General features: G+C 66.9%; 92 protein-coding genes, 2 pseudogenes and 1 riboswitch (2 of these 95 only partly in view). Of the genes and pseudogenes, 34 read left to right on the top strand and 60 right to left on the bottom strand.

What is annotated here, in order from left to right; translation table 11 throughout:
• Both ACG3SL_RS04435 and ACG3SL_RS04430 read left to right on the top strand, forming a co-directional pair.
• Positions 1 to 772, top strand: partial view of an indolepyruvate oxidoreductase subunit beta family protein gene (locus ACG3SL_RS04435; RefSeq protein ID WP_448663935.1) — the 3' portion only. Its footprint begins 665 nt before the window's first position; 772 of the gene's 1437 nt are visible here — the last part of the coding sequence; its start codon lies beyond the left edge, outside the window; its stop codon occupies positions 770 to 772.
• Between the two features lie 96 nt (positions 773 to 868).
• Positions 869 to 1339 carry a MarR family winged helix-turn-helix transcriptional regulator gene (locus ACG3SL_RS04430; RefSeq protein WP_448663934.1) on the top strand — a complete coding sequence of 157 codons (471 nt, stop codon included), beginning with the start codon at positions 869 to 871 and terminating at the stop codon, positions 1337 to 1339.
• Positions 1340 to 1345: 6 nt separating this feature from the next.
• On the opposite strand, the gene ACG3SL_RS04425 is transcribed toward ACG3SL_RS04430, so the two are convergent.
• From ACG3SL_RS04425 to ACG3SL_RS04390, 8 genes are all read right to left on the bottom strand, one after another.
• Complete coding sequence (locus ACG3SL_RS04425; RefSeq protein WP_448663933.1) at positions 1346 to 2644, bottom strand: NAD(P)/FAD-dependent oxidoreductase; 1299 nt, start codon at positions 2642 to 2644, stop codon at positions 1346 to 1348.
• 140 nt (positions 2645 to 2784) lie between these two features.
• A complete protein-coding gene (locus tag ACG3SL_RS04420) occupies positions 2785 to 3684 on the bottom strand; it encodes a bile acid:sodium symporter family protein (RefSeq protein WP_448663932.1) in 900 nt (299 codons plus the stop codon).
• Positions 3685 to 3697: 13 nt separating this feature from the next.
• Positions 3698 to 4177: a DUF3830 family protein gene (locus ACG3SL_RS04415; RefSeq protein ID WP_448663931.1), complete on the bottom strand. Its 480-nt coding sequence runs from the start codon at positions 4175 to 4177 to the stop codon at positions 3698 to 3700.
• 13 nt (positions 4178 to 4190) lie between these two features.
• Positions 4191 to 5861 carry a DUF885 family protein gene (locus ACG3SL_RS04410; protein ID WP_448663930.1) on the bottom strand — a complete coding sequence of 557 codons (1671 nt, stop codon included), beginning with the start codon at positions 5859 to 5861 and terminating at the stop codon, positions 4191 to 4193.
• 1 nt (position 5862) lies between these two features.
• Positions 5863 to 8103, bottom strand: a complete 2241-nt coding sequence (locus tag ACG3SL_RS04405) for a prolyl oligopeptidase family serine peptidase (protein WP_448663929.1) — start codon at positions 8101 to 8103, stop codon at positions 5863 to 5865.
• 97 nt (positions 8104 to 8200) lie between these two features.
• A complete protein-coding gene (locus ACG3SL_RS04400) occupies positions 8201 to 11056 on the bottom strand; it encodes a TonB-dependent receptor plug domain-containing protein (RefSeq protein WP_448663928.1) in 2856 nt (951 codons plus the stop codon).
• Positions 11057 to 11641: 585 nt separating this feature from the next.
• Positions 11642 to 13306 carry a DUF885 family protein gene (locus ACG3SL_RS04395; protein WP_448663927.1) on the bottom strand — a complete coding sequence of 555 codons (1665 nt, stop codon included), beginning with the start codon at positions 13304 to 13306 and terminating at the stop codon, positions 11642 to 11644.
• Between the two features lie 26 nt (positions 13307 to 13332).
• On the bottom strand, positions 13333 to 14502 hold the full coding sequence (locus ACG3SL_RS04390) for a pyridoxal phosphate-dependent aminotransferase (protein ID WP_448663926.1): 1170 nt from the start codon (positions 14500 to 14502) through the stop codon (positions 13333 to 13335).
• Between the two features lie 124 nt (positions 14503 to 14626).
• Between ACG3SL_RS04390 and ACG3SL_RS04385 the strand changes: the two genes are divergently transcribed.
• The 10 genes from ACG3SL_RS04385 (at position 14627) to ACG3SL_RS04340 (ending at position 26028) form a co-directional block, all read left to right on the top strand.
• Positions 14627 to 16930, top strand: a complete 2304-nt coding sequence (locus ACG3SL_RS04385) for a bifunctional salicylyl-CoA 5-hydroxylase/oxidoreductase (protein ID WP_448663925.1) — start codon at positions 14627 to 14629, stop codon at positions 16928 to 16930.
• A 1-nt stretch (position 16931) separates the two neighbouring features.
• Positions 16932 to 17693 carry an SDR family NAD(P)-dependent oxidoreductase gene (locus ACG3SL_RS04380; RefSeq protein WP_448663924.1) on the top strand — a complete coding sequence of 254 codons (762 nt, stop codon included), beginning with the start codon at positions 16932 to 16934 and terminating at the stop codon, positions 17691 to 17693.
• A complete protein-coding gene (locus tag ACG3SL_RS04375; protein WP_448663922.1) occupies positions 17690 to 18187 on the top strand; it encodes a MarR family winged helix-turn-helix transcriptional regulator in 498 nt (165 codons plus the stop codon). Before ACG3SL_RS04380 ends, ACG3SL_RS04375 begins: the two co-directional genes overlap by 4 nt.
• The gene (locus ACG3SL_RS04370; protein WP_448663921.1) at positions 18184 to 18993 is read left to right on the top strand and encodes an enoyl-CoA hydratase family protein; all 810 of its coding nucleotides are present in this window, start codon (positions 18184 to 18186) and stop codon (positions 18991 to 18993) included. The genes ACG3SL_RS04375 and ACG3SL_RS04370 overlap by 4 nt, the downstream gene beginning before the upstream one ends.
• Complete coding sequence (locus ACG3SL_RS04365) at positions 18993 to 20159, top strand: acyl-CoA dehydrogenase family protein (RefSeq protein ID WP_448663920.1); 1167 nt, start codon at positions 18993 to 18995, stop codon at positions 20157 to 20159. The genes ACG3SL_RS04370 and ACG3SL_RS04365 overlap by 1 nt, the downstream gene beginning before the upstream one ends.
• Complete coding sequence (locus ACG3SL_RS04360) at positions 20159 to 20566, top strand: acyl-CoA thioesterase (RefSeq protein ID WP_448663919.1); 408 nt, start codon at positions 20159 to 20161, stop codon at positions 20564 to 20566. The genes ACG3SL_RS04365 and ACG3SL_RS04360 overlap by 1 nt, the downstream gene beginning before the upstream one ends.
• A complete protein-coding gene (locus ACG3SL_RS04355) occupies positions 20563 to 20961 on the top strand; it encodes a RidA family protein (RefSeq protein ID WP_448663918.1) in 399 nt (132 codons plus the stop codon). The genes ACG3SL_RS04360 and ACG3SL_RS04355 overlap by 4 nt, the downstream gene beginning before the upstream one ends.
• A 16-nt stretch (positions 20962 to 20977) precedes the next feature.
• A complete protein-coding gene (locus tag ACG3SL_RS04350; protein ID WP_448663917.1) occupies positions 20978 to 22153 on the top strand; it encodes an acyl-CoA dehydrogenase in 1176 nt (391 codons plus the stop codon).
• Between the two features lie 179 nt (positions 22154 to 22332).
• Entirely contained in the window at positions 22333 to 22734 is a 402-nt protein-coding gene (locus ACG3SL_RS04345; RefSeq protein WP_448663916.1) for an endonuclease domain-containing protein, read from the top strand.
• Positions 22735 to 22893: 159 nt separating this feature from the next.
• A complete protein-coding gene (locus ACG3SL_RS04340) occupies positions 22894 to 26028 on the top strand; it encodes an arabinofuranosidase catalytic domain-containing protein (RefSeq protein WP_448663915.1) in 3135 nt (1044 codons plus the stop codon).
• A 39-nt stretch (positions 26029 to 26067) separates the two neighbouring features.
• Here the strand turns inward: ACG3SL_RS04340 and ACG3SL_RS04335 are convergent, their stop codons facing one another.
• From ACG3SL_RS04335 to coxB, 5 genes are all read right to left on the bottom strand, one after another.
• Positions 26068 to 27366: a PQQ-dependent sugar dehydrogenase gene (locus tag ACG3SL_RS04335; RefSeq protein ID WP_448663914.1), complete on the bottom strand. Its 1299-nt coding sequence runs from the start codon at positions 27364 to 27366 to the stop codon at positions 26068 to 26070.
• Positions 27363 to 27791 carry a DUF2231 domain-containing protein gene (locus tag ACG3SL_RS04330; protein WP_448663913.1) on the bottom strand — a complete coding sequence of 143 codons (429 nt, stop codon included), beginning with the start codon at positions 27789 to 27791 and terminating at the stop codon, positions 27363 to 27365. The genes ACG3SL_RS04335 and ACG3SL_RS04330 overlap by 4 nt, the downstream gene beginning before the upstream one ends.
• A gap of 105 nt (positions 27792 to 27896) precedes the next feature.
• On the bottom strand, positions 27897 to 28208 hold the full coding sequence (locus ACG3SL_RS04325; RefSeq protein WP_448663912.1) for a hypothetical protein: 312 nt from the start codon (positions 28206 to 28208) through the stop codon (positions 27897 to 27899).
• On the bottom strand, positions 28205 to 30697 hold the full coding sequence (ctaD, locus tag ACG3SL_RS04320; protein ID WP_448663911.1) for a cytochrome c oxidase subunit I: 2493 nt from the start codon (positions 30695 to 30697) through the stop codon (positions 28205 to 28207). Before ctaD ends, ACG3SL_RS04325 begins: the two co-directional genes overlap by 4 nt.
• A complete protein-coding gene (coxB, locus tag ACG3SL_RS04315) occupies positions 30694 to 31344 on the bottom strand; it encodes a cytochrome c oxidase subunit II (protein WP_448663910.1) in 651 nt (216 codons plus the stop codon). The genes ctaD and coxB overlap by 4 nt, the downstream gene beginning before the upstream one ends.
• A 30-nt stretch (positions 31345 to 31374) precedes the next feature.
• Here coxB and ACG3SL_RS04310 point away from each other — a divergent pair, with 30 nt between their 5' ends.
• A complete protein-coding gene (locus ACG3SL_RS04310) occupies positions 31375 to 31893 on the top strand; it encodes a DUF2231 domain-containing protein (RefSeq protein WP_448663909.1) in 519 nt (172 codons plus the stop codon).
• Here ACG3SL_RS04310 and ACG3SL_RS04305 read toward each other — a convergent pair.
• The 10 genes from ACG3SL_RS04305 to mbhE form a co-directional block, all read right to left on the bottom strand.
• Complete coding sequence (locus tag ACG3SL_RS04305; RefSeq protein ID WP_448663908.1) at positions 31860 to 32375, bottom strand: CopD family protein; 516 nt, start codon at positions 32373 to 32375, stop codon at positions 31860 to 31862. The two genes, ACG3SL_RS04310 and ACG3SL_RS04305, sit on opposite strands and share 34 nt — an antisense overlap.
• The gene (locus tag ACG3SL_RS04300) at positions 32348 to 33055 is read right to left on the bottom strand and encodes a cytochrome c oxidase assembly protein (protein WP_448663907.1); all 708 of its coding nucleotides are present in this window, start codon (positions 33053 to 33055) and stop codon (positions 32348 to 32350) included. The genes ACG3SL_RS04305 and ACG3SL_RS04300 overlap by 28 nt, the downstream gene beginning before the upstream one ends.
• The gene (locus ACG3SL_RS04295) at positions 33052 to 33837 is read right to left on the bottom strand and encodes a formate/nitrite transporter family protein (RefSeq protein WP_448663906.1); all 786 of its coding nucleotides are present in this window, start codon (positions 33835 to 33837) and stop codon (positions 33052 to 33054) included. Before ACG3SL_RS04295 ends, ACG3SL_RS04300 begins: the two co-directional genes overlap by 4 nt.
• Entirely contained in the window at positions 33837 to 36104 is a 2268-nt protein-coding gene (locus ACG3SL_RS04290) for an FdhF/YdeP family oxidoreductase (protein ID WP_448663905.1), read from the bottom strand. The genes ACG3SL_RS04295 and ACG3SL_RS04290 overlap by 1 nt, the downstream gene beginning before the upstream one ends.
• Positions 36105 to 36171: 67 nt before the next feature.
• The gene (mnhG, locus tag ACG3SL_RS04285) at positions 36172 to 36510 is read right to left on the bottom strand and encodes a monovalent cation/H(+) antiporter subunit G (RefSeq protein ID WP_448663904.1); all 339 of its coding nucleotides are present in this window, start codon (positions 36508 to 36510) and stop codon (positions 36172 to 36174) included.
• Positions 36507 to 36782 carry a monovalent cation/H+ antiporter complex subunit F gene (locus ACG3SL_RS04280; RefSeq protein WP_448663903.1) on the bottom strand — a complete coding sequence of 92 codons (276 nt, stop codon included), beginning with the start codon at positions 36780 to 36782 and terminating at the stop codon, positions 36507 to 36509. The genes mnhG and ACG3SL_RS04280 overlap by 4 nt, the downstream gene beginning before the upstream one ends.
• On the bottom strand, positions 36779 to 37114 hold the full coding sequence (locus tag ACG3SL_RS04275) for a Na+/H+ antiporter subunit E (RefSeq protein WP_448663902.1): 336 nt from the start codon (positions 37112 to 37114) through the stop codon (positions 36779 to 36781). The genes ACG3SL_RS04280 and ACG3SL_RS04275 overlap by 4 nt, the downstream gene beginning before the upstream one ends.
• A complete protein-coding gene (locus ACG3SL_RS04270) occupies positions 37111 to 38583 on the bottom strand; it encodes a proton-conducting transporter transmembrane domain-containing protein (RefSeq protein WP_448663901.1) in 1473 nt (490 codons plus the stop codon). Before ACG3SL_RS04270 ends, ACG3SL_RS04275 begins: the two co-directional genes overlap by 4 nt.
• The gene (locus ACG3SL_RS04265) at positions 38576 to 38956 is read right to left on the bottom strand and encodes a sodium:proton antiporter (protein WP_448663900.1); all 381 of its coding nucleotides are present in this window, start codon (positions 38954 to 38956) and stop codon (positions 38576 to 38578) included. Before ACG3SL_RS04265 ends, ACG3SL_RS04270 begins: the two co-directional genes overlap by 8 nt.
• Complete coding sequence (mbhE, locus tag ACG3SL_RS04260; protein ID WP_448663899.1) at positions 38953 to 41682, bottom strand: hydrogen gas-evolving membrane-bound hydrogenase subunit E; 2730 nt, start codon at positions 41680 to 41682, stop codon at positions 38953 to 38955. The genes ACG3SL_RS04265 and mbhE overlap by 4 nt, the downstream gene beginning before the upstream one ends.
• 148 nt (positions 41683 to 41830) lie before the next feature.
• On the opposite strand from mbhE, the gene ACG3SL_RS04255 reads away from it, so the two are divergent.
• Positions 41831 to 42118: a UvrB/UvrC motif-containing protein gene (locus tag ACG3SL_RS04255; protein ID WP_448663898.1), complete on the top strand. Its 288-nt coding sequence runs from the start codon at positions 41831 to 41833 to the stop codon at positions 42116 to 42118.
• Between the two features lie 10 nt (positions 42119 to 42128).
• On the opposite strand, the gene ACG3SL_RS04250 is transcribed toward ACG3SL_RS04255, so the two are convergent.
• From ACG3SL_RS04250 to ACG3SL_RS04240, 3 genes are all read right to left on the bottom strand, one after another.
• On the bottom strand, positions 42129 to 43973 hold the full coding sequence (locus ACG3SL_RS04250; protein WP_448665065.1) for a beta-L-arabinofuranosidase domain-containing protein: 1845 nt from the start codon (positions 43971 to 43973) through the stop codon (positions 42129 to 42131).
• Between the two features lie 150 nt (positions 43974 to 44123).
• The gene (locus tag ACG3SL_RS04245) at positions 44124 to 44915 is read right to left on the bottom strand and encodes an IclR family transcriptional regulator (protein WP_448663897.1); all 792 of its coding nucleotides are present in this window, start codon (positions 44913 to 44915) and stop codon (positions 44124 to 44126) included.
• Complete coding sequence (locus tag ACG3SL_RS04240; RefSeq protein WP_448663896.1) at positions 44912 to 45787, bottom strand: amidohydrolase family protein; 876 nt, start codon at positions 45785 to 45787, stop codon at positions 44912 to 44914. Before ACG3SL_RS04240 ends, ACG3SL_RS04245 begins: the two co-directional genes overlap by 4 nt.
• Positions 45788 to 45891: 104 nt before the next feature.
• On the opposite strand from ACG3SL_RS04240, the gene ACG3SL_RS04235 reads away from it, so the two are divergent.
• The 3 genes from ACG3SL_RS04235 to fucP are packed head-to-tail and all read left to right on the top strand — an operon-like array spanning position 45892 to position 49269.
• Positions 45892 to 46902 (top strand): zinc-binding alcohol dehydrogenase family protein, encoded by a 1011-nt coding sequence (locus ACG3SL_RS04235; RefSeq protein WP_448663895.1) that lies wholly within the window; start codon positions 45892 to 45894, stop codon positions 46900 to 46902.
• 11 nt (positions 46903 to 46913) lie between these two features.
• A complete protein-coding gene (locus ACG3SL_RS04230; RefSeq protein ID WP_448663894.1) occupies positions 46914 to 47924 on the top strand; it encodes an aldo/keto reductase in 1011 nt (336 codons plus the stop codon).
• A 37-nt stretch (positions 47925 to 47961) separates the two neighbouring features.
• Positions 47962 to 49269 (top strand): L-fucose:H+ symporter permease, encoded by a 1308-nt coding sequence (gene fucP, locus ACG3SL_RS04225; RefSeq protein WP_448663893.1) that lies wholly within the window; start codon positions 47962 to 47964, stop codon positions 49267 to 49269.
• Between the two features lie 16 nt (positions 49270 to 49285).
• Here fucP and ACG3SL_RS04220 read toward each other — a convergent pair whose 3' ends face one another.
• The 16 genes from ACG3SL_RS04220 to ACG3SL_RS04145 form a co-directional block, all read right to left on the bottom strand.
• On the bottom strand, positions 49286 to 49759 hold the full coding sequence (locus ACG3SL_RS04220; protein WP_448663892.1) for a hypothetical protein: 474 nt from the start codon (positions 49757 to 49759) through the stop codon (positions 49286 to 49288).
• A 54-nt stretch (positions 49760 to 49813) separates the two neighbouring features.
• The gene (locus ACG3SL_RS04215) at positions 49814 to 51529 is read right to left on the bottom strand and encodes a hypothetical protein (RefSeq protein WP_448663891.1); all 1716 of its coding nucleotides are present in this window, start codon (positions 51527 to 51529) and stop codon (positions 49814 to 49816) included.
• Between the two features lie 11 nt (positions 51530 to 51540).
• Positions 51541 to 52623: a protein-glutamate methylesterase/protein-glutamine glutaminase gene (locus ACG3SL_RS04210; protein ID WP_448663890.1), complete on the bottom strand. Its 1083-nt coding sequence runs from the start codon at positions 52621 to 52623 to the stop codon at positions 51541 to 51543.
• A gap of 3 nt (positions 52624 to 52626) precedes the next feature.
• On the bottom strand, positions 52627 to 53439 hold the full coding sequence (locus tag ACG3SL_RS04205; RefSeq protein WP_448665064.1) for a CheR family methyltransferase: 813 nt from the start codon (positions 53437 to 53439) through the stop codon (positions 52627 to 52629).
• A gap of 112 nt (positions 53440 to 53551) precedes the next feature.
• Positions 53552 to 54037 (bottom strand): chemotaxis protein CheW, encoded by a 486-nt coding sequence (locus ACG3SL_RS04200; RefSeq protein ID WP_448663889.1) that lies wholly within the window; start codon positions 54035 to 54037, stop codon positions 53552 to 53554.
• Positions 54034 to 55833, bottom strand: coding sequence for a methyl-accepting chemotaxis protein (locus tag ACG3SL_RS04195; protein ID WP_448663887.1), 1800 nt, complete (start codon positions 55831 to 55833; stop codon positions 54034 to 54036). The genes ACG3SL_RS04200 and ACG3SL_RS04195 overlap by 4 nt, the downstream gene beginning before the upstream one ends.
• A 64-nt stretch (positions 55834 to 55897) precedes the next feature.
• A complete protein-coding gene (locus tag ACG3SL_RS04190) occupies positions 55898 to 57811 on the bottom strand; it encodes a HAMP domain-containing methyl-accepting chemotaxis protein (RefSeq protein ID WP_448663886.1) in 1914 nt (637 codons plus the stop codon).
• 64 nt (positions 57812 to 57875) lie between these two features.
• Entirely contained in the window at positions 57876 to 59537 is a 1662-nt protein-coding gene (locus tag ACG3SL_RS04185) for a methyl-accepting chemotaxis protein (RefSeq protein WP_448663885.1), read from the bottom strand.
• An 18-nt stretch (positions 59538 to 59555) separates the two neighbouring features.
• Positions 59556 to 60068 (bottom strand): chemotaxis protein CheW, encoded by a 513-nt coding sequence (locus ACG3SL_RS04180; RefSeq protein ID WP_448663884.1) that lies wholly within the window; start codon positions 60066 to 60068, stop codon positions 59556 to 59558.
• Positions 60069 to 60072: 4 nt separating this feature from the next.
• The gene (locus tag ACG3SL_RS04175; RefSeq protein ID WP_448663883.1) at positions 60073 to 62046 is read right to left on the bottom strand and encodes a chemotaxis protein CheA; all 1974 of its coding nucleotides are present in this window, start codon (positions 62044 to 62046) and stop codon (positions 60073 to 60075) included.
• The gene (locus ACG3SL_RS04170; protein WP_448663882.1) at positions 62043 to 62411 is read right to left on the bottom strand and encodes a response regulator; all 369 of its coding nucleotides are present in this window, start codon (positions 62409 to 62411) and stop codon (positions 62043 to 62045) included. The genes ACG3SL_RS04175 and ACG3SL_RS04170 overlap by 4 nt, the downstream gene beginning before the upstream one ends.
• Positions 62408 to 62719 carry an STAS domain-containing protein gene (locus tag ACG3SL_RS04165; RefSeq protein ID WP_448663881.1) on the bottom strand — a complete coding sequence of 104 codons (312 nt, stop codon included), beginning with the start codon at positions 62717 to 62719 and terminating at the stop codon, positions 62408 to 62410. Before ACG3SL_RS04165 ends, ACG3SL_RS04170 begins: the two co-directional genes overlap by 4 nt.
• 208 nt (positions 62720 to 62927) lie before the next feature.
• Entirely contained in the window at positions 62928 to 64562 is a 1635-nt protein-coding gene (locus ACG3SL_RS04160) for an FAD-dependent oxidoreductase (protein ID WP_448663880.1), read from the bottom strand.
• Complete coding sequence (locus tag ACG3SL_RS04155; protein WP_448663879.1) at positions 64562 to 67489, bottom strand: TonB-dependent receptor; 2928 nt, start codon at positions 67487 to 67489, stop codon at positions 64562 to 64564. Before ACG3SL_RS04155 ends, ACG3SL_RS04160 begins: the two co-directional genes overlap by 1 nt.
• Before the next feature lie 87 nt (positions 67490 to 67576).
• Entirely contained in the window at positions 67577 to 68509 is a 933-nt protein-coding gene (locus tag ACG3SL_RS04150; protein ID WP_448663877.1) for a FecR family protein, read from the bottom strand.
• Positions 68493 to 69044 (bottom strand): RNA polymerase sigma factor, encoded by a 552-nt coding sequence (locus tag ACG3SL_RS04145; RefSeq protein ID WP_448663876.1) that lies wholly within the window; start codon positions 69042 to 69044, stop codon positions 68493 to 68495. The genes ACG3SL_RS04150 and ACG3SL_RS04145 overlap by 17 nt, the downstream gene beginning before the upstream one ends.
• A gap of 227 nt (positions 69045 to 69271) precedes the next feature.
• On the opposite strand from ACG3SL_RS04145, the gene ACG3SL_RS04140 reads away from it, so the two are divergent.
• Complete coding sequence (locus tag ACG3SL_RS04140; protein WP_448661285.1) at positions 69272 to 70273, top strand: IS30 family transposase; 1002 nt, start codon at positions 69272 to 69274, stop codon at positions 70271 to 70273.
• A gap of 40 nt (positions 70274 to 70313) precedes the next feature.
• On the opposite strand, the gene ACG3SL_RS04135 is transcribed toward ACG3SL_RS04140, so the two are convergent.
• The 4 genes from ACG3SL_RS04135 to metE all read right to left on the bottom strand — a co-directional run bounded on the left by ACG3SL_RS04135 (position 70314) and on the right by metE (position 75820).
• Positions 70314 to 72260, bottom strand: coding sequence for a beta-N-acetylhexosaminidase family protein (locus tag ACG3SL_RS04135; protein ID WP_448663874.1), 1947 nt, complete (start codon positions 72258 to 72260; stop codon positions 70314 to 70316).
• 225 nt (positions 72261 to 72485) lie between these two features.
• A complete protein-coding gene (locus ACG3SL_RS04130) occupies positions 72486 to 72875 on the bottom strand; it encodes a hypothetical protein (protein WP_448663872.1) in 390 nt (129 codons plus the stop codon).
• A gap of 84 nt (positions 72876 to 72959) precedes the next feature.
• Entirely contained in the window at positions 72960 to 73286 is a 327-nt protein-coding gene (locus tag ACG3SL_RS04125; RefSeq protein WP_448663871.1) for a hypothetical protein, read from the bottom strand.
• A 233-nt stretch (positions 73287 to 73519) separates the two neighbouring features.
• Complete coding sequence (metE, locus tag ACG3SL_RS04120; RefSeq protein ID WP_448663870.1) at positions 73520 to 75820, bottom strand: 5-methyltetrahydropteroyltriglutamate--homocysteine S-methyltransferase; 2301 nt, start codon at positions 75818 to 75820, stop codon at positions 73520 to 73522.
• Between the two features lie 108 nt (positions 75821 to 75928).
• A riboswitch (cobalamin riboswitch) is annotated at positions 75929 to 76129 on the bottom strand.
• A gap of 298 nt (positions 76130 to 76427) precedes the next feature.
• Between metE and ACG3SL_RS04115 the strand changes: the two genes are divergently transcribed.
• Both ACG3SL_RS04115 and ACG3SL_RS04110 read left to right on the top strand, forming a co-directional pair.
• Complete coding sequence (locus ACG3SL_RS04115; RefSeq protein ID WP_448663868.1) at positions 76428 to 76841, top strand: hypothetical protein; 414 nt, start codon at positions 76428 to 76430, stop codon at positions 76839 to 76841.
• 20 nt (positions 76842 to 76861) lie between these two features.
• Positions 76862 to 77923, top strand: a complete 1062-nt coding sequence (locus tag ACG3SL_RS04110; RefSeq protein ID WP_448663867.1) for an extracellular catalytic domain type 1 short-chain-length polyhydroxyalkanoate depolymerase — start codon at positions 76862 to 76864, stop codon at positions 77921 to 77923.
• A gap of 177 nt (positions 77924 to 78100) precedes the next feature.
• Here the strand turns inward: ACG3SL_RS04110 and epsC are convergent, their stop codons facing one another.
• Entirely contained in the window at positions 78101 to 79015 is a 915-nt protein-coding gene (epsC, locus tag ACG3SL_RS04105) for a serine O-acetyltransferase EpsC (protein WP_448663865.1), read from the bottom strand.
• Between the two features lie 283 nt (positions 79016 to 79298).
• On the opposite strand from epsC, the gene ACG3SL_RS04100 reads away from it, so the two are divergent.
• The 5 genes from ACG3SL_RS04100 (at position 79299) to ACG3SL_RS04080 (ending at position 87482) form a co-directional block, all read left to right on the top strand.
• Positions 79299 to 81467, top strand: coding sequence for a TonB-dependent receptor (locus ACG3SL_RS04100; protein ID WP_448663864.1), 2169 nt, complete (start codon positions 79299 to 79301; stop codon positions 81465 to 81467).
• A gap of 87 nt (positions 81468 to 81554) precedes the next feature.
• A complete protein-coding gene (locus ACG3SL_RS04095) occupies positions 81555 to 82859 on the top strand; it encodes an SGNH/GDSL hydrolase family protein (protein WP_448663863.1) in 1305 nt (434 codons plus the stop codon).
• Positions 82860 to 82951: 92 nt separating this feature from the next.
• Positions 82952 to 83956: a LacI family DNA-binding transcriptional regulator gene (locus ACG3SL_RS04090; protein ID WP_448663861.1), complete on the top strand. Its 1005-nt coding sequence runs from the start codon at positions 82952 to 82954 to the stop codon at positions 83954 to 83956.
• A 128-nt stretch (positions 83957 to 84084) separates the two neighbouring features.
• A complete protein-coding gene (locus ACG3SL_RS04085; protein ID WP_448663860.1) occupies positions 84085 to 85158 on the top strand; it encodes an alpha/beta hydrolase in 1074 nt (357 codons plus the stop codon).
• Positions 85159 to 85340: 182 nt separating this feature from the next.
• Positions 85341 to 87482, top strand: coding sequence for a TonB-dependent receptor (locus ACG3SL_RS04080; protein ID WP_448663858.1), 2142 nt, complete (start codon positions 85341 to 85343; stop codon positions 87480 to 87482).
• Positions 87483 to 87536: 54 nt separating this feature from the next.
• Here the strand turns inward: ACG3SL_RS04080 and ACG3SL_RS04075 are convergent, their stop codons facing one another.
• Entirely contained in the window at positions 87537 to 89096 is a 1560-nt protein-coding gene (locus ACG3SL_RS04075; RefSeq protein WP_448663856.1) for a DUF6351 family protein, read from the bottom strand.
• 142 nt (positions 89097 to 89238) lie between these two features.
• On the opposite strand from ACG3SL_RS04075, the gene ACG3SL_RS04070 reads away from it, so the two are divergent.
• Positions 89239 to 90483, top strand: coding sequence for an MFS transporter (locus ACG3SL_RS04070; protein ID WP_448663855.1), 1245 nt, complete (start codon positions 89239 to 89241; stop codon positions 90481 to 90483).
• A gap of 39 nt (positions 90484 to 90522) precedes the next feature.
• Here the strand turns inward: ACG3SL_RS04070 and ACG3SL_RS04065 are convergent, their stop codons facing one another.
• The gene (locus tag ACG3SL_RS04065; RefSeq protein WP_448663854.1) at positions 90523 to 91518 is read right to left on the bottom strand and encodes an alpha/beta hydrolase; all 996 of its coding nucleotides are present in this window, start codon (positions 91516 to 91518) and stop codon (positions 90523 to 90525) included.
• Positions 91519 to 91816: 298 nt separating this feature from the next.
• Between ACG3SL_RS04065 and ACG3SL_RS04060 the strand changes: the two genes are divergently transcribed.
• A complete protein-coding gene (locus ACG3SL_RS04060) occupies positions 91817 to 92947 on the top strand; it encodes a glycoside hydrolase family 68 protein (protein WP_448665063.1) in 1131 nt (376 codons plus the stop codon).
• A 2-nt stretch (positions 92948 to 92949) separates the two neighbouring features.
• Positions 92950 to 93846, top strand: a complete 897-nt coding sequence (locus ACG3SL_RS04055; RefSeq protein WP_448663853.1) for an ROK family protein — start codon at positions 92950 to 92952, stop codon at positions 93844 to 93846.
• Between the two features lie 80 nt (positions 93847 to 93926).
• Here the strand turns inward: ACG3SL_RS04055 and ACG3SL_RS04050 are convergent, their stop codons facing one another.
• Positions 93927 to 95273, bottom strand: a complete 1347-nt coding sequence (locus ACG3SL_RS04050; RefSeq protein ID WP_448663852.1) for a neutral/alkaline non-lysosomal ceramidase N-terminal domain-containing protein — start codon at positions 95271 to 95273, stop codon at positions 93927 to 93929.
• Between the two features lie 391 nt (positions 95274 to 95664).
• On the opposite strand from ACG3SL_RS04050, the gene ACG3SL_RS04045 reads away from it, so the two are divergent.
• A complete protein-coding gene (locus tag ACG3SL_RS04045; protein ID WP_448663851.1) occupies positions 95665 to 96168 on the top strand; it encodes a ClbS/DfsB family four-helix bundle protein in 504 nt (167 codons plus the stop codon).
• Positions 96169 to 96224: 56 nt separating this feature from the next.
• On the opposite strand, the gene ACG3SL_RS04040 is transcribed toward ACG3SL_RS04045, so the two are convergent.
• Positions 96225 to 96623 carry a VOC family protein gene (locus ACG3SL_RS04040; protein WP_448663849.1) on the bottom strand — a complete coding sequence of 133 codons (399 nt, stop codon included), beginning with the start codon at positions 96621 to 96623 and terminating at the stop codon, positions 96225 to 96227.
• A gap of 729 nt (positions 96624 to 97352) precedes the next feature.
• On the bottom strand, positions 97353 to 98480 hold the full coding sequence (locus ACG3SL_RS04035; RefSeq protein ID WP_448663848.1) for an acyltransferase family protein: 1128 nt from the start codon (positions 98478 to 98480) through the stop codon (positions 97353 to 97355).
• Between the two features lie 158 nt (positions 98481 to 98638).
• On the opposite strand from ACG3SL_RS04035, the gene ACG3SL_RS04030 reads away from it, so the two are divergent.
• From ACG3SL_RS04030 to ACG3SL_RS04015, 4 genes and pseudogenes are all read left to right on the top strand, one after another.
• The gene (locus ACG3SL_RS04030) at positions 98639 to 99475 is read left to right on the top strand and encodes a LytTR family DNA-binding domain-containing protein (protein ID WP_448663847.1); all 837 of its coding nucleotides are present in this window, start codon (positions 98639 to 98641) and stop codon (positions 99473 to 99475) included.
• A 191-nt stretch (positions 99476 to 99666) separates the two neighbouring features.
• Positions 99667 to 99738 (top strand): annotated as a pseudogene (locus ACG3SL_RS04025) (glutathione S-transferase); the annotation flags it as partial.
• A 72-nt stretch (positions 99739 to 99810) separates the two neighbouring features.
• Positions 99811 to 100592: pseudogene (locus ACG3SL_RS04020) on the top strand (IS5 family transposase).
• Entirely contained in the window at positions 100562 to 101170 is a 609-nt protein-coding gene (locus tag ACG3SL_RS04015; RefSeq protein WP_448663846.1) for a glutathione S-transferase, read from the top strand. The pseudogene ACG3SL_RS04020 and the gene ACG3SL_RS04015 overlap by 31 nt, the downstream one beginning before the upstream one ends.
• 126 nt (positions 101171 to 101296) lie before the next feature.
• Here the strand turns inward: ACG3SL_RS04015 and ACG3SL_RS04010 are convergent, their stop codons facing one another.
• The 5 genes from ACG3SL_RS04010 to ACG3SL_RS03990 all read right to left on the bottom strand — a co-directional run bounded on the left by ACG3SL_RS04010 (position 101297) and on the right by ACG3SL_RS03990 (position 112016).
• Positions 101297 to 101482 (bottom strand): hypothetical protein, encoded by a 186-nt coding sequence (locus tag ACG3SL_RS04010; RefSeq protein WP_448663845.1) that lies wholly within the window; start codon positions 101480 to 101482, stop codon positions 101297 to 101299.
• A gap of 371 nt (positions 101483 to 101853) precedes the next feature.
• On the bottom strand, positions 101854 to 103674 hold the full coding sequence (locus tag ACG3SL_RS04005) for a hypothetical protein (protein WP_448663843.1): 1821 nt from the start codon (positions 103672 to 103674) through the stop codon (positions 101854 to 101856).
• Positions 103675 to 103836: 162 nt separating this feature from the next.
• Positions 103837 to 104562, bottom strand: coding sequence for a hypothetical protein (locus tag ACG3SL_RS04000; protein WP_448663842.1), 726 nt, complete (start codon positions 104560 to 104562; stop codon positions 103837 to 103839).
• Between the two features lie 640 nt (positions 104563 to 105202).
• The gene (locus ACG3SL_RS03995; RefSeq protein ID WP_448663841.1) at positions 105203 to 105877 is read right to left on the bottom strand and encodes a hypothetical protein; all 675 of its coding nucleotides are present in this window, start codon (positions 105875 to 105877) and stop codon (positions 105203 to 105205) included.
• Positions 105822 to 112016 (bottom strand): hypothetical protein, encoded by a 6195-nt coding sequence (locus tag ACG3SL_RS03990; RefSeq protein ID WP_448663840.1) that lies wholly within the window; start codon positions 112014 to 112016, stop codon positions 105822 to 105824. Before ACG3SL_RS03990 ends, ACG3SL_RS03995 begins: the two co-directional genes overlap by 56 nt.
• Before the next feature lie 467 nt (positions 112017 to 112483).
• Between ACG3SL_RS03990 and ACG3SL_RS03985 the strand changes: the two genes are divergently transcribed.
• Positions 112484 to 113977, top strand: a complete 1494-nt coding sequence (locus tag ACG3SL_RS03985; protein ID WP_448663839.1) for a hypothetical protein — start codon at positions 112484 to 112486, stop codon at positions 113975 to 113977.
• 10 nt (positions 113978 to 113987) lie between these two features.
• Here the strand turns inward: ACG3SL_RS03985 and ACG3SL_RS03980 are convergent, their stop codons facing one another.
• The 3 genes from ACG3SL_RS03980 to traA form a co-directional block, all read right to left on the bottom strand.
• A complete protein-coding gene (locus ACG3SL_RS03980; RefSeq protein ID WP_448663838.1) occupies positions 113988 to 114566 on the bottom strand; it encodes a type II toxin-antitoxin system VapC family toxin in 579 nt (192 codons plus the stop codon).
• Between the two features lies 1 nt (position 114567).
• Positions 114568 to 114936 (bottom strand): hypothetical protein, encoded by a 369-nt coding sequence (locus ACG3SL_RS03975; RefSeq protein WP_448663837.1) that lies wholly within the window; start codon positions 114934 to 114936, stop codon positions 114568 to 114570.
• 97 nt (positions 114937 to 115033) lie between these two features.
• Positions 115034 to 115343: the 3' portion of a Ti-type conjugative transfer relaxase TraA gene (traA, locus tag ACG3SL_RS03970; protein WP_448663836.1), read on the bottom strand. Its footprint extends 3134 nt past the window's final position; only the last 310 of its 3444 coding nucleotides appear in the window; its start codon lies beyond the right edge, outside the window — the gene reads right to left on this strand; the stop codon is at positions 115034 to 115036.

Genomic DNA, 115343 nt, shown 5'->3' with positions numbered 1-115343 from the left:
CAAGGCCGGGCGCGCCTTCGTCGATCGCATCCGCACCACCCTGCCGCCCGAGGCACACGCCTTTGCGATCGAGGGGGTGCGGCGGCTGATGGACTATCAGGACGCCGCCTATGCCGCGCTGTACCTCGATCGGCTGGAGGCGCTGTGCGCCGGTGGCGCGCTGGCGCGCGAGGCAGCACGGCACCTCGCGCTATGGATGTCGTATGAGGACACGATCCGCGTCGCCGACCTCAAGGTCCGCGAAACCCGCTTCGCGCGCGTCCGCAGCGAAGTGAAGGCCAAGGACGATCAGATCGTCCACCTCACCGAATATATGCACCCCCGGCTCGAAGAGATTTGCGAGACGCTGCCCGTCGGCATCGGCCGCCGCATCCTGGCAAGCGACGCGCTGTCGCGCCGGCTGGAACCGCTGTTCCGCAAGGGGCGCCATGTCGAGACGACGCGGCTGCGCTGGTTCGTGCTGCTGTCGCTGCTCGCCGGGATGCGGCGCTGGCGGCGCGGGACGCCGCGCTATGCCGAGGAACAGGCGCGGATCGAGGAATGGCTGGCACTGGTGCGCGCCGCCGATCCCGATACCGCGATCGAGCTGGTCCGGTGCCAGCGGCTGATCAAGGGCTATGGCGACACGTTCGCCCGCGGCCTGACCAGCTATCGCCGGATCATCGAACGCTATCGCGCGGGTGGTCTCCCTCCCTCCGCCATCCGCGCGATACGCGAAGCGGCGCTTGCCGACGAGCATGGTGACGCGCTGGAGGCCGCGCTCGCATCCTGACACGGCGTCCGGTCCGGTGGGTGTTGTAAAATTCCCCCGGACCGACGAAGGCGTGCGCGAAGCCCGGCGCCGGGCGGGCATGGGAAAGGACGGGGCATGGATGCGTTTCGATCGGGGAATCCGGGGACGCCCGATTTCCGCGTCGCGCGCTACCCCTTCTATCTCCTCAATCGGCTGGTCGGGCGGTATAACAGCATCATCGACGCCCGGCTGCGGGCGATCGGACTGGATATTCCGAACTGGCGCGTCCTGATGATCCTGGGCGAGCAATCCCCGCGCGGCACCCGCGAGATCGCCGACGCCGCCGTCATCAACCTGTCCACGATGACGCGGATCGTCCAGCGCATGGCTGCCGCCGAACTGGTCACGGCCACGCCCAGCGAAGACGATGCGCGCGTCACCCTCGTCGCCCTGACCGCCACCGGCCAGGCGAAGCTGCGCCAGGCGCGCAAGGTCACGGCGCCGGTGTACGAGCATCTGATTACCGGGCTCGAACCCGACGCGTTCGAGCAGCTGATCGCCCTGCTCAACCAGCTCCACGACAATCTGGAGCCGCTGGCGCCCTGATCCGCGTCAGGTGGACAGATACGCCATCGACATCAGCAGCTTGGGCAGCATGGCCGCCGCACCGTGCATTCGGATCGGCGCCGGTGTGCGCGGCGTGATCGACAGCGCGTCGCGGTTTCCCGTCGCCAGCATTGCCGCGACTTCGATCCCGATCGCGGTGTTGGTCGACAGTCCCCGGCCATTGTCCGCCTGGATCGCCAGCACGTCATCGGGCATTTCGTACAGCTCGGGCAGCAGGCTCGGGTTCACCCAGGCGACGCCTTCCCACAGATAGTCGATCTGCGGGTGCTCCATCCCCGCGAAATGCGCACTTAGCCGCCGCCGCGCCTCGCGCAGATGCCCCTTTGCGCCGCGCACGAGGTACGACAGCGGATAGCCGGAGATCAGCCGCCCCTCACCGTCATAGCGGGCGGTGAAGAGGTAGGGCACCTTGTCGGTGAACGCCCCGCCTTCGGGCAGGATATGCGCGCGCTCGTCGCTGGAAAGCGGTGCCGTCGCGAACTGGACGACGTGCAGCGGCAATGCCGTGCGGCGCAGCGCGGGATGCAGCGCCGCGTTGCCGCCATTGGCAGCCAGCACCACCCGCCGCGCCGCCACTGCGCCCCCGGCCGTCCGCGCGATCCAGCGCCCGTCCTCGCGGGTGAGCGCCGCAACCGGGCTCTCCACATGGACGCGCGCGCCTTGCGCCACCGCCGCGCGGGCAAGCCCGCGGGCATAGGCCAGTGGATTGAGGCTGCCCCCCTCGGCAAAGCGCAGCGCGCCGCAATAACGCTCAACCCCCAGCGCCCGCCGCGCCTGTGCCGCCTCGACAAACTCGACGCGATAGCCGCGCGAGTGCCACTGCATCGCGTATCGCCGCTGGTTCGTCGCCAGCGCTTCGGTGTGCGCGGGGGTGTAGAACCCGTCCTGGCGCGCGTCGCAATCGATCGCATGCCGCGCGATCAGGTCGAACACCCGCGCCCCCGACGTGCCGATCATCCGCGTCAGCCGTTCCGCCGCCTGCCGGCCCAGCACGGGCCCGATCGTCTCGGGCGTGTGGCGGATATAATCGGGCGCGATCAGCCCCCCGCTCCACCCGGTCGCAGCGTCGCCCGGCTGGCTCGCCTCGACCAGCACGACGTCGACGCCCGCTTCGGCAAGGTGGAGCGCCGTGCTCAGCCCCGCGACACCGCCGCCGATGACGAGTACGTCGGTCTCGATTTCCGCGCGCAGCGGCTCCAGGCGCGGCCCGGCGGGCCCCGCCGCGCGCCACAGCGTCGATGACGACGGGCCCCGGTTGGTGCGGACAGGCTGGTGCTCCATCATCCGCGCGCCATGCGGATGCGGCAAGGAATCGACGCGCGGGGCGCCACCGGGGCCTCCGCGACGTCCGCAACTCGGGACACTGTCATACTTCGAACTTTCCACTTCGCCCGCTTGGGGGGCGTCATTTTTCCGGTTGGCGGCTAGGCGACTGCGGGCGTCGCCGCGCCGGACCGCTCGCTGCGTCGCGCCACGGCGACGAAGAGCAGCACGACGCACAGCGCGACGGGCGTGTTCATGATCATCGGCAACGACATCTCGTTATTGTGCACGATGGTCACGGCGATGAAGATCGCGGTTCCCTCCTGCCGCATCAGATGCTCGATCCCGATCGCGATATTCTCGCGCCGCGTGAAACCGGCGAAGCGCACGATCGTCATCACCACGCCTACCATCACCACGTTGAGCGTGACCGTGATCCAGAACAACGCGCCCAGATTCTGGCGCAGCACGGGCACCTGGTCGAACAGGATGAAGCCGAACGACGTGAACAGCACGATCGTCGCCCCGTTCTTCAGGTAGCGTTTGAACCAGATCGCAAATTCAGGGCGCAGCGCGCGGACGACGAATCCGGTCGCGGCGGGCAGCACCGTGATCGAGAAGATGTTCCAGAAGAACGACGCCATCGGCACGTCCACATCGGCGCGCAGTCCCATGAAATGGAGCAGTGCGAAATGCGCGTAAAAGGGGATGACGAGGATATAGATCATGCTGAGCAGCAGCGTCATCGACATCGACAGCGCCAGGTCGCCCTTCGCCATGTCGGTGAACAGGTTCGACAACATGCCCCCCGGCGTCGTCGCCAGCAGCACGAAACCGACTGCCAGCGCCGGGGTCGGCGCCACCGTCAGCGCCAGCGTCACGCCGATCAGCGGCGGCACGATCAGCATCGAGCATACGCCGAAGATCAACGCGCGCTTGTTGCGGAACACCTGGCGGAAATCGTCGGCGGTCAGCGAAAGCCCCATCGAGGCCATCACCGCGATCAGCGAGCCCGGCAGCAGCCAGTTCCCCATCAGCGCCATCACATCGGCATAGCTCATCGCGGCACGCTCCTCAGACGGTCTCGACGGACAGGGTGCACGCGCCGTTGCGGCGGATGCTGCGGCAATCGGCCTGCGCCTTGGTCAGGTCTTCGGGCAGGATGCGCGCGCAGACATTCGCCTGGATCCAGCCGAACGGCATCAACAGCCGCCCACCGGAACCGTAAAAGACGCCGATGTCATAAAAGTCGCCCGGTGGCAGCCCCCTGGTGCTGCCCGCCGCCAGATAGGCGAGCACGATGTCGCCCGCTTCGGGATAGGAGGTCGCGTTCTCGAACGGGATCGCCGGCGCGGCCATGCCGGCGGGCAAGGTGCTCGCGGGCATCGGCACCGAGATTTCGGGGCCGGTCCAGATGGCGTGCATCGCCTCGAACGCCGCCTTGCGGGTCGCGAGATCCCACAGGAACGCACAGCTTTCGGGCGCCGCCGCGTCCAGCAGCTCGCACCGCGCAGACAGTCCCGATACGGGCTCGGTAAATCGAATCAAACGCATAGTCCGTGCCCCGTCACTTTCCGCCGACCATCGAAAGATATTCCTGTTTCTGCAGCGTGATCGGAACATTGCCGTTCAGCCACAGATAGTCGTGAAACCGGCGCAGATCGAAGGCCTTGCCTTCGCGAACCCTTGCTTCGGCGAGGAACTCCAGCGTCTGGACCTTGCCGATCTGATAGCTGATCGCCTGTCCGGGCGCCGCGGCGAAGAAGGTCGCTTCCTCCTCGGCCGTCGCGCGGTCCATCGGCACCATCGCCTCCAGATAGTCCGCCGCCTGCGCGATCGTGAATTCACCCAGCGCCAGCCGCACATCGACTTCGACCCGCAGCGCGCGGAGCCGGGCGAAATTGTACAATATCTCGCGAGTCTTGGGCGCATCGGCCCACAGCCCGGCCTGGAGCATCATCTCCTCGGCATAGAAGCCGGTGCCTTCGTTCGCCCCGCTGTCGTAATAATGGCGCCGCAGCGGATCGGGATGCGCCCAGCTCAGGCTGAGCTGAAAGAAATGCCCCGGTACGCCTTCATGGACGATGATCGGGCGCGGATCGCGCATGATCGACAGGTTGAAATAGCCGAGCTTGGGCGACGGGTCGGGCAGATAGACCGTCGCGTCCTGCCCCCGCCGCGCCTCGCTCGTCAGGTCGAAGGTGCGCCCCAACCAGCCGATCGGCGCCAGATAGGCCGGGAATGGCTGTGCACGATAATGCCCCACCCAATCGGGCACGGTCAGCAGCCGCTGCTCCTTCAGATAGCGGCGGACCTTCGCCTCCTCGGCATCCAGTCGCGACACGACGGCGCCGATCGAGGCGCCGATGGGCAATTCCGGCAGGTCGCGATTGCGGTTGCGCTCGACGGCCTCGAACTGCACCGCCCGCGACCATTCCTGCCGCCCGAGCAGCGCCAGCTCCTCCGGCGAATAGGGATAGAGCGCGACGCGATCGAGGAAATAGCGATAGCTGTCGCGCCCGATCGCCGTGGCTTCGGACAGCCCCTTGCGCCGCGCCGTCAGGAACCGGGCATAGCCGTCGAACGCCGTGATCGCCCGCGCCACCGCCGCCTGCATCCGCCGCTGCTGCCGCGCATCGGCATAGGGCGCCAGCCCCGCCGCCATGCCGCGCAGGCTGGCCGGCACGTCCGCCAGCTGGTGCAGCGCCACATCGACGAACGGGCCGCGCATGTCGGTCAGATTGGCCTGCCCCGCCAGCAGCGTTGCCGGCACCCGTTCGAGCAGCCGGTTGACCTCGTCCACGCGCCCGCGCGCGACCGGCGGCGGAGGCAGCAGGACTTCGAATATCGGGTTGAGCGCCTGCGCCGTATAGAAATGCGGCTGCCGCTTCCACGCCGCCACATGATCGAGTTCCCAGCGCACCCGCGCCAGTGCCGATCCGACGAGCCGATAATCCACGGTCTCCGGCACCGTGCGCGGGGCGCCGGCCAGCGCCTTCCAACGCTGCTCGAACGCGGCCAGCTTCGCCTTCTGCGCTGCCACCGCCTCGGCCGACCAGTCGGGAGTCCACCCGGCCGGCCGGGCAATGCGGGGCACATCGTCGCTGGTCGCAGGCTGCGCCACCGCGCGCCACGCCCAGAACTCGGCGCCGAGTGCCTGGACGGCAGGCTGGGCACACACCGGCGACGCGACCACCATCGCTGCGCATGCCATCAGCAGGGAGAAGCTGCGCCGCATGCTATTTGCGGTTCTTGACGGTGCGGTCGAAGAACTCGACCATCTTGCGGAAGGCGAAGCGCGTCTGCGCCAGCCCCTCGGTGTCCCAGCCATGATTGGCGCCGGGCAGCGTGACCAGCTCGAACATCTGGCCATTCGCGATCATCTTCTCGGTCAGCGCCACGGTGTCGGAATACAGCACCACCGGGTCGCGGGTGCCGTGAATGATCATCAGCGGATCCTTCAGCCCCTGCACCTGGTACAGCGCCGACTGCGCTTCGTAGCGTGCGGGCATATCCTTGCCCGTGGGCGGCCCCATGATCCATCCCTGCGCGGGATAGGCGTGCCAGACATTGGTCGCCGGGGCGCCCGCGATGCCGGCGGCATAGACGCCAGGCTTCTTGGACAGCGACATGATCGTCATCAGCCCGCCATAGCTCGACCCCCAAATGCCGACGCGCTTGGGATCGACATAGCCCTTGGCCACCAGATAGCGGACGCCGCTTTCCAGGTCATTGATGTCGGTTTCGCCATAGCTGTTATACTGGGTCTGGTTGTGGTCGCGGCCCTGCCCCCACGAACCCCGGACATTGACGTTCAGGACGATATAGCCCTGCGCGACGAAATACTGATCCAGCCCCCAGGTCGGATGCGCGCGGCGCCCGCCCCACTGGTTCTGCACCGAGTCCGAATAGACCGATCCGACGATCAGCGGATAGCGCTTGGCCGGATCATAATTGGCCGGCAGGCTCAGCCGCCCGACCAGCGGCAGCCCGTCGACATGGCTTGGGAACTCGACATAGCCGATATTGGCCCAGGTCTGGGTGTAGAAATCGGGCTGCGGCGACTTGGTGACCTGCGTCGCGCTGCCCGGCCGTGCCAGGTCGAGCACGAACAATTCGCCGGGCATCGCGTCGTTGGTGTAGAAATTGGCCGCGTGGCGGAAATCCGGCGCAAACACCGGCTCGTTGGTCCCCGCCGCCGCCGTGCTGACGCGCTCGATCTTCCCGCCCGCCACCGGCACGCGATACACCTGCCGGTCGGACACATAGGACTGGTTCGACACGAAATAGATCTGCCCGCGCGCCGCATCGACCGCAAAACTCGCGATTTCCCACTTGCCGCTCGTGATCTGGCGCGGCTTCGCCCTGGCGCTGGGCTGGTGGTACAAATGCAGCCAGCCGTCGCGGTCGGTCAGCAGGATCAGGCCGTTGTCGCCCGGCGCCCAGGCAACTTTCCAGTCCGGGCGCAGATGCCTCGGCTCGCGCAGCTGGTAGAAGGTCTCGCGCGCCGCCGTCGCCACGTCATAGGCATAGACGCTGTGCTGCTTGGCCTCCATGTCGGAGCCGCTGATGAACAGCCGCTTGCCGTCATGCGACAGGCCATAATCCCATACCGGGTCCTTCGCTTCGGGCCGTTCGTAGAAGCGCGTAGCGCCGGACGCGAGCGCGACCACGCCGATCCGCGTCTTGGTCGTCTCGTCGCCGGGAAAGGCGCGGATGACGCGATTATTCTGCAACTGGCCCTTGGCGTAGTAATAGATGTCGCGCTCGGGCATCAGCCGGTCGTCGGCCTGCTCGAATGCGATTGCGCTTGCGTCGTCAGACCATTGGAAGCTGTCGATATAGACCTTCGGCTCGTCTTCGCCGGCCACCCGCCGGGCCGCGTTGCCCCCCTGCGCCGCTGCGTCGCGCACCCACAGCACGCCGCCCGGCGTCAACCGGCCACGCAGGTCGCCCGGCGCGGCCGCGATAAAGGCAAGTTGCCGCCCGTCGGGCGACACCGCCAGCTTGCGGACCGCCTGCTTGTCGGTCTCCACCTTGGCGATCGCGCCGGCCGCGTCGCGGATATGCAGCTGCCCGCCCAGCGTAAACGCGACGCGCCCGCGATCCAGGAACACCGCCTGCGCAATCCCGCGCTGTTCGGAATCGGGCTTCACGTCGCGGCCGAGGAAAGTCAGCCGGGTCTTCTTGCCGGTCTTGATCGAATAGGACCAGATGTCGCGAAAGCCATAGCCTTCGTCGTTCCACAGGAACAGCACCGTGCTGCCGTCCGACGACCAGCTATAGCCTTCGGGCGTGGTCCCGATCAGGCTCCTGGTCCGGTACAGCTCGTCGATCGACAGGCTGGTGCCCGCCACCTTCGCCGTGCCCTGCGCCTGTGCATGCGACTGGGCCTGTGCGGCGGCGACCTGTGCCGTCCCCCCCGTGGCAAGCAGCAGCGCCGCCGCAAGAGCACGACCCGAAACGCGGACTTTCATCATGATACCACCACCCAGAGCCTATCCCACACATCCCCCCGGCCCAGCCGGGGCACCGGCAGCGACGGCACAAAGGCCGCGCTGCCGGCATCCTTTCACTTCAGAACTTCTTTCGGAAGCCGATCGTGAAGCGGCGGCCGATCGCGTCATAGGTATCGCGCTCGTAAAGCTGGAACGGCGGGTTGTGATCGCCCAGATTGTCCACCGTCGTGTACAGCGTGAAGCTGTTGTCCAGGTCATAGGACGCGCTCAGGTCGAAATAGCTGATCTGGCCCGTCTCGGGCACCGCGAGCAAAGGCATCGCCGCCTTGGACGCGATGGCGGCGGCGATGCGGCCGTCCTTCACCGATCCCAGGAAACGGTGCCGGACCGAAACCTGGAAGGCGTCGTTGACGTCCCAGGTCAGGCGCTGGGTAAAGCGCCATTTCGGGTTGGCGTTGCCGCAGGTGCCGCCACCGATATAGCCGGCACAATCGACCGCCGCGACGATCGGGCTGCTCTGCACCACGCTGTTGATGAGGTAGCTGCCCGCCACATAATAGCCCAGCCGGCCCAGCGAGCCGATGTCGTGCCGATAGTCGAGCCGGAAATCGACGCCCGCCGTCTTCATCGACGCGATGTTCGCGTTGAGCAGCGGCACGTCGTACAGCTGCCCGTCCGGCGTGCGATGGTTGAGCGGCTGGCAGAAGATGTTGCTCATCGACAGATTGGCACGGCAGGCGGTGATGACCGACTGGAGCCCGCCGCCGAACGCCGCAATCGCGCCGTCGATCTTGATGTTATAGTAATCGACCGTCAGCTGAAGGTTCGGCACGAACGCAGGCCGCAGAACGGCGCCCACCGACCAGGTGTCGGACGTTTCCTCCTTCAGATTGGGATTGCCGCCGGTGATCGCGCGGATCTGGACGTTCTCCTGCTGGAACACGTCGATCACGCTCGCGGGGACGCCCAGCGAGCTGACGCAGAAGGCGCGCTCCGCCGCCGTGCGGCTGGCGCCGGCGTTGCAGAAATCGGTGGCCTGCGGGGCGGTGTTGGTCGCGCCCGAATACAGCTCGGTCACGTTCGGCGCACGCACCGCGCGCTGGTACAGGCCCCGGAACTTCAGGCCCGACACCGGCGAATATTCGCCCCCGGCCTTCCACGAGGTGACGCCACCGGCAGTCGAATAGTCCGAATAGCGAATGCCACCCTCGAACGCGAGCAGCTTGACGAACGGCAGGTCGCTCAGGATCGGCACGACGAGTTCGCCATACACTTCCTTGACGTCGAAGCTGCCTCCGGTCGCCTGGATGCCCGCCGAGCGCGACAGCGCCTTGCCCTGGATATAGAGCTGGTCCGGGGTGAAGGTGGAGCTTTCCTTGCGATACTCCGCGCCGATCGACACGCCGACATCGCCTGCGGGCAGCGTGAACAGCGTGCCCGTCACGCTGGCGCCCGCCTGCTTCTGATGGACGCGGGTGATGTTGGTGAGATCGGTGTAGATGTAATCGATCATCGCCTTGTTCATCGAATTCAGCCCGAACGGGTTGATCGTGACACAGCGGGGATCGGCGACCGCGCAATCATAGGGATTGCTGGGGTTGGTCAGGAAGCTGTTGGCGAAATTGTCGATCAGGACGCCGCCGCCCTGCTTCTCGGTGATCGACACGTCGCCCTGGTTGTAGAACGCTTCCCAGTTCAGCCGGCTGGTCAGCGCGCCCTTCAGCCCGACGACGAAGCGCGAGAATTCGCGCGTCTGGTCATCGGTACGCGAGCCGAAGTCGAGCAGGCGGCGGTTGATGTTGAGCGACACCAGATTGTCGCCATCCTGGTCGAGATTCGTGCGCAGGAACGTGCGCAGCGACGGCGCGAGGTAGGGATTGCGCAGGTCCAGCTGGAAGCCGGGGATGAACCCCGAGCTGCTCATCGGCACCGCGCCCAGCGTCGAGTTGATCTCGTTGCGGACATAGCTGCCTTCCCAGAAGGCAGTGATGTTGTCGGCGACGTCGTAATGGCCGATCACCGATCCCTGCCAGCGCCGCATCGGCATCTGCAGGTTGGTATAGGGCCGATCGTTGAACCCGTCGGCGGTGGTATAGGCGCGCCAGCCCTCGGGCGCGAAGAAGATGCCGGCGGTGCCGATCGTGTTGCCGAACTGGTCCTTCTTGCCGACCAGCGCGGGGGTAAAGATCGTGCCTTGCGGCGTCACGCCGTTGCCGCCGGGCACCAGCACGCCGACGCCGTTCTGCACCGCGTCGACCAGATACACGGTGGCATGGTCGCGCGCCGCGCCCTTTATCATCGCGCGGTCATAATAGCTGCCGGTGAACACCATGTTCCCGCGCCCGTCCGCGAAATTGCCGCCGACGGTGAATTCCACATTGTAGCGCCGCCCGTCGCCGCGATCGGTGATCCCGTACTGTGCGCCCAGCTCAAGCCCCTCGAAATCGGTCTTGGTGACGAAGTTCACCACGCCCGCCATCGCGTCCGAACCGTACACGGCGGACGCGCCGCCGGTCACGACTTCGACGCGCGAGATGAGTGAGGGCGGAATCATGTTGAGATCGACCACGCCGTCCTGGCTCGACCCAACGATGCGGCGCCCGTTCTGGAGCACCAGCGTGCGCGGGGCGCCGAGGTTGCGCAGGTTCACCGTCGCGGAACCGTTGCCGGCGTTCGACTGCGAACCTGCCCCGGCAACCGCCTGTGGCAGCGCGTTGAGCAGCTGTTCGGTTTCCAGCGACGCGGTCTGGCGGATTTCCTCGCTGCCGATCACGTTGACCGGGCTGTTCGAATCGACGTCCGGGCGCGGGATGCGCGATCCGGTGACGACGATCGGTTCGCCCGTTTCCTGCCCGGCGCCGGCCTCGGCGTCCGTGGTCTGGGCAAACGCGCTGCCCATGGCCAGCGCCGCAGCGATCAGCGCAGTGCTCCCGCGCAACGCGACGTGCACCGCCGAAATCCGATTAGTCCGCATTTTCATATCTCCCCGAGTGGCATTCCCGCCCTGCGAACCTGTCCGCCGCAGCTACCTCTCCGGGCGCCGTCTTATCTCGTGAACAAGTGCGTGATTTTGAGCATAACGCGGATGATGCGTCAATGCGCCGCCGTAAAGAAACTGAAACGGACGCATTTCCATCGCGTTACCCCGCTGGCGCATACCCGAATCGTGCCGGGTCCGCGCCGCGTAACAAAATTACGCGATTGTCGAATATAACAGTATCAGATCAAAATCATGGGCCCGGCGATATCGCATTTTCGCGTCGCATCATGCGCGCGCCTCCAGAGGCACGCGCGGCCAGCGCGGGCGGACATGGCATCGACGAAGCCCCTTGACCGATCCTCAACCGCGATCCAATATCGCCATATTCACATGTTATTGAGCAATTCGTTCAACCTCCCGCATAGCTTCGCGGCATATCAGCGGAAAAGAAAATGATGGCCCAGCGCCGCAGCAGTTCGGAACGTGTAGCGCTGTTCGCAGCGATCTCCGCCTTCCTACGATAACCCCAGGGTCGCGCCGGGCAGCCCCGCGGTCCTCCGGGACCGCGGGGACCTGCTTTCACTGGCCGGCGCGCAACCGGCGAATTTCGTCGTCCTTGCCGGTCATTTCCCAGCGGATCAGCGCAATCGGAATCGACCCCGCCGCGCGGAAGCGATCGTGGAAGCGCTTGATGTCAAAGCCCTCCCCCTCCTGCATCGCGACCTCGGCGAGCAGCTTCTCCAGCTCGACCTTGCCCATGTAATAGCCGATGCCATAGCCCGGCTGGCGCAGGTACAGCTCGATGTCGAACTGGGCGACCGCGTCGCCGGGCAGCATCCATTTGGGCGTGCGCGCGATCAGCGCGGCATTGGCCTGTTTCCAGGTCCAGGCATTGGCCTGCATCCGCAGCTCGGGCAGGATGCGAGCCGCGCGCTTGGCGCCCAGGATATAGTCGATCTCGCGCGTCTTGGGCCGGTCTTCGAGCAGCCCCGCCTGGAGGATGAACTCCTCCAGATAGAAGGACCAGCCCTCGTTGCGCAGCCCGTTGACGAAGAACAGCCGCCGCGCGCCCCGGATCGGGCGCGTGTCCCGCGCCGCCTGCAGCGAGTCAAAGGCATGGCCCGGCAGGTTGTGCGCGCGCAGCGGCCGCCCGTCGCGGAACTCGGCCTGGAAAAAGAAATGGAGCTTCTGCGGCGGATCGAACAGGCCGGGCTTGGACGGGTCCTTCTCGAACGGGAAGACATAGGGCCCTTCGTCGGGGTCATGCTTCACATAGTCGGGGACGGTCATCCAGTCGCCGTCGCGCAGGAACCGCAGCAGATCCTCGTCCTCGACCTTGCGCTTTGCGTCAAACTCGGCCCGGGTCTTGACCGGCTCGGGCATCGGGATCGCGCGGTTGCGGTGCTCCTCGATCTTCAGGAACGCGACCTGCCGCGCATATTCGCGCTCGCCGATCGTCTCGATCTCCTGCGGGGTGTAGGGGAGCAACAGAACGTTGCGCAGATACCAGGCATAATTCGCCGCGCCGACGCCGCCATGGGCGGGAAGCGTCGCCTCGATTCCCTCCAGCCACTGCTTGAACGCGGCAGCCGCCGCCTGTGCACGCCGGGCCGGTGCCGCCAGCGCGGGCTGCACCTTGTCCGCCTGCGCCGCCAGCTCGCCATAGACGTTCACTTCGACCTGCTTCTGCTGAATCGCCAGCCGGGCCAGGTCGCCCCGCGCGTCGGTCAGGTTCGCGCGCGCCTGCCGCAGCACTTCGGGGACTGCGTTCAGCTGCGCTGCGAGCGCCCTTGCCTTGGCGGGCGCGAGGGGCAGCCGGGGGATGCTGATCGCCCCTTCCATCTTGGGGCCGAAACCCAGATCGGTGGTGCTGTAAAAGGCCGGATCGCGCTTCCACGGCTCGACGACGCGGTGCTGGAATTCCAGCCCGTGCATCTCGGCCATCACCAGCTGGTAGTCGACCCGTTGCGGGATCGGCCAGGCGCTGTCGTCTATCGCCGCCAGCCGCGCCTGAAACCGCTGGAGCCCCGCATAGTGCCGGGCCATCGCGGCGGGCGAATAATCGGTGACGCCGTTCCCCCGGGGCGGCGGCACGAAGGCGCGGAACTCGGCATAGAGCGCGACCAGCGCGTCATAGCCCGAAGGCGCCACCTGCGCCTGCGCCAGCAGTGGCGCGACGGCGATGGGGAGTAGCGGCGCGGCCAGCAGTGCCGCCGCGATGTGGAGCCTCGTCCTGGTCTTCATTGCGCTTTCCCCCGTCGTCGCGCCGCTTACAGCGCGTTGAAATACCGCGTCAGCCGCTCCATCGCCTCGGTCACCCGCGCTTCGGATTCCGAACCGAAGCACACCCGCAAATGCCCCTCGCCCGCCGGGCCGTAGAAGCTGCCGGATTCGACCACGACATGGGCCTTTTGCAGGATGTCCATCGCCAGTTCCTGCGATCCGCGCCCGGTGCCGCTGATGTCGGGAAAGGCATAGATCGTCCCCTCCGGCTCGGCACAGGTCACCCCCGGCATCTGGTTCAGCGCCTGGACGACGATGTCGCGCTTGCGCCGGTCGGCCTCGACCATCGCCAGCATTGCGTCCTGCGGCCCGGTAACGGCGGCGCGGGCGCCCTCCTGGATGAAGACGTTGACGTGAGTCACGTCGGTCATGGCGATGCGCAGGATGGCCGGCATCAGCCGGGCGTCGGCGGTGAGATAGCCGATCCGCCAGCCGTCCATCGAATAGGCCTTGGTAAAGGCGAAGCAGGTGATCGTCCGCTCGCGCATCCCCGGCAGCGCGGCGATGCTCAGATGCTCGGCCTGGCCATAGGTGATGTACTCGTACACTTCGTCCGACAGCACCAGCAGGTCGTGCTCGATCGCGAGGTCGGCGACGATCTGAAGCTCGTCGCGGGTATAGACGCGCCCGGTGGGGTTCGCGGGATTGACCAGCACGATCATCCGGCTGCGCGGCGTGATCTTCGCCGCGATCGCATCGCGCGTGATCGCAAAGCCATTCGCCTTGTCCAGCGGCGCGATCACGACCGTGCCCCCCGCCAGCTCGGTCTTCCCGATATGCTGAGGGTAATAAGGGTCGAGCAGGATCACTTCGTCACCCGGATCGATCGCCGCCATGAACGCGGCGAACGAGGCATGGGTCAGCCCGTTGGTGACCAGCACTTCGTCGACGCCATAGTCCAGCTTGTTGAAATCGCGCAGCTTTTCAACCAGCGCCTGCCGGAACGACAGCGTGCCGCGAAAATCGCCATAATGAACGATGCCGGCATCGAGCGCGGCCTTGGTCGCTTCCTTGATATGCGCGGGCGTGTCGGCGTGCGGGCGCCCGAACTCGAGGTGGATCAGGTCCACCCCCTGCGCGTCTAGCTTCGCGGCTTCGTCATACATCCCGAAGCTTTTCTTCGAGCCCCCCGCAAGGCGCTGTGCCGGCCACTTCATCCTCGGACCCCTGTGATTTTTTGCGTGAACCTGGATACTTCAAGCTTGATATTTTAGGCTTGAAACATTTTCAAGTGGGCATAGGATCGCCGTCGAACTGTTTTTGCAGAGGGGACTCGCGGCCATGAAGATCGCATGCCTGGGCGGCGGACCGGCGGGGCTGTATTTCGCCATCTCGATGAAAGTGCGCGATCCGCAGCACGAGATCCACGTGTTCGAACGCAATCGCGCGGGCGACACCTTTGGCTGGGGCGTGGTGTTTTCGGACCAGACGGTCGAGAATCTGCGCGCCAACGATCCGGTGAGCGGCGAGACGATCGCCCGCGAGTTCGCGCATTGGGACGATATCGACGTCCATATCCATGGCGAGTGCGTCCGCTCCAGCGGCCACGGCTTTATCGGCATCGGCCGCAAGCGCCTGCTCGCGATCCTCCAGGACCGCGCCCGCGCGCTCGGCGTGGTGCTGCATTTCGAGCATGAGGCGAGCGCCGACCTGTCCGACTGGGCCGAGTATGATCTGGTCATCGCCGCCGACGGCGCGAACAGCCGCATTCGCGATCGCTATGCCGAGCATTTCGACATCGACATCCAGCCCCGCCGGAACAAGTACATCTGGCTAGGCACGCACAAGATATTCGATGCCTTCACCTTCGCGTTCGAGCAGCTCGAACAGGGCTGGGTCTGGGCGCACGCCTATCGCTTCGACGACCAGCTATCGACCTTCATCGTAGAAATGGCGCCGGAGACCTGGGCCGCGCTGGGCCTCGACACGATGGGGCAGGAAGACGCCATCGCGTGGAGCGAGCGCGTGTTCGCCAAGCATCTGGACGGCAACGCGCTGATGTCCAACGCCGGGCACCTGCGCGGGTCGGCGGCGTGGCTCAACTTTCGCCGGATTATCACCGGGCGCTGGTCGTACGACAAGATCGTCCTGCTGGGCGATGCCGCGCACACCGCGCATTTCTCGATCGGATCGGGCACCAAGCTCGCGCTGGAGGATGCGATCAAGCTGGCTGAGGTGCTCAACCGTCCCGGCCTGGCGCGCGACCAGGCGCTGGCCGAATATCAGGCCGAACGCAGCGTCGAAGTGCTCAAGCTCCAGAACAGCGCGCGCAACTCGACCGAGTGGTTCGAGACGCTCGATCGCTACCTGCCCTTCGCGCCGATCCAGTTCGCCTATTCGCTGCTCACCCGCTCGCAGCGGGTAAGCCACGAAAATCTGCGTGTCCGCGACAAGGCCTGGCTGGAAAGCGTCGAACGCTGGTTCCAGTCGCAGGCGCCGGGCGGCGCGGGCGACGGCGCGGCTCCGCCGATGTTCGCGCCCTACAAGCTGCGCGAGATGACGCTGGCCAACCGCATCGTCGTGTCCCCCATGGCGATGTACAGCGCGGTGGACGGCACGCCGGGCGACTTCCACCTCGTCCATTACGGGGCGCGGGCACAGGGCGGCGCGGGGCTGGTCTATACCGAGATGACCTGCGTTTCGCCCGAAGCGCGCATCACCCCCGGCTGCCCCGGCATGTATGCGCCCGAACATGTCGCGGCATGGCACCGGGTCACCGATTTCGTCCACGCCAACAGCACGGCCAAGATCTGCCTCCAGCTCGGCCATTCGGGCGCCAAGGGATCGACCCGGATCGGGTGGGAGGGCATGGACGCGCCGCTGGAGAGCGGCAACTGGCCGCTGATCGCCGCTTCCGACGTGCCATGGACCCCCGCCAACCAGACGCCCCGCCCGATGACCCGCGCGGACATGGACGCCGTCCGCGATGCCTTTGTCGCCGCGACGCGGATGGCGGTAGACGCCGGGTTCGACATGGTCGAGCTGCACGCCGCGCACGGCTATCTCCTGTCCAGCTTCATCACTCCGCTCCAGAACCGCCGCACCGACGCCTATGGCGGCAGCCTGGAGAACCGGCTGCGCTTCCCGCTGGAGGTGTTCGCGGCGATGCGCGCGGCATGGCCCGCCGAGCGGCCGATGTCGGTCCGCATTTCCGCGACCGACTGGATGGGCGAGCAGGGTGTCACCCCGGACGAGGCCGTGCTGATCGCGCAGGCATTCCACGATGCCGGTGCCGACCTGATCGACGTGTCCGCCGGCCAGACCTGGGCCGAATGCAACCCGGTCTATGGCCGGATGTTCCAGACGCCCTTCGCGGACCAGATCCGCAACGAGGCGCGGGTATCGACCATGGCGGTCGGCAATATCTTCGAGACCGATCATGCCAATTCGATCCTCGCCGCCGGGCGGGCCGATCTGGTTGCGGTGGGCCGCCCGCACATGATCGACCCGATGTGGACGCTGCGCGCCGCCGCCCAGCACGGCTATCGCGGCGTCGCCGTGCCGCCCAACTATCTGGCAGGCATGGGCCAGCTTGCCCGCAACCTCAAGCGCGCGGCCGAGCAGGACGCGGTGCTGCGGGGCTGAGATGCGGTTGCAGGGACTTCATGCCGTCGTCACCGGCGGCGGCTCGGGCATCGGCGCCGCGATCGCGCGCGCGCTGGCGGCGGAGGGCGCGGCGCTGACGCTGATCGGGCGGCGGCAAGAGGCATTGGAAACGGTCGCGGCGACGCTGCCGGTTGCCTGTGTCGCGCCTGCCGACATCACCGATCGGCAGGCCGTCGACACCGCCTTCGCCGCCGCACGCGCCGCACACGGGCCGATCGCCATCCTCGTCAACAATGCCGGCGCGGCGACCAGCGCACCCTTCGCAAAGGTGACGGCAGAGGCGTGGCGCAGCACCATGGCGGTCAATGTCGATGCGCTGTTCCATTGCTGCCAGGCGGCGCTTCCCGATCTGCTGGAGGCGCCCGCAGGCCGGATCATCACCATCGCCTCGACGGCGGGGGTGCGCGGCTATGCCTATACCGCGCCCTATGTCGCGTCGAAGCACGCCGCCATCGGGCTGACCCGCGCGCTCGCGCTCGAACTGGCGGGAAGCCGCGTGACCGTCAACGCGGTGTGCCCCGGCTTCACCGATACCGATATCGTCGCCACCACGATCGCCACGATCCGCAGCAAGACCGGGCGCAGCGAGGCCGAGGCGCTGGCCGAGCTGACGCGCTTCAACCCGCAAAAGCGGCTGATCGAACCCGACGAAGTGGCACAGGCCGCGCTGTGGCTCAGCCTGCCTGCGTCCCGCTCGATCACCGGACAGGCGATCATGGTTGCGGGCGGAGAAGTGATGTGAGCGACGCGACGATGATCCGCGAAAAACATGACGGCGCCTTGGACGACCGCACCAGCGTGCGGCTCTGGCTGCGGCTGCTGACCTGTACCACCGTGATCGAAAAGCGGCTCAAGCGCCGCTTCGCCGATCAATATGGCATCACCCTGCCCCGCTTCGACGTGATGGCGGCGCTGGACCGGCACCCTGACGGGATGACGATGGGGCAGCTGTCGCACGCGCTGCTGGTATCCAGCGGCAATGTCACCGGCATCGTCCAGGCGCTGGTGCGCGAAGGCTATGTCGGCATGGCGCCCTCGCCCACCGACGGGCGGGCATCGATTGCGCGGCTGACCGGTGCGGGGCGCGAGTGCTTCGTCGGCCTTGCCGAGTCCCACCATGAATGGGTCGAAGCGATGCTGGCCGGGGTGCCGCGTGCGGAGCGGCTGGCGATGTACGAATTGCTCGGCGTGCTCAAGACATCGATCGCCGCCGATACCGGAGAGGAACAGCCATGAACCCCGAACGCTTCGCGCCGGCCCATTTCGGCTGGCACTTCGCCGATGGCATCGCCACCGTCACGCTCAACCGGCCCGAACGCAAGAACCCGCTGACGTTCGAAAGCTATGCCGAACTGCGCGATGCGTTCCGCGCGCTGGTCTATACGCCTGCGGTCAAGGCCGTGGTGGTCACCGGCGCGGGGGGCAATTTCTCGTCCGGCGGCGACGTGCATGAGATCATCGGCCCGCTCACGCGCATGGCGATGCCCGAACTGCTCACCTTCACCCGCATGACCGGCGATCTGGTCAAGGCGATGCGCGCCTGTCCCCAGCCGGTCATCGCCGCGATCGACGGCATCTGCGTCGGCGCGGGCGCGATCATGGCGATGGCGTCGGACCTGCGGCTCGCGACCGCGCGGGCAAAGACCGCGTTCCTGTTCACGCGCGTCGGCCTCGCCGGCTGCGACATGGGCGCCTGTGCGATCCTGCCCCGCATCATCGGACAGGGCCGTGCGGCGGAGCTGCTCTACACCGGCCGGATGATGACCGCCGAAGAGGGCGAGCGCTGGGGCTTTCACAACCGGCTGGTCGATGCCGACGCGCTGCTGGACGAGGCGCACGAGCTTGCCCGCTCGCTCGCCGCCGGCCCGACCTTCGCGCACGGCATTACCAAGACCCAGCTCAACACCGAATGGGCGGTCGGCATCGAAACCGCGATCGAAATGGAGGCACAGGCGCAGGCGATCTGCATGGCGACCAACGATTTCCGCCGCGCGTTCGAAGCCTTTGCCGAAAAACGCACTCCCGAATTCGCAGGCGACTGATGGCAGACCGCAGCTTCCTCGACTGGCCGTTCCTCGACGATGGGCACCGCCGGCTTGCCGACACGCTCGACGCATGGTGCGCCGCGAACCTCACGCACGCGCATGGTGCCGATCTCGATGCCGAGTGTCGCGCGCTGGTCCGCAGCCTGGGCGCGGCGGGGTGGCTGCGCTACTGCGTGCCTGCGGCCTATGGCGGCATCCACGAGACGCTCGACATCCGCTCGCTGGCGCTGATCCGCGAGACGCTGGCGCGGCATTCCGGGCTCGCGGACTTCGCCTTTGCGATGCAGGGGCTGGGTTCGGGCACGATCACGCTGCTCGGCACCGAAGCGCAGAAGCGCGCCTGTCTCCCCGCCGTCGCGCGCGGTGAGAAGATCGCGGCCTTCGCCCTGACCGAGCCGGCCTCCGGCTCCGACGTGGCGTCGATGGAGACCACCGCCGATCGCACCGCCGACGGCTATGTCGTCAACGGCGCCAAGACCTATATCTCGAACGGCGGCATCGCCGATTATTACGTGCTGTTCGCCCGCACCGGCGAGGCGCCCGGCGCGCGCGGCATTTCGGCGTTCGTGGTCGATGCCGACACGCCGGGGCTCGCCGTCACCGAACGGATCGACGTGATCGCGCCGCATCCGCTGGCGACGCTCACCTTCACCGACATGGCCCTGCCCGACACGGCGCTGCTGGGCGAGCCCGGTCGCGGCTTTGCCGCGGCGATGGCGACGCTGGACATTTTCCGCACCACCGTCGGCGCCGCCGCGCTGGGCTTCGCCCGCCGCGCGCTGGACGAGGCGACCGCGCGCGTCCGGGTGCGCAGGCTGGGCGCGGGTACGCTGGCGGACAATCCGATCACCCAGTCCAAGCTGGCGGAGATGGTGCTCGACATCGATACCTCGGCCCTGTTGATCTACCGCGCCGGATGGCTGCGCGACGTGCAGGGCGTGCGCAACACCCGCGAGGCCGCGCTTGCCAAGCTCCATGCCACCGACAGCGCACAAAGCGTGATCGACAAGGCCGTGCAGATGTTCGGCGGCCTGGGCGTTACCGTCGGCGTGCCGGTGGAGGCGCTGTACCGCGAAGTCCGCGCGCTGCGCATTTACGAGGGCGCGTCCGAAGTGCAGAAGGTCGTGATCGCGCGCCAGCACCTGGCCGACAGCGCGGCCTGATGTTCACTGTCACCTACCCCTTGCGCTTCGCACACTGCGACCCTGCGGGCATCGCCTATTATCCCCGCTATTTCGAGCTGTGCGACGCCGCGATCGAGGATTGGTCGGTAGTCGTGCTCGGATGCAGCCGGCGCGAGATGCACCTGGAGATGGGCATGGGAATGCCGACGGTCGATCTGCACGCCAGCTTCACCGCGCCCAGCCGGCTGGGCGACCTGCTGGACATCACCGTCACGGTGACGCGGGTGGGCCGAAGCTCGGTCGACCTCGCGCTCGACATACGCTGTGGCGGCGCGGCGCGGTTCGGCGTCCGCTATACCCAGGTGCTGACCGATCTTGCGAAAGGCAAGTCGGTGCCCTGGCCCCCCGCCCTGCTCGACCGCCTCAACCGGGAATGTTCCGAATGACGATGCAAAGCCTGTTACCCCCCGGCTGGAAGCGCCCTCGCGGCTATTCCAACGGCATGTCCGCCAGCGGCCGCATGGTCTTTACCGCCGGCGTGGTCGGCTGGGACGAGACCGAGACCTTCGTGGCGCCCGACATGGTGGGCCAGTTCCGCCAGGTGCTGCTCAACACGCTCGCCATCCTCGCCGAGGCGGGCGCTGGCCCGGAGCATATCGCACGCATGACCTGGTACATCACCAGCCGCGACGAATATCTCGCCGGCCTGCCCGGCATCGGCGCCGCCTATCGCGCGCTGATCGGCAAGCACTTCCCGGCAATGGCGGTAGTGGAAGTGGTCGCGCTGATGGAAGCCGCCGCCAAAATCGAGATCGAGACGATCGCCGTCGTCCCCGCCTGAAGAAAAGGACAGCATCTTGCAGAAATTCGACTGGGCCGACCCCCTCCTGCTCGACGACCAGCTGGACGACGACGAGCGCATGATCCGCGACACCGCGCGCGCCTATGCCGCCGATCGGCTCGCGCCGCGGGTCATCGATGCCTTTGCGCACGAGACGACCGATCCCGAGATCTTCCGCGAGATGGGCGCGCTGGGCCTGCTCGGCCCGACGATCCCGGAGGAATATGGCGGCGTGGGCGCCTCCTATGTCGCCTATGGCCTGATCGCGCGCGAAGTCGAGCGCGTGGACTCAGGCTATCGCTCGATGATGAGCGTGCAGTCGAGCCTGGTCATGTACCCGATCCACGCCTTTGGATCGGAGGAACAGAAGGCCCGCTATCTGCCCCGGCTGGCCAGCGGCGAATGGATCGGATGCTTCGGCCTGACCGAGCCCGATGCCGGCTCCGACCCCGGCGGCATGCGCACCCGCGCGCGCAAGATCGACGGCGGCTATCAGCTGAGCGGCGCCAAGACCTGGATTTCCAATTCCCCGATCGCCGACGTGTTCGTCGTCTGGGCCAAATCGGATGCGCATGGCGGCGCGATCCGGGGCTTCGTGCTGGAAAAGGGGATGAAGGGGCTTTCGGCGCCCAAGATCGACGGCAAGCTGTCGCTGCGCGCGTCGATCACCGGCATGATCGCGCTCGACGAAGTCGAAGTGTCCGAAGACGCGCTGCTGCCCGGCGTAGAGGGGCTGAAGGGGCCGTTCTCGTGCCTCAACCGCGCTCGCTACGGGATCAGCTGGGGCGCACTGGGCGCCGCCGAATATTGTTTCCAGGCCGCGCGGCAATATGGGCTGGATCGCCACCAGTTCGGTCGCCCGCTCGCCGCGACGCAGCTCTTCCAGAAGAAGCTGGCCGACATGGAGACCGAAATCGCGCTGGGGCTCCAGGCGTCGCTGCGCGTCGGGCGGCTGATGGACGCGGGGCAATTCGCGCCCGAGATGATCTCGATCGTCAAGCGCAACAATGTCGGCAAGGCGCTCGACATCGCCCGGATGGCGCGCGACATGCACGGCGGCAACGGCATTTCGGGCGAGTATCAGGTCATGCGCCACGCACTGAACCTGGAAACGGTCAACACCTATGAAGGCACGCACGACGTCCACGCGCTGATCCTGGGGCGAGCGATCACGGGGATTGCTGCGTTCTGAACCAGTCTGGCAGCCAGACGCTTCCAGACTGGGGGCCGACAAACGACCGCTGTCGGCACAGGAACTGGGCATTGGGTGGGAAGCGGACCATTGCGCGGGTGCGCGAATGGCGCTTTCTTTGATCCTCCCCCGGAGGGGGAGGGGGACCAGCCACAGGCTGGTGGAGGGGTAGTCGCCGCATGCTGCACGGCCCGAAGAAAACGCAGGATTTTGCCCGGCATCTGCGCCAGCGGATGACCTTGCCTGAAGTTCTCCTATGGCAGGCGCTTCGACCCCGCCCTGAAGGCTTGCGCTTCCGCCGTCAGCATCCGGCAGGCATCTATGTCCTCGATTTCTTCTGTCCGGCTTGCAAACTTGCTGTGGAGGTCGATGGGGAGACGCACGCGCGTAGCGGTCGGCCAGAGCGAGACGCTATGCGCGATGACTGGCTTTACACGCAGGGGGTTCGGGTCCTCCGAATTCCCGCGCAGATCATCCTGTCCGACCTGGAAGCCGCGATCCGCCACATCGTCTTTATCGCTCGCGGAGAATACCCCTCCACCGGCTTCGCCGGTCCCCCTCCCCCTCCGGGGGAGGAATGAGCACGGCTTTCAGAGCCGGAAACTCGGCGCGATTGCCGACATGCCACTCTTCATCTGTCCACACCCCCCGCAACGCCAGGGTTGCAACACCCCTTCCTCCGTTTAGGGTAGCAGCACGCCAGTAGACGAACAGCGTCGCGGCTATCGGGGGAGGAAAGAGTGACCGACACTTCAATGGTCGCGATTGCATTGGCACTTGCCGACATCGCTCCGGCAACGGCGGCCCAGGCGCAAGCGGCGGCGCCGCGACTACCGGCGCCTCGCCAGCCGGGCCCGTGCGACTTGTACCGGGCGGCGGGCACCCCCTGCGTGACCGCGCACAGCACCACGCGCGCGCTGCTCTCCGGCTATGAAGGGCCGCTCTATCAGGTTCGGCGCGACTCCGACGGCCGCCTGCTCGACATCGGGATCGTCCGCCACGCGGACTCCGCGGCGGGCTATGCCGATGCGGCGGCACAGGACCGGTTCTGCGCCGGCACGCTGTGCGTGATTACCATCCTGTACGACCAGTCGGGCAAGGCCAACCACCTGTTCCAGGCGCCGCCCGGCCCGCTCTACCCCGGTCCGGCCAAGGGGGCGTTCGACGCGCTCCCGATCGCCGACATGGCGCCGATCACCATCGCCGGGCACAAGGCCTACGGCGTGTACATCATGCCGGGCATGGGCTTTCGCAACAACAATGCCCGCGACCTGCCGATCAACGACGAGGCGGCGGGCATCCATGTCGTTGTGGATGGCAAGCACTTCAGCAACGGGTGCTGCTTCAACTATGGCAACGCCTCGACCAACGGGCTGGCCGTGGGCACCGGCACCATGGAGAGCGTCTATTTCGGCACGTCCAGCGGCTGGGGCAGCGGGGCGGGCAAGGGCCCCTGGATCATGTCCGACATGGAGGCGGGGCTATTCTCCGGCTATAGCGCTGGCGTGAACGAAGCCGATCCGTCGATCGACTGGCGTTTCGTCACGGGCATGTTCGGCGGCGGCGGGCGCAATTTCTGGAGCCTGCGCGGCGGCGATGCGCAACAGGGTGCGCTGCAGACCTTCTACGCCGGCGAGCGCCCCGGATCGCGCGAGAACAGCGATTATTTCCCGATGCGCAAGAAAGGCGCGATCCAGATGGGGAATGGCGGCGACAACGGTAATGGTTCGGCCGGCACCTTCTACGAAGGCGTGATGACGGCGGGCCAGCCCGATGTCGCGACGACCGACGCGGTCCAGGCCAATATCGTCGCCGCCGGCTACGACCTCCCGCTGCTGACCCAGGACCGGCTGACCAGTTTCCGCCCGGGCACGTCCGCCGAACTGACCACCCGCTTCCACAACAGCACGGGCGCGCCTGCCACCGGCGTGACACTGGGCGTCGCGCTGCCTTCGGGCTGGAGCGCAACGCCGGTGGGTGCCACGCGCTTCGCCAGCATCGCGCCGGGCGCCGCCGTGGAGGCGCGGTTCCGGATCACCTCCCCGGCGGGCACCAGCGCCGGGTTCGCGACGGCTCGAGCCGACTGGACCGGCGCCGGCGGCGGCGCCCGCAGGGACACCAGCCTCCAGCGCGTGCGAAGTGCCCCGGCGATCAAGATCAACGAAGTGCGCTTTGCCACCGGCGGCAATGCGAGCGACCAGTTCATCGAGCTGTACAATGCCGCGTCCGGCACGGTGGACATCTCGAACTGGGCGCTGACCAACACGCGCACCTTCTTCGCGCCCGAGCCGCTGGCTACCATCCCCGCTGGCACCATGCTGGCGCCGGGGCAATTCTATCTGCTGGGCCTGGCCTCGTCCGGGCTGGTCGCGCCGGCCAAGGCGGGGGCGACCGCGCTCCACGTCCGCAGCACAAATGGGTTCGCGACGGGCCAGTCGATCAGCATCGGCGGCGAGGCCCGCCGGATCGCCCGCGTCGGAACGCCCGCCACGGTGCCGACGACGATCTTTATCCCGGTCTCCACCGGCCCCTGGCTGACAGTGCCCGCCGGTTCGACCACGATTCCCGTCGCGGACGCAAAGGGGCTCGTGGTGGGCGAGCTGATGGCCCTTGGCGCAGGCGCGACGCGCGAGATTGTAACGGTGACGCGCGTCGGCAAGGCCGCGACCCAGACGGTTCTTGCCGCCCCGGTGTCCGCCGGCGCGACCAACATCAAGCTGGCCGACGTATCGCGCCTCTCCGTCGGCGACACGCTGTCGCTCGGCACCGGCCAGCGACTGGAATGGATCAAGGTGGCGGCGATCGGCACGGCCGGCGCGCAGGGCACCGGCGTAACGCTGGCTGCACCGCTGAAGCGCGACCAGATCGACGGCGTCGATGTCGCCGGCCCCGGAACCGGGATCGGCTTTACGCCGGCAACGCGCTTCGCCCATGTCAGCGGCGATGCGGTGCAGGCGCTGGGCAGCGGCATCGTGCTGGATCGCCCCCTCGCCCGCGCGCACGCGCCCGGCACGCCGGTGGGCAACCCGCAGGTGACGACCGCCGGCTATCAGGGCCCCGCGCCACAGCTGTGGTTCGGCGGCGACCTGTCGATCCGGGGCGGCGCGATCAGCCTGACCGACCCGAGTGGCAAGGTCATCGTCGACGCGATCGTCTATGGCTCGCAACAGAGCAACTCCAGCGCCAGCGGCGTCATCACCGCGCCCGAGATCGCGACGCTGGAGGGCGATCAGCATCAGGGTGGATGCATCGCCGTCATCCCCGGCGCCGGCTCGGGCCCCAGTGCCCCGGCGACCGCGATTGCCGCCTCCGCCCCCGGCGCACCCAATCGCAGCGTGGGCCGTTCCCCCGATGGCGCCGACAGGGACAGCCTGTGCTACGATTTCATCGTGCAACCCGCCACCACGGCGCCGCAGGGCGCGGCAGCCGGCGCGCGCACGATCGGCGTGGCCAGCGTCGCCGGCTTCGTGCCCGGCCAGACGATCACGATCGGCGCACAGGAACGGGCCGTGATCGAAGACGTCGGCACATCGGGTGCGACCATCGTTCGCGCGCCGGTGGAACAGGGCGGAACGACGATCGACGTCGCCAGCGCGACCGGCTTTACCGCCGGTCAGGCGATCACGATCAGCAGCGGACCGGATGCCGAGGAGGCGGTTGTAAAGGCCAGCCGCAACGGCCGCGACGGCGGTCGGATCACGCTCACCCAGCCGCTCGCGCGCGCCTATGCGATCGGCACGAAGGTGTCGGGAAGCGGGATCAAGCTGCGGGGCCATCTCGATCAGGATCACCCTGCCGGCGCGGCGGTGATCGCCGAGTTGCCCACGCCGGGACGGTCGAACGCCTATACCCGACCCGACGGCCTCAATCCCTGAGGCGTCGGGACCGGCACGGGGTTCGCCCCCTACGTTGGATCAGCGGGCGGCGGGCGTCACGCGCCATACGGCGTTGGACAGGTCGTCGGCGACGTACAGCGCGCGGGCCGTCCCATTGAACGCTACGCCGACCGGACGCCCGCGCGCCTTGCCGTCGTGAAGGAACCCGGTGACGAAATCGCGCTGCGGGCCCGCCGGGCGCCCGCTGGCAAAGGGCACGAAGGCGACCTTGTACCCGGACAGGTCGGCACGGTTCCAGCTGCCATGCTGGCCGACAAAGGCGCCATCGCCATAGCCGGGCGCGAAGCTGCCGCCCCGCACGAACGTCAGCCCCAGCGCCGCGACATGCGCGCCCAGCGCGTAATCGGGGGCGATGGCGCGCTCGACCAGCTCGGGCCGGGCCGGATGGACGCGCGGATCGACGTGCTTGCCCCAATAGCTGTAGGGCCATCCATAGAATGCCCCCGGTTGCACCGATGACAAGTAATCGGGCACCAGATTGGGGCCGATCTCGTCGCGCTCGTTCACGACCGCCCACAGCCCGTTGGTCCAGGGATTGATCGCCAGCGCGGTCGGATTGCGGATGCCGCTGGCATAGGTGCGCCGCGCTCCCGTCGCGCGATCGATTTCCCACACCACCGCGCGTTCTTCTTCCACGGCCATGCCGCGCTCGCCGATATTGCTGTTCGATCCGATGCCGACATACAGCTTGGTCCCGTCGGTGCTGGCGGCAAGCGACTTGGTCCAGTGATGGTTGATCTGCGCCGGCAGCTTGGTCACTTCCACGCCGGTCGAGCGCGGGATCGCCGTCTGGCCGGCACTATAGGGGAAGCGCAGCAGCGCGCCCTGATTGGCGACGTAGATGCTGCCATCCACCAGCGCCAGGCCATAGGGTGCGTCGAGCCCGTCGATGAACACCGTGCGCACCTCGGGCCGCCCATCGCCATCGGCGTCCCGGAGCAGCGTGATGCGATCGCCGCCCTTCACGCTACTGGTGCCCAGCCCCTTGATATAGCCCGCGATGACGTCCTTGGGGCGGAGGTTCGGCGCGTGGCCCCCGCGCCCTTCCGACACCAGCAAGTCGCCATTGGGCAGCACCAGCATCTGGCGCGGAATGCGCAAGTCGGTGGCGAACGGCACGATGGTGAAACCGTCAGGCACCGTCGGCAGCGCACCGTCCCAGCCGGCGGGGCTGGCGATCTTTATCGTCGGGACCAGGCTTTGCTGGATCGCCGGCAATTGCGGGGCCGGCCCCGTGTCGCGCGCCGTAGTGCCGCCGCCGCATGCGGCAAGCATCAGGACAAGGGCACTGGTGCCCGACCAACGCGTGATGCTCATGCCTGCTCTCCAGCGAAATAGGGCGTATGCGCGATCCACGCGGCGACAAAGGCCAGCACGGTGCACAGGAACGAGAGCACCACGCCGACCGCGCCCACCGAACTCCACGCGTCCTGACTGTGCTTGAACGCGTCGATCAACCCCAGCACCCACATCGCGGCGATCAGGATGAGGTAGAGCGAGGGCCGGCTGCGCAGATCGGCGCCGCGCGCCCGGATGCGATCGACCGCCGCCCAGATCAGGACGGGCGCACCAAACACCAATGCGCCGGTGATCGCCCATTGCGAGAGGTTGGACCATTGGACCTCGCCGCTGTTGAGATACGTCACGTCAGACGCGAACGCCGAAGCGAAAAGCGCCACCGGAAACGATAGCAGGATCGCGTGGAGGGGGTGCAGCGACAGGCTGCGCAGTGCTGGCGACATGAAGGTCTCCGGTATCGTCGCCCCGAATGGGCCGGCGGTTCGACCATCAATGAATCGCGCGCCAGATGGTTGCACCCGCGCGATATTGCGCGCCGGAGCCGGCGCTCAAAGGCAAGCGGAGAAGGCTGCCACCGGCGCTCCCGTCACGAGGATCGCCACCAGCCCGGCCAGCGCGGAGGCCAGCGCAAGCCGCCGCTCCAGTCCGCGCGGCGCGCAACGCGCCCACAGGGCGACCGCAGCGGCGGCCCCGGCCAGTGCCAGCCAGGTGCCGATCATCGCCCATCCGAACAGCGTCCCGCCCGGCATCGCGATGCGATCCCACCGCTGCGCGCAACCGACGCCGTGCAGCCCGTAGAGCAGCGAGAATCCCATCGCCCATAGCCACAACCCCGCGCTGGCACGCGCGAGCAGCCTCATGCCGACAGCCCCGGCACGACCAGGCACAGCAGCACCACAATCGTCACCGCTCCGGCATAGTCGGCAAACATCCGCGCGACGGCCAGTTCCTGCGACCGCGCAGTCGAGACAAAGCCTGCGGCGATGCGCGCCCGCGCGAAGGCCGCGCCCAACAGCGCGATGAGGGCGTGCAGCGCGGCATAGGCAATGAGCGCCCAGCTTGCCGCCGCATAGCCATGGCTATCGGGCAGCGGGAGTGCCGTGACTCCCAGCGTCACCAGCGCGACGAGGGCCACTCCCTGCGCCCCCGCCGCCGCCAGGCTTGCGCGTGCGGCTGTGCGCAACGACCCTGCGCCGGTCGCCCGCTGCGCGCGTCGAGCGAGTAACGCGCCTGTGCCCGTCGCCACCGCCGCGACCAGCGCCACTCCCCCGCCCCCATCGATCAATTGCGGCGGGGGCCAATTGGGCGCGACGACCCAGAGAAAGGCATAGCCGAACAGCAGCGACGCGAAGAGCGTGCCGTCCGCGACCAACAGCAACGCCGCGCCCCACCATCCCGGCGCGCCGCGTGCCTCGCGATGGATCGGCGCGGTCTGGCCCCGTCCGATCGATACCGGCCCGACATCCTCGCGCGCACCCAGCGTCCAGGCCCAATACCATCCCAGCGCGACGAGCGCGGCCAACGGGGCAAGCGCCAGGGCATAATACCCGAACAGCAGCGCCAGGAAGAAACACCCCGTCACCAGCCCCGTGACCAGCGGAAGCCGCGTGTTGCCCGGCAGGATGACGACATGGTCGATCGCGCCCGTGGTGGTGTCGACTGCCATCGTCTCGCGCCAGCCGTGCCGCGCCTCGGCCAGATACCCCTCGCCGCGCGCTAGCCTCAGCGCGAGTGCGGGGTCGTCGAACAGCGGATCGCGCCCCCGGACCTCGGGCTGGCTGGCGATGTTATAGGCCGGTGCCGGGATCGCCATCGCCCATTCCAGCGTCGTGGCGCGCCAGGGATTGCGGCGGCTGCGGCGCGAAAGGAATATCTGGAGCGCGACGTCGAGCGCGAACAGCGCAAAGCCGAACGCCATTATGAAGCTGCCCACCGACGACAGCAGGTTGAGCCCCGTCCACCCCATCTCGGCCGCGTAGGCATAGACTCGGCGGGGCATGCCGAGCAGCCCGGTCAGGTGCATCAGGAAGAACGTCAGGTTGAAGCCGACCAGGATCAGCCAGAACGCCGCCTCGCCCAGTCGCGGCACCCGCGCCCGCCCGGTGAAATGCGGCAGCCAGTAATAGGCGCCCGCCAGCATCGGAAAGATGAACCCGCCGACCAGCACGTAATGCAGGTGCGCGACCACGAAATAGCTGTCATGCGCCTGCCCGTCGAACGGCACCATCGCCAGCATCACGCCCGTCAGCCCGCCCATCACGAACACCAGGAAAAAACCCATCAGGTAGAGCATGGGCAGCGTGCGTTCGGGCTTGCCGCTCCACAGCGTGCCGATCCATGCAAAGACCTGCACCGCCGTCGGCAACGCCACCAGCGCCGAGGCGGCGGAAAAGAACCCCAGCGCCATATGCGGGATGCCCGTGGTGAACATGTGGTGCACCCACAGCCCGAAGCTGAGAAACGCCAGCGCCAGCAACGCCGCGACGATCCATTCATAGCCAAGGATCGCCGTGCGGGCCATCACGGGCAGTACGGTGGAAACGACGCCGGCGGCGGGCAGGAAGATGATATAGACTTCGGGATGGCCGAACAGCCAGAACAGGTGCTGCCACAATAACGGGCTGCCGCCGCGCGTCGGGTCGAAGAACGGCCAGCCGAATGCGCGCTCCACTTCCAGCAGGATCGAACCCAGGATCAGCGGCGGGAACGCCACCAGCATCATCATCGCAGTGATGAGCAGATACCAGGCGAACAGCGGCATCCGATCCAGCCGCATCCCCGGCGCGCGCAGCTTCAGGACCGATACGGTGATCTCGATCGCCGCCGATATCGCCGAAATCTCGACAAAGGTGATGCCGAGCAACCAAACATCGGCGTTGATGCCGGGCGAATAGACCTTGGACGCCAGCGGCGTGTACATGAACCACCCGCCATCGGGCGCGACGCCGAACGCGAGCGCGGCGATCAGGATGGTCCCGCCGAACAGATAGCACCACCAGCCATAGGCCGACAGGCGCGGAAAGGCCATGTCGCGGCTGCCCAGCATCTTGGGCAACATGTACAGCGCCAGCCCCTCGAACATCGGGATCGCGAACAGGAACATCATGATGCTGCCGTGCATCGTGAACAGCTGGTTGTAGACGGCGGGGCCGACAAAGGCGCTGTCCGGCGTCGCCAGCTGCGCCCGGATCAGCATCGCCAGCGCGCCGCCGATCGCGAAAAACGCAAAGGCCGCGAGGATGAACCGCCTGCCGATATCAGAGTGATTGACCGAGACGAGCGTACCGCGCCAGCCGCGCGGGGCGCCCCAGATAGCCGTGAGCGCGCGGTGCCGGCGCAGCGCGTTCATCGCTGCGCCCCCCGCCGGAACGCGTCCCAGCCAGCGGCATCGTGCGCGATCACGCGAAAGCGGTTGCTGGCGTGGTGCAGCCCGCAGAATTCGGCGCACTGCCCCTCGAACGTGCCCGGCTGCTCCGCCTGGATGCGCAGCACGTTCACTTGCCCCGGCACCGCGTCCATCTTGCCCCCCAGCCTCGGCACCCAGAAACTGTGGATCACGTCGACGGAGGCGATGCGCACATTCACCGGCCGCCCGGCCGGAATGTGCAGGATGTCGCGCGTCTCGATCGCGCCGGCGCTACCGGGCTGGCGGAACGTCCAATACCATTGGTGCCCGGTCGCCTCGACCGTGACGGCGCGCGCATCGGGCCGCGCGATCGTCCGTTCGCCCAGGATAAAGGCATAGCCCAGCAACACCGCCAGCACGACGGCCGGCATCGCCAGGCCCAGCCCGCCGATCCACAGCACCGCGCCACCGCCGCGCACACCCGCCCGGCGACGAAAGGCCAGCGCGAGCAGGCTCCACGTCACCACCGCCAGCACCGCTCCGCCCGCCAGCATCATCCACCACAGCGTCGCGACATCGCGCGCGGCAGGGCCCGCCGTGTCGAGCGTCGAGAGCGGCCCGGCGCAACCACCGGCAATCAATGCTGGCATCGCGGCCATGCTTCGGTGCAAGATGTTGGAATGGATGATGGAACCAAGGACACCGGCACGCTGGTCGACCCGATTTCGGCGGCGCCCCAGTTCCACCGGACCGAATCGCAGATCGCAATCGCCGGGCACCCGATCCACGCCATGCTGGTCGCGTTTCCGATCGCACTCACGATGTGCACGCTGGGCGCGGACGGGTTTTACTGGTGGACCGGCGAAATATTCTGGGCGCGCGCGGCGCTGTGGGCCAGCGGCACGGCGTTTCTGTTCGGGCTGCTCGCCGGGCTGTCGGGCACGGTCGAGCTGCTGCTGGTGCCGGGCATCCGGGCGCGTGCGGCAAGCTGGACGCATTTCATTATCGCGGTGATGCTGCTGTCCATCCTGGGCGGGAACTGGGGCTATCGCCTGGCCTCCGGCTATGAACAGGCGGTCCTGCCCTGGGGGCTGTTGCTGTCCGCCTTTTCCGCGGCCTTCGTGGCGGTGACCGGCTGGCATGGCGGGAAACTGGTGTTCGATTATCACATCGGCACCTCGTCCACCGGCAAGGGCTGACCGCGCGGCGCGACCAGCCAGCCGGGCGCGAGCCCGTCGCCCAGCACCGGCTTGCCGAGCACCAGCACCAGGATGACCAGCATCGCCGCCAGCGCGAGCGCGACGAACGGCCACGCCCGCCGGGGCGTATAGCCGCCGCGCCTTTCGCCGATGGTGACGGTGACATGGCCGATCCAGGCGTGGAGCAGCACCAGCACGCCTACCACCACCAGCTTGGCGAACATCCACGGCACGAACACGCCGCGCAGGAAAACAAGCGCGCTGCCCAGCGTGATCGCGATGACGGCGGCGGGCGTCACCACCCGGACATAGGCAAGGTGCGTCAGCATGCGCAGCCGGGCATAGTCCTCCTGCTCATCCCCCGCCTCGTGCTTGGCGAGGAGCAGCGGCAGCGCGATCAGCCCCGCGCACCAGATCGACAGCGCAGCGATGTGGAACAGCTTGACCGCCGCGATCATGCCGCCATCGCCGCCCGCGCCCATACGCGCCGTCCGATCAGCGCGACGATGGCCGCATAGGGGACGACACCCGGAACCCACATGATAAGGCCGGCCAACTGCTGGTCCGCCAGCGGGCCCAGCCCCCAGGCCAGCGTCGTGCCGGCATGCGCGCGATACAGCGCCTCGGGCGCGAAGGTCAGCAACGCGCCCAGCATCCCCATCTGCGCCATCGCAAAGATCGCGGCCAGCATCGCCGGCACGGGGGGCGCCGCCAGCAATGCGCGCCACATCCAGATCGCCGTCGCCAACAGGCTGCCCTGCATCAGCCAGTAGAGCCCCGTCTGCGCCAGCGCGCGGTCGTACAGCGCCGGCACGTGCCACGCCCACAGCGTCAGCGTCGCCGCCAGCAGCGCAAGCCCGAGCGAACCCGCCCGACGCGCCGGAAACGCCAGCGCGAGCAGCGGCGCGGCGACCGCGACCAGCAGGATATGATGCACTGCCCGCGCCGAGAACAAGGCGACGCTCAGCGCACACAGCGGCGAGACGAACAGGATGGCAAGCACCCCCACCCCGCCCAGCGCAAGGCGCGGATTCGCCGATCGCCAGGCGAGGGCGGCACACACCACAAGGCCCAGCAGCAGCACCGGATCGAAATTCCAGCGCAGCATCCAGCCCTCCGGCACGGGCGGGACGCCGCAATAGCTCGCGACGCTATCCATCATTGCGGACGCGCGCGGGTCAGCGCGTCATGGCCATAGGCAATCCCCAGCGCCAGCGCCGCGCCGCCGACGATATTGCCCAGCGTGCTGAACACCAGGTTCACCGCCATGCCGGACAGGTCCAGCGCCCCCGAAGCAAACCACCCCAGCGGGAGGATCGACATGTTCGCGACCGAATGCTCCAGCCCCGCCGCGACGAAGATCGTCACCGGGCCGACGATGGCAAGCACCTTCGCCGCAACGCTGCGCGCCGCCATCGACATCCATACCGCCAGGCAGACGAGCATGTTGGCAAGGATGCCCGAGCAGAACACCGCCGCCGGCGCCTTGGCCAGCTTGCCATCGGCCAATGCGATCGCCGCGTCGCCCACGCCGTGCCCCAGTCCCCCGCTGGCCGAGAACAGCGCAGCGATGGCGACCGCGCCCAAGAGGTTGCCCAACCAGACCACCGTCCATGCCGCGACCATGCGCCCCGGCGCCAGGGCACCGGTAGCCACCGGCAGCACCAGCATCGTATTGCCGGTGAACAGTTGCGCACCCACGATCATCACCATCATCAGGCCGACCGAAAAGGCCACTCCCGACAGCAGCCGCACCGCGCCGCCGTCGCCCATGGATGCCTGTGCCACCAGCGCCGCGACGGCGCCGAAGGCAATGAATGCGCCAGCCAGAACCGCCAGCACGAGCATTCTTACCCAGGGCTGCTCGGCCTTGCCCGCCAGCAGCGCCGGGGCGCCTTCCGCAATCGCTTCGCCGACAGGGTCTTCGGTCGCCTCCCCCGCCATCAGCCCACCTCAATCCGCACCGGCACCGCCTTGCTCGCAGGGGTCTTGGAGGCGCGGTCATGGTGCTGGATCGGGATCAGCGGGTTGAGTTCGGGATAATAGCCGACGATCGTGCCGTCGGGCAGGTCGAAGGGGACGATCTCGAGCCCTGCGATCCGCCGGGCATGGCCGTCGTCCGCATCGCCGACCAGCGCCACGCGCTGCCCCGCCACAAGCCCGGCGCGCGCCATGTCGTTCGGGCTGATGAGCACCACATCCCGCTTGCCCTCGATCCCGCGCAGCCGGTCGCTATAGCCGTAGATCGTCGTGTTGAACTGGTCGTTCGATCGGGTGGTGACCAGCCGATACCGCCCTTCGGCATCGGCGACATCGGTGGCTGCCAGCATCTCCGGCGCCGTGAACGCCGCCTTGCCGCTTTCGGTCTTCCACACCCGCTCGCGCGCGGTGTTGCCGCGATAGAAGCCGCCGGGCTCGAACATCCGCGCGTTCATGTCGTGAAACTGCTCGGAATAGGTCTCGGCGATCAGGTCGCGCACCAGCGCATAGTCGCCGGTCCATTCCTCCCACCGTACCTTGGGATTGGGCGGCAGCGTCGCCATCGCCATCCCCGCGACGATCGCCAGCTCGGATTTCAGGCGCGGGCTGGCCGGGGTGCGATGGCCCAGCGAGCCGTGGATATGGCTGAAACTGTCCTCGATGGTAACGGTCTGCGGGCCGCCGGCCTGCATGTCCTCTTCGCTGCGCCCCAGACAGGGGAGCAGATAGGCGGCCTTGCCATTGAACAAATGCCCGCGGTTCAGCTTGGTGGCGATCTGTACGGTCAGCTGCATCCGATCCCAGGCGGGCTCGACGCGCCCCTGGTCGGGGATCGCGCGCAGGAAATTGCCGCCCAGCCCGATGAACGCCTGCACGCTGCCGTCCAGTACGCCTTCGCACACGTCCACCGTGGTCATGCCCTTGTCGCGCGGCAGATCGAAGCCGAACTGTTCGGCCAGCTTGTCCAGCGGTACCAGCTCGGGCTTTTCGGACATGCCCACGGTGCGCTGGCCCTGCACGTTGGAATGGCCCCGCACCGGGCAGATGCCGGCGCCTTCCCGGCCAATATTGCCGCGCATCAGCAGGAGATTGAGCAGCATGGCGATGTTCTCGAAGCCATGGACATGCTGGGTCAGCCCCATGCCATAGACGCCGATGACGCGCTCCGCCGCCACATAGACCCGGCCCGCTTCTTCCAGGTCCGCGCGGCTAAGGCCCGATTCCTGCTCGATCCGCTCCCAGCTGGTCGCATCGGCCCGCGCCTGGAACGCCTCGAAGCCGGTACAATGCTCGGCGATGAACGCGCGGTCGATCAGCGTGCCGCCGCGCGCCGCATCCTCGGCGAACACGACCTTGCACAGCCCCATGATCGCGGCGATGTCGCCGCCCGCGCGCACTTGCAGATACTGGCAACTGATCGGCGTGCCGCTACCGGTCAGCATCTGGGTCGGGCTCTGGGGGTTGATGAACTCGATCAGCCCCTTTTCCCGGATCGGGTTGAACGTCACGACCTTGCAGCCGCGCTTCACTGCCTCTTGCAACGGATGCAGGAAGCGGGGGCTGTTGGTGCCGGTGTTCTGCCCGAAGAAGAAGATCGCATCGCAATGCTCGAAATCGTCGAGGACACAGGTGCCCACGGGCGATCCGATCAGCTTGTTCAGCGTGACCGACGTGGTCTCATGGCACATGTTGGAGCTGTCGGGCAGGTTGTTGTGGCCATAGAGGCGGGCGAACAGCGCATAGAGATAGGTGGTCTCCAGACTGGCGCGGCCAGAGGCATAGAAGACCGCCGACTTGGGATCGATCGCCTTCAGCGCGGCGCCGATGCCGGCAAACGCCTCGCTCCAGTCGCACGGGACATAGCGGTCGCTCGCCGCGTCATAGCGCATCGGATGCGTCAGCCGCCCCTGCTGTTCCAGGTCATGGTCGCTCCAGCCGCGCAGTTCGGTGACGCTGTGCGCTGCGAAAAACTCGGGCGTGCAGCGCCGGCTGGTCAGTTCCCACAGCGTCGCCTTGGCCCCGTTCTCACAGAATTCGAACGCATGCGGATGCTTCGGCTTGCCCCAGGCGCAGCTGGTGCACATGAAACCGCCCGTCTTGTTCTGGCTGGCCAACGTGGCGAGCGCCCCCGGGGTCGGCCGCTCGCGCAGCGCGGTTTCCACCATCCCGCGTAGCGAACCCCAGCCCCCCGTGGCGCTGTGATATTCGGCCGTCTCTGGCTCGTCGGTCATGGCATGCTCCCGTAGCGCTTACAGGGTTAAGCGATGTGGAGCGGTTCGGTTCCCGCGAATAGGCACCCTAATGTATGGGGTTATCCGCGCGCTCCAGTTCCTCGGCAAGCGGGTCCTCGCGCAGTCCCTCCAGCCGGGTTCCGGAAATATAGCTCGCCCGGCCCAGCACCTGGGCACCGAGCGGCAGCGTGATCAGCAGGAACAGGATCGCCAGGAGCCCGGATGCGGTGCCGTCGCCCACGCCCGAGAGCAAGCAGCCCAGGATGAGCAGCGCCGTGCCGAGCGTGCCGGCCTTGGTTGCGCTGTGCATCTGCTGCAACGGATCGCGCAGCCGGATCACCCCGATCGCCGCCGTCAACAGGAACAGCGCACCGGCGGCCAACAGCACCATCGCAACCACGGTCATGGCGCTCTCCGCTTGCGCTCGAGGAAGGCCGCGAACGCCAGTGTCGCGACGAAGTTGATCAGCGCGATGCCCAGCGCGATGTCGAGGAACGCCCCCCGCCCCGTGCTCGCCGCCGTCAGCGCCGCAAACCCGACCGCGATCGCCGTCAGCATGTCGAACGCGATGAAGCGGTCGGCAAAGCTGGGGCCGCGCACCAGCCGCCACCCGGCCAGGATCAGCGCGAGCGCGAGCACCAGGCCCAGCACGCCGTACAGCGTCGCCATCGCGCTCATGCCTCCAGCTCCAATATCCAGCGCTCGTACAACCGCTTGAACCGCGCCGCAGAGGCCTCTGCGTCCGCCGTGTCGAGCAGGTGGAGGTACAGCCGGGTCCGGTCCTCCGAGACGTGCAGACAGGTGGAGCCGGGGGTCAGCGAGGTGAAATAGGCGAACAGCGCCACCGCCCAGGGCTGCCGCACCGAAACCGGCACGACGACGATCGCGGGACGCGTGCGGATGCGCGGCGACAACACGATCCGCGCCACCGTGAGCGATGCGAACACCACGTCCCACAGGAAGATCGCGATCAGCACAATCGCCGCGCGAAGGCGAAGAAGCGGCCTCATCCGCGCTTCTCCAGGATCAGCGCCGAAAGCTCGGCGATCGACCACAGCCCCTGCGGCATCAGCCCGATGGCAAGCGTGGCTGCAGACAGCATCGCCATCGCCGCCAGCCCGCTTCTGGGCAGCGCCCGCGAGCGCGCGGCCCGCGAATCCTTCCAGCAGGCGTTCGACCAGAAGGTCGACATCGAGATGATCGTCATGAACCCGACCAGCAGCGCCACTCCGCCCAGCCATGCCATCCCCGCATCCAGGCTGGCCCGGATCACGAACAGCTTTGCCCAGAAGCCCGAAAAGGGCGGGATGCCCGCCAGCGACAGCACCGGCACTGCAAACAGCAGCGCGAACAGCGGATGGTGCCGCACCATCCCGCCGGTGCGGGTGAGGTCCCAGCTTCCCGACGCGCGACGGATCAGCCCTGCGCCCAGGAACAGGTTCGCCTGCACGATCATCGAATGCACCATATAGAATATCGCGGTCGCCACGCCCTCGCGGGTGCCCAGCGAGAGGCCGGCCATCATATACCCCACCTGCGCGATGACGTGATAGGCCAGGATGCGCCGCATGTCGGTCTGCGCCAGCGCGCCCGCGACGCACAACAGCATCGTCGCCGCCGCCACGCCTCCGAAGAGTGGCACAAGTTGTGCCGCACCCAGCGCCCCGCGCCCCACGCCGAACATCACCACCGCCACCAGCAGCAGCGCGAAGAAGCCCATCTTGGTCAGCAGACCGGCAAACACCGCCGCCACCGTGGTCGGCGCGGTGTGGTACGATGCGGGCAGCCACAGGTGGAACGGGGCAAGCCCGGCCTTGAGCGCCAGGCCGCCGAACAGCAGCGCCGCCGCTGCGGCGGATGCGACACTGGGCGGGCGGTCGGCAAGCATCATTCCCGCCGTGCGGATATCGAGCGTGCCGGTGATGCCATAGACCATGACCACACCGATCAGGATAAAGGTCGCCGCGACCATCGCGAAGCTCGCATAGCGGATCGCCCCGTCGATCTGGGCCGGGCGCCGGTCGATCGTCAAAAGCCCCAGCGCAGCGAGCAGCGCGAGCTCGAACCAGACATAGAGGTTGAACAGATCGTCGGTCAGGAACGCGCCGTTTACGGCGCCCAGCATCGCCAGCACCAGCGCATCATAGCCCGCACGGCGGCGGCGCGGCCCGATATCGCTCAGCGCATAGAGCGACGCGGCAAGGCTGACCCATGCCGTCGTCAACACCAGCACCGCGCCCAGCGGCGATGCCGAAAAGCTGATCCCGAACCCCTGCGGCCAGCCGCCGAACACCGACAGCGGCACCCGCGCATCCGCCTGTACCCGCGCGAGCAACAGCGCCGACAGCAGCACGAGCAGCCCGCTCGCCAACACCCCGATGGCAGACGCCATGGCGGGGCGCCGGCGCAGCACCAGCGCGAGCGCGGCGGCGATGAACGGCACCAGCACCGGCGCGATCAGGAGGAGGCCATCACCCATCGGCAGCGTCCTGCGTCTGTGCGGGCCCCAGTGTTTCGGCGGCATCGACCGCGCGGGCATCGACGCTGCCCTGTGAGCGCCAGGCACGCAGCACGATGACGCCCAGCACCACCGTCAGCGCAAAGCCGATGACGATGGCCGTCAGGATCAGCGCCTGCGTCACTGCATCGGCGGAATTTTCCAGCGTGGTCGCGCCATCGCGGATGATCGGCGGCTGCGCGCTGCCGATGCGCCCGGCAAGGAACAGCAGCAGATTGGCACCGGTGGCGAGCAGCGACAGCCCCAGCAGCATCCGCACCAGATTGCGCGACAGGATCATGAACAGCGCGCACCCCACGATGCCTGCGCCCACCAGGGCATAGAGGATCGTCATCGCGCCGCCTCCCGCTGCAGTCCGAACAGGAACACCACCACGGCGCCCACCACCACCAGATACACGCCCAGGTCGAACACCATGGTCGTACCCAGCTTGGGCAGCCAGCCCAGCGGCTGCCCCCAGATATGCGTCATATACGCCCCGCCGGAGACCATGCCCGGCACCCCGCTCACCAGCGCCAGCGCCATGCCGATCCCGACCAGCAGCATCGGATCGACGCGCAGCGCCCGCTCCGCCCGGTCGACGCCATAGGCAAGCGACAGCAGCGCTACGCCAAGCGCCGCGACCAGCCCGCCGACAAAGCCGCCCCCCGGCGCATCATGCCCGCGCCACAGGATCACCAGCGACGCTGCGACCAATATCCAGGCGAGCCAGCGGCCCGCCGCCTGCAGCGAGAAATGCACCGGCTGCGCCACGCTTTCGGGTGCGGCGCCGCCCCGGTTCTTCAACAATGCGCGTGCCAGCACCGCCGCCATGGCGATGACCATCGTCTCGCCCAGCGTATCGACCGCGCGGAAATCGACGAGGATGACGTTGACGACATTATGCCCCTGCGCCGCGACATAGCTCATCCGCGCGAAAAAGGCGGCGGCAGCGGAACTGTGCGCGCCTGCGGCCATGTCGAGCAGGGCGACGGCGAGCAGCAGCGCAATGGCCCCCGCGACGATCCCGTCGCCGGTCCGCATCGCGCGCGATCGCGTCACGGGGCTCGCCAGCGGCACCGCGAGCAGCAGCGCGGTCAGCAGCACAACCAGCAGCGCCTCGACGGCGAACTGCGTCAGCGCGAGGTCGGGCGCGCCGTTCATCAGGAACGTGAGCGCCACGGCGAAACCCGTCAGCCCGGTCGCGATCATCGCCGCGAGCAGCGACGTCGCCCGCGTCGCCGCGATGGCGCCGCCCAGCCCCATCAGCGCGACCAGTGCCGGCGCGATCCGCATCTCGCCCAGCGCCGGCAACCGGGGCACGGCCCCCGACGCGACCACCGACCATGCGATCAACAGCGCCATTCCGCCGACCACCGCCAGCAGATAACGGCGCAGGTCCCCATGCTGCACCCACGCCGTCACCACGCGCGATCCGGCCACCAGCCCGCGCTGGCCGCCTTCCCACACGCGTTCCAGCGCGAACCGGTCCAGCCGATCGGCGCCGCGCAGCCGGGCATGGATCGGGCGCCAGAACACGACGATCATCGCACCGATGCTGACCACCGCGATGCTGAGCAGCAGCATCGGCGTCACGCCGTGCCAGACGGAGATGTCGACCTCGACGGCCTGGCCATAGACTGCCGCCACCGCCGGGCGCAGCGCGACACGCGTGATCCATTCCGGGTCCAGGCTGATGACCAGCCCGGCCACCGCCAGCAGCAACGGCGGCATCACCAGCGAGAAGGTCTCGGGCCGGCGGATCGCCCCGCGCCTGCGCTTGCCCAGGAAGAACGGGCGCAGCGTCACCACGCCCGCCACGCCGACCATGGCCGCGTTGACGATCACCGCGATCGCCATCGGCGCGAGCTGCCAGCTGCTCTCGATCTGTGCCTCGAACAGAAATTCCTTCGAGATGAACCCGATAAAGGGCGGGATGCCCGCCATCGACAGGCTGGCGCCGACACAGGCGAGCGCCGTCATCGGCAGCATCCGGGCCAGCCCGCCCAGCGACCGCAGATCCTGTTGCCCGGTAGTGTGCAGCACCACGCCCGCGCAAAAGAACAGCGCCGCCTTGTACAGCGCATGGGCCAGCAGGAACCCGACCATTGCCACCGTCGCCGCCGGCCCATCCAGCCCGACCAGCAGCGTCAGGATGCCCAGCGACGCGATCGTGGAATAGGCGAGCGCCGACTTGAAATTCTCCGCCCGCAGCGCCTGCAAGGCTGCGACCAGCATGGTCAGGCACGCCACCGTCACCACTACGCCCCGGCCCCAGCTGGTCGCGGCGAACACCGGCTCGAACCGGGCGAGCAGATAGATGCCCAGCTTCACCATCGTCGCCGAATGGAGATAGGCGGAGGCGGGCGTCGGCGCCTGCATCGCGTTGGGCAGCCAGAAATGGAACGGGAACTGCGCCGATTTGGTGAAGGCCGCGATCAGGATGCACGCCACGATCGGGCCGCCCCACGGGCTGGCGGCGATGACATCCGCCTGCCGCACCGCCTCGGCCATCGAATAGGTGCCGGCGACATGGCCGATCATCAGCACGGCCGCCAACAGCATCAGCCCGCCAAAGGCCGTGACCTGAAACGCCATCAGCGCGGCCCGGCGCGCGCGGGCGCTGCGGCTGTCGAAGCCCACGAGCAGGAACGACAGGATGCTCGTCGCTTCCCAGAACAGCAGCAGCACCAGCAGGTTTTCCGCCAGCACGGTGCCCAGCATCGCGGTCTGGAACAACAGGATCAGCGTGAAGAACCGGCTGCGCTCGGCGCGCGGCTTGCCGGTGAGATAGCCGCCCGCATAGATGACGACCAACGCCCCGATGCTCGTCACCAGCAGGCAGAACAGGAACGAGAAGCCGTCGAGCCGGAACGTCAGGTCCAGCCCGATCGCCGGCGCCCAGCGCACCCCCTCGCCCATCACCCAGCCGCGCTCGACCACCGGGGCCATCGACACGAACGCCGCCAGCAACCCGGCGGGCAACAGCGCCATGACGAACCCCGCCCCGCGCCCGATCACGCGCGCAACCAGGGGCAGGATCAGCGAACCGACAAGGGAGATAAGCAGGATAACGAGCATCTACAGAACCTAATGCGCGAACGCCGCATCGGATGCATGGTTTTTCCCGCACGGCGCGCGCAGAAGCGGCATTCCCCGGCGCACCGGCCCCGCCGGTCGCCGATCGGCCGCAGCGGGGGCCGAATCCGCCGTCATGCGTTTACGCCGCATGACCGACTCGATCGACACGCTCCGGGAGAAAATGGAGGCAGCCGCCGCCGCGCTCGATTTCGAGGGGGCGAAGCGGTATCGCGACCAGATCAGCCTGATGCGCGGCGGCGCCACCGCCAGCGAGGCGGAGCATGCCGATTTGTCGGGCCTGACCCGCCAGCAACCCGGCGCGATGGGGCTCGGCACCAGCCAGCAACGCATGGCCCCGCCGCCCGGCTGGAAACCGCCCCCCAAGCCCGATCCGCTGACCAAGGGGCGAAACCGGCGCGGAACGCGCGGCGGCTGATCGCGCCGCCCTACGCCTGAACGGGCGACAGCGGCCAATAGGTGGCATAGCGTTCGTGCGCCACGCGGTGGTACGGAATCAGCCGCACCGGCGCGGGTTGCGCCGGAACGGTGAACTCCAGCGGCGCGCTGCCGGGCAGGATCGTGCGCGCGATCGTATCGGCATCCCCGGACAGCCGCGGTACGGCGAAGGGCGTGTCGTTATACGCACCATATTTCCGCTCGTTCACGACGATATCGGCGCCGGGCGCCAGCCCCTCCCAGCCCAGCGCTCCGGCGAGCACGAGCGGGCCATAGGTGAACGCGACGATGTCGGGCGCCGCCGGGGCGGCCTCCACCGCCACTTCCATCGCCAGCCGCAGTTCGACGCTATCCCCCTCGCGCCAGCTGCGCGCGACCGTGACATAGCTGCCCGGATCGGCGGAGCGCGCCGCTTCCTTCCCGTTGACCAGCACGGTGGCGGTGCGGCTCCACCGGGGATGCCGCAGCTTCAGGCTGGCCTGTGTCGGCTTTGGCGACGACCAGTGCAGCGTCGTGGTCGGCGTCTCGGGGAAATACGTCACCTGCCGCACCACCGCGCCCTTCTGCTTCCACCGCACGGACGAGGGGACGAACAGGTTCACGTACAGCGCATCCGCGTCGTGGAAGTAGATCGAATCCCGGTACTTCACATGGTTTTCCATCCCCGTGCCGGTGCAGCACCAGAAGGAATCCTCGGGCGTGTGGTACAGCTTCATGTACCCCGGCCGCGCGCCCTGGAAATACGTCGCCATGCCGCTGTCGGGATCCTGCGACGCAAGGATGCCGTTATACAGCGTGCGCTCGTAATAATCGGCATAGCCGGCCTGCGGGTCCTGGAGGAACAGCGCGCGGGTCAGCTTGAGCATGTTGTGCTGGCAGCACGTCTCCGATCCCTTGGCGGAGAAAACGTGGCGGGCGAAATCCGCCATGGCAAAGAAATGCTCGTTGTCGCCGTGCCCGCCGGTCGCGAAGGACCGGGTCAGCGCCACGGTGCGCCAGAAGAACGCGGCGGCATCGCGATAGCGCGCATCGCCCGTCGCCTCGAACACCCGCTGGAACCCGACGACTTTGGGCACCTGGGTGTTGGCGTGCAGCCCGTCCAGATGGTCGCGCCCCCTGGCCAGCGGGTCCAGCAGCGCCTTGTGCGAAAACCGCTCGGCCAGCGCGCGATACTCGGCATTGCCGGTCATGAAATACAGGTCGGCAAACACTTCGTTCATGCCGCCATGCTCGGTCTCGAGCATTTTCTCGAACTGCGCGTCGCTCAGCGGCCGGGTGGCGACAACGGCCCAGTCGGCGAAGCGCAGCAGCACCGCGCGCGACTGCGCACTGTCGGCCAGCAGCGCCGCATCGCGCAGGCCGGCATAGACCTTGTGCAGCGTGTACCATGGCACGCCCGTGATCGGCTCGCCGCGCAGGTGCGCCGCGACCAGCGCCGCCCCCTTGGGAAACGCGCAGACAAGGCCCGTGCCCGCCGCATCCTGGCACGCGGCAAGCTCGGCCGCGATATGGTCGATCCGCTGCCGGTACTGCGCGTTGCCCGTAGAGCGATAGGCCAGCGCACAGGCCGACAGATAATGGCCCAGCGTATGGCCATGGCAGTTGATGTCGGCCCAGATCGCCTCGGACTCCCACCCGCCATACACCGGCGCCTTGGGCTTCAGCCCCGCATTGACGCGGAAATTGTGCAGCATCCGGTCGGGGTCGAGGCGCAGTAGATAGGCCTCGGTCTTGCGCTGCGCATGCAGGAACGGCCCGTCGTCCAGCGTGACATCGGCCAGGTCGAAGGGCTGCAACGTCGCGGGCGCCGCCGCCGACGGGAGCGGTGCGGCCATCGCCACGCCGGGCGCGATCGCGCGCGATCCCGCGACCAGCGCGCCGCTGGCGGCACCACCCAGGAAGCGACGGCGCGACGCCACGATGGAACAGGTTTCGGGCGTCAAGGCATTCTCTCCCGGATGATTATTTACCGTGTGTCGATGGGACTATGCCAGCCGATCGCCAGGATAGCCAAGCGTGTCCGAAATCCGCGCCACTGCCTGTCGCAACAGGTCGCGGGCGGCGTCCAGATGCACTTTCTGCGATCCGTCGATCAGCGCAAGAAAGGGAATGGTGAGCGCCGCCGCGACATTCCCGTCGAATCCGAATACGGGGCAGCTTATGTCGGTCACCCCGTACGTGATCGGGCTCTGGCGACTGTCATAGCCGCGCGCCCGGATGGCGATGAGCCGTTCGTTCAGCCAGTCCCGGTCCACCGGCGCGGATCGCGCCTGTTCGGCCGCCGCGATGATCTGTTCGGCGCGCGGCACGCTTGAAAAGGCCAGCAGCACTTGCCCCGAGCAGCTGTTGATGATGTCGATCGTCGCGCCGATGCGCAGCGAAAAGCCCCGGATTCCGGGCTGTTGCTCGCACGCGATCACCAGCCCGCTGCCGGCATTGACGACAACGAGATGGCACGACTGGCCCGCATCCTGCGCCAACCCCTGCATGTGCGGCAGCGCGGCGCGGGCGATGTCCTGCGCCGGCGTTGCGCGATAGGCCATTTCCAGCAGCTTGTAGGCCACGGTGTAGCGATCGGTGATCGGCGATTTGCGCAGATAGCCCAGCCGCTCCATCACGATGACAATGCGGAACAATTCGCCGACCGATCGGCCCAGCTGCGCCGCGATCTCGCTGACCAGCGCGCCTTCGGGATGGTGCGCCAGCGCCTCGATGATCTCGAACGCCTTTTCTATCGCAGGCGCGGCATAGGTGCCCTTGGGCCCGCTCTGGTTCATGCGTCCTTCCCGACTGCGCACCCCGGCACCAACCGGACCGGCTGCTCCACTGTCAAGGCATAGGCCCGCGCCGCGTTGCCACCGAACACCGCGGCGTCGGCAGCGGGGCAATGGCGCGCCACGAAATCGGCAACCACCGCCGCGACCTCGGCATAGGAGGCCGCGAGCAGGCACACCGGCCAATCCGATCCCCAGATCACCCGATCCGGCCCGAACAGCGTGAAGACATGCATCAGATAGCGTTCGAGATCGGCGGGGCGCCAATGGCGATGGTCCGCCTCGGTCACCAGCCCGGACACCTTGCACCAGACATCGGGGTGCGCGGCAACGGCAGCCATCTGATCCGCCCAGGGCTGCCACGCGCCGCGCGCGATGTCGGGCTTGGCTGCGTGGTCCAGCACGAAACGGCCGGCGCCGATCCGGTCGAGAAACGCGGGGACGCGCGGCAACTGCGCGGCATTGACGAGAATGTCGTAGGTGAGCGACCGCCGCGCGACCGCGCGCACGCCCCGGACGAAATCGTCCGCGAGCAGGAAATCCGGGTCGGGTTCGTCCTGCACGACATGCCGATAGCCGACCAGAATGGGCGCCTGGAGCGCGTCAAGCCGGGCTTCCACATCGCCCGCCCGCAGGTCCACCCAGCCGACGACTCCGACGATCGCGGGGCACGTTTCGGCCGCGGCAAGAAGATGCGCTGTCTCCTCGACGGTCTGCCGCGCCTGGACCGCGATCGCCCCCTCGACGCCCGCCGTCGCCAGCGCCGCCCTGAGATCGGCGGCGTCGAAGTCGCGCGCGATGGCCGATCCCGGCGCGACCCACTCGAACGCCTCGGGCACATATCGCCACAGGTGATGATGCGCGTCGATCCGCATGAATGCGCCACAAGCTCCAAATCGCACAGGTGATAGCAAACTTGCATATACGAGATCAGACGTCTACCCATCGCAAAAGACCAAGACCGTGAGAGGGTGCGCGCATGAAGGCCGTCGTCTGCCGGGAACCGTTCCGCCTGGACATCGAGGAGCGCCCGCTTCCCGTGGCGCAGCCGGGCGAGATCATCGTCCGCATCCGGCGGGTGGGCCTGTGCGGCACCGACTATCACATCTATGCGGGCCGCCACCCGTTCCTCGCCTATCCGCGCGTCATGGGGCACGAACTGGCGGGCGAAGTGCATACAGCGCCGCCGGGGTCGCGTTTCCAGCCGGGCCAGCGAATCGCGATCAATCCCTATATCGCCTGCGGGACGTGCATCGCGTGCCGCAAGGATAAGCCCAACGCCTGCGTCAACATCCGCGTGCTGGGCGTGCACGGCGATGGCGGGATGGCCGAGTTCGTGGCGGTGCCGGAAAGCGCCGTGCTCGATGCGACCGGGCTGACGCTCGACCAGGCGGCGATGATGGAGTTTCTCGCGATCGGCGCCCATGCGGTCGCGCGGGCCCGCCTGGCGGGTGACGGACGCGCGCTGGTGGTCGGCGCCGGTCCCATCGGCATTGCGTGCGGGTTGTTCGCGCGCCTGGCCGGTGCCGTCGTGACGCTGGCGGACACCCGCCTGTCGCGGCTGGACTTTGCCCGCACCCATCTGGGGTTCGCCGATGTGGTCGAGGCGGGGCCGGACCTGGCCGCTGCGGCAGCCGAACGTACCGATGGCGACCTGTTCGACACCGTGTTCGACGCCACCGGATCGCTCGGCGCGATGGCGCAGAGCCTTGGCTATGTTGCGCATGGCGGCACGCTGGTGCTGGTCGGCGTGGCGCCCGGCGATCTCGTGTTCGCCGACCCGGAGTTCCACAAGCGCGAAACGACGCTGCTCGCCAGCCGCAACGCGCTCGCCGCCGATTTCGCCCGCGTCAAACAGGCGATGCTGGCGGGCGAAATCCCGGTGGACGCCCTTCATACCCACAGCGTGGACGGCGCCGATCTGCCCCGGCGCCTGCCCGAACTGATCGCCGACGCCGATCATGTCCTGAAAGCCATCGCCAGCTTCTGAGGACCGCCCGCATGACTCAGTCCCGCCCTGCTCTTCTCGATCGCCTGGCTACCAGCGGCCCCTTCGGTTTCGGGGCCTCGACGCTCGGCAATCTCTATCGCGCGATCGATGAAGCAGCGGCGCTCGCCACGGTCGACGCAGCGTGGGACCACGGCGTGCGCTATTTCGATACCGCGCCCTTCTATGGCTTCGGCCTCAGCGAGCGGCGACTGGGCGACGCGCTGCGGGGGCGCCCGCGCGATGCCTTTGTCCTGTCCACCAAGGTCGGGCGGCTGCTCGTGCCGGGCGAGGCGACCGCAGAGCGGCACGGGTTCCATTCGCCGATGCCGTTCGATCCGGTGTTCGACTATAGCTATGACGGCGTCATGCGCTCGGTAGAGGCGAGCCTGCACCGGCTCGGCCTGGCGCGGATCGACATCCTCTACATGCACGATCTCGGCCGGGTGACCCATGGCGCAGCGCATGAAGCGTATCGCGCACAAGCGGCGGAAGGCTTCCGCGCCATGACGGCGCTGCGCGACCAGGGGGTCGTCGCCGCGATCGGGCTGGGGGTCAACGAAGTCGAGATCTGCGCCGACAGCATCGACCGCGCCGATCTCGACATACTGATGATCGCGGGCCGCTACACACTGCTGAACCCGGAAGGCGCAGCGTTCTTCGACACGTGCCGCGCGCGCGGCATCGGCGTGGTCGCGGCCGGGGTCTTCAATTCGGGAATATTGGCGACGGGCGCGCAAGGGGAATCGGCGCATTACGACTACGGCCCCGCGCCGGTCGACATCGTGGCACGCGTCGATGCGCTGGAGCGATGCTGCGCGCAGTTCGGCGTCCCCCTGCCGGCAGCGGCGCTGCAATTCGTGGCGGCGCATCCGGCGGTGACCGCCACGGTGATCGGCACCGGCAATCCGGGGCGGATCGCCCAGACCGCCGCGCTGGCGCGCCACGCCATCCCCGCCGCGTTCTGGGAGGCTCTGGCGGCGAAAGGGCTGATCGGCGACGGGGCCTCTGTCCCACGCCCCTGACCGAAAAATCGATAACGATAAAAGGGAGATGGAGAAGATGACCGCAGCAAGCGCGCCGACCGATCCGGGGCAGCCGCCCCTTGGCTTCATCACCCCCGCCTATCGCTGGGGCTTTGCGCTGATCGTCAGCCTGTTCTTCCTGTGGGCGTTGGCGAACAACCTCAACGACATCCTGATCCGTCAGTTCCAGAAGTCACTGGGGCTAGACCGGGCGCAGGCCGGGTTCATCCAATTCGTCTTTTATATCGGCTATTTCGTCGTCGCGCTTCCCGCCGGGCTGCTGATGCGGCGGTTCGGGTATCGCGCGGGCGTGCTGACCGGGCTGGTCCTTTATGCGATCGGCGCGGCGCTGTTCTACCCCGCGTCGCTGATGCTCAGCTTCGGCATGTTCCTCTTCGCGTTGTTCCTGATCGCAGCGGGCGCCGCGTGCCTGGAGACGACCGCCAACGTCTATACCGGCGCGTTCGGCGATCCGGCCACGGCGGTGCAGCGGCTGAACCTGGCCCAGGCGTTCAACGGACTGGGCGGCTGCATCGCCCCTGCGCTCGGCGGCATGCTGATCTTCTCCGGCGTCGAGCATTCGACCAACACCCTCACCGCCATGTCGCCCGCCGAGCTCGCGGCCTATCGCGCGGCGGAGGCCGCGACGGTGCAGCTTCCCTATGCACTGCTCGCCATTGCCGCGCTTGGCGTGGCGGCGGCCGTCGCCGCAGCCCGCCTGCCCGCCGCCAGCGCGCCCGGCGAGAGCTCGCTTCGCGCGCAGTTCGGCACGGTGACGCGCCACCGCCCGTTGATCGGCGCGGTCATCGCGCAGTTCTTCTATGTCGGTGCGCAGGTCGGCATCTGGAGCTATTTCATCGATTTCGTGAAGGACGCGACGCCCTGGGTCTCGGAGCGGCAGGGCGCGTATCTCCTGTCGGGGAGCCTGGTGCTGTTCATGCTCGGTCGCTTCACGGGCACTGCGCTGATGGCGCGGGTCCGCCCGACGCGGCTGCTGGGTGCCTATGCACTGGCCAATGTCGCGCTGTGCGCCGTCGCCGCGACCGCACCCGGATGGATTGCCGTCGCCGCGCTGGTGCTGACCAGCTTCTTCATGTCGATCATGTTCCCGACGATCTTCGGGCTGGGCGTGGAATCGCTCGGCGCGGCGCGCCCTCTGGGATCGTCGTTCCTCATCATGGCGATCATCGGCGGAGCGCTGTTTCCGCCGGTCATGGGCTTCATCGCCGTGCACACCGGCGGCATCGCCACGGCATTGCTGCTGCCGCTTGCCGCCTTTGTCGTCATTGCCGCCTATGCCCGGCGCGCCGCCGGGAGCGAAACCGAAAGCCCGGCCCCGGCCTGACCGGCCAGGCCCGCCTTTAACCCGGGACCACGACGTTGCCCGGCAGTCGCCAGACCGTCAGGCCAAGCGCCGGTTCGGCCTGGCTGAAGAATCGTCGAGCCGGTCGACATAATAAGTGCCGCTCACCGGGCGGGAAGCCATGGTCTCGTTCGTCAGGAATCCTGCCCCGCCGATAGCGGTTGAGTTCGGCCACCACCTGCCGCAGCGGCATCTGGCGAAAAATCAGCGTCCCGGACTGCCACGCCGTCAGCACCGCCGCGTCGAGCCCGCGCCGATCCCCTGCGCGGTATAGCGCACCTCGTCCGCCGCGCGCAGGGCGCGGCGCTCCTGTCCCCAGCGCACCTGCGTCTCGCCGGCCAGGCTGGTGATGCAGATCTCCTCCCCCTCGCGGCGCGCATTGAAGCGCCCGGCGCACCACGCTCGTCCCCGCCCCCGCCACCAGCGCCACCGATCCGGCCTTGCCGCTGGACAGCAGCGATGCGGCGGACACCCCCGGTCCTGTCAATGAACCTTGGTACAAGCGCGCCGCTGCGGCGAAACGGGTTCAGAACAGCCCGTCGTCATCATCGTCATCGTCCGCGACCTCGGCCACCCCCATGTCGGTGCCCGGAACATAGTCGCGGTGGACCTCGCGCTCGCGCGCCATGGTGTAGCTGCGCAGGATCGTGTCGAACAGCGCGGCCATCGCCGGCTGCGCCGCTTCGGGAATCACGTCCTGCGCCGCGCCAAAGCCCGCCAGCAATTCGGCATGGTCGGCCATCGCCCGCCCCACGGCGTCGCAATCGACGGCTTCGGTGGTGTTGCGCAGCATGTCGGCGATCACGGATGCATCATCGCCCAGCCCCGCCATGCCCTCGCGCATCCGCTGCCCCCCGGCGCGGATACACTCCAGCGAGTCCGCCAGCGATTGGGTGACCTCCGCATCCTCCTGCCCGCGTATCGCGCCGGCGGCGGCCGTCAGTTGCTCGAACAACGTGCCGATCCGGTCCGAAATCTCCTCCAGCATCACGGCAAAGCCGCGTATTTCGGACGCGATCACCGCGAGCCCCCGTCCCGCATCTCCCATCCTGTAGCAGCGCAGATCGGTGTTCCACGCCATGTGCTGCACGTCGTTCTTCACCCGATGGACATTGCGCAGCCGCGCGCCCAGATGCTCGGCGGTGGTGGAGGTGGCGCTCCCCAGCCGCTGTGCATGGGCATCGGCTTCACGCAGCCGCCCGGTGACGTTCTCCGCCTCCGCCACGCTCTTTTCCAGCCCGGCGAGGAACGCAGCCTCGCTCTCCGTCCCCCCTGCATCTCCGCCCTGACGGAATTCCAGCAATTCAGCGGCGCGCGGCGCGATCCCGTGCAGGCTCTGCATCAACAGCCCGGCCTCGCGCTGGAAATCGCGTGCCGTATCCGCCGCCTGTGCAGCGAGCAGCGCGATGGCATGCCCCCGGATGGCCTCGGCATGCGCGGGGTCGATCTCGGGATGCGCTTCGGCAAAGGCCGCCACCGTGCCCAGCCCCTCCACGACATGCTCGATCCGCTGGCGCGTGATGTCGCCGATCTGCAACGCGCCCAGCGCAGTCGCCACCGTGGTGCGCACGGCGCGCGCAACGGTGGCGACCTGCCCTGCCCGCTCGGCCAGCGCCATCTGGTAGTGCTGGAGCGCCAGCGCGTCCCCGGCCAGGCTCTCGGGCACATGCGGGACCACCGCCGCGCATTCGGCGGCCAGCCGCTCCTCGACGCCGAACACGTCGGGCACGGTGGTTGCCAATCGCTCGATCTCCACGGCGATGCCGGCCATCTCCGCCTCGGCCACGTCCAGCTTGGCGAACATGCCGTCGGCGAAATCCCCGAACTCGCCCATCCCGGCCGCCGCCACCTTGATGTTGAGCCCGCAGATCCGCAGGAAACTGAGCGTGCGGTGGACCCGGTCGATCTCGCGGCGCAGCGCCGGGCCGATCGCCTGCACGGCGTGCAACGCCTCGGCCCGCGCCGCCTGCAGCGTGGGCAGGTGGAGCAGCCGGTCCGCCGTGCCGCGCATGTTGGCGATGGCCACCGCCGTGCCTTCGCCGTCCATGGCATTGGTCACGCGCTCCAGCGCGGCGACGAGCTTCTCGACCACCGCATAGGTCTGCGACAGCGCCGACCCCGCCGTGACGAAGCGCGCATCCAGCCCGCTGGCCATCGCCTCCAGCGCGGTGCGCAGCGTTTCCAGCGTGTCCCGGCCATCCTGCGGAGCGGGAGCAAAGGCGCCTGCGGCCTCGAAATGCATTGCCATATCCATTACCGGTTAGCCGCTGCCAGCATGTGGCGGGCGATCTGGTTGAGCGGGATCACGCGGTCCGCCGCCCCGCGCGCAATCGCTTCCTTGGGCATCCCGAACACGATCGAGCTTGCCTCGTCCTGGGCGAAGGTCACGGCCCCCGCCTGTTTCATCTCCAGCAGCCCGCGCGCGCCGTCATCGCCCATGCCGGTCATGATGACGCCGACGGCGTTCGACCCCGCCGAGCGCGCCGCCGATCGGAACAGCACGTCCACCGACGGGCGGTGCCGCGACACCAACGGCCCCTCGCGCACGCTGACATGATAGCGCGCCCCCTGGCGCTCCAGCATCATATGCCGCCCGCCGGGCGCGATCAGCACATGCCCGCGCAGTACCACGTCGCCATCGCTGGCCTCCTTTACGTCGACTTCGCACAGCCCGTTCAGCCGCTGCGCAAAGGCGCGGGTGAAATTCTCGGGCATGTGCTGGACCACCACGATCCCCGGCGCGTTGGCGGGCAGCGCCTGGAGCACTTCGCGCAGCGCCTCGGTCCCGCCCGTGGACGCGCCCAGGCACAGCACCATCTCGGTCGTGCGGCTCATCGCCTTGCCGCTGGGGGGCGGCAGCACCGCGTCGGCGGTCAGCTTCTTCTCGGGCCCATCGGTGCGCGCACGCACGGCGGCACGCCCACGTACGCGGGCGCGCGCGGCCCCCTTCACGACGTCGCGAATCTGCAGGTTATGCTCGGCCAGATGGTCCGCCACGCCGATGCGCGGCTTCAGGATCACGTCCACCGCGCCTGCCTCCATCGCCTGGAGCAGCGTCTCCGAACCCTCTTCGGTCAGCGACGAACACATCACCACCGGCACCGGGCATTGCACCATCAGCTTCTTGAGGAACGTGATGCCGTCCATGCGCGGCATCTCCACGTCCAGCGTGATGACGTCGGGCACTTCCTCCTGGATGTGCCGCGCCGCGCTGAACGGGTCGGCGGCGGCGGCCATGACTTCGATATCGGGGTCCTCCTCCAGCACCGCCGTCATCATCTGGCGCACGCTGGCGGAATCATCGACCACCAGGACGCGGATCTTGCCGTTCTTCATGGCTCAGTTCCGCCGGAACACGGTGTTGGCCACCTGCTTGATCGGCAGGTTGTGCCCCGCGATCGATTCCGAATGGCCAAGGAACAGGTAGCCGCCCGGCGCCAGGCAATCGACCAGCCGCGACACCACGCGCTGCTGCGTCGGCTTGTCGAAATAGATCAGCACGTTGCGGCAAAATATCATGTCCATCGCCGCGCCGACCGGATAGCGATCGTCCATCAGGTTGAGCCGCGCAAAGCCGACCGCACTGCGCAAAGCGGGCACGATCCGTACGTCGCTGCGCTGCGCATCGCGCGCGAACGCGACATATTTGCGCAGCAGCGTGGTCGGCACCGGCTCCACGGCCTCGGCCGGATAGATGCCCAGGCGCGCGGTCTCCAGCACTTCGGTATCGATGTCGGTCGCCAGGATGCCATAGGACGGCCCGCCGGTGCGGCTGGCGAAATCGTCGAGCACCATCGCGATCGTATAGGGCTCGGGCCCAGTCGAGCAGGCGGCGCTCCACACGCGGAGGCGCTCGACGCCCGAGGCGGCATAGGCCGGCAGGATCACGCGCTCCAGATAGTCGAAATGCGCGGGCTCGCGGAAAAAGTCGGTCTTGTTGGTCGTGACCGCATTGAGCAGGTACAGCGCCTCTGCCTCCAGCCCGCCCTCGGCGAACACATGGTCGCAATAGGCATCCAGCGACGGCAGCGACAATGCGCGCATCCTCCGGCGCAGTCGCCCCTCCAGCATCGTCTTCTTGCTGTCGGGCATCTTTATGCCCGCCGTTTCATAGATATAGGCGGCAAGCTGGGTGAAGTGGCGGCGGCTGATCTGTTCGTTCGCCGGACCAGCGGGGACGCGAGCGCGAGTAAGGACGGCGGCTTCGGACAAGAGGCGGCTCCAATTCGGGGTGGTTCCGGGCACGGCGGCCCGGAACAGGCATTCAGGCGGCGGAGGCGATCGGCGGCTGCAACAGCGCCACGTCCGCGGACGAGAACACGCGGGCGATATCGACCAGCACGACGAACCCGTCGGCGCGCTTCACGACGCCGCCGATATAGTCGGAGGGCCAGCGCACCCCGATATCGGGCGCGCCCTCAATCTGGTCGCTGCGGAACGTGCTGACCTCCAGCACGCGGTCCACCACCAGCCCGAGCATCAGCGCGCGATCCTCCAGCGGCACGTCCACCACCAGGATTCGCGTGCTGGGGGTCGGCTCCGCCCGCGGCAACCCAAGCCGCAGGCGGAAGTCGATGGTGGTAACGCCCTGTCCGCGCATGTCGGTGAGGCCGAGCAGATAGTCCGGCCCGTTCGGAATGCGGAACGTGTCGCGATAGTCGAGGATCTCGCGCACCAGCGTCACCGGCACTGCGAACACCTCTGCCCCCAGGCCGAAGGTTACGACCTGGATTTCGTGCGGGCCGCTCATGCCGCGCGCGCCCCGAACGCGGCATCCTCGGCATCCGGACCGCCATTGGCGAGATCGAGGGCAAAGCCCTGGATGCGCGCCTGCTGGTCGGCAACCGAGTTCGGGCGGGGCTTGGCCGCGCTGCGCGTCGTCGGCTTGCGCGCCGCCGTCGTGCGGGCCGCCGGCTTGGCCGCGCGAGCGCCCTGCCCGTCGATCCGGAAATAGGCGATGCTCGCCTGCAGTTCCTCGGCCTGTGCCGCCAGTTCCTCGGACGTGCTCGACACCTGCTCGGACGCACTGGCGTTCTGCTGCGTCACCTGGTCGAGCTGCTGGATCGCCTGGTTGATCTGGTTGGCACCGATATCCTGCTCGCGGCACGCCGCGCTGATTTCGGCCACCAGTTCCGCGGTACGGCGGATGTCGGGCACCAGCTTGGTCAGCATCTCACCCGCCTCGGTCGCGGCGCGCACCGTGTCGGTCGAGACCGAGCCGATTTCCGCCGCCGCCGTCTGGCTGCGTTCGGCGAGCTTGCGCACTTCGGATGCGACCACCGCAAAGCCCCGGCCATGTTCGCCCGCACGCGCCGCCTCGACGGCTGCGTTCAACGCCAGCAGGTCGGTCTGGCGGGCGATTTCCTGGACGATGCCGATCTTGTCGGCGATCGTCCGCATCGCGCCCACCGCGCGGTCCACCGCGATGCCGCTCGCCTCGGCGTCCTTGGACGACTGGCGCGCCATCTTCTCGGTCTGCGCCGCGTTGTCGGCGTTCTGTTTGATGTTGGCCGACATCTCTTCCATCGATGCCGATGCCTGCTCGGTCGCCGCCGCCTGCTCGGTCGAGCCCTGCGACATCTGTTCGGCGCTTGCCGACAGTTCCTGGCTGCCCGCCGACACATTGTTCGACGCCGCCGTCGCATCGCCCACCACGCCGCGCAGCCGCTCGACCATCTGGACCAGCGCATGGCCCAGCATGTCCTTGTCCGACAGCGGCCGGTGATCGACGGTCAGGTCACCGCCCGCGATCGTGTCGGCCAGCTTCGCGCTGGCGCGTAGGTTCACGGTCATGCGGTTGACGGTATCGACCAGGTCCTTGATCTCGTCGTTGCTGGTCACGGCCACGTCCTGCTCGAGATCGCCGATCGCCACGGCGTCGATCGCCACGCCGACCTTGCGCAGGCCCAGCGAGACCGTCCGCGAAATCCAGAAGGCGCTGCCCACCGCGAGAAGGAGCGCAAAGCCCGCGACGGTCAGAAGCGTCAGGCGCGACGTCGCGTACAGCGCGTCCGTCTCGGCATCGGTCGCCTGCATCCGCTTCTTCTGCAGATCGACGATCTTCTCGATCGTCGTCGACAGCACCGCCGCGAGCTTGCGCGAGTCGCCGATCGAAAGCGCCGCAGCCTGCTCGTTCTGGTTGGCCAGGCCCAGGTCGCGGACGCGGTTATTCACCGGCTTCAGCGCAGCCCAGCCATCGCGCGCGTCCGCCCATAATGCCTTGCCCTCGGGCGTCGCGGCCAATCCGACCCCTTCGTTGATCAGGGATTCGATCGTCGCCTGCTGCTTGCCCATCGAAGCGGCAAATTCCTGGCTCAGTTGTGCGTCGTTGGTCAGCGCAAGGTTCTTTTCGGTCCGCAACAGCTTGCTGATTTCGGTGTCGAGCGTCAGTGCGACTTCCAGTCGCTTGGCCGGCCCGTCGATCACTTGGGAAATCGCATCGTTCAGGCTGCTGAGCCGCAGGTTGGCGACCACAACCACCGCCAGCAGCATCGCGATGAGCAACGCGAAGGTCGCCCCCAATTTCAATTTTATAGTCGCACGCATCGGAAGAATCCCCCCTTATATGATGATGGTTGGCCGCGCCGCCGCCCCCGGGCGCGGTAGTGGATCAGGCCGCCTGGCCGCCGAACCTGGCATCGTCGGCGTCCGCACCGCCGTGTTGCAGGTCGAGCGCAAAGCCCTGCACCCGCGCCTTCTGGTCGGCGATCGAGCCGGAGCGCGGGAGCGCGCCGGGAGCCGGCTTGCGCGCGGCCATGCTGGCACGCCGCACCGGCTGGACGCGCGGGCCGCGATCGGTGTCGGATATGCGGAAGAACGCGATGCTCGCCTGAAGCTCCTCGGCCTGCGCCGCCAGTTCCTCGGACGTGCCGGCGACCTGTTCCGACGCGCTCGAATTCTGCTGGGTCACCTGGTCGAGCTGCTGGATCGCCTGGTTGATCTGGTTGGCGCCGATATCCTGCTCGCGGCACGCCGCGCTGATTTCGGCGACCAGTTCGGCGGTACGGCGGATGTCGGGCACCAGCTTGGTCAGCATCTCGCCCGCCTCGGTCGCGGCGCGCACGGTATCGGTCGAAACCGCGCCGATTTCCGCCGCCGCCGTCTGGCTGCGTTCGGCGAGCTTGCGCACTTCGGACGCCACCACCGCGAAGCCCCGGCCATGCTCGCCCGCACGCGCCGCCTCGACGGCTGCGTTCAGCGCGAGCAGGTCAGTCTGGCGGGCGATTTCCTGGACGATGCCGATCTTGTCGGCGATCGTCCGCATCGCGCCCACCGCGCGGTCCACCGCGATGCCGCTGGCTTCCGCATCCTTCGACGACTGGCGCGCCATCTTCTCGGTCTGCGCCGCGTTGTCGGCGTTCTGCTTGATGTTCGCCGACATCTCTTCCATCGATGCCGATGCCTGTTCGGTCGCCGCCGCCTGCTCGGTCGAGCCCTGCGACATCTGTTCGGCGCTGGCCGACAGTTCCTGGCTCCCCGCCGACACATTGTTCGACGCAACCGTCGCATCGCCCACCACCGAGCGCAGCCGCTCGATCATTTCGGCCAATGCGTTGCCCAGCATATCCCGGTCCGACAGCGGCTTGTGATCGACCGTCAGGTCGCCCGCCGCGATCGTGTCGGCCAGCTTGGCGCTGGCACGCAGGCTCTCGGTCATGCGCTTGAACGCGTGGCCCAGCACGTCCTTGTCCGACAAGGGCTGGTGATCGAGCGAAAGATCGCCAGCGGCAATCGTATCGGCCAGCGCCGCCGTCCGGCGCAGGTTCGCCATCATCCGGTTGACGGTATCGACCAGATCCTTGATCTCGTCGTTGCTGGTCACCACGACATCCTGCTCCAGGTCGCCGATCGCTGCGGCATCGATCGCGACGCCGATCTTGCCCAGGCCCTGCGAGACCGTCCGCGAAATCCAGACTGCCGCGGCAATGGCGATCAGGAATGCGATCCCGGCGGTCACGTACAGCATCGTACTGGCGGCGGCATAAAGTGCGGCTGCATCGGCATCGGCGCGACGCATGTCTTCCTTGGCGATCTCCACGATCCGCCCAACGGCCTCGCCCATCGCCCCGGCGATTTCGCGCGACCGCGTGATCGAAAGATCGCCGGCCTCCTGGTTACGGTTCACCATCGCAAGCGCGCGGATCTGATTGTTGACGGGCTCGTATTCATTGAATTTCGCCTGGATCTGCGCCCAGATCGGCCGCCCCCGCTCACTTGCCGAAGTATTGCCCTTGATGATGAGCGCTTGCAGGTCGTTGCGCGCCTTCATCAAGTCGCTGTCGAACTTGCGCGTCAGCGTTTCGTCGGTCGTCAGCGCCATGTTCTTCTCCATGCGAAGAACGTAGCTCACCTTCCCATCCACAGCCTGCGCGACTTCAAGCCGCTGTGCAGGCCCGTTGATCACGCTCGAAATCGTCGCATTCAGCGACGCCATCCGCGTCGTCGCGACATAGACGACCGCACCCAGCATCACGATGAGGGCGAAAAACGTTACCCCCAACTTCAGTTTTATTGTTCCGCGCATTGAATCAGTCCCGAACTTTGGGCGCTATAGCCTGGCATCAGAAGATGGATCGGCGTCGTATTTTCTACGCAGCCATTCCGAAATTGCTGTCTTCGGGATCGCTTCCGCCCTGTTGCAGGTCGAGCGCGAACCCGTTCAGCCGGGCCTGCTGGTCGGCAATCGATCCGGGCCGGGGCTTGGCGGCGCGCGCAGAGGTCGCGGATTTGCGCGTCGTCGGCGCCCGCTTCGGGCGTACGGAGTCGGAGACGCGGAAGAACGCGATGCTCGCCTGAAGCTCCTCGGCCTGCGCGGCCAGTTCCTCGGATGTGCCGGCGACCTGTTCGGACGCGCTCGAATTCTGTTGCGTCACCTGGTCGAGCTGCTGGATCGCCTGGTTGATCTGGTTGGCACCGATATCCTGCTCACGGCACGCCGCGCTGATTTCGGCCACCAGTTCCGCGGTTCGGCGGATGTCGGGGACCAGCCTGGTCAGCATCTCGCCCGCCTCGGTCGCGGCGCGCACCGTGTCGGTCGAGACGGCACCGATTTCCGCCGCCGCCGTCTGGCTGCGTTCGGCCAGCTTGCGCACTTCGGATGCCACCACGGCAAAGCCCCGGCCATGTTCGCCCGCACGCGCTGCCTCGACGGCTGCGTTCAGCGCCAGCAGGTCGGTCTGACGGGCGATTTCCTGGACGATGCCGATCTTCTCCGCGATCGTGCGCATCGCGCCCACCGCGCGGTCCACGGCGATACCGCTGGCCTCGGCGTCCTTGGACGACTGGCGCGCCATCTTCTCGGTCTGCGCGGCATTGTCGGCGTTCTGTTTGATATTGGCCGACATCTCTTCCATCGATGCCGATGCCTGCTCGGTCGCCGCCGCCTGCTCGGTCGAGCCCTGCGACATCTGTTCGGCGCTTGCCGACAGTTCCTGGCTCCCCGCCGACACATTGTTCGACGCCACCGTCGCATCGCCGACCACCGAGCGCAGCCGCTCGATCATCTCGTTCACATCGCCCAGCAACGCGCCGATTTCGTCGCGGCTCTTGATCTCGATGGTGCGGGTCAGGTCGCCCTCGGCCACCTGGCGCATCGCGGCGCCCGCCGTCTTGAGCCCGCGCCCGATCAGCAGCGACAGATACACCGCCGCCGCGCTGGTCAGCACGAACGCGATGACGCCCATCGTCACCAGCAGGTTGCGGGCGGACGCATAGAGGACATCGGTCTCGACGCTGGCTTCCTGCATCATCTGCTTCTGGATATCGACCAGCTGCGCCACCTTCTTGGTGATCGCCGCAGCGCGCTCGCGCGATTCGCCCATCGTCAGCGCGACAGCGCCGGTGCGGTCGGTCTCGCTCAGCTGGCGCACTCGCTCGTTGACCGGCTTGAAACCGTTCCACTGTTCACGCAGTTCGGCCCAGGTCGCGCGCGTCCGCTCGGATGCCTTGGCATTGGCCTGGGTGACGGCGTCCTCCACCCGGTCGCGCCAGGTTTCCAGCGACGTTTCCAGTTCGCGGCGCAGCGCCGGATTTTCCGCCATCGCCAGGTTCTTTTCGGCGCGGATCATCATGCTGACGCCGCCGTCCACCGTGCGGGCACGGTCCAGCTGCTGCGCCGGCCCCGCGATGACGCCGTTGATGGCGGTATTCAGTTCGTTGAGCCGCGACACGCCCAGCGTGATGATCCCGGCCATGATGGCGAGCAGGACCACAAAGGTAGCGCCCAGCTTGAATTTGATCGAAGCGTTCATGATGACGTTGCCCCCGTCTCAGTGGATGGTCGACGGAGCGCTTGCGGCATGATCGCCGCCGCCCGTCAGAACGTTGAAGATTGCGGTCAGGTCGGGAAGGACGATGACGCCCTCGTCCCGGCGCACCAGCTCGCGGACATATTCACGGCGCCAGCGCATCCCCACGGCGGGCGCGTCCTCGGCATCCGCCTTGTGCAGCGTGGCGACTTCGTGGACCTTGTCGGTCCGCACGCCCAGCTGGAGCTGCTCGCCCTCGGCATCGATTTCGATCACGACGATACGGCTATCCACGGTCGCCTCCGCCGCCGGCATGCCGAATGCCAGTCGAAGGTCGGCGATCGGGATGATCTTGCCGCGAAAATTGACCACGCTCCCCACCAGCGGCAGCGCGCCGGGCACCGCCGTTTCGGGCAGCAGGTCCAGGATCTCGCGGACCAGCACTGCTTCCAGTGCAAAGGTCTCGCCCCCCAGGTCGAAGGTCAGCACTTCCAGGCCGCCGGCGGCGTCCCATTGCGTTTGGCTCTTTTCCATTGGCTTACCCCACGGCACGAAGCCGTTCCTCCTGATGCTGGCCCAGCGCGACGAGCTGCGAAACGTCGAGGATCAGCGCCACGCCGCCATCCCCCAGGATCGTCGCCCCGGCGAAAGTGGTCACCGCCTGATGCAGCGGCGACATGGATTTGATGACGGTCTGGTGGCTGCCGATGATCTGGTCGACCACCAGCCCGACGCGCTCGGCGCCGGTGGCGATGACGACGATCTTCTGGTGAGGATCGGGCCGCGTGCCCGTCTCGAACATTTCGCGCAGCCGCAGGAACGGCACCAGCCGCTCGCGCAGCGTGATGAAGCTGCGTCCGCGCGAACGCAGGTCTTCCTCCAGGCTCAGCTCGATGCATTCCTCGACGGCAGCCAGTGGGATGACATAGCGCCCCTCGCCCACCCGCACGAGCAGCCCGTCGATGATCGCCAGCGTCAGCGGGATGCGCAGCACCACCGTCGATCCCTCACCAGGCGCGCTGGTGATGTCGATCGCGCCGCGCAGGCTCTCGATCGTGCGCTTCACCACGTCCATGCCGACGCCGCGCCCCGAAAGGTTGGTCACTGTCGCGGCGGTGGAGAAGCCGGGGTGGAAGATCATGTGGAGCAGTTCGGAATCGCTCAGCACCTGCCCCGGCTGGATCAGCCCGTGGCTTTCCGCCTTGGCGCGCACCCGATCGCGATCGATGCCGCGCCCGTCGTCGCGGATCGTGATCATCACTTCGCCGCCCGCCTGGCTGGCCGACAGCCGCACCGTGCCCGCCGCCGGCTTGCCCGCCGCGATACGGTCTTCGGGCGTCTCCAGCCCATGGTCGCACGCGTTGCGGATCAGGTGGACCATCGGGTCGGCCAGCCGCTCGATCACGGTCTTGTCGACTTCGGTGGTCTCGCCTTCGGTTTCCAGCAGGATCGTCTTGCCGGTTTCGCGCGACAGGTCGTGCACCAGCCGGCGAAACCGCCCGAACAGCGACGCGACCGGCACCATGCGCAGCACCATCATCGTGTCGCGCAGTTCGCTCGCCAGCCGCTCGATTTCCTCGGAGATCGAGCGCAGCACCATTTCCGCGCCCGTCACACTGCCCTGCGCCAGCTGTGACAGGCGGCTCTGGACGATCACCAGTTCGCCCACTCGGTCCATCAGCTCGTCGAGCCGCTCGGCGGGAACGCGCACGCTCTCGCTCGCCTTGGCGGTGGCGCGCGCGGTGGCCGGCTGGCCGGCGTCGTTAGCGGCCTGTACCGGCCCCGCTTCCGCGACCGGCGCTTCCTCGACCGCCGATTCCTCGGCGATTACGGGGGCCAGCGGCTCGATCGCCAGCTCCATGTCGTCCATCACGAAGATGAACACATCCTCGATATCCCCGCGCGCAATGTCGCCGCGCAGCTCGACATCCCAGCCGATATGGCATTCGGTCGGCACCAGATCGGCCAGCGTCGGCACCCAATCGGTACGCGCGACGATGCGGCACTCGCCCAGTTCGCGCAGCTCGTCGAGCAGCATCAGCGGGTTGGTGCCGTTGGCCATCGCCTCGGGCGGCAGGCGGAACGACAGCCGCCAGCCGGCCTCGCCCGCCGGGACTGCGGCTGCAGCAGCGTCCCCCGCCCCGTCGATCGCCGCCTGCAACGCCGCCAGGATCGCGTCGCCCGCCGCTTCCAGCCCGGCGCCGTCGCCATCGATCAGCGCGCGCATATGGTCCTTGGCCGACAGGATCACTGCCACCAGCGCCTGCGTCGCGGGCACCAGCCCCTTGCGCACGCGATCGAACGCGCTCTCGCAATGGTGGGTAAAGCTCGCCAGCGCATCAAAGCCGAACATCGCGCCCGAGCCCTTGAGCGTGTGCAGCCCGCGGAACACCGCGTCCACCAGGTCGCGGTCGTCCAGCCGGTGGCCCAGGTCGAGCAGATGCTCCTCGATCTGCGCGAGCAGGTCGCCCGCCTCGACGCGGAATGCCGCGATGGGGTCCAGCCCGTTCATCGGCCCAGCACCTTGCGAGAGACCTTGATGAGCTGTTCGGGGACGAACGGCTTGACCAGCCACCCGGTCGCGCCCGCCGCCTTGGCCTGCTGCTTCATCGCGTCATCGCTTTCGGTGGTGAGGAAGATGATGGGCGTGCCGCACTGGGCGGGGTCCTTGCGCAGCTCGCGGATCATCGTCAGCCCGTCCATGTTGGGCATGTTCAGGTCGGTGATGATGAGATCGAACGTCGCGGCCTTGGCGGCGTTCAGCCCCTCCACCCCGTCGCCCGCTTCGGTGACCGCATAGCCCGCGCCGGTCAGCGCGATCTTGATCGCCATACGCAGGCTGGGGGAATCATCGACTGTCAGAATGGATGCGCTCATCGCGGCAATTCTCCGTGAAACCAGAAGTCCAGGTCTTCGGGGCTGGCGTCCGTCGTGAACCCGCCCCGGTCGAGCAGCGCGCGCACGGCCCCCTGCGCCGGCGCGGCGAGGCGCAGCTGTCCGCCATGGCGTGCGGCATGGTCGCGCGCGGCGTGAACCGTCTGGACAAAGCTCAAGTCGACTTCGGCCACGTCGGACAGGTCGAGTATGACGTCAGGTTGCGCGTCGAACGCGGCAAGTAAATCGCGCTGGAACGGCGCGGCGGCGCGCACCGTCATTGCCCCAGGCAGTCGCATGGTCAGCTGCATGTTTCCCCCCAAATGGTCGCATTGCGCGCGTGCTCGCCCCACCTCGCGCAAATTCACGTACATTATAGAGGGCTCGCCCTATCCGGGGCGGTCCGCGTCCGGCTTTTTCCTTACGGAACTTGTCGTAAGGCGCGCGGACGCAAAAAAGCGGCCGGCGTCCCGGGGGATCGCCAGCCGCAAGGGGGTGTAGGAAAACGGTTCCGGCGGCTCAGCGCACGCCGGGCGGCAGGCTCAATATCTGTTGCTCGGCCGTCAGCCGCTCGCGCAGCCGGTCGTACGGCACGTCCTGCACCGGCACGCCCCGGTCGATCGCGATGTCGGCGGCGGCGGCGGCGGACTGGCCCAGGATCATGAACACCGGCTCCATGCGGATCGTGCCATAGGCGATGTGCGATGCAGACAGCGCGACGGGCACCAGCAGGTTGCTCGCCTGTCCCCGGCGCGGCACGATCGCGTCATAGGCGATTGGGTAGGCGTGGCCGACCGCCACTTCGATATTCCCCTCGTTCCGCGCAAAGCCGCGCGCATCGACCACGCGCTGCACATTGTGCGAGTCCATCTGGTACGATCCCATGCCGATCGGGCGCGGCGTCGGGCGCTGCCCTCGCACATGCGGCTCCGCCATCACGAAGTCCGACACCATCCGCCGCGCCTCGCGCACATAGATTTCGCGCGGCCAGCCGCCATTGGCAGTGAACTCGTCCTTGCACAGCCCCCATCGCCCCATTTCGGCGCGGGTTTCGGCGGGGACGCCGGGGTCGTTGGCCATGAACCACAACAGCCCCTGCTGATACCGCACATGCTCGCGCAGGATCGCCGCACGCTCGGCATCGCTGCCGGTGGGATAGCGATAGTTCATGCCGATATTGTCGAAGGAAAAGGCCCCAAAATTGTTCACATCGGCCTTGCCGTTCGGGATGCGATCGAATTTCTGGAAGAAGTTGCGATACCCCGCGTCCATGTATCGCTTGAGCAGCGCATACTGCCCCGCGTCATAGCCGGCGGGGCGCGGCAGCGGCAGCCGGTTGGCCGCCACGTCGGTCAGGCACAGGCGAAAGGTATAGGCCTGGATCTTGTCGTCCGCCGTGCCGTCCGCCGCCGGCTTCGCAGCGCTGATGCGCGGCAACAGCCCGCTGCGCGGATTGCCGGGCACGCGATAGGGGTCGATGTCGAGCGTGAACTGGTGGTTGGTGCTGTTCTTCACCTGCACGCCGTTCAGCGTCTCGCCATAGGTGGCGTTGGCCTCGCGCCCGGTGGTGAAGGCTACCCCCGCCCCGGCCATCAGGTCGCCTTCATAGCTGGCATCGATGAACACCCGGCCCGCAAAGCGTCGCCCGGCCTTGGACCGGAACGCGACGATGCGCCCGTTCGCCTTTTCCACCCCGCGCGCGCTGCGGTCGATCGGCTGGTTGCGCACCACCGTCACCCCGGCCTCGCGCACCCAGTCTTCCAGGATGCGCTCGGCCACCTTGGGCTCGAACTGCCACATCGCCTCGCCGTCGACGTAATTCTCCGCGCGCGCCGGGCGGGGTGCGAGGTTCCAGGCGGCGGGGTTGTCGTAATGCCGCTTCACCCGGCGATAGAATTCCAGCGACAGCCCGCCGATTGCCCGGTGGTTGCCGGTGTCGGACCAGCTTAGCCCGTTGGTGGTCATCCCGCCCAGATAACCGTCGCGGCACACCAACGTCACCGACCGCCCCAGCCTGCGCCCTTCCACCGCGGCGATCACGCCCCCGGCGGTGCAGCCATAGATCACGATGTCCGCAGGCTTTGGGGCCGGCGCCGCCCCGGTCAGCAACGCGACCGGGGCGAGCGCGGATACGCACAGCAACAATGCCCGCATCAGAAGGTCGCCGCGATGCCGGCGAAGATCCGGCGATCCTCGCGCACGCTGCTCAACAGCCGGTTGCGGTTCTGGAGATATTGCAGCTCGCCCGACTTGGTCAGGTTGATTGCCTCCAGCGTCAGCCGCACGCTCTTCGACAGGTTGATCTGGCCCGAAAAGTCCAGCTGCCCCCGCCCGGCGGCATAGGAACTGCCGCCCGCCGCCGCGCTGCCCTGCCCCTGCAGATACGAGTTGCGGTGGATATACGCCATCCGCAGCGACAGCAGCTTGTCCTCATAATAGCCGATCAGGTTGTAGCTGTGCTTCGACAGCCCCGGCAGCGGCAGCCGCTTCTGCGTCTCCTCGTCGATCAGCGGCGTCTCGCTGTCGACATAGGTGTAGTTGGCCTGCACGCCCAGATTGTCGAACGGCGCCGGCAGGAAGCGCAGCGATTGCTGGAAGGCGACTTCGAACCCCTTGATCTTGCCCGCCTTGCCATTGACCGGCTGGGTGATCTGGAACGTGCCATAGGTTTCGGACACGCCTGGGATGAACTCTTCCTGCGTCAGGTTGATCGTGAAGGAATCGACGTTCTTGTAGAATACCGCACCCGTCAGCGCGCTGGCCGGCGCGAAATACCATTCGAGCGTCGCGTCATACTGCGTCGCCTCATAAGGGCGCAGATTGGGGTTGCCGCGATTGCCGGTGCGCGAGACGAGCAGCGGCACGAAGCTCACCGCCACATCGGCCAGGCTGGGCCGCGCGACCACCTTGGCGGCGGCGGCGCGGAAGGTCAGGTTGTCGCGGATCGCCAGCGACAGGTTGGCGCTGGGCAGCCAGTAATCGAAGGTCGGCTTGGTCGCGGTCGGTTGCGTATCCGACAGATAGCCCGACGACAGCCGCTCCTGGCTGACATAGCGCACGCCGGCATTGCCGGTCAGCGGCATGCCGCCGATGTCGGTGTCGATATTGCCCTTGATATAGAATGCCAGCGTGTCCTGCTTCACATCCTTGATCGACACGCGGCCCAGCGGGATCGTGTCGGCGGCGGGCTTGGGTAGCCCGAACGCGTCGCGCGCGACATCCTGGTCCAGATGCCCGTCGAGCAGCTGGCGCGGGAAATTGCCGCTCACGCCGGGGAAATAACTGACCGTGCCGCTATACGTTACGCCGGGCAGTTCGTTGATCGTGATGATCCCGTCGCCATTCTTGTCGCCCTTGGCCAGCAGGCCGGCCACACCCGGAATATTCTGCGGCGCTTCGGAATAGAGGCTCAGATGCTCGAACCGCGAGCCCAGCTCGACCGAGGAGAGCGGGCCCCAGCGCGTGTGGATCTTGAAGTCCATCCGCGCGTCGAACCCGTCATTGTCGGTCACGATCGCCCCGTCGAAGATCGACGTCAGCCGGTATTGCGCCGGATCGAGCGCGTTGAAATTGGTCGCGAGCGAGATGTTCGGCACGGCGTTGCCGGTCAGAAAATCGAAGCTGGCGTTGGCGACGTTGCCGTCCTTCTGCACGACGACATAGGTCATCGAGCTGCCATTGGCAGGCTCCGAACTGGCCTTGCTGTACGAGGCATCGACCGACACTTCGACCACATCGGTCTTGTACTTGGTCGAGAAGCCGATGTTGCTCGATTCAAGCAGCGTCGGCGCATTGTAGATCAGCGGGCGCACCGTGACGTTGTTGAGCGTCCCGCTCACCACGGTCTTGTTGGCATCGGCAACCGCGCCGACATCGTTGTCATTGAGCAGTATCTGGTTGTTGATCCCCACGCGCTCGATATCGAGCCGCGAATAGGTGCCGTCGAGGATGATTTCCCAGCGATCGTCCGGGCGGAACTGCATCGATCCCTGCGCGGTCAGGCGGCGCTGGTCGCGCTTGTCCACCTTCTGCATCAGCCGGTTGGGACGGACGAGCCCGACATCGTTGATGCCGTCGCCATTGCCGTCGATGCCGTTCGTCCGCGTCCAGCCGCCGGTCTCGAAGCCATAGGACTGGGTGTGAATGCGCGAATAGGCGACCGTGCCCAATATGCCGAAACGGTCGCCGAACGTCTTGGAAATCAGTGCCGACCCGCGATAGCCCAGCTTGTCCGCCTGATCCGCGTACATCCCCTGGATACGCCCGCTCGCGACGAAATCGCCCAGTTCCAGCGGGCGCTTGGTCTTCAGGTTCACCGTCGCGCCCAGCGCGCCTTCGGGCATGTCGGCGGTGGGCGTCTTGCTCACGACGATGCTCGAAATGATCTCGGGGCTCAGCGATTCCAGCGAAGCGCCGCCGCCGCTGCTCGGACCCAGGAACGACCGGCCGTTGATCTCCAGCCGGTTCTGCGAAATCCCGCGCACGGTGAAGTTCGATCCCTCGCCCTCGCTACGGGTGATCTGCACGCCGGTGATGCGGCTCATCGATTCCGCGACATTCTGGTCCGGCAGCTTGCCGATGTCCTGTGCCGAGATGACGTCAACGATGTTGCCGGCGGCGCGCTTGACGTTGATCGATTGCTGCAACGATCCGCGAATGCCGGTGACGACGATTTCCTGCTCGGGCTCCGGCGCTTCCTGCACCGCTGCCGGCTCGGGCGCGGCCTGGATCGCGGGCGCATCGGTGGATGCGGGCGTATAGGCGGCCACGCGCGCATTCTGCCGCCGCAGCACGATCGCCCCGCCCGCCCGCACGGGAACCAGATCTGTGCCGGCCAGCAGCATGCGCAGTGCCGCCGTCACGTCCATCGACCCCGAAACCCGGTTGACCGCGACATTGTCGGCCAGCGGCGCGGGCACCATGATCTGGATGCCGGCCTGGTGCGCGAACATCGGGATGCCGGTGCTGGCGGGCTGCGCTGGCACATCGAAACGGCGGGTCTGCGCCGCAGCATCGGTTGCCGCCACGACACAGAGCGCAGTGGCGGCACAGCCCAGCCAGCGAGAACGCGCGAAACCCATAAGACCCTCCCCTATTGTATCTAAACCCCTGTTATCGGGGCGCATATGATACGAGTTCGGGGGAAGGGATTTCCGTCACCGGTTCGATTATTTTTTTCGATCGAGCCGAATTTCGGTGGGCGTCGTGGTCACCGCCACGTCGAGCGAGGCGGCCAGAGTCGCCGCGAAATCGCCCGGCTTGTCGATCTGGAACAGCCCCACCAGCCGCTTGCCCGCCAGTTGCGGATCGACGATCACCAGCTGCTGGCGGTTATAGCGATTGAACTGGTCGACCGCGCTCGCGACGGTTTCGTTCTCCAGCGCGATCTCGCCGCCGCGCCACGCCAGCGCGCGCGTGATCGCCGCCGGCGCGGAGCCCTTTACCGGCGTGACGGCGCCGGGGCGAAAGCGGGCGAACTGCCCCGCCTCCAGGATCGTCATCGCGCCATCGGCATCGGTGGGCCACACCGCGACCACACCCTCCGTCACCGCGATCTCCACCCCGTCGTCGCGGCGCTCGACCGAAAAGGCCGTGCCCACCGCGCGCGCCTGGGCGATGCCTGCGTCCACCACGAAGGGCCGCGTGCGATCCTTCGCCACCTGGAACCATGCCTGCCCGCGATCCAGCGCCACGCGCCTGGTGTCGCTGGCGAAATCGACGCGCAGCGTGCTCTCGGTGTTGATCGTCGCAACCGATCCGTCGGCCAGCGGCAGCCGGCGGATTTCGCCCCGCGCGGTGCTGACGCGCTCGACCGCCAGATACTGCCAGCCGACCATCCCGGCGACGCTGGCAGCAATGGCGCCCGCCATCCCCGCGAACAGCCGCCGCCGGCCAAAGCGGGGCGCGGCCTCCGGCTCCGCTGCTTCGGGCGCAGGTGCCAGCGCACGCCCGACCGCGCTCAGCCCCGCCATCGCGCGCAGCAATGCGCCCTGGTGGCGCGGATCGCTGGCCAGCCATGCGTCCAGCGCGGCGCGGCCCGTGGCGTCCAGCGGATGGCGCAGCGCCCAGCGCGCCGCCATGTCCTCAATGCGATCGGACATGCGCGCTCCCCTTGTGCTCGCTGTCCGATTGCTCGGCGGCGGGCGTCGTCAGCTTGCGCAGGATCGCGCGCAGGCTGCGGCTCGCCTCATTCTCGACGATCGTCTCGGTCACATTGAGCGCGGCGGCGATTTCCTTCTGGCTCAGCCCGTCCACGCGCCGCATCACGAAAATACGCTGTGCCCGTTCGGACAGCGACGCGAGCGCCGCCGCCACGCGCTCCAGCTCCTGCCGTCCGGCGGCGATCCGGTCCTGCAACGGCTGGTCGCTTTCCAGTTCGGGCTGGAGCCCCTCGACGATCGGTTCCAGCCGCACCACGCGCGCATTGCGCCGCTGGCGATGCGCCAGGTTGCGGGCCATGGTGAAGAAATAGGCGCGCGGCGACCCGATCTGTCCCACGTCGGAAAGCTGGGCGAAGCGGCAATAGCATTCCTGCACGATGTCCTCCACATCCTCCGCCGCCATGACGCGCGACCGCAGCCACGCCCGCAGATCGCGTTCGTGCGGCAGGATCTCGCGCCCCACCCATTCGGCCAACGCCTCGCGTTCCGTCGATTGTCTCCTCTCCGCCAGACAAGAGTCCCCAGCCGCGGGTTTCCGTCAACCCGCGCCGCAGAAATCGTACAACGAACCTCAAACCCCTGTCATCCTGACGAAAGTCAGGATCCATTGCCGCTCCGCCCGCGCTCTTTCCGCCAACGGAGCAGATAATGGATCCCCCGGACTCACGGAACAAGTGCACCACCTGCTAAGGTGATTGCGCGATGGGACGACATTACAGGCAGCTCAGCCTCGACGAGCGGATCGAGATATGCCGCCTTCATGAGGGCGGTATATCTTGCCGACAGATTGCCACCGCGATCGGGCGTGATCACACGACGGTCGGTCGGGAACTCAGGCGCAATAGCAAGCCGACCAAGGTCTGGCCCGGCGGCTATGCGCCCGGGCGTGCCCATAGGCTCGCGATCAGACGACGACGATGGGACGGCCGTTTCAAGCTGGCGCGCCAGCCGGACCTGCGAGATATCGTGAAGAACGGCCTTGCGATGGGATGCTCTCCCGAACAGATCGCCGGCCGACTGGCGCTTGAGCACGGTCGCACCATGGTCAGCCACGAGTCAATCTATCGATACGTCTATCATCGCTCGGCCCAGAAGGACTACTGGCACCGCCTTCTGCCCCGCTGCAAGGCAAGGCGCGGCCGCTATGGCCGCCAGGGCGGAAGCCCGGCCAGCTTCATCAAACAGCGCAGGCCGATCGGCGAACGCCCCCTCGAAGCCCGGGATCGCGCACAGCCGGGCCATTGGGAAGCAGACTATATGCTGTTCGCCCGATATGGGCACAATGTCCTCGTCTTGCACGAGCGCCACACACGCTACACCATCCTCGACAAGCCTCCCCACCGCAGAGCCGAGCTGACCGCACGCCGGATCACCCGCAGACTGCGCCATATCCCCCAGGATCTGCGCAGGACCATCAGCTTCGACAACGGCACCGAGTTCGCCGAACATCACCGCCTTCACGACAGCCTCGGCATCCAGACCTTCTTCTGCGATGTCCGAGCCCCATGGCAAAAGGGCGGTGTCGAAAACACCATCGGCCGACTGCGCCGAAGCCTGCCTCGCAAAACTGACCTCGACACCGTCAGCCACAGACAACTCCGTGCCTGTGCCGACCGGCTCAACAATATCCCAAGAAAATGCCTTGGCTTCCTCACACCCGCAGAGGCATTCTCCAAAATCTCAACCGGTGCACTTCAACCGTGAGTCCACATCCCAGCCTTCGCTGGGATGACAGGGGGAGCGTTCAGCGCTTGGGGAGGTACACCAAAGTCGGCGCATCGCGGACGAAGCGGTCGAGCACGCCGTCCGCCACCTTGATCGGGCCGCCGATCCGCACCGCGCCGGGGATCGACTGGATCGCCTCCGCCTGCTTGGCCAGCCGCTCCGCCTCGGCGAACAGCCGCGCTGCGGTCTCGCGGCCCGCCGCCGTGCCGTCCAGCGCCGATCCCAGCCCGCTGACCGTCAGCTGCAGCGCGCGCGCCCACAGCTCGGTCGCGTCCAGCCACGGCTTCGACTGCTCGACAAAGCCCGGCACGGTCACGCCCGCGCGGATCAGGTCGGGCGCCGCCGCCAGCTCGTCGGCCGCAGCCCCCAGCGCGGCCAGCGCCGCATGGGGCTCGCCCTGCGCCAGCGCCTCGCGCGCGGCGTCCACCAGCAGCTTGAGCTTCGGCGCCTGGGGCTGCCACGGCTGGCTGCCAAAGGTCGGCGCCAGATGCTGCGTATCGAAGAACGCCAGCAGCGCCGCCGTCACCTGTGCATCGCCATTCGCCATATAGCCCGCGGCGGCGTGCCAGGTGCGATCGGCGTCATAGCCGCGATCGTTCCACGCGAACGCGACCAGCCCCATCACCGCCGGGCGGCTCGCCGCCTCCTGGTTCATCGGGTTGGACACGATCCCGCTCAGCTCCGCCGAAATCCCCGCCTCGCGCCGGGCATAGGGGGCCAGCAGCAGCCGCCCCGCGGATTCGCCGTAATCGTTGACCGGGTAATTGTCCCACAACAGCGTCTTGCGCCCGAACGCCTTGGTGGCGTTGCGCGCATCGCCGATCGAGATCGCGGCGGGCACCACATCGGTGCCGGTCCATTGCACCACCACGCGCGGGTCCAGCTCCTTGCGCAGCGTCGCCTTGTACGGGCTTTCGGTGGTGTTGTAATATTCGGTCGGCACCATGGTCAGCGATCCATGGTCGTTCGCCGCCACCAGATCGGCCTGTACCGCGTTGAGCAGCTTCGCCTGCGCGCTCGCCGCCGCCTTCTCGCCGGGCTTGCCGAACGCCGCCTCGTCGCCGGGGCAGTTCCACTTGGTATATTCGATGTCGTCCAGCGCGACATAGAAGCTGCGCACCCCGATCCCGCGCATCGCGCCGAACTTGCGCCGGATCGCGTCGAGGTCCGCCGGGTTGGAATAGCAGATCGAGGGGCCGGGCGAGATCGCATAGACGAAGTTCACATGCTGGCGATTGGCGGCGGCCACCACCTCGCCCAGCGCCTTCAGCGTCTCCGCCGGATAGTCGTCGCGCCAGCGATCGCGCGCGAACGGCTCGTCCTTGGGGCTGTAGATATAGGTGTTGGCCTTCATCCCGGCGAGGAAATCGATGTGCGAGATGCGCTCGGCCATCGACCAGTGCTTGCCGTAAAACCCCTCGATCGTGCCGCGCACCGGCATCGCCGGATAGTCCGCGATGGTGATCGCCGGGATGCTTCCCGCCCCCGCGATCTGCCGCAGCGTCTGCGCGGCATGGTACACCCCGTCGCCGTCCTTGCCCGCCAGCACGATCAGCGTCCCCCCGCCGGTCGCGGTGCTCGCCAGCGCATAGCCCTCGGCCTGCGTCGGCAGCGTCGCACCGGTACGCGCCAGCGCCCGCTGCACCACCGGCGCGGCGCCGGTGCCGATCACCAGATAGGTCGCCTCCAGCCGCTCGGGAAGGCTAGCGGCGGTACGGATCGTCGTCACCCCGGCATCGGTCAGGATGCGGCGGACCAGCGCGCTGGTCTCCGCATCGGGCGCGCCCGCCTGCACCAGCACCACCGTCTTGCCCAGCGCCAGCGGCATCCCCGTCAGCCGCGCCGAAACCGGCGCGGGAAACACCGCCGGCAACGTCTGCGCGCCCGCGGGCATCGCCAGCCCCAGCGACAGCGCCGCCCCCGATGCGAGGCAAAGCAAACGACCAACCGAACCCGAAACGCGCATCAAAATCCCCAACGGTTCTGTAAAGGTAATAGATCGGTACTATGTGTGCGTTGGCCGCCAAGGGCAAGCCGCGATGCCGGGGCGCGCGCACGGCAATGCTATGTTACATGGGGCGGCGGCGGGTGGGAGGATGCTTCGCCGAGGGCGCATCCGAGGCGGCAGGGGCCGAACCTATGGACGGATGCCAGTCGCTCGCGGGAACGCGAACGGGGGGAATGTGGGTGGTTAGCTGCCGTTGCCTCGCTCGAATGGGATCGTCTCAGCGGTAGCATCATCGATCACGGCAATGCGATTTGGGCGTGGTTCTCCTTCGAGGCGAAGCAGCGAGGGATTGCCGTCCCTATTGAAGATCAAGCGGTGATTGGATGCCCCGACAAATCCCTCGGGCAGCACGTAGCGTCCGACCTTGTCATGCTCGACGACATAGCTGACTTCCTGCCCATTCCCGATAATCATGACCCCATCGCGCAGGCTTATGGAACCGCAGCACACGCTGGTGAAAACGCCGTTGGCAGTTCCGATCGGCAGCCTCGGCGGGAAAGCCCACCAGTAAAGCGGTATACCAAGAAATACCGCCGCAAAGGCCGACGCGCGGACAAGTGTCGTTCTGTTCATACATCCGTTATGCTTGAAGGATCGACAGGAGCAACGTCCGTTTGTGGGCGGGAGCCGCCAGTGCGGGATCTCGCATTCTGGTGGCTAGCTGCCGTCCGACCGAGTGCGAGCCCTTACGAACTGACTGGCGAACTTGACGTTGTAAGCGTGAAATTCACCCTCCGGGGTAACGACAAGCTCGGTTACGTTAGACCGTTGAAACGTGTCCTCAAGAGTCTCGTCATTGACCTTGAGGCTGACGGTGCGAGCACCATCGTCAGTACCGATCAGCTTATAGTCGTAAAGGACCGGCTGTCCGAAACAAATGACTTTGCCCCCTTCGATGATCAACTCAGAAGAAGGGTTCTCTATATCAGCCCAACGACCTTGCATTTCGTTTGGCAGCGGCGCGTCTCGCTCAAATCGCTCCACCGATTAATCCTCTCAGTCCATTTGTCCTGCACTCTACGCTGGAAGCGAACGTCCGCAAGTGGGCGGGAGCCGCCCCGCCTAATAGTCCTACCCCGCCAGGGGGAGGTGGCCCGCGCCAGCGGGTCGGCGGGGGAGGAAGCACGACGGCATCCGGTCTGTCGCCTTCGGCGCCAGGGGGAGGATCGGAAAACAGCGTTGGGGCGAGCGGCACTCCGCCCGCCCCAGCCCCTTCCCTACGCCGCCACCAGCGCCTCCGCGCGCAGCGTCCTTGCCGCGGCCACCATCGCTTCGATCGCCGGGCGGACTTCCTCCCATTTGCGGGTCTTGAGCCCGCAATCGGGGTTCACCCATAATTGCTCGGGCGCCAGATGCGCCTGTGCCAGCCGCATCAGCGCGACCATTTCCGCCTCGCCCGGCACGCGCGGGGCGTGGATGTCGTACACCCCCGGCCCGATCGCGCTGGGGTAGCGATAGCGGGCAAAGCCCTCCAGCAGCTCCATCTGCGACCGCGCCGTCTCGATCGAGATCACATCGGTGTCCATCGCGCCGATCGACGGCAGGATGTCGTTGAACTCCGAATAGCACATGTGCGTGTGGATCTGGGTCGCGTCGCCCACCCCCGATGCCGAGAGCCGGAAGCAATCGACGGCCCAGTCGAGATAGGCCTGCGCATCGCGCCGGCGCAGCGGCATCCCCTCGCGCAGCGCCGCCTCGTCGATCTGGATCGCCTTGCAGCCGGCGGCTTCCAGGTCCTGCACTTCGTCGCGGATCGCCAGCGCGATCTGGCGGCACGATGCCGCGCGCGGCTGATCGTCGCGCACGAACGACCAGTTCAGGATCGTCACCGGCCCGGTCAGCATTCCCTTCATCGGCCGCTCGGTCAGGCTCTGGGCATAGCGCCACCACTCGACCGTCATCGCGCCGGGCCGCGACACATCGCCGTACAGGATCGGCGGCCGCACGCAGCGCGATCCATAGGACTGGACCCATCCGTTGACAGTGAACGCGAACCCGGCAAGCTGCTCGCCGAAATACTGGACCATGTCGTTCCGCTCGAACTCGCCATGCACCAGCATGTCGAGCCCGACGTCTTCCTGCCAGCGCACTGCCCGCGCCGTCTCTTCGCGCAGGAAACGCTGATACGCCGCCTCGTCGAGCGTGCCGCGATTATATTCGGCGCGGGCATGGCGCACGTCGGCGGTCTGCGGGAACGATCCGATCGTAGTGGTCGGGAACGCGGGCAGCCCCAGCGCCTCCGCCTGCGCGGCGGCGCGCACGCCATGGCCGGAGCGGCGTTCGCGCATCGCGGGCGTGATGCCGGCGATGCGTTCGGCGACGCGCGCGTCATGGATGCGCGGCGACGTCTTGCGCGCCGCCGCCGCATTGGCCGACCGGGCAAGCGCCACCGCAACGCTCGCGCGCCCCTCGTTCAGCGCGCGCTTCAGTGTCGCCAGTTCCTCGATCTTCTGAACGGCAAAGGCCAGCCACTGCCGGACCTCCGCGTCCAGCCGGGGTTCGTTGTCGAGGTCCACCGGCACATGGAGCAGCGAACAGGACGGCGCCAGGATCAGGTCGCGCGTCGCCGCCACCGGCTCGATCCGGTCGAGCACCGCCTGCAGATCGGTGCGCCACACGTTGCGGCCATCGACCACCCCCAGCGACAGGACCATGTCCCGGGGCGCGGCCTGCACGATCGCGCCCAGCTGTTCGGGCGCACGCACCAGATCGACGTGCAGCCCCGCTACCGGCAGCGCGGCGGCAAAGCGCAGATTGTCCTCAAGCCCGCCGAAATAGGTCGCAAGCATCAGCTTCACGCCGGGCCGCGCCAGCCGGGCATAGGCGCGGGTAAAGGCGCGGCGCTGCTGGTCGGTCAGGTCGGTCACCAGGATCGGCTCGTCGATCTGCACCCATTCGGCGCCGGCATGCGCCAGATGCCCCAGGATCACGCCGTACAGCCCCAGCACTTCGTCGAGCAGGTCGAACGGGTCCACCCCCTGCCCCTTCGCCAGGCTCAGCCACGTCACCGGCCCCAGCAGCACCGGGCGCGTCTCGAACCCCTGCGCCTTGGCCTCGCGATATTCCTCGACGATCTTGAGCCGCCCCAGCGCCAGCGTCTGGCCCGGTTCTATCTCGGGCACGATATAGTGGTAATTGGTGTCGAACCATTTGGTCATCTCGCCCGCCGTCACGCTGTGCGCATGGCCACAGCCCTCGGCGGCGCCGGCCGTGCCGCGCGCCATCGCGAAATAGGTGTCGAGCGTCGCCTCGCCCGCGCCCGTCGCATAGCGCGCGGGCACCGCGCCCAGCATCACGCTGGTGTCGAGCACATGGTCGTAGAGCGAGAAATCATTGGACGGCAGCCAGTCCGCCCCCAGCGCGCGCTGGCGTGCCCAGGCGGCAGTGCGCAGCCCCGATGCGGCGTCGAGTAGCTCGCCCTCGCGCGCCTTGCCCGACCAGTATTTCTCCAGCGCGTGTTTCAGTTCGCGCCTTGGCCCGATGCGCGGAAAGCCAAGCGTGGCAACAGTGACAGTCATTCTCTTCAACCCCGAAGATGGGGCGGGCCGACCGGACCAGGCACAGGCGCACGCGCCCGTTTCGCCCGGACGCGCATGCAAGCGACCAGACCGGGCACCCCGCCGGTGGACGTTATGGCGTCGAAGGCAGGTCTCCTGGCTCGTGGGTCAGCGCGAACGATCCGTCTTCCCAGGGCAAGCCCCAGTGACATGGTGGATCGCCGCTCGCCACTTACAGTTGCGGGGGCAGCGCCGGTTTCGCACCGGCTTCCCGTCTTAGCTCCGGCGCGGAAAAAGCCCGACCGGAGAACCTTGACCCCTGCCTCATCGGCGCGAACGTTGGCCGGGTCAAGTCTGATATAAAGATTTCTTTATATGACACCTTCAGACCGCGATCGGATCGCACGCAGGGGCAATCGCCAAGGGGGGTGGCAGCCCTGAACCCCGTCATCCCAGCGAAGGCTGGGATCCATTTTGCATCTCCGCTGACCAGAAAGCCGGTAGGTAGAGGAGAATGGATCCTGACTTTCGTCAGGATGACACTGCGGGCCTTTATCCGTCACCCATGGGTTGAAATAGGGCCTGCACCCTCCATATACCATCCACACAGATGGCAAAGGGATGGAACATGGCGGACGCGCCGGAATTTCGGGCACGCGCGGATAGCGAGAAGATCACGATCAACCTCGGCTATGTCGACCTGGGCCATATCGACCTGCTCGTGCGCGACGGCTTTTATTCCAACCGCACCGATTTCATCCGCACCGCGATCCGCAACCAGCTGGAGCGGCACCGCGACGTCGCCGAGAAATCGGTGGTCCGCAAACGGCTCGACCTCGGGATCAGCTATTTCTCGAAAGAACTGCTCGAAGAGGTGCGCGACAAGAACGAGACGCTGGAGATCCGCGTCCTCGGGCTCGCCGCCATCGCCCCCGACGTCACCCCCGAACTCGCGCGGGCGGCCATCGCCTCGCTCACGGTCCTGGGTGCGCTGCACGCCAGCACGGCAGTGAAAGCCGCGCTCGCCGACCGCACCGTGTGACCCCCACAAAGGATATCGCCATGGCACCCCAATCCTGGATCGCGGAAACGCTCCGCCTCACCCGACAGGGTAATCTGATGGAGGCGACTGCACTGGTGCGCGACGCGCTGGGCGCCGGCGCGCGCAGACCGCAGGCACCCGCCCCCACCCCCCGCCCGCGCGACGTGATCGACCTGGTCCCCGAACGCGTATCGTTCGGCACCGGTCGGACGCGCGAGGACGCTGCCACCGCGCGGCAGGGTGGGTTCGATGCGCTGGCCTATCACGGCGCGGGCGGCACGCTGCGCTATCACCTGTTCCGCCCCGCCAAGGCCGTCGCAGGGATGCCGCTGGTCGTCATGCTCCACGGCTGCACCCAGTCGCCGGAGGATTTCGCGCGCGGCACGGGCATGAACGCGCTGGCGGAGGAGCTGGGCTTCTTCGTCGCCTATCCGCAGCAGGATACCACCGCCAATCCGCAGAAATGCTGGAACTGGTTCCGCCCCGGCGACCAGCAGCGCGACCGGGGCGAGCCCGCCTTGCTCGCCGGAGTCACCCGCGCCGTGATCGCCGCGCACGACATCGATCCCGATCGCGTCTATGTCGCGGGACTGTCGGCGGGCGGGGCGGCAGCGGCAGTGATGGCGGCGGAATATCCCGATCTCTTCGCCGCCGTCGGCGTGCATTCGGGCCTGCCCTGCGGCGCGGCGCGCGACGTGCCGAGCGCGCTGATGGCGATGAAGCAAGGGGCACGCGGCGCCGTGCCCTCGGGTCGCGCCTTCGTCCCCGTCATCACCTTTCACGGCGATCGCGACACGACCGTCGCAGCAGTCAACAGCGACGAAATCGTCCGCGCCGCGACGCAAGCCGCCGACGTGCCCCTGCGCCGCCGCGTGGAAAAGGGCCGCAGCCCCTCGGGGCGCAGCTATGCACGGACGCTGCATCAGGATCCGGACGGCATCACCCGGATCGAACAATGGACGATCAACGGCGCCGGCCATGCCTGGTCGGGCGGCAGCACCACGGGCACCTACACCGACCCCGCCGGCCCGGAGGCATCGCGCGAAATGCTCCGCTTCTTCCTCGATCATCCCCGGCGGTAGGCAGAGTGATCGCATATGAAAAATAAGCCGACATCCTGACGAAAGTCAGGATCCATTGGGTGCTCCGCCTGCGTTTATTGCTGCAACGGAGCGGCAATGGATCCCGGCCTTCGCCGGGATGACGGAATTTATGGTTGCCCAAGGGCCGTATGGTGTCACCCCCGCCGATAGCGCGGGTCAGCCCTGCGCGACCCGGATCGTCGGCGCCGCCGCCTCCACCACGCTGTCGGGCGGCACGTCGCTGCGCAGCCATACCGTCCCGCCGATCCGCGACCGCGCGCCGATCGTCAGCCGCCCCAGCAGCACAGCGCCGGCAAAGATCACCACATCGTCCTCCACCAGCGGGTGGCGCCGCCCCTGCGGCTCGGCGGCGGCATGGGCGGTGCCCATCGCGATCGGCTCGCCGCCCAGCGTCACGCCCTGGTACAGCCGCACCCGATCGCCCAGGATCGCGGTCTCGCCGATCACGATTCCCGTGCCATGGTCGATGAAGAAGTCGCGCCCGATCTGCGCACCGGGATGGATGTCGATGCCGGTCTCGGCATGGGCCACTTCGGAAATGATCCGCGCGACCAGCGGCGCGCCCAGCCGGTGGAGCACATGCGCCAGCCGATAATGGATGATCGCCGACAGCGAGGGGTAGGACAGCAGCACTTCGTCCACGCTGCGCGCCGCCGGGTCGTTGCCGTACCCCGCCTCGACATCGCGATCCAGCAGCCGGCGAATCTCGGGCAGGCGCGCGGCGAACGCGCCGATGATTCGCTCCGCCTCGATCCCCTCGTCATGCCGCGACACGCCGGGATAGGCGATCCGCAGCTCCAGCCCGATCTGCGCGGCGAGCTGCGACAGCGTCGATTCCAGCGTCGCCGCGACCCACGCATTCTCGTTGCCCACGGTCAGTTCGGGCGGCCCCAGCCGCAGCGGGAACAGCGCCGCCCCCAGCTCGCGCATCAATCGCGCCAGCACCCGGCGCGAGGGAAATTCGATGCCGTGCTCGGCATGTCGCGCATGACTCGCGCGCCACTCACGCCGCGCGTCGCGCAGGCGATCGACGACGAGCGTGAGGTCGCGGTGAATGTCGATCGGCTGCATCTTGGCTCCATCGGGCAGGGACGCGGCGACGATAGCAAACTCCCACTGATCGAGTAGAGATAAGAGCTACGCCGGGCCCAAGCCGATCTTTGCCGGCCGCGTGCGTCACACTCCCGGCCAACAAATTTTGCAATCGATTGCCGTCGCAACCACCCAACCCCTTGGCCCGGCATCGTTTTACCCGAAATCCGCGTTGCGCCCTCGCCGCTTGCCGTCCGATCACGCCGATGATATGCCTTAGCAATCGATTGCGGAACACCGTAACGACCATTGGGAGGATAGGATGCGGGTTAGGAATCCCTTCTCTGCGACTGGCGCGGGTCGCCGTCGCTCGCTTGGGCTCTGGGGCAGCAGCGCGATCGCGCTCGCCACCCTCTGCGCCCCGCCGCTGCACGCGCAGACCGCCGAGCCGGGGGTTGGGCAGGAAGTGCAGGACGACACCGACATCGTCGTCACGGCGCTGAAGACCGGCGCGCAGCAACTCGACAAGGCGCCGCTGGCGATCCAGGCCTTTTCGGAGGAGACTCTAAAAGGGCGCGGCGTCCGCGACGCGGCGGACCTGATCCAGCTTATCCCCGGCGCGTCGCAGGCGCAGGAAATCGGCGCGGGCTATCGCATCTTCTCGTTCCGCGGATCGGGCGCGGGCGGGCCGGTCGGCGACGGTATGATCGGCTATTATCTCGACGACACGCCCTTCGGCATCCCCAACAACCAGACCGCCCCGCCCCTTCAATATTTCGACATCGAGCGCGTCGAAGTGCTGCGCGGGCCGCAGGGCACGCTGTACGGCCAGGGATCGATGGGCGGCGCGATCATCTATCGCACCAAGAACCCCGATCTGGAGCGCGTCACCGCCGCCGGCGATTTCGAGCTGTCGGGCACGCGGGACGCGGGCGATCCGAACTATCGCGTGGCGGGCGCGGTTTCGGTCCCGCTGATCCGCGACATGCTCGGCATCCGCATCAGCGCGGGCTATGATTACCGCGCGGGCTATAACGACATCTATGCCGGCGCGCCCGTCGGCACCCCGGACAAGGTCGACGCCAACAGCGTGAAGGGCAAGGATTTCCAGGCCGTCGTCCTGTTCAAGCCCACCGACCGCGCCACGCTCCGGCTGCGCGCATGGAAGTTCAGCACCGACCAGAATTACCTGAACGTGATGAACTCGGTCGATCCGCCCTATGCGGCGTATCAGGGCAATGTGAAGGGCTATGACAAGCGCAGCGCCGAATATTATTCGGGCACCTTCACTTATGATTTCGACAATCTGACGCTCACCAACGCCACTGCCTATCAGAAATCGCTGCCCGGCGGCTTCGGCGTGGCGCTCAACCTCGGGGCACCGCTGGGGATCGGCACGCTGGTGAACGGCGGCTACGCCAACAGCTTCGTCAACGAACTGCGCCTGTCCACCTCGGGGCCGGGGCCGTTCCACTGGGTCGGCGGCGCCTTTTACCAGAAGGCGAAGGGGCTCTACACCTTCAGCATCAACTTCCCGACGCTGACGATCGACGGCAGCACGATCACCCGGACCGAAAATGCGTCGGTCTTCTCCGAAGTCAGCTACGACCTGTTCGGGGGCAAGCTCGTGCCGCTGGTGGGCCTGCGCTATTTCAAGGACAAGCGCACCTCGGATTCGGTGTCGAGCGGCGTTCCCGTGTCGAGCGAGGCAAAGCCCGATGCCGTCACCTGGCGTGCCAACCTCGCTTATTACCCGACTGCGGACTGGATGCTGTTCTTCAACGCCGGCACCGGCTTCCGCAGCGGCATCCTCCAGTCCCAGGCGCAGGCCAATGCCGTGATCGCCGATGGCGTGCCCAGCGCGCTCTCGCTGACGCCGGACAAGCTGCGCAACCTGGAATTCGGCGTGAAGGGCAAGATCGGGCGGCTCCACGTCGCCGCCAGCGTGTACGACATCAAATACACCAACCTGCAAAGCGCCTTCAACACGTCGATCGGGCTGTCTGCCTTCGCCAATCTGGGCAATGCGACCACGCAGGGCGTCGACCTGGAACTCGGCTGGAACACGCCGGTCCGGGGGCTGACGCTCAGCGCGATCGCCAACGTCAACACATCGGAATTTACCGACGTGAATCCGTCGTTCGCGGCCGCCAATCCGCGCCTCGCGAACGGACAGCGCCTGCTCAACACCCCGCCCTACAATGTCCGGCTGGACGCGAGCTTCGATCGCGAGATCGGCGATGTCGGGGTGTTCGCCAATGCCTCTGCCACGGCGATGGGCCGCACGCGCAATGGCGACGCGACGGTCGACGAGCTCAAGCCCTATCAGCTGTATCGCGCCAGCGCCGGCATCCGCATCGACCAGTATGAGCTGCGCGTGTTCGCCGAAAACCTGTCGGACGAACGCGGGCCCACCTCCGCCAACGGGCCGACGCTGCTCGCCGGCCCGCGCCCGCGCACGATCGGGGTGGGACTGCGCGTCAATTATTGAGGGGCGCCCGCCCGTCTTGAAATCCACCTCTCCCCGCCGCGCTTCACAGCGTGGCGGGTGCCTTTTATCGGACCCAAGGAGATTGCGATGCGCATGAACACCCCCGCCACCCGGTGCGCGGCGCTGCTGCTGGCGCTGGCCGGCTTTGCCCGGCCCGACGCCGCGACCGCGCAGCAACGCTGGGTCAGCGCCTGGGGCACGGCGCAGCAGCTCGCGCCTGCGCCGCCGATGCGGCTGCCGCCCCGTCCGGCGGGCGACACGCGCCCCGCCCCGCCGCCGCCGCCCGGCCCCTCGCCCATCCCGCCGACGCCCGCGACGCTCAACGACCAGACCGTCCGCATGGTGGTGCGCCCCACGATCGGCGGCAGCAGCTTCCGCATCCAGCTTTCCAACGCCACCGGCGGCGCGCCGGTGACGATCGGGCGCACCCGCGTCGCGCGCAGCCTCGGCGCCGATCGCACCGCCCCCGGCACCGATCGCGCCGTGACCTTCAGCCGCGAAGAGAGCGTGACCATCCAGCCGGGCGCCGTCGCGATCAGCGATCCCGTGACGCTCGACGTGGCGGCGTTCGACCTGCTCGCCGTGTCGATCCACGTGCCCGGTGAGACGGCCGTGAACACGCTCCACCCGCTCGGCCTGCGCACCACCAGCATCGCCAAAGGCGACCGCACCAGCGCCGACGCGCTGCCGGGGGCGGAGACCAACCGCTCCTATTTCTGGCTGGCGGGCATCGAAATGCTCGCGCCCGAGGCAAAGGGGACGATTCTGACCTTCGGCGATTCGATCACCGACGGGTTCGCCACCACCCCCGACGCCGCCCGCGCCTGGCCCGATCTACTCGCCGAGCGGCTCCAGCGCGATCCGCGCACGCGGGGCTTCAGCGTGGTCAACATGGGCATTTCGGGCAACCGCGTGCGCCGCGACGGTGCCGGCCTTGCCGCGCTGGCCCGGTTCGACCGCGACGTGCTGGCCCGTCCCGGCGTGCGCTGGATCGTGTTCCTCGAAGGGATCAACGACATCAACACCGCCGCCATCCCCGGCATGCCCGCGACCGAGGCGGTGACCGCCGACCAGCTGATCGCCGGCTATCGCCAGTTCATCGATCGCGCGCACCTGCACGGGATCAAGGTGATGGGCGCGACGATCACGCCGACCGAGGGTCTGTGGCTGTACAGCCCCCAGACCGAGGCGCTGCGCCAGGCCGTGAACAAATGGATCCGCACCAGCGGCGCGTTCGACGCGCTGGTCGATTTCGACGCCGCCATCCGCGATCCGGCCCGCCCGGCGCGGATCAACCCCGCCTTCGATCCGGGCGACCATGTCCACCCCAACGACGCCGGCAACGCCGCCATGGCCGCCGCGATCGACATCGCTACCTTCGCCGCGCCCTGAGAGCGCGCGCCGCGCCGCTGCAACTCCGATGCAACCGTTGCAAAGGAGTTGCAGCCCCCCTATCCCCGCGACACGATACTGGGAGATTGGGTTTGTCCGGCAAGATCCGCACCATCTACGACCTTGCCAAGCTGGCCGGCGTATCGGCGGCCACCGTCTCGCGCGCATTGGCGGGCAAGGAGATGGTCAATTCGGACACCTCCGAACGCATCCGCAAGCTGGCGGAGCAGCATGATTTCCGCCCCAGCGCGCTCGCCCGCAACCTGCGCACCCGGCGGCGCGGCGCGATCGGCGTCGTCGTGCCGCTCGGCCATGATCGCGGCCAGCATCTGTCCGACCCGTTCTTCATGACGCTGATCGGCTGCCTCGCCGACGAACTGACCGAACGCGGGTTCGACCTGATGCTGTCGCGCGTCATTCCCAACCAGGACAATTGGCTGTCCAAGCTGATCGATGCCGATCGCGTCGACGGGTTCATCGTCGTCGGCCAGTCGGACCAGTCCGGCGTGCTCGACCGGATCGCCGCGCAATACCTGCCGATGGTCGCCTGGGGCGGCTTCGTGCAAGGGCAGATCCACTGTTCGGTCGGCACCGACAATTTCCTCGGCGGGCGGCTGGCAACGCAGCACCTGATCGAGCGCGGGTGCCGCCGCATCGTGTTCCTCGGCAATACTCAGGCGATCGAGCCCTCGCTGCGCCTCGAAGGGGCAAAGGCGGCGATCCGCGCGCGCGACGACATCGCCCTGATCGACACCCCCACCCATTTCGCGCCCGAAGTCAGCGGCTCCGACGTCGCCGCCTATCTCAGCCATGTCGACCAGGCGCCCGACGGCATCTTCGCCGCGTCGGACCTTATCGCGCTGACCGCGATCCAGGTGCTCGCCACGCGCGGCCTGTCGGTCCCCGGCGACGTCAAGGTGGTTGGCTATGACGACCTCTACCTCGCCCAGACCAGCGCCCCGCCGCTTACGACGGTGCGGCAGAACATCGCCGCCGGGGCCGCCCACCTTGTCGATTGTCTGATGAAGCGCATTGCCGGCGAAGCCACCGGCTCGGTCATCCTCAACCCCGAACTGATCGTCCGCAGCTCGACCTGAGGCCGTGCCGCGCGGCGAGCGCAACTACTCGGCGGTTGACTTGCAATCGATTGCTAATACGATGGGCGCCAAAGCAGGGGTGGCGCGTGCGTTCCGCGCGAAAGCCGACCCGTTTTCAGGAGAGCAGCATGACCGCAAAGATGAAGGCCCTGTGCAGCGCAGCGTTGCTGGCGCTGACGATCCCCACCCCCGCCCTCGCCCAGGCCCAGCCCGCCGCCACCGCGCAGGACGACGCCGCCAAGCTTCGCCCGATCGCCCCCGAGCTGCACGATGCCGCGCGCAAGGCGATGGGTTTCTCCCGGATGATGGGCACGATCGACGAGGCAATGGTGCTCGCCTCGCGCAAGCGCGGTGGAGGCCCGACCGCTGCCCCCCGCCTGCCCAACGTGCCCGTTGCCGAACAGAGCATCCCCGGCCCGCAGGGCGCGCCCGCGATCAAGCTGTTCGTCATCAATGCCAAGCCCGGCACCAGCCGCCCCGGCATCCTCCACACCCATGGCGGCGGCTTCATCCTCGGCACGGCCGCCACCGATGTGCGCCGGCTCCAGGAAGTGGCGCGCGAGCTGGATTGCGTGATCGTCTCGGTCGAATATCGCCTCGCGCCGGAGACCGACTATACCGGCTCGATCGAGGACAATTACGCCGGCCTGCGCTGGATGTACGGCAACGCCGCCGCGCTCGGGCTCGACCAGAAGCGCATCGCGGTGAGCGGCGAGAGCGCGGGCGGCGGCCATGCCGCGCTGCTCGCGATCACGGCGCGCGATCGCGGCGAAATCCCGATCGCGTTCCAGGCGCTGGTCTATCCGATGCTCGACGACCGCACCGGCGGCGTGGTGCAGGTGCCGCCGCATATCGCGACGGTCGGGTGGAGCGCGTCGGAAAACCAATATGGCTGGCGCGCCTTTCTCCGCCAGGCGCCGGGCACCGCCGCCGTCCCCGCCCGCGCCGTCCCGGCCCGCACCCCCAGCCTCGCCGGGCTACCCCCTGCCTTTATCGAAGTCGGCGGCGTCGATCTCTTCGCCAGCGAGGACATCGACTATGCCCGGCGGCTGAACGAGGCCGGCGTTCCGACCGAGCTGCTCGTCATCCCCGGCGCGTTCCACGGCTTCGACCAGCTCGCACCCCACAGCCCGCAGGGGCAGCAATTCACCCGCGCCCGGATCGAGGCCCTGCGCCGCGCCTTCGCCGCCACCGCGCGCTGAGGCACAGGGGCGCGGCGATCCGGCCGCGCCCCGTCAATCGGACTGATGCCAAAAAGCAACCGATTGCATCGAATCGGTCAAATCGCAGTCAATTTCACGCAAATTCGCAGGGCGCTTTCCTTGACGCTACATCCAGCGCCCTTTATGCAATCGATTGAAATATAAAAAACCAGGAGAGGGTAATGAAAACACTTCGCGCCACAGCCGCGTCCATTGCGATCGCCGCCAGCCTGGCATCGCTGTCCGCCTACGCACAGACAGAGAGCACCGCCCCGGCACAGGACCAGTCCGCCGCGCCCGCGCGCCCGGACGCACTCGAAGACACCCACGACATCGTCGTCACCGCCCAGAAATCGGGTGCGCAGACGCTCCAGTCGGTCCCGCTCGCCATTCAGGCATTCGGCGGCGAGGAGCTGCGCGAAAAGAACATCACCGACATGGCCAGCCTGGTCTCCGCCATCCCCGGCGCGTTCGAGGGCCAGCGCCAGTCGGTCGCCTCGCGTTCGTACAATCTGCGCGGCGCGGGCGGCAGCAACGCCAATGGCGACTCCCCGATCGGCTATTATCTCGATGACGTCCCCTTCATCGTCACCAATTTCGGCATCGCGCCCCCGGTCAGCTTCCTCGACATCGAGCGGGTCGAAGTGCTGCGCGGGCCGCAGGGCACGCTGTACGGCCAGGGCTCGGCCGGGGGCGTGTTCATCTTCCACACGCGCGACCCCGATCTGGAAAAGGTCGCGTTTGCCGGCGAAGTCACCGGATCGCAGACGCGCGGCGCCACCGGGCTGAACTATGGCATTTCGGGCGTCGTCTCGGTGCCGATCATCAAGGACAAGCTGGCGATCCGCATCAGCGGCGGCCATTCGCGCAACCCCGGCTGGGCCGATGTCTATTACGGCGCCTATGACGGCACGCCCGACCAGCGCGGCGCCAATATCGTGCGCAACGACGATATTCGCGCGGTGGTGCTGTTCAAGCCCGCCGACAATGTCAGCATCCGCGCGCAATATTGGCATTTCCGCCCGCGCCAGGAATTTCTGGGCGGCATGGCCTCGGTCAAGCCCGCCTATTACGAGAACACCGCTGGCCAGCCGAGCTTCGGCAATGGCGATTTCAAGCTGTACAGCCTGTCGGGCAATATCGACCTGGGCGATGTCGCCATCACCAGCGCGACCAGCTATCTGAAGGGCAATTTCGGGATCTACATCCCGCTGTCGCCGTCGGGCTTCTTCTCCAGCCAGTTCTATCCGAAGATGTTCAGCCAGGAACTGCGCGCCAATTCAACCGGGCCGGGCCCGTTCCACTGGGTCATCGGCGCACAGTATCAGGACGGCGAGGGACCGCAGAAGAACCAGCTGCTCAACACCGCCGTCAACATCAATGCCGACAACAACACGATCACCAAGAATGTCGCAGTGTTCGGCGAGCTGAGCTACGACCTGTTCGACGGCAAGCTCGTGCCGCTGGTCGGCCTGCGCCAATATCATGACAAGCGCACGTTCGAGGATGCGACCAGCTCGCTTCCCTCCACGCGCGACGTCACCACTTGGCGCGTCAACCTTTCCTATCTGCCCAGCAACAACCTGACCGTGTTCGTCACCGCCGCCACCGGCTTCCGCGCGGGCATCGTCCAGTCGGCGGCGCAGTCGGCCGCGCTGGAAGCGGACGGCATCCCGGCGCCCGTCAGCCTCGATCCCGAAACGCTCACCAACTATGAAATCGGCGTGAAGTGGCGCAGCGGCGACGGCAATCTGTCGGTCGGGCTCAACGGCTATATCACCAAGTTCAAGAACATGCAGACCAGCGTGACCAGCAGCACGCCGGGCGTGGGCGGCTTCTCGAACTTCGGCGACGCGACGACCAAGGGCATCGACTTCGAACTGCGCTGGCGCACCCCGCTAAAGGGGCTGTCGGTCGGCGCGGTCGGCAACGTCAACGACGGCAATTTCGACGACGTGAACCCGAACGTGCAAAAGGCGCTGCCGCTGGTCCGTCCGGGTGCGCGGATCGTCAACACGATCGAGCACAACTACCGCATCGATGCGTCGTACAACGGTTCGCTGAGCGAGAAGCTCGACGGCTTCGCCAACATCGCCTGGAGCCGCTCGGGCGACCGGCTCCAGGCCAATGGCCTGATCGCCGACCCGTTCAGCGCGCTGAGCGCCACGATCGGCGTGCGCCATGGCGCGTACGAACTGGCGCTGGTCGGCGACAACCTCACCGACGAGCGGGGCCCCACGATCCGGGGCACGGCGCGGGCGTCGGCGGGATCGGGCCCCACGCCGCGCACGATCGGCCTGCGCTTCCGGGCCAATTTCCAGTAACCGCGCAACCGGGGCGGGAGCGCACATGGCGCCCCCGCCCCTTTTTCTACACCCTCACTTCCCCGGCGCGCGGCACTGGAAGCTGCCGGGCCTGGTCGCGTCGCCGCCGATATAGTGCGGATAGCTCGGGTGCGGACACATCGGCCGCTCCGCCGGCTCAGGTTTGGTCCGGCTGGCGACGATCGCGTCCGGCGCCTTCCCCTTCTCCACCCAATCCACGATCGGCCCCAGCAGGTCGAAACTGTCGAACGCATTGCCGCCCGCGCAATGCCCCATGCCCGGCACCATGTAGAATCGGCTGGCCGCATCCCATGCCGGGCCGTTCGCCGCCTGCGCGCGCTGCCAATAGTCCCAGGTCGCCTGCGCCGAGAACCACGGATCGCTGACGCCGTGGTAGAACAGGATCTTGCCCCCGCGCCCCAGGAAGGTGTTGAGGTTGGTCCAGACGTGCGTGTCGGTCAGCCGCTGGACCGCATCGGCGCGGACCTTCTGCACGCGCGCATCGAGGTCCATCGTCAGCTCGCGCGGCGCCGGCCCGAACACACCGGGCGCCCCGGTCGGCAGATAGCCGGGCAGCGGCGCGCCGGCATAGACGATGCCGGTGTCATAGGGGACCGGCGCGTAGACCGGATAGCCCGCCGCGTCCTTCGGCCCGGCAAAGGCGCGGTCCATCGCCGCCACTTGCGCGCTGCTCAGGCACCCGTCCTGCTTGCCCGCCTTGCATTGCAGCTTCGCCGGCTGGAAATGGCATTGGGCCACGTTCATCACCATCCCGTCGGCCAGCCCGTCCAGCGCATCGCACTGGTCGAGCAGCCCCTTCAGGATCAGCGCGCGGTCCGCCGCCGGGAAGATCTGCGACACGATCGCCAGCCCGTCCTTGTCGCGCGGCGCCGCCTGGTTGAACTGCACGGCGGACCAGGCGATCGCCAGGTTCGAATCCCCCGTCCGCATCGCCGGCGCGCCCACGACGATCCCGTCGAACAGCTCGGGATAGCGCTGCGACGCGAGCATCGATTCACGCCCGCCGGTGGAGCATCCCGCCATATAGCTGTGCCCGATCGGTTTGCCGTAATAGCCCGTCGTGATTGCCTTGCCGGCCAGCGCCACGGTTCGCACCGATGCCTCGGCAAAGTCGAGCGCGGCGCGCTGGTCTGCCATGAACGCGGCGTCGAACACCTGCCCCTTGTGCCCGCTGTCATGGCTGATGACGGCAAAGCCCCGCGCCAGCGCGGGCACCTTTCCCGCCGCCACTTCGCCCAGCGGCGGGGCAACGCTGCCGTTCAGCCCGCCGCCACCCTGCAACAGGAACCGCCCGTTCCAGCTATCGGGCAACGCCAGCGCAAAGCCGATGCCATAGGGCTTGCCCCCCGCTCCCGTACGCGCGCCGATCATGCCCTCCACCTTGCAATGCGCAGGGATGGCGGCCCCGGGCGCCGGGCCCGCCGCAGCCGCATCGACATGGGTCACGGTGCGGATCTCCACACCCTCGCCAAAGGACCGCCCGACCAGCGCCGAACAGCGCGCGGCAGCCTCGCCCTGCGCGGGCGCCGGCCCATGGTGCGGGGACGCCGATGCGAGCAACACGGCCCCCAGGCTCACGGTAACGGTGCGCATATCCCTCTCCCCCCTTGTCGCGGACATTGGCCCGCAGATTGTTTGCCTCGCCCCGACGCAGTACGCAATCGATTGCGTTTGCCGCGACACCCGGCAATAAGACTCGCCAGGCCACAACGGCATAAAAATAACGGAGAGCGTGATGAAAAGCCAATCCCCGGCAGGCGCAGGGCCCGGCGCGACGATGCTCAAGGGGCTCGTCTTCCTGATGTTCGCGATGTTCGCGATGACCACCGATTCGGTCGGCACCGTCATCCCGGAAGTGATCCGCGAATTCCGGCTGGGGCTCACCGCCGGCGGGTCGTTCCAATATGCCACCATGTCGGGCATCGGCATCTCGGCGATCGCGCTCGGCTTCCTTGCCGACCGGATCGGGCGCAAGGCGACGATCCTGATCGGGCTGTTCCTGTTCGGCGCCAGCTCCGCGCTGTTCGCGGCGGGGCATAATTTCGCGTTCTTCGTCACGCTGCTGTTCGTGTCGGGCCTCGGCATCGGCATCTTCAAGGCCGGCGCGCTCGCGCTGATCGGCGATCTGTCGCGCTCGACCCGCGAACACGCGACGACGATGAACCTGATCGAGGGGTTTTTCGGCATCGGCGCCATCATCGGCCCGGCGATCGTCGCCTATATGCTCCACACCGGCGCGGGGTGGAAATGGGTGTATCTGATCGCGGCGATGCTGTGCGCGCTGCTCGTCGTCGGATCGGCCTTCGCGCGCTTTCCCACCCCCCACATCACGCGCGCCACGCCCACCCATCCGGGCGAGGCGCTGCGCATGGCCGGCGATCCCGCCGCGCGCTTCTTCGGCGGCGCGCTGATGCTCTATGTCGGGGCGGAGGCGGCGATCTATGTCTGGGCGCCGACCTATCTGGCCGGCTATACGGGGTCGTGGACCTGGCTGGCGGCCTATGTCGTATCGATCTTCTTCGTGCTGCGCGCTGCCGGGCGGTTCCTGGGCGTGTGGCTGCTCGCCCGCTTCGCCTGGGCGACGGTGCTGCTGGTGTGCAGCGCGGCGCTGACGCTGCTGTTCTGGGCCGCAGTGCTGGGCGGGCGCGAAGTCGCGATCTTCGCGCTGCCCGCCACCGGGCTGTTCATGTCGGTGCTCTACCCGACGATCAATTCCACCGGCATCAGCTGCTATGACAAGGGCCGGCACGGCTCGATCGCGGGGCTGCTCCTGTTCTTCACCTGCATCAGCGCCGTGTTCGCGCCGATGGCGATGGGGGCGCTGGGCGACTGGCTGGGCGACAGTGCCTACAGCATTGTGCTTGGCGCGGTGTTCGTGACGCTGCTCGCGGCACTGTGCGGCTGGAATCTGGTGCGCCAGCCCTTCGCGGCGCTGCTGGCAAAGCGCGACATCGACGATTACGCCCTGCCCACCGCCTGAACGACCGCGGGGCGGCACCACGCGCCGCCCCGCCCCACCCTATTTCCCGGCGGCGAAGTGCCGGTCGAGCCACAGCGCGAACAGTGCCGACCATTGCCCGCACGGCTGGTCCGCCGGCCCCAGCCCGAATCCGTGCCCGCCCGCCTCGAACAGATGCACTTCCACCGGGCGCTTCGCCGCCTGCAGCGCGCGCAGCATCGTCAGGCTGTTTTCCACCGGCACGGCGCTGTCGTCCAGCGCATGGACCAGGAACACCGGCGGCGTCTGTGCCGTCACATGTTCCGCCGGCGATCGCCGCGCGACCAGCGCCGCATCGGGATTGGGCCCCAGCAGCCGCATCGCCGATTCGGCATGCGTCACCGGCGCAGTCACCGCGATCACCGGATAGATCAGCCCCATCGCCGCCGGCCGCGCGTCGAGCGCGTCCACGGCGTCGCGCGGGCGATACACGCTTTCGCCAAACCCCGTCGCCAGCGTCGCGCCCAGATGCCCCCCGGCGGAAAAGCCCACCGCCGCCACCGCCGCCGGATCGAATCCATAGCGCTTCGCCTGCGCGCGGATCACGCGCATCGCCCGCTGCGCATCCTGGAGCGGCACGTCGCTGCGGTTCGCCCATCCTTCGTCGGGCAGGCGATAGGTGAGCACGAACACGGTGTATCCCCGCGCAGTCATCGCCCGCGCGACGTCGAGCCCTTCGTTCAGGATCGAGACGAAGGTGTAGGCGCCGCCGGGGATCGACAGCAGCGCGCGCCCGTTCGACTGCGCCGGGCGGAATACGTGCAGCACGGGCCGCTCCACGTTGCGCGCCCAGATCTCCGGCCAGCCGGCGGGCAGCGGCCTGGCGGCATAGCCTCCCGAGGGCGGGCCATCGGGCCAGAGCGGAATCTGTTCCGCCGAGCGCCACGCATCGGGCGCGGGCGGCAGCTTGGGCAGGGTCTGCGCGCGCGCCACGCCCAGCGTGGCGACGCCCGCTGCCCCTGCCAGAAACGACCTGCGGCCCACGCGCAGCGCGGACGGCTCCCTGAATGACGTCATCGATCCTCTCCCTCACCGGCGGACGGTCCGCCCTTGCCCGCATAAAGCCCGTTGCGCGCCGGCAATTCAAGCCGCGCGTACAATCGATTGCCTCGGTCTGCCGGGCGCCACGAAAAAATACGTCGCCGACACGCGCAATCGATTGCGAACGGCTATTCTTGCAGATAGGGATGCGACAGAACAAAATGTGGAGAGCAGACTTGGTCCGGCACACGCGCACAGGGGCGAACGGAAGGCTATGGGCCGACGCAGCGACAATGCCCTTCCGGCAAACGCCGCGAGCCGTATTTTGACCCGCATGCCCCGCCCCGCCGCCACGGCCTGGACCCCGGCGCAGGTTGCCGCGATCGACCCCGCCCTGCCCCATGCCGCGCCGCTGATCGCCGCACAGGATTTCGCGCGCGTCGCCCCCGATCTCGACATCTGGGATGCCTGGCCGGTGCAGGATGCCGATGGCACGCCCTCGCGCCTGTCGGACGATGGCGAGACGCTGTGGATGGCGCTCGGCGCGCCGCAATTTCCCGATCCCGACGAACGCCACGGCCATGCCCGCATCCATCTAGTGTCGCGCAACGCCGCCGGCTGGACGCATCTCGGCCCCGCGCTGCCCGACGGTTTCTCGCCGGGCAGCCGCGAATGGTCGGGCTCGGCATTGCTCGACGCCGACCGCCGGGCGCTGACGCTGTTCTTCACCGCCACCGGACGCCGGGGCGAGGCCGTGCCCAGCTTCGAGCAGCGGCTTTTCCGTGCAAAGGCAACGCTGACAGCCACGCCCGGCGGCTATCGCCTGATCGACTGGCACGGCCTGCACGAAATCCTCGTCCGCGACCCCGCGCTCTATATGGCCAGCGACGCCGGCAACGGCGCGGTGGGCACGATCAAGGCCTATCGCGACCCCGCCTATTTCCGCGATCCGCGCGACGGCCGCCACCATATCTTCTTCGCCGGTTCGCTCGCCGGTTCGGCCTCGGCGTTCAACGGCGTGGTCGGCTGGGCCGTCGCCGACGATGCGGGGCTTGAGAACTGGCAGCTCCAGCCCCCGCTCATCAGCGCGGACACGCTGAACAACGAACTCGAACGCCCGCATGTCGTGTTCCACCAGGGCCTCTATTACCTCTTCTGGTCGACCCAGCGCCACGTGTTCAACCCCGACGGCCCCACCGGCCCCACCGGGCTGTACGGCATGGTATCGGATCGCCTGTCGGGGGGCTGGGCGCCGCTCAACGGCACCGGGCTGGTCTTCGCCAACCCCGCCGCCGCACCGAAACAAGCCTATAGCTGGCTGGTGATGCCCGATCTTCAGGTGACGAGCTTCGTCGATGCCTGGGGCAGCAATGGCAAGGACGCCCATGCCCGGCGCTTCGGCGCGACCTTTGCGCCGATGCTCCAGTTGCGGCTGGACGGCGCGCGCGCCGGGCTGGCGGCCTGACGATGGCGCAGGCGTTGCGGCTCGCCGGAGTCGAGCTGGGCGGAACCAAGGCGATCTGCGTGCTGGCGCAGGGCGAGACGATCGTCGAGCGCGTCACGCTGCCCACCACCGATCCGCACACCACTTTGTCCGCCCTGCGCGCCCAGCTGGATGCGTGGCACGCCCAGGCGCCGCTCGCCGCGCTCGGCATCGCATCGTTCGGGCCGCTGCGGCTCGATCCGGCAGCCCCCGACTTCGGCCACATCCTCGCCACGCCCAAGCCGGGGTGGAGCGGCGCGCCCGTCGCGCCGATGCTGACGCAAGGGCTGCCCTGCGCATGGCGGATCGATACCGACGTCAACGGCGCGGCGCTGGCCGAGCATCGCTGGGGCGCGGGGCGCGACTGTGACAGCCTGTGCTATATCACCATCGGCACCGGACTGGGCGGCGGCGTGCTCATCGGCGGGCGGCCGGTCCACGGCGCGATGCATCCCGAAATCGGCCATCTGCGCCTGTGCCGCGCGGGCGGCGACAGCTTCGCCGGCGCCTGCCCCTTTCACGGCGACTGTATCGAGGGGCTGGTCTCCGGCCCCGCGCTCGCCGCGCGCTTCGGCATGGACCCCGCGCTGGCGCCCGACGATCACCCAGCGTGGCGCCATGTCGCCGCCGATCTGGCCGAACTATGCGGCGCGATCCTGCTGACCATTTCGGCAGAGCGCATCCTGTTCGGCGGCAGCGTCGCGGTGTCGCGCCCGTTCCTGCTGCCCTGGGCGCGCGCGCTGGTGGCGGAGCGGCTGGGCAGCTATCTGCCGTTCCTGGGCGGCGACGCGCTGGACCGCATCGTCCAGCCCGCCGGGCTCGGCACCGAAGCCGGGCCGCGCGGCGCAGTCGCGCTCGCGCTGGACGCGCTCCCCGCCTGAACCCCTCAAAACCAAACGGGGCCCGCGCGGGGGATCCGCGCGGGCCCCGCTGTCGGGCCTTAGGGCAACCGGGGGACTGCCTATTCGGCCGCGACCTTGTCGATCAGGTCAAGCAGCCCCTCGACGATCGCGGTCTCGGCGCATCCGGGCTTCAGCCGCGAGGATACGACTTCGAACGTGTTGTACCCGAACGCCGCATCGTTGGGGATATAGCCCGATCCCGCCATGCCGTTGGTCAGCGTCGTCATCATCGTGTGCTTGAACGGGGACTCGCGCTTGAACCGCTGGGCGATCGTCGTGAAAACCTCGCCATCGACGCCGCCGATCACCGTGTCGCCGATCTTGAGCAGGCTCAGCCGCAGGCCGATCGGATCGGCATCCTCATAGCTGCCGGGATAGCCCGCACGCCCCTTGTCCAGCCGCTTGCGGCCCGGGCACATCACGGTCGTCTGCGCACCCTGCAATCGCGCCTGCGCAACCGGCCGCTCCAGGCTGGCGCGCGCGACGTGCAGCACTTCCTCGCCCAGCATCTGGCCCATCGACAGCGCCATCTGCTTCTGCTGGTTCATCAGCTTCACGACCTGCGGGTTGTTGCGGTCCATGCCCGTGCCGCCCGGCGGCATCGCGTTGCTGATGTCCTCGCCCCGCTTGGCATAGTCGGCGACGCGGATCGCGCGCAGGTCATAGGTCTGCTGGAAGAAGATCGGGTTCTGGTCCCCCGCCGCGCCGTTGGAATAGACCGCGACGGCATTATTCCCCAGCGAATCCTCGATATAGTTCGACGTCGCGCCCGGCAGGTCGGCGCTCACCATGTCCAGATTGCCGGTCAGCACCGCATGGACGCCGTAATTGTAATAGACCGCGATCGGCGCGCCCGACAGCGTCTCGAACCGCACGACGGCGACGGTCTTGTCCGATACGCCCTCGTAATTCGGGCCTTCCCACCAGCGATGCGTCTCGGGATCGATGATGTTGCGGTTGACGTTGATGTACGAAACCCCGGTGCCATAGGCCATCCGCGCGGGCTGCGCCGCCGCCGCGGCCTTGCGCACTGCGTCCAGGATCTTGGCCTCATAGGCCGGGCCGCGCAGGAACGGCGCGCTGTGGGTGTGCGTCGCGGTGAGCAGCAACTGCTTGGCCGGGATGCGCAGCTCGCGCTCGGCGGCGGCGCTGACATTCTGCCAGGTCTCGGTACCGATCGCGCCCGCATCCACCGTCACCATCGCCGCGCGGCTGGTGCCGTCGTCCAGCACGATCGCGCGCACGTTGATCGGATCGAGCACGCCCTGGATCGTCTTGGGCAGTTCCTTGGCGGGCGGCGTCACGTCGACCTTCGCCGCGCCGACCTTGAACACGGCCTGCGCCGAGGCGGGCGTCGCGGCGAGCACAAGGCCGGTGCCCAGCGTGGCGAGTATCTTCGATTTCATGGCTATCTTCCCAGTTTCGAGACCAGAGGAAGCGCGGCGACGGTCTTCTGCGAGACCGCCGCCGCGCCGGTGCTCGGCAGCATGGTGAACACCACTCGGTCGCGACCCGAGGGCTCCTCTGCCGATTTTGTCGGCAACGCTGGAATCCGGCTGCCCCATCGGGGCGGCGCCGAACGAAACTCTACGCGGAAAGCGCATCCCAACATCCCCTCGCGCCCTGTTGCCGGGCGTCATTGCAATCGATTGCTGACACTGCATACGACTCGTCCGGCGCGAGCGCAACAGGGTTTTCGCGCGGTCGGCTTGAACCGGGATGTCGGGCAACACGGCCCTTGTATTGCGCCTCCAGATTATAATTGAATCGCCGCGATTTTGCAGAAGAAGGAAACACATGGCCGTTCCAACCTCCAAGGCGGAATTGCTGGCTGCCATTACGACGACGTTCGAAAGGCTGATGGCGGATTTAGCCAAGGTTCAGCCCAACCGCGCACGCGAGGCCACGATGAAGGGCCATGCCAACGGCACCACGATGAGCCCGGCCGATCTGGTGGCCTATCTGATCGGGTGGAACGAGTTGGTTCTGAAATGGCTGGATCGCGACGACCTGGCTGAACCGGTCGATTATCCCGAGGCCGGCTTCAAATGGAACGAGCTCGGCCTGCTGGCTCAGAAATTCTACGCCGATTGCAAAACAATCCAATGGCACGAGCTGCTCGCCCGTCTGGAGGATGCGAAGGCAGGATTGATCGCGACGATCGCGGCCCGATCAGATGACGAACTATACCGCACCGCCTGGTACGGGAAGTGGACCAAGGGTCGTATGATCCAGCTCAATACCTCGTCCGCTTACGCCAATGCCCGCACCCGAATTCGGGCAGCATCGCTAGTGGATTGATTTTGACATTTGCGCCTAACCGCGCCGAAGGGGTAGAAAATGTAAAAATCGGGCCATTAGAACTCGATCGTGACTGACGGCGCACTTCGCCTCGCCTCACCTTGATAAACGGCCTCGATGTTATTCCCATCGGGATCAAGGACGAAAGCGGCGTAGTATCCCGGATGGTAGGCGCGCACTCCGGGTGCGCCGTTGTCGCGCCCTCCGTGGGCCAACGCCGCGCTATAGAAGGCATCGACAACTGCGCGATTTTTCGCCTGGAAAGCCAGGTGATGTCGCCCCGTCAATTCGCCCACTGCTGTGGGGCTGTCTGCCGAGGATATAAGGAGTTCATCGGCCAAGAAGTAGCCGTTGTCCGTGCTGAGAACTGGTATATCCAGCACAGACATTACTGCCTTGTAGAAGATTTCGCTCGCGGCGAGGTCGCGCACGACAAGCTGGATATGATCGATCAAGCGTCCACGGTGCAGTCGGTTTGATTCCATGTCTTTCTTCCGTCGAATGAGGGGCGGACAGACCTTCGCACAATCGGGCGTGACCGGCGAATTTCAAAGCCGCCATTCTCAACGAAGAATACAAACGACTGGAATAGGGTCTCGATGCCAGCTGTTGCCGGTGTCCCGGAATTATCGGACTGAAGCACAGAATCGGCGGTGCGTGCGGTGATCGGCGAGCACATCGCACTATGGACGGCAGTCAAAAGGTAAATGGCGGAGAGGGAGGAAGTTGTTATTTCCAGCTAAACTATTGCCATTATTATATTAAAGCGACAATCTCCTACGCAAACCCACCACTTCTCCCACCACATTGGGTGCGATTTTATAGCCCGGCATGGAGCAGCTTGCGACCGCTATGCGCCCCAATTCCGGCTATTCCGAACCCTCAGGTCGATCCCGAAAGCTGCCGTTTACTCACACAGTGAGCGGATGGCCGAGATTGGGACAAACCCGCCGTTTCCCATTCGCTATTTAAAGGACGGCTTTTGCCAAGAGCGGACGGCCAAGGTCCGGGCGATTTCATTTGTCGCATCAAGCCAAGCATGAGCCGCCAGAGCAGAGCACTTCCGGACGCGAACAGGCGCTCTGCGGTCTTGCGGATTCCGAGCTTCCTTTCACGCGCACCTGCATCCACCAGACAAAGCAACCTTCATGAGGAGTCTCCGGTGGTTGGAGGTGCGGATACTCTCACCCGCGTCGGCCTAACAGCGTTAAGCCAATCAAGGGCCGTAGCCAGCGCACCTTCCTGCCGACGAGGTAGAATATCCAGCAGCCGCCCGCGGTGGCGGCGATCAAGATAGCAAAGCGGCTGAGCGCTCCCGTGGTTGTGCCCAGCAGCCAATATCCGACGACGACGATGATCGTCTGGTGGATGATGTAGAAGGGAAATACCGCCTCCGCCAACAGGGGCCGCCAGCGGTGATCGGCATTCCAATACCGGTCGGCGATGCCGATCAGTGCCACGATCGCGCACCAGCACTCTACCGCTCGCGCCACGTCATAGGGCAGCCACACCCAGTGCGGGGCAACCGTATCACCAGGCCAGGCGAGTTCAACACCCGCCAGGATGAGCCATCCCCCGACAGCAGCGCCGGCAGCCACCGGCCACCAGCGGCTGATGGTGCTCCGGAGCGGCTCCGAGGATCGTAGCGCGAGGCCGAACAGGAAAGCGGGCACGTAATTGGCGTGCGCGGTCCAATCTCCGACCAACGCATGGCTCTCCTCCCAGCCGCCGCCGAGAAAGTTGCGCGTTCCGTACACCCAAAGGATCCCGATCGGGAGAAGCATCGGGCCGGCCAGGATCCGCTCTGCCGCGGCGAGGCTCGCCTGCCGCCAGCGAACCGGCATCACCAGCAGCACGCCGCACATAAGCACGGTGTAGACCAACAGGTAGGCAACGAACCACAGGTGCATCCAGGTCGGCATCACGACGCCGTCGATCGACTGGAAGCGATAATAGTCGTGGACGAGGAAATAGCCGAAGCTGTGCGCGTAGTCGAAATGCGTCACCAGCCACACCCAGGGCTGCGGCACCACCAGCACGGCCATGCCGAACAGCAGTGGCACGCCGAGGCGGAGCAGGCGTGATCGCAAGAACATCGACACCTTAGCCTGCTTCGCCAGGAGCGCGGCACTGGCGTATCCCGAAATCACGAACAGCAGTGAAAGCCGCCAGGGGTTGGTCAGGAACATCGGAATGGTCGCCCAGGACAGACCCGGCGTGACCATCTTCACCTGATAGTCCCATGGCACGAACGCCATGCCGACATGATAGAGAATGAGCAGTTGGAACGCGCCGATGCGCAGCCAGTCCATCCCAAAATGCCGTTGCGGCATAAGCGTACTATCCTTTGTTGCTTGTGATCCACCGCTGGCTAGCGACGCCCGAGCCCCTCTGATAAGCGCCGAGGGGTAGAGCGCGGGGTGGCGGGGACATCGTGACGGACGTGAGGACGAGCGGCGGCGTATGCGGGATGAGCGGCGGCCAGCGCAGGCTGGCCGTGATCCTGGCTGCCGGCTTCCTGCTGATCCTGGCGACGGTGACGATCGGCAATGCAGAGTCCATGATCAGCGACTTCGCTGCTGCAGGCCTCCACGAGACTCGCGTGCACATCTGGACCTGGGAGCTTACCAGCGTGGCCGGATGGCTCGCCGTGGCGCCGCTTCTCTGGTGGAGTGCTGCACGGTTTCGACCGCCGCGGACCGATTGGCGGATAGCCCTGGCGATCGCGCTCGCAGGCCTGCCGCTGGCGTCCGTGTTGCATGTCGCGGCGATGATCGGGCTCCGCCATGTCGCCTACGCTGCCATGGGCGAACATTACACGTTCGCGGGCAGCCTCGCCGATCCGTATTTCTATGAGTTTCGGAAGGACGCCGCGACCTATCTCCAGTTCCTGGGGACGGCCGCCGTGGCGCAATGGCTGCTTGAGCGTGCCCGTACACCCAGCGCGGAGGATATCGCGCCATCGCTGCCGCACGCACCGGCCATGTTCACCGTGATCGATGGGTCGAAGCGCTTCCTCGTGCCGGTGGACACGATCGAGCACGTTTCCGCCGCCGGCAACTATGTCGAACTGCACGCGGATGGCAGAACGCTGACGCACCGGGCAACCTTGAGTGGGGTCGAGAAGGAGCTCGGTAAAACCTTCGTCCGCATCCACCGCAGTCGCCTCGTCCAACGTGCGGCAATCCGTAGCATCGAGACGGACCGCAGTGGCGATTTCCTCGTCAAATTAGATAGCGGGCTCTCGCTGAGCGGCAGCAGACGGTATCGAGATCTCGTCGTTGGGCAGCCCGTGTCGAGCCAGTAAACGGGTCCGACAGCGCGATCCGTGCGCCTTTCACATCAAACGGCCCCGCCCCCAAGCTTGGCAGTTTTGAATGACTTGATCGGCAGCTCCCGCCGCGAGCAGACGCTCATTTGAGTGAATCTGAACGGCGTATTCTGGTCGATAGCGGCGGTTATGGCGTGCTGGACCGACATGATTTATCCCGCGCCGCCATGCGCAGCCTGCCCATTCTATACTCGTTCCGACGCTGCCCCTACGCGATACGTGCGCGCCTCGCGCTGCTAGGCTGTGTTGACAAAGTGGATTCCCAAACGGCCTGATCTCTGATTCAAGGCTGCTTTTTGCGGGGAGCAGCAATGGCGCGGGGCGATCTCACGGACGAAGAATGGGCGGTGCTCGAAGGCCTGCTGCCATCCGAGCGCGGCCGAAAGGCGCGCCCTGCCCATGACAACCGGCGATTTCTGAACGGCATGCTGCATGTGCTGCGGGTCGGCTGCCCCTGGCGCGACATGCACGAGCGCTACGGCAAGTGGAACTCGGTCTATGTGCGGTTCCGGCGTTGGGCGGAACAAGGCGTCTGGGATGCGATGCTGGCCACGCTGGTCGATTTCGGGCTGACCGACGACTGGCAGCACATGATCGACAGCACCACGGTTCGCGGCCATGTTTCGGCAGCGGGCGCTAAAGGGGGACTCATAAGGAGGCTTTTGGTCGATCACGCGGCGGCTTTACGTGCAAAGTCCACGCCCGCTGTGACAATCAGGGACGCCCTCTCGGCTTCGTCCTGACCGGCGGCGAAGCGTCGGATTACGGCACTGTCGATGACCTCATGGCGCTGCCGGTCAACAAGCCCAAGGCGCTGCTGGCCGACAAAGGCTATGACGGCGATGCGGTCCGGGAGAACCTGTTGATCCGCGGCATCCTGCCGATCATCCCGCCAAAGGCCAACCGGCGCGAACCCATCGCTTGCGACTTCCGTCGATACCGGGACCGGAACCGCATCGAGCGCATGTTCGGGCACCTCAAGCATCAACGCCGCATTGCCACCCGCTACGACAAGACCGCGCTGTCCTTCGCCAGTTTCCTCAATCTCGCCGCCATCCGCAGATGGTTGCCCAACTTTGTCAACAGGGCCTAGCGAGCGACACGGTTTGCGTAATTCGGGAGGTCAAGCTCTCCGCAAAGCCAGCTGAAATGTGCGACGCATCCCCAAAGGCAACCGTTCCTGTCCTGGTTCTGCCCGACGGCGAGGTCATCGACGAGAGCCTCGACATCATGCGGTGGGCCCTCGCGCGCTATGATCCCGCAGGTTGGCTAGCCGGCGACAACGTGACGCTGATCGAAACCAACGATGGTCCGTTCAAACATCATCTCGACCGGGCGAAATATCCCGAACGTTATGCAAGCGATGCGGCCATCGAACGTGCCGCCTGCGTCAACCTGCTGCGGGCGCTTGAGGATCGCCTGACAGCCAATCCATATCTGTGCGGCGCTATGTTCGGTTTGGCCGATGCGGCGCTGCTTCCGTTCGTTCGGCAGTTCGCGTCCATCGACCGCGCTTGGCTTGATATACAGCCCCTGCCGCATGTCCGCGGTTGGCTGGACAGATTTACTGCGTCCCGCCTCTTCGATTCTGCGATGGTTCGGCTGGCACCCTGGAAGGCTGGTGATCCCGACCTGTGCTTCCCCGCCCCCATGGACCACAATCCCAATTGAAGCGGCAACTGGTCAGGCGACTGGAATCGCGCTGGCATAGCTTCGCGGCGACTTTGCGCCCTAATGTCGGTCGTTCAGCTCGCTGCTCGGCATACCTGAAAGCCGCCGTTCGCCGCCGACCAAGAATTAGCGATCGGGGTTGCCGGACGCTGGGCTTACACTGTGGCTTTGGCGGTGAATTCGCGTGCCGTTCGGGGAAAGCGCGGAGCGCAGTTGGAGAGTCTTCGTGGCCAGGATGACGCGCAGGGTCATGTCGTCGAGCAGCCGCTGGCGCAGCGGGCTGATCGGACCGACCGGAACAAGATCGTACATCGTTCGACTCCTCAGGTTGAAGGAGCCGAAAGGGTCTGCCCGTCACGGGTACCGCTCAATCCGGACAGGACGTCATCGTTGTCGCTGTTACCTCACCACCAGCACCACTCCCGCGCAGCGGGTTCGTGCAGCGGCCCAATTCCTGTGAAAGTCTTCTTCTGCGCGAAAGTTCGTTTTGCGGGAACCAGGATCCGGCCTTGGATGTCTGGGTCTGAGTCTGACCGTACGATGATGTCAGCTGAGTGGAGTTCATTGCATTGAGCCGCAATCTGCAGCTTGCCGGAGGCGAGCCGTTGTTCATCATTCGCTGACTTAACAGGGGCTCGCTTAAAATCATTCTTTGCGTTGAGCGGCGTTAGGCCCTCCGTTGATCAGGCCGTTGGCCCAATTGGCAAGGTCCGGAAGCCCACGTCGAGCATCAGAAATCCATTCCTTAGTGCACTGCGCACCTGCGGACTAGCGCTGTTTAGCCGCATGCGCCACGGCCCATAGGGGCTCACCCCCACATAGCGCGCATGGCCGTTGTTTGGCGGAGAGAGCAGGTCGCCGCGCGCCGAGACGTTGTTGAACAGCCCTTGCACGTAGCTCGCCGTGACCGGAACATGCGCGAACACCCGACTGGAACGATCGCGCTGGCGCACCACCGAGCGTCCGCAATGTTCAAACGTCACGCTCATCTCACCCGGGATAGGCTTGCCGTCCGCGCCGACGAGCCCGATCCGCGCGGTCTGCACGGCATAGAAATTGGCGAAGAGTTGGTCGTCGATCTCGTTCAGTGCGAAGGCGACCGGGTCGCCACCCGCGAAGCGGTCGATCTCGCCGCGTGACAGGATGTCGCTGAGCCGCACCGAGAAGTGGCGCCCGAACTGGGCTTCCTGGCCGAAGCCTTCTAGCACCTGGCCAAAGCGCTGGAGCAACTGCGTGGCGGTCGCGCTCAAAGCGCCCACCGAAACGTCCGAATATTGACCCGCACCGGGCGTGCCGACCATGTACTCGAGGCTCTTCTCCATCGACACCAGATGACGGATCACGCCCCATTTGAGCGTTGCCAGGCTGGTCTCCAGAAACGCGAGATTCTCCGGCAGACGCGTGTCGAAATTGGCCGCGGTGGTCGCCGCCAGCCTCGCCACGGTCTGTCGCTCGATCACGGTGCGGGCATTGATCTGCACGATCTCCACCACCGTGCGGTCGTGCTCGAGGATCTTGTTGTTCCGCGTCTCGGCCAGCGCGATGTACTTGTGCATGATCGCCTGGTAGCGCCGCGCTGCCGACATCCCGAGATAGGGCTTGATCGCCTTGTCGAAATCTTCCTTCGCCGCGACTAGGCGGACCGCGTCTTCAGATTGATTGAGCACGTCTGGCATCGGCTCGCGGTCGGGAAATAGATCCCTATATGCCTTTTGGGCCTTGCCGAAGGAATCGGCAAAGTCGGTTGCGGTCTTTCCCGCCGGCTTCACATGGGTCGAAATGGTGTTGAGGTCGGTCTTGACCGCCTTCCAGGTCATGTTCGCCGCAGCCGCGCTCTCCATCGTGCGCAGGCCTTCCAGCGCGGTCGCCGCCGCCGCCGCTGCGGTCGCTGCCGCCCCTGCCGTTGCCACCACCGTCGCGACCAGCGCCGCGAATTTGAGCACGTTGCCGAACGACGCGCAGTTGTTGCGCTCCGCGACCGCTCTTTTGAAGCTCGACTCGGCCGCCATCAGCTGGCGGTGAACGGCCTCGAGTTCGAAGAAAAGCGTGCGTACTTCGTCTTGCAACTCGCCCGCGCGCGCGGATTTCGCGGCTACCTCCGCGTCCTTGTCGCTCAGAAAGGCCGTGAGCTGGTCGCCAGCCTCGCGCAGCGCGTTGATCCGATCGGCTTGGCTCGCCGCCGCATCCTCCAGCCGCGCATGGCGCTCCTCGACGTTTTTCAGATAGGTGAGCTGGTCGCGCACCAGCACGGCCAATTCGTCGAAGCTGGTCAACGGCACATAGTTGAAGTTGCGCCCGAACACGTCGAGGCCATGCGCCACCAGCTGAGTTAGTGCTAGCACCTTAGCCTGGAGCGCGTCCGCGAAGCCCGAAGGGTAGCGTTCGCGCGTGCTCGCGATCACGAAGTGCAGCCAATTGAGGTCCTGGTACGCCATATCGGCTCGGCCGTTGACCATCAGCAGCTCGGCGTCGTGGATCGCGCGGGTGAGCAGGCCCGCGGGCACTGCGATCGGCAGTATCGCTGCATTCTGCGGATCGCGCAGGATCAGTGCGCCATCGGCGCCAGGACTTCCCGGGGCGGCCGCAGCCGTGGGAGCGCTCCCTGACGGGCCCGTGTCGCCGCTTGGTGCTCTCCAACAATCCATTCTCGTGCTCCCCCGCTTCGCTCAGTGTCCCGGTCCGCCGCCGGTCTGCGGGCCATGGCTGTCATTGTGTTCCCAGTTCGGCGTGCCGCGCCCGCCTGGTCCGCCGTCGCCAGGGCTGCCATGTGCGCCTGCCACGCCACCCAGGCCGCCAGTCGTGCGCACCTGCACGCGCTCCGCCGCGACGCCCTTGCGCACCTGGACGAGCACGGCGGCGCCGCGGCCGCCGCCCCCCCCCGCGCCGCCGCTTCCGGCATTGCCGCCGGCGCCGCCATTGCCGCCCCTCTCGCATCTCGGCCTGCCGCGGCCATTGGGACCGGCATTGCCGTCCATGCCGTTGCCGCCGCGCTGCCCATCGCCGCCCGGCCCGCCTTGGCCGTTGACGGCCAGTGTCCCGGCCAGCCGGTCGCAGACGATCACCACGTCGCCGCCGTCGCCGCCGCGACCCGCACCGCTTCCGTTCGCTCCCGCATCGCCTCGCGCCTGTCCATCGCGCGCGCGCTGGCCGGCCAAGAAGTGCGGGTGGCCGCGCAGCCCGCTGCTATCGATTGCCGCCCCGTCCGCCAGCGTGACTTCCTGCCCGATGATCGCCAGCGGCTGGCCTCCGGTGACATAGACGCCGTCGAGCAGCACGCGCTGGCCGAAGATCACGACGGGCTTCCCCTGGGCGACCAGCGCCGGGGTCACCGCGTCCGCGCGTGCCTCGAGGAACACCGCGCCGGCGAATTCGCTCGCCAGTCGCTGCTGCACCTCGGTGGGCAGTTCTCCCTGGATTGTGACCGCCGTGGTGCCGAGAGATGCTCGGCCGTTAAAAAGAAGCAAAGTCGTTGCACTTAGTCCAGCGAACACGAAGTCGCGTCGATTGACTTCAGAACCCATCTCGCCTCCTAAAACTCTCGCCTTCTCAGATTGACACTTTTTCTCATACTCTTCAGCCACAGTTTGCAACCGAAATCGACCGGTTCCGTAGAGGCGAGGCGGTGCAGCCGGCCAGTTAACCATCCCGAAGTGCTCCTCGAGCATGGCTATGGTGTCGCAAATTTCAATTATTTCTGCGGGAATTTCGTTTAGTGTGACGATGTTGAGAGACCCTAAGCCTCCGCTCCCGAGCGGCACTCGTTGCAATTATTCGAAGCATCCAGCATTGATCAACGCTTCTTAGGATTAGTGATCCGCCAGCCGTTTTGGGCGAATCTAGGCGCTATTTGTTACTCTGAAGGGGGTCGTTCACGCTTGGCAGCTTCTGAGGCTTCACTCTCGGGAGCGGACGATCAGCAACCGGCCCATGAGCAGCCAGACCGCTAATGGGCCGACTGCAGACTGGCAGTTATCGGACGAGCGACGCCTAACAGCTGCCTTTAAGGAGGAAGGTGCCAGCTACAGCCTTCGATCAAGAGCCTCCAATTGGGCTATCGCGAAGTGGCTGCAGCAACACCGCGATCTCATCGGCGACGGAAGCGAGCGCTCTCAAGCGTTCGACCAACTCCTCGCGTTCTGCCCGCAGCGACTGCTCGGCGGCTTCGGCCTTGCGTCTGGCTCGCTCCTCTTCGGGTTCGTCCTTCGCTTGAGGAATCGTGACGACCGCATCCTCCATCAGCAGTATCACCGGCGTAAGGTCCGGGAGCCCGCTCCGGACGAGCCAGATCCAGTCCTTCTCCTCGAAAAGTCCTTGGCGAACCCCATCGCCGATCAGGACCCTGATAATGGCGCGGGCGCTGTAATCGACGGCACGGGCCATCTGGATTGGTTTGGGCGCCTCTCCCTCGTCATCGTTCTCTAGCCCGCGGAAGAACCAGTCCTCGCCACTTTTCAGGGCACGGACCGCCTCTCCGACCTCTTCGACGCTCGACAGCGGAGGCCGGTGGAAGATTGCATGGCGCGCCTTCCACACATCGAGAATCGCGCGACGGCACTGCTCCTGGAGCTGCTTTGCTGCTTCCCCTTCCGCCTGCTCCGCCTCCTTCATAAGGCGTGCGATATGATGCGCCATCCAGCTGAGAGCCAGGTCGTCACGCCCCTCCCCCAACTCCTGCGTCAGCTGGCGGCCAAGCGCGACGACATCCACCCAGCCAATCGAGGTGTCCGTCTCCCCCGAGGATGAAGTATCTGGCATAAGTATTGGGCTCCTTGTCCTTCGCACCCCCATAGCGATCCAGGCGGACACGAATGATCAGACTCCGCTCCATCTTGGCGAGCGCACTCACGATCCGTTCGAGCGGCGCAGTCAGGGTGTCGCCGTGATCGAGACGTTCATCCCGATAGTCGTTGGGCGCCTCTCCCCAGATCGTCGATCGAAGCTCGAACCTGGGTCCCAGGCCGCTGCTCGACCAGACGCGCCGATCGTCGGAAGGCGTCAAGCCGAAGCGCCGGCGCATTATCGCGCCGGGGATATGGGCACCCTGTATATGACCCGAAAAGGGGTCGAGGCTGTCGATTCCGCCGGGGCGCTCCTCCTTGGCTATCCAGGGCACGACACGCATTTTCTGGAAACCTAGGTCCAGTTCGTCTCGCTCAAGAGGAAGCCTTGGATAGCGCCCCGAATAGGTTTGGCACGCACGCAGCAGATCGATCGCGAAATCGGGTCGAACCAGTGCAGTCGCGACCGCACCATCCTCTCGCGCGAGGCTGGAATATCGTGTCCAAGACCCGGCAAGGCGAATACGGTCGGCGCTCTCGAAAAGCGCAGTCTCGAAGTCGTCGGGTGTGACCGACCACTCCCAATTGGAATCGCTCGGCGGCACTGGGGAAGCAGGCCATGCGAAGGTCGGATCGGGATCGCGCCGATCGGACAGCCATAACGGCGGGGCAGACAGGAAATGCTCGCGGAGCATGTACCCGTCATCCCCGAGCAAATCCGGCGCGCGCACCCGACCCTCGAGCAGGTCGCCGATCGCATAGAACAGGCCATGCCACGCCTCGTAGGTGGCCAGCCGCTCATTCTCCGGCCCGCCATGGTAACGCCGGTCATAGATGCCGAGGCCGGAACGCGGGTCGCGCGCAGATTCCTTGGTCGGTTCCCGGCCGAGCTTGTCGCGGATGGCCTGTGCGACCCGCTCCCTCAATTCGGCGGGCGCGATTCCGAAGGAGTTTGCGATCGGATCGGCCTCGCGCCGAGCGAAATCCATGGGATAGTGATAACCGTGATCGTCTTGCGCCGGCCTTACCGGCGCTGGAACCACGGGCGCGGATGGGTCGCTCGCGAACGGGCGCAGCAACGCCCAACGCTCTGATGCCTCGGGCACAAAGACCCCAGCGGCCTCGAGCCCGAGCAATGCTTGCGCGGCCCAATATCGTTGAAAAACATGGCGGTGCTTACGGCCTGCCAATTCTCTGAGTTTGGGGATCGCCGAGGTCACCATGGCCGGCTGCTCGGCGGCGATCCGCGCGATGCTGAGGAGAAGAAAGGTCCGAGCATGCTCCGCATAGAATGGCAGGCGGGGATCCAGCGATGCGCCAGGGTCAGCGTCCGACAGCCGCGCAAGAACCGCCTCAAGGAGATCGCGTTCGCCGAGCTGCGCAAGCCGCCGCACGGCGTGCGCTCCCCGCCATCGCCGCCGGGGGCTCGGGTCGCCAAGGCTCGTCCAGATCAGCGCCGCCAGCGCAGTGCGGACGTCACCGCCAGGATGAAGCCCCGGCCGCCACGTGCCGTCCGGCTCCTCCGGCGACAGCACTGCCTCGAAACGGTCGAGCGCGAATGCGAGAACCTGTTCACGAACCTCCGGCGCTAGCAGGTCCGCATGCACCTGACGGGCGAGCCAGAACATGGTCGACGACCCGAGATCGTCGATCTTCGGTCCGGTCGTTTTGACTAGGAGGCGCAGCAAGACCGACGGCTCTTCACGCGTCAGCGCCTGAAGGTACTTCAGCGATCGATGCCAATGGTAGGAGAGCAAATCGAAGGGCCGGCGCTCGATCAGGTCGAGGGCGATCGTGCGGAGCGCTTCCTTGACAGCAATGCTGGGCGCCCAGGCCGACCCCGCCAGCGACAATAGCTGGAGAAGGTCTTCCATATCGATGTCCGAGGCGGCGACCGCCCGAAGATGCGCGATGCGGTCGGCGACCGGCACCGGTTCCCGGATCGCCGCGGCCATCGGATCGATCGCTGCCCCATATCGCGCTTCGCGCCGAAACGCTTCGACGATTGCCAGGAGATCGAGTGGATCGAGCATGTTGCGCCCCGCGACGAGCGCCGCATGATCGATGACCGGATCTGGCGAAGGGACATAGTGGCTGGCCGATTGTTCTTCGCACGCCTTGCGCCGCTCGTAGATGGCCCGGACGTCGGGAGGCACCAGGGACAGCGCTTCGGCGGCGCCGACAAAGGCCCGCATGTTCCAGGCTTCGCGCTTATCATCGACCATGTCGCGCAGGATCATTCCGGCGACTGTATCGTTATCGGCCGCCGACAGCGCAGCGAGCTTCGCGGGAAGCTCCTTGAAGTCCCATACGCCGCCCAGGGCATGCAAGGCGGCCGCCTGACGAATGCCGATCGCGCCCTCTTGCAGCAATACCTCGCCTACTTCGGGCAGCGACGTGCGAACATTCACGCGCTCGCGGCTGTCGAGGCGCGACACGGCGGCGATCGCGGTGGGAGCATGCATCGTCGCCAACGTATGGAAGACGTCGTCCCAAGGATATTTGTGGCTGTTGATCTGCCCATAGAGCTCGGCCAGGCGAAGGATCCGGTAGCCATATTCCGCGGCCCCCACGCCGCCGGCCACCGATTGTCCCATGACGAGCAGCATTTGGAGCCGCTCGTGCAATTCCTCGCCGACCCGGTCGGCCTCCTCCAAGGCCTTGCGGAAATAGACTGCGCTTTCCTCGCGCGAGATGGGTAGCAACTTGCGGGCGATCGCAGCGAGGTTTCCGGTCCGGACCTCGGCATCGTCATGGGCATCCTCGCCGGACTCCGCCGCCACGGCGCCAATGCGGATCAACTCCCCATGAAAGAGCGTATGGGGCGTCAGCAGACCGATGAGCGCGAGGCATTCATGCTGCCAGAGCCGGCCGTCGCGCACTGCGCGGCTTTCGCAGTCCCGCAATTGCCGGACGTCCAACAACCCGGCGCGGAGCAGGAGATCCACTTCCGCCGTCATGCGCGTCCCGCGGAACTGGCGCTCTTGCCAAGGATCAAAACCTATCAACGACCGGGATTGGTTGATCTGCGTCAGCTCCGCAGGGACATTGACCGTCTGACCGCTCAATATCTTGGCGCGGAGCAGGAAGGTGGGGAGCAGGCGATTATGGATATCCCGATAGTCCGGCCGGATCGGATCGAGAGGGCGGGTCGAGCGCCGATGGCTCTCCTGCCACAAGGTTTCCACGGTCGGCTCGTCGCCCGTGATCGCCGCCCGCAGCGATGCCGCACGCATGGCGCGTTCGATGCGCCCCCCAACATCGGGCAAAGGATGGCTGGAGAGCGACCAGTCTCCTCTTCCGAGCAACGCCAGCGCTTCGGCCATCAAGCCATGTTCGACCGCGCTTTCGGCAACGGTCAGCAAGGCGTCGGCAAAGTCTGAATCGTCATAGCCGAACGGTTGGTCGCGGATTTTCACATCGGCCAGGGTCGCGAGGGTGCGTTCGACTTGCTGCCTCGAGCACGCCAGGCCGCGCCAGCGCATGGCGAGATGCACGGCAATTCGCGTCTCGCCGGTGCTCAATTCCGCCAGCAGCCCCTCGGCCATGCCGCGTTGACCGGCATCGAGCAGCTTCCGGGCACAAACATAGGTGAATTTGAAGCGGAACTCGCCCGGGCTGAAGTCGTCCGCGAACCCTGCCCCGGCGGCGGTGCCCTCGAGCATGCAGGCCGCGAACAACATCGCGCCGATATCGTCATCGCCGAGCTGGTCTTCGTACCCCGGCCAGTCGTCCGGATCTCGCATCCGCGTCCGGCGGCTCCACTCGTCCAGCCAGCGTCCCGCCAGGTACAAGAAGCCCCGAGCCTCGTCGCGGGTTTCCGGCATGACCGAGAGCATCTCCGCCTTATAGGCGTTGACCGCGCCGAACCAGTTTCCGCCGCGGCGGCGATGCACGAAGTCTTCCGTGACCTCAGGACCACTCAATAGGGGGACGAGATCCGCATTCTCCTCCAGGAAGCGCTCCTGGCGCTCGCTAGCCGCGATCTGCTCCCCGGCGCGGACAAAGAGCTTGGCAACACTCGCCATCTCGTCGAGCTCGAGCGCCGAGCGCAGACCGAACCGCACCTGCTGGAGGACGATCGCCTGCCGTTCGACCGGTTTGTCGGCGAACCCCGGGTCGCTCGCCAGCGCCAGGTTCATCAGCGCCGCATGCCGTCCGGCGCGCAGCATGAGTTGCGGGAGCGCGAGCGCCGCATAGGCGTCCTTCTGCGCGATCGGCGCGAGGCGATCGACGAAGAGGCCCGCTGCTGCCTCGTCGGCGGCGAAGCGGTCGTTGAACCACTTCTCCACCGGCTCGTCCCGGAACTGCAGGGCGCCTTCGCGACGCATGAGCGGCCGCCCGCCGCCAAAGTCGCTGGCGAAGCTGGCAATCTGGGCTTCGCTGAAGCCTGCGACCTCAGCGAGTATCCGTATCGGGACCATCGGTGGCAAGGCTGCGAGGCCGACGCATAGCGCATCGACGTCGGCTTCGGGCTGGGCATCTCTGACCTGAACCAATCCCTTCTCGAGCTGATCCTCGATCAGCTTCTCGACCGAAAGGCCGCCGGGACCCAGCAGTACGATCGCAGCGTCTAGCGAGCCCGCGAGCGCGAGCTGATTGGCCTGGACACGCGGATTTCCGAAGGTGAGGCGGCGGAAGGTCTCGAAATTCTCCTTTGCCGCACGGCGATCGAAGCGCCGCACGAACCTGCCGGTTTCCTTGAGGTCGAATCCCTCGAGCGGAAACTGCTGGATCTTGTCGACGTGGAGGCCTTCCAGGCGCTCGGGCCTGGCGAGCGCGACGACCCGGCAGCCCTCCGGCGGCGCTTCGGCGAGCAGGCTGGAGACGAAGGCGTCCTCCCGGTACAACCGCGCCGCGAACACGCTGTTGTCGGCGGCATCGAGCACGACGACGACGAGCGCGTCGGGCGACCGCTTCCGGACCAGCGCCGCGGCCTGTTGCAACCGATCGCGAAACGACACGATGAAGTCGCGATCACTGGCAGCGGTGGGAAGGAGGATGTCGCACAGGCCCTTGCCAGCCATTTCGTTCGCCAGCTGGACAAGACCGACCTGGTGAAGATGCCTTCGCTCCGACGGGTCGCGATATCGGCCGCCGGCAAATCCGTCGAAGACCACAGCCTCCGAGCCAAGCGGAAGGAGGCCAGGTATCCGCTGCGCGATGATGGATTTACCGGTGCCTCCGCTTGCGGTCACGAGGATCGGGCGCTGCGCCTGCCGAATGGCTTCGGCAAGGGCGGGTTCCTGACGCCGGACAACCGCCTTGGGGACGAGCTCGAATTCAGGCGCTGCGGGAAACAGCTTTTCCGGGTCGTCGATGCCGAATGCCTGGAGCACCGTTTCCCGCCGGATCGTTGGGTCCTGGCCGTGCGAGGTGGTGCCGAAACGGCGGACGAGATCGCGCAACACCGTCACCGGTTCGCGCGAGATGGCCGGCAGGAGGTTGTTGGCTTCGACCGCCGCGCGGGCGGCGATGGACTCGCGCGACTGCTCACGCTCGCCAAGTCCGACCAGCGCGAGGAATGCCGAAAGCTCCTTGCCATTCAAACCGGTGGCGGACGGTATCGCGTTCATCGCGTTGCCCGCGTGCCCCTTGAGTACGTTGGCGCTGCGTCCCGCCAGATAGTCGACGGCTTGCAGCACATTGCTCGAGACGGGACGATTGGTGATGAAGCGGAAGCGGAGTTTGGAGCGGGCGGCCCTCACGCCCGCTTTACGCGCGTAGGCACGATAGCGCGCGGCGAATTCCCGCAGCACGGGCTCGATATCACCCCATGGCCAGGCCGCGTCTTGGTGTTGGGTTGAGTATTTGAGCTGGTTCACCACGATACGGCTCGCCGTCTCGAAATCCTCGCCGCCATAATATTCGACCGTGTCGGCAACGAGCAGGCCAGCCGCGATCCGCTTGCCCTTGAAACGGTCCCGGTCGGAAATCCCCTCGACGGCAACGGCCGTCAGCCCCTCGCGGCCAAGGATGCGCAGCGCCCGCCGGGTGGTCCAGTTGATGTGAAAGTCCTCGCCGTCATTCCGGAATCGAACGAGGTCGATGAATTCTTCACCCGCCATGTGGAGGTCGGCTCATTTAAATCCTCAAAGCAGCACAACTGAACCACGGCCAATGTTCCGCCAAGTCAATTTGCGCTCGCGCTCACGCAATCTCGAGCCCGTGTTTTCACGAAACATCGACAAGCGTTCCATTCGATCGTCGAGATGAATAAGCCAACCCCCCTGCACATGAGCTCCTGTTCGTCGACTTCGCACGAAATTGTCCCCTCGAAAGAGTCGGCATGGGTTCAGCGCGTGCCTTCGAACGCGAAGTTCCCTCATCGGCCGGAGTGTGGCCCCCACGTAGGTCAAGGATAAAGGCCCGCGACGTAAGGCGTGATTTAACGGCCGCAGCGCCAGCGAAAACGAGGCTGGAAAGGACGTTCCAATCCTGGCGCCACTGCGCGCAATAGACACTCTTCACCTTATGTTGCTGGATTTATCGACGGGATCGAACTTCGCGGTCGACAGGAGATTGATGAACTGAAATGAGCAACCAAGGAGACGCTCAAGAAATGCCGTTCGGAATCGCCGTCTTTCCCTATCTAAAGACCTCGGGAAGGATTCGCTTGGGCGGGCTCGAATTTCGTTCAACCGAAGACATCGACGATCTCCCCGAGCGGCAGGGCGAGGCCGTCCAGGACATAGCAGGCATGCTATTCCTGAAAGATGATCTGCGGATCGCATCGGCGACTTTCGCGATCGTGGACCGCGTGGATGTCGATCGTCCCAACTCGCAACTCGATCTCCTGTCCGATATCCGCGCGGTCGTTGCTTATGCCTATTCGTCGCCGCACGACGTGTTCGACGACATCCTTTTGACCCCCGAGGAAGCAAGCCTCGTCGTGATGTCACCCGGCGAGGTAAGCAAGTTCCTCGTCTATCCCGACCATCATGTCGTCCCGCTCGAGGGATCGATGGAGCAGCGCGTTGTGGCAGACGATCGCGACATGGTGGAAGGCTATGCGGGTCTCTACAATTTCGCCCAGCCTTTGTGGGTCGCCGCCGGCTCGCGCCTCTACCCGCACAGGCCACAAGCGACGCTGAATATTCAGCAGGATATGGCCGCGGATTTCTCCGGCCCATTCAGCGGCCGCACCGGTACTGGCGAACTTCTCCGCCTTCTGCACCAACCCGACCATCCCTCGCGGAGCCGGATTTTCACCGCGCTCAAATGGTACAACCACGCGAATGAATCCCAGGCGGGTGCGGATCGCGAGCTGCTCAACCTTGCGGTCGCCTTCGAAGCGCTGTTCAACCTCCCCGCCGACGCCAAGAGCGACCGGCTCGCCGATTCGATCTCGCTCATCCTCGGCCGCCCTGAACGCATTCAGGACTGGGCAACGCAATTTTACGCCGCACGGTCGCGGGTCGCGCACGAAGGCGTGGCGCGCGAGCTCTATTACCGGCCCGCAGCCAAGCAGAAATCCGGCGGCGATGAACGCTTCGGCTCGTTGATGCTGTCGGGGCGAACGATCTTTCAGCTCTGTATGGCGACCCTGCTTAGGGGGATGACGCTCTCCGACGAGGCGCACCTGAGCGAGAAGCTGGTTAGCAACGCCGATCGCTATACACAGATCTGCGCGCGGCTGAGCGCGAACGAAGCCGATCCCGCGCAGGGCCTCGCCGCGATAGCACCGATCGTGCAGCAGATCGGGCGACACCGTCATGTGCAAAGCACGCCTATCGATATCGATCTCATGCTCGGCGCGTTGCGGCGCGCCGCCGCGGCTGCGCTATCGTGCGAGCCGCCACCAGGTGCGCCGATCGACGAAGCCCTTCGGCGCTGTGCGACACCGGCGACGGCGACGGACTTGTTCGGGCGGCTGGATGGCGTGCGGCAATTGGCCGATGCCTTCAAAGCAGCCGATCCGGCGGCGCTATCGCCGCATGAGGGCGTATTGCAGCTCTTGGCCGTCGAGGTCTGGCACCAGACGTTCAGGACCTATTTCGCGTTGAAACTCGACCGCGAACCGCAATAGCGTAAGGGCCTCACGCCTTCGCCGGCGCCGTGCGGTAGAACAGCGCGCGCCCGGTCGGAACGAGCTGCAGCAGGAAATCGAACTCCACGATGTTGCGCGTCAACACCGTGAATCCCAGCTTCTGGGCCTGCAGGAAGAGCGTGCAGTCTTGCAGTGCCTTGAACTTGGCGTCCTGGGTATAGCCCTGCAGCCGGCAGAGCATGCCGGCGAGCAACGCGGCCCTTCCAAGCACGTCGGCATCGGGCGTGAACACGCGGTGATCGGGCATTGCCACGATCTGCGCCCGGACCGCGCCGACCACGCTGGCCGTCCGGCCATCGTCGGGACGCAGCACGCCGAGCGTGTGCATGAGCTCCTGGATCGCGACAGTCGAGTGATTGACGTGCCGCGTCTCGACGAGCTGCTCGACGAGGTCGGGCGCGCGTCCCTGCATCTGGTCGATATAGACACACGTATCGAGCAGGAGCGCCTGGCCCGCCACTTCTTCCGCGCTGGCGAACGGAAGCTCGGAGTCTTTGCGGCGTGCGAGCGTTTGCCCTGGATCGAAGCGCGCCCAGCGGCGCGCGCCGTCGATGTCGAACCCCGGCATGTCAGAAGCCGAGCTTCAGGTCCGGATCAACGATGCCGCGTACGGCTTTGAAGCTCTCGGCGAACCTGTCCTCGAGCGCGACGCTGGCGAGCGCGAACTCGATGAGATCGGTGTCGGTCTTGATGCCGGTTTGCGCCTTAGCCTGGCGGACAAGCGCCGGACTGACACGACCGCCGATCCGCCCTCCCTTCTCATTGAGCAGACCGGAGCGTTCGGCCGCGGCCATGACCGCCTCGACCCGTGTCGCGTGCACGCCGAGAAACTGGCCGGTACCCGCATCACGCAGGACCCGGCCCGTCCGGCTGACGCCACTTGTGTTCCTGCCGTGGCTCTTCGCCGCGCCCTTGATGCTGCTGCCTTGCTTGGCCATTTCAATATGTCCAACAAAATTAGATTTTGTCTAACATAAGCGCATGAGTGTTCGCCCGCAAGGGCTGCGCACGTCAAGCGACCACCGGCGTAGCGCGTCAGACATTCCACAGATCGGGAGGTCCGAGATAGCTGATGTCGATACGCCCGGGCTCGGCCGACACGGTCACCCGCAAAAGACCCGCTCGGTCGGAATTAAGCGGTGCGAGCATCACGCCGATCTTCTCGCCGGTTGCCGACAGGATCGCGGGCTGGCCGTTAAGCTGGTGCACCCGCAAAGGCGTGCCGGGCGGCGGAGGCGGTGCGACCACCCAGTTGACGTTCGCCCAGAATTTCTGCTCCGACCAGGTTCGGCTATCGAGCGGCACAAACCCGTATAGGAATTCGAGCCAGATCGGCTTGGTCTCC

The sequence above is a fragment of the Sphingomonas degradans genome, assembly GCF_053502645.1.
Note: the sequence above shows the minus strand (reverse complement) of the source record. Positions and strands in the feature narration are given on the sequence as shown.

Coding starts and splice junctions, on each gene's coding strand:
- ACG3SL_RS04430 (WP_448663934.1), top strand. CDS start 869: ATGGATGCGTTTCGATCGGGGAATCCGGGGACGCCCGATTTCCGCGTC.
- ACG3SL_RS04425 (WP_448663933.1), bottom strand. CDS start 2,644: ATGATGGAGCACCAGCCTGTCCGCACCAACCGGGGCCCGTCGTCATCG.
- ACG3SL_RS04420 (WP_448663932.1), bottom strand. CDS start 3,684: ATGAGCTATGCCGATGTGATGGCGCTGATGGGGAACTGGCTGCTGCCG.
- ACG3SL_RS04415 (WP_448663931.1), bottom strand. CDS start 4,177: ATGCGTTTGATTCGATTTACCGAGCCCGTATCGGGACTGTCTGCGCGG.
- ACG3SL_RS04410 (WP_448663930.1), bottom strand. CDS start 5,861: ATGCGGCGCAGCTTCTCCCTGCTGATGGCATGCGCAGCGATGGTGGTC.
- ACG3SL_RS04405 (WP_448663929.1), bottom strand. CDS start 8,103: ATGATGAAAGTCCGCGTTTCGGGTCGTGCTCTTGCGGCGGCGCTGCTG.
- ACG3SL_RS04400 (WP_448663928.1), bottom strand. CDS start 11,056: ATGCGGACTAATCGGATTTCGGCGGTGCACGTCGCGTTGCGCGGGAGC.
- ACG3SL_RS04395 (WP_448663927.1), bottom strand. CDS start 13,306: ATGAAGACCAGGACGAGGCTCCACATCGCGGCGGCACTGCTGGCCGCG.
- ACG3SL_RS04390 (WP_448663926.1), bottom strand. CDS start 14,502: ATGAAGTGGCCGGCACAGCGCCTTGCGGGGGGCTCGAAGAAAAGCTTC.
- ACG3SL_RS04385 (WP_448663925.1), top strand. CDS start 14,627: ATGAAGATCGCATGCCTGGGCGGCGGACCGGCGGGGCTGTATTTCGCC.
- ACG3SL_RS04380 (WP_448663924.1), top strand. CDS start 16,932: ATGCGGTTGCAGGGACTTCATGCCGTCGTCACCGGCGGCGGCTCGGGC.
- ACG3SL_RS04370 (WP_448663921.1), top strand. CDS start 18,184: ATGAACCCCGAACGCTTCGCGCCGGCCCATTTCGGCTGGCACTTCGCC.
- ACG3SL_RS04365 (WP_448663920.1), top strand. CDS start 18,993: ATGGCAGACCGCAGCTTCCTCGACTGGCCGTTCCTCGACGATGGGCAC.
- ACG3SL_RS04360 (WP_448663919.1), top strand. CDS start 20,159: ATGTTCACTGTCACCTACCCCTTGCGCTTCGCACACTGCGACCCTGCG.
- ACG3SL_RS04355 (WP_448663918.1), top strand. CDS start 20,563: ATGACGATGCAAAGCCTGTTACCCCCCGGCTGGAAGCGCCCTCGCGGC.
- ACG3SL_RS04345 (WP_448663916.1), top strand. CDS start 22,333: ATGCTGCACGGCCCGAAGAAAACGCAGGATTTTGCCCGGCATCTGCGC.
- ACG3SL_RS04335 (WP_448663914.1), bottom strand. CDS start 27,366: ATGAGCATCACGCGTTGGTCGGGCACCAGTGCCCTTGTCCTGATGCTT.
- ACG3SL_RS04330 (WP_448663913.1), bottom strand. CDS start 27,791: ATGTCGCCAGCACTGCGCAGCCTGTCGCTGCACCCCCTCCACGCGATC.
- ACG3SL_RS04325 (WP_448663912.1), bottom strand. CDS start 28,208: ATGAGGCTGCTCGCGCGTGCCAGCGCGGGGTTGTGGCTATGGGCGATG.
- ctaD (WP_448663911.1), bottom strand. CDS start 30,697: ATGAACGCGCTGCGCCGGCACCGCGCGCTCACGGCTATCTGGGGCGCC.
- coxB (WP_448663910.1), bottom strand. CDS start 31,344: ATGCCAGCATTGATTGCCGGTGGTTGCGCCGGGCCGCTCTCGACGCTC.
- ACG3SL_RS04310 (WP_448663909.1), top strand. CDS start 31,375: ATGGATGATGGAACCAAGGACACCGGCACGCTGGTCGACCCGATTTCG.
- ACG3SL_RS04305 (WP_448663908.1), bottom strand. CDS start 32,375: ATGGGCGCGGGCGGCGATGGCGGCATGATCGCGGCGGTCAAGCTGTTC.
- ACG3SL_RS04300 (WP_448663907.1), bottom strand. CDS start 33,055: ATGATGGATAGCGTCGCGAGCTATTGCGGCGTCCCGCCCGTGCCGGAG.
- ACG3SL_RS04295 (WP_448663906.1), bottom strand. CDS start 33,837: ATGGCGGGGGAGGCGACCGAAGACCCTGTCGGCGAAGCGATTGCGGAA.
- ACG3SL_RS04290 (WP_448663905.1), bottom strand. CDS start 36,104: ATGACCGACGAGCCAGAGACGGCCGAATATCACAGCGCCACGGGGGGC.
- mnhG (WP_448663904.1), bottom strand. CDS start 36,510: ATGACCGTGGTTGCGATGGTGCTGTTGGCCGCCGGTGCGCTGTTCCTG.
- ACG3SL_RS04280 (WP_448663903.1), bottom strand. CDS start 36,782: ATGAGCGCGATGGCGACGCTGTACGGCGTGCTGGGCCTGGTGCTCGCG.
- ACG3SL_RS04275 (WP_448663902.1), bottom strand. CDS start 37,114: ATGAGGCCGCTTCTTCGCCTTCGCGCGGCGATTGTGCTGATCGCGATC.
- ACG3SL_RS04270 (WP_448663901.1), bottom strand. CDS start 38,583: ATGGGTGATGGCCTCCTCCTGATCGCGCCGGTGCTGGTGCCGTTCATC.
- ACG3SL_RS04265 (WP_448663900.1), bottom strand. CDS start 38,956: ATGACGATCCTCTATGCCCTGGTGGGCGCAGGCATCGTGGGGTGCGCG.
- mbhE (WP_448663899.1), bottom strand. CDS start 41,682: ATGCTCGTTATCCTGCTTATCTCCCTTGTCGGTTCGCTGATCCTGCCC.
- ACG3SL_RS04255 (WP_448663898.1), top strand. CDS start 41,831: ATGACCGACTCGATCGACACGCTCCGGGAGAAAATGGAGGCAGCCGCC.
- ACG3SL_RS04250 (WP_448665065.1), bottom strand. CDS start 43,973: ATGGCCGCACCGCTCCCGTCGGCGGCGGCGCCCGCGACGTTGCAGCCC.
- ACG3SL_RS04245 (WP_448663897.1), bottom strand. CDS start 44,915: ATGAACCAGAGCGGGCCCAAGGGCACCTATGCCGCGCCTGCGATAGAA.
- ACG3SL_RS04240 (WP_448663896.1), bottom strand. CDS start 45,787: ATGCGGATCGACGCGCATCATCACCTGTGGCGATATGTGCCCGAGGCG.
- ACG3SL_RS04235 (WP_448663895.1), top strand. CDS start 45,892: ATGAAGGCCGTCGTCTGCCGGGAACCGTTCCGCCTGGACATCGAGGAG.
- ACG3SL_RS04230 (WP_448663894.1), top strand. CDS start 46,914: ATGACTCAGTCCCGCCCTGCTCTTCTCGATCGCCTGGCTACCAGCGGC.
- fucP (WP_448663893.1), top strand. CDS start 47,962: ATGACCGCAGCAAGCGCGCCGACCGATCCGGGGCAGCCGCCCCTTGGC.
- ACG3SL_RS04215 (WP_448663891.1), bottom strand. CDS start 51,529: ATGCATTTCGAGGCCGCAGGCGCCTTTGCTCCCGCTCCGCAGGATGGC.
- ACG3SL_RS04210 (WP_448663890.1), bottom strand. CDS start 52,623: ATGAAGAACGGCAAGATCCGCGTCCTGGTGGTCGATGATTCCGCCAGC.
- ACG3SL_RS04200 (WP_448663889.1), bottom strand. CDS start 54,037: ATGAGCGGCCCGCACGAAATCCAGGTCGTAACCTTCGGCCTGGGGGCA.
- ACG3SL_RS04195 (WP_448663887.1), bottom strand. CDS start 55,833: ATGCGTGCGACTATAAAATTGAAATTGGGGGCGACCTTCGCGTTGCTC.
- ACG3SL_RS04190 (WP_448663886.1), bottom strand. CDS start 57,811: ATGCGCGGAACAATAAAACTGAAGTTGGGGGTAACGTTTTTCGCCCTC.
- ACG3SL_RS04185 (WP_448663885.1), bottom strand. CDS start 59,537: ATGAACGCTTCGATCAAATTCAAGCTGGGCGCTACCTTTGTGGTCCTG.
- ACG3SL_RS04180 (WP_448663884.1), bottom strand. CDS start 60,068: ATGGAAAAGAGCCAAACGCAATGGGACGCCGCCGGCGGCCTGGAAGTG.
- ACG3SL_RS04175 (WP_448663883.1), bottom strand. CDS start 62,046: ATGAACGGGCTGGACCCCATCGCGGCATTCCGCGTCGAGGCGGGCGAC.
- ACG3SL_RS04170 (WP_448663882.1), bottom strand. CDS start 62,411: ATGAGCGCATCCATTCTGACAGTCGATGATTCCCCCAGCCTGCGTATG.
- ACG3SL_RS04165 (WP_448663881.1), bottom strand. CDS start 62,719: ATGCAGCTGACCATGCGACTGCCTGGGGCAATGACGGTGCGCGCCGCC.
- ACG3SL_RS04160 (WP_448663880.1), bottom strand. CDS start 64,562: ATGCGGGCATTGTTGCTGTGCGTATCCGCGCTCGCCCCGGTCGCGTTG.
- ACG3SL_RS04155 (WP_448663879.1), bottom strand. CDS start 67,489: ATGGGTTTCGCGCGTTCTCGCTGGCTGGGCTGTGCCGCCACTGCGCTC.
- ACG3SL_RS04150 (WP_448663877.1), bottom strand. CDS start 68,509: ATGTCCGATCGCATTGAGGACATGGCGGCGCGCTGGGCGCTGCGCCAT.
- ACG3SL_RS04140 (WP_448661285.1), top strand. CDS start 69,272: ATGGGACGACATTACAGGCAGCTCAGCCTCGACGAGCGGATCGAGATA.
- ACG3SL_RS04135 (WP_448663874.1), bottom strand. CDS start 72,260: ATGCGCGTTTCGGGTTCGGTTGGTCGTTTGCTTTGCCTCGCATCGGGG.
- ACG3SL_RS04130 (WP_448663872.1), bottom strand. CDS start 72,875: ATGAACAGAACGACACTTGTCCGCGCGTCGGCCTTTGCGGCGGTATTT.
- metE (WP_448663870.1), bottom strand. CDS start 75,820: ATGACTGTCACTGTTGCCACGCTTGGCTTTCCGCGCATCGGGCCAAGG.
- ACG3SL_RS04115 (WP_448663868.1), top strand. CDS start 76,428: ATGGCGGACGCGCCGGAATTTCGGGCACGCGCGGATAGCGAGAAGATC.
- ACG3SL_RS04110 (WP_448663867.1), top strand. CDS start 76,862: ATGGCACCCCAATCCTGGATCGCGGAAACGCTCCGCCTCACCCGACAG.
- epsC (WP_448663865.1), bottom strand. CDS start 79,015: ATGCAGCCGATCGACATTCACCGCGACCTCACGCTCGTCGTCGATCGC.
- ACG3SL_RS04100 (WP_448663864.1), top strand. CDS start 79,299: ATGCGGGTTAGGAATCCCTTCTCTGCGACTGGCGCGGGTCGCCGTCGC.
- ACG3SL_RS04095 (WP_448663863.1), top strand. CDS start 81,555: ATGCGCATGAACACCCCCGCCACCCGGTGCGCGGCGCTGCTGCTGGCG.
- ACG3SL_RS04085 (WP_448663860.1), top strand. CDS start 84,085: ATGACCGCAAAGATGAAGGCCCTGTGCAGCGCAGCGTTGCTGGCGCTG.
- ACG3SL_RS04080 (WP_448663858.1), top strand. CDS start 85,341: ATGAAAACACTTCGCGCCACAGCCGCGTCCATTGCGATCGCCGCCAGC.
- ACG3SL_RS04075 (WP_448663856.1), bottom strand. CDS start 89,096: ATGCGCACCGTTACCGTGAGCCTGGGGGCCGTGTTGCTCGCATCGGCG.
- ACG3SL_RS04070 (WP_448663855.1), top strand. CDS start 89,239: ATGAAAAGCCAATCCCCGGCAGGCGCAGGGCCCGGCGCGACGATGCTC.
- ACG3SL_RS04065 (WP_448663854.1), bottom strand. CDS start 91,518: ATGACGTCATTCAGGGAGCCGTCCGCGCTGCGCGTGGGCCGCAGGTCG.
- ACG3SL_RS04060 (WP_448665063.1), top strand. CDS start 91,817: ATGCCCCGCCCCGCCGCCACGGCCTGGACCCCGGCGCAGGTTGCCGCG.
- ACG3SL_RS04055 (WP_448663853.1), top strand. CDS start 92,950: ATGGCGCAGGCGTTGCGGCTCGCCGGAGTCGAGCTGGGCGGAACCAAG.
- ACG3SL_RS04050 (WP_448663852.1), bottom strand. CDS start 95,273: ATGAAATCGAAGATACTCGCCACGCTGGGCACCGGCCTTGTGCTCGCC.
- ACG3SL_RS04045 (WP_448663851.1), top strand. CDS start 95,665: ATGGCCGTTCCAACCTCCAAGGCGGAATTGCTGGCTGCCATTACGACG.
- ACG3SL_RS04035 (WP_448663848.1), bottom strand. CDS start 98,480: ATGGACTGGCTGCGCATCGGCGCGTTCCAACTGCTCATTCTCTATCAT.
- ACG3SL_RS04030 (WP_448663847.1), top strand. CDS start 98,639: ATGAGCGGCGGCCAGCGCAGGCTGGCCGTGATCCTGGCTGCCGGCTTC.
- ACG3SL_RS04015 (WP_448663846.1), top strand. CDS start 100,562: ATGGTTGCCCAACTTTGTCAACAGGGCCTAGCGAGCGACACGGTTTGC.
- ACG3SL_RS04010 (WP_448663845.1), bottom strand. CDS start 101,482: ATGTACGATCTTGTTCCGGTCGGTCCGATCAGCCCGCTGCGCCAGCGG.
- ACG3SL_RS03990 (WP_448663840.1), bottom strand. CDS start 112,016: ATGGCGGGTGAAGAATTCATCGACCTCGTTCGATTCCGGAATGACGGC.
- ACG3SL_RS03985 (WP_448663839.1), top strand. CDS start 112,484: ATGAGCAACCAAGGAGACGCTCAAGAAATGCCGTTCGGAATCGCCGTC.
- ACG3SL_RS03980 (WP_448663838.1), bottom strand. CDS start 114,566: ATGCCGGGGTTCGACATCGACGGCGCGCGCCGCTGGGCGCGCTTCGAT.
- ACG3SL_RS03975 (WP_448663837.1), bottom strand. CDS start 114,936: ATGGCCAAGCAAGGCAGCAGCATCAAGGGCGCGGCGAAGAGCCACGGC.